This is a genomic window from Prescottella equi (assembly GCF_002094305.1).
Taxonomy (GTDB): Bacteria; Actinomycetota; Actinomycetes; order Mycobacteriales; family Mycobacteriaceae; genus Prescottella; species Prescottella equi.
On record NZ_LWTX01000011.1, the window covers coordinates 1 to 113259 of the forward strand.

The window sequence follows — 113259 nt, forward strand, 5'->3', positions numbered from 1 at the left end:
CGTGGCTCGCGTCGCCGTACATGCCCGGCGGCATGTGCGTGCCGGTCGACGGCGGGTACAGGCTCTCGGGCCGCTGGTCGTTCTCCTCCGGCACCGATCACTGCGACTGGGCCTTTCTCGGCGCCTGGCTCGCCGACGACGAGGGCCGGATGGTGATGCCCCCGACCGGCCTGCACGTGATCATCCCGCGCACCGACTACGAGATCATCGAGGACTCCTGGGACGTCGTGGGTCTGCGCGGCACCGGCTCGAAGGATCTGGTCATCGAGGACGCGTTCGTGCCGGATTACCGCGTCATGAACGCCGCCGAGGTCATGGACGGCACCGCGGTGCGCAAGTACGGCCGCACCGAGACGCTCTACCTGATGCCGTGGTCCAACATGTTCCCGCTCGGCATCACGTCGGCCACGATCGGCATCTGCGAGGGCGTGCTGCACCACGCCAACGAGTACCAGCGCGAGCGGATCAACCCGCAGGGCACCGCGGTCAAGGACGACCCGTACACGATGTTCGCGGTGGGCGAGGCCACCGCGAAGCTGCGTGCGGCCCGGGACTCGCTGCTGGCCAACGTCGATCGCATGTGGGATCTGGTGGAAGCCGGCAGGACCCCGACGTTCGAGCAGCGCGCGCAGGGGAGGCTTACCCAGGTCAACGCGGCCTGGCAGGCCGTCACGGCGATGGACCAGGTCTACGCCCGCTGCGGCGGAAACGCGCTGCGCATGGACAAGCCGATGCAGCGCTTCTGGCGTGACGCCCATGCGGGCCTGCATCACGGCATTCACGTGCCCGGAACCACCTTCCACGCAGCCTCGCTGGCGAACCTCGGAGTGGACCCGCAGGGCCCGCTCCGAATGATGATCTGACAGAGATTCCGAAACATCAACGGAGACAATCCATGACAAACCCCATCGTCGGGGGCTTCGGCACCGACATCCGCGCCCTGGGCTACGTGACCGTCCAGACCGACGACATCGAGCGCTGGCGCACCTTCGCGTTCGACGTCCTCGGCTTCGCGGAGGGCTCCGGGCCGGACCCCGAGGCCCTCTACCTGCGCATGGACGAGCGCGCCGCCCGCATCGTGGTCGTACCCGGAGCGGACGACCGCGTCGTCACCGTCGGCTGGGAGGTCCGCGACCACGCCGCCCTCACCCGAGTGCGGACCGCAGTCGAGGCGGCCGGGATCGCGGTCAAGCCCCTTTCAGTCGAGGAGGCCGACGCCCGCCGCGTCGAGGAGGTCATCACCTTCCAGGATCCCGGCGGGGCCACGCTCGAGATCTTCCACGGCGCGGTTCTCGACCACAGTCCGGTCGTCACCCCGTTCGGCGCCAAGTTCGTCACCGGCGCACAAGGTCTCGGCCACGTCGTACTACCGGTGACCGATCTGCAGGGCACCTTCGACTTCTACACCGAGGTCCTCGGCTTCCTGCCGCGCGGCGCCTTCCGCCTGCCTGCCCCACCCGAGTACGGGCCGATCCGCGTTCGATTCCTCGGGGTCAACCAGCGGCACCACAGCCTCGCGTTGATCCCGGCGCCGAGGGAAGGGGCGCCCGGTCTCATCCACGTCATGGTCGAGGTCGACTCGCTCGACGCCGTCGGCCAGGCCCTCGACCGCGTGGTGAAGGGCGGATTCCCGGTGTCCTCGACGCTGGGCCGCCACACCAACGACAAGATGGTGTCCTTCTACGTCCGTGCGCCCGGCGGCTGGGACGTCGAGTTCGGCACCGACGGGCACCTGGTGGACGAGACGTTCTACACGTCCGAGGAGATCACCGCCGACAGCTACTGGGGCCACGATCTGTCGGGTGGCGAGCTACCCGCGGCTCTGCTGTAGGCACGTTCGCGTCACCGACGCGCATCACCGATAGGAGGGGCCCCGTCCGAACCGGACGCGGCCCCTCCTTTCGCGTCCCCACCTCAGTGGCCGCAGTGACTGCGCCATCCCCCGGCGATCGCCTCGAGCGCCCTGATGTGGAGCCTGCGCAACTCGTCGACCCCCGTGTCCGGCCGGGCGAGAATCCACTCGGTGTACGCCGCTCGCGACGCCGTCAGGATCAGGATGGCGGTCGTCCTGCGGGTGAAGTCGTCGCCGGGATGAACCGACCTCTCGCGAAGCCAGTCGGCGAGTACCGAGACGACACAGTCGTCGACACTCTCCCACCGCAGGCGGTACTCGGGCGTCCGAATGAGTAGTTCGAGCAGTTCTCGCCGATCTTCGAGATCGGTCGCCAGTTCCTCGGTCAGAGCGTCCACCAGCGCGTCCACGACGCCGGTGCTCGCCCCTGCCGACTCGGCGAGAGCACCGAGGAGACGGTCCATAGACCGTTCCAGCAGCGGCATGACGATGTCCGCCTTGGTGGGGAAGTGGCGATAGAAGGTGCGTTCGGAAACCCCTGCTCGCTGCGCGATCGCCTCCACGGTCACGGACGTCGAGTGATTCTCGACGAACAGATCCCGTGCCGCCGTCGCGACGGCCAAGCGGACGTCGGCATGCCGACGTTCGACGAGTGTCGCGGCCCGGCCACCCTGCATTGTCATTCCTTCCGCCCTCGTTTCCGCCGGAGGACCGTGAGCCGGCGATCCCGGGCGGGATGCCCGGTTCGACATGTCGGCCGAAGCCCGCCGACGAACGTCGCCCATTCTAGGGTGCAACGAGGAACCCGCGGAACCGCTGGTGAGCATCGGAACTCCTTGCTGCAGTAGGAAGCGCGCCGACATCAGGCTCGGCTCCCCTTCACCGGCCCACGGGCTGTCCCGGCGCGGCACCGGACTCGCCGACGGGACGAGAGACCGAGTTCCGGCGTTCCCATCGGGGGCCCTGCTGTGCCGCGGTCCAGATGGCACGGGAGGCCTGCCGCAGGTGTACGACGAGTTCGGCTTGACGCATCCGCTCGACGGGCCCCCACAGCGACAACGCGGTGGTGGCGTGATCGGCAGGGCCGACCTGTACCGCCATCGACATCGATCCGAGGTAGTACTCCTCGCGGGTCGTGGCGATACCGGTTTCCCGAATCCGCCGGAGTTCGCGATCGAGACCCTGTTGAGAGGTGATGCTGTACCGGGTTTTCGGGGTCACCCCGGTGAAATCGATGCCCGGCCGTGCCTCCGCCGGAAGACATGCCAGGAGCATCTTCCCCGACGCGGTCTGGTGGGCGGGATGCGCGATTCCCCGACGCAACGGGGCGGCCCAGTCAGTCCACACCTCGTCGATGAACACCACGTCGGGACCCGACAGAGTGGCCAGATAGACGCTCATCCCGGTCGCGCGGCTGAGCCTCGACATGTAGGGCATCGCGATCTGATGGACCTCGTGTTGGGCGAGAGCGACACTGCCGAGCTCGAAGAGCTTGAGCCCCACCCGGTAGTCGAACCCGTCCCGCCTGATCACGCCCAACTCCACCAGCCGTTGCAGCAGCCGATGCACGGACGACCGAGGCAGGCCCGTCCGATGCGCGATCCGCGACGAGGTCAGCGCCTCGGATCCGGAGAACGCACTCAGGACCGAGATCACTCGGTCGACGACGGCGTGGGGGGAATCATCGCGGCTGATCACAGTCAACACGACCTCCAAGGCAGTTCCTGTCTGTTTGGCAGATCCTGCCACACGGTGACGCGCATCACAACAACCGGGTGGCGGGGACGCCTCGAACTGCCGCCTCGCTCGCGCCGTACCTGGTCCGATCCCGCGATCTCCACACCGGATCGGTCGAACGCCAGATGCTGTTCGCGGCAGCCCGAAGAGGTGCGACATGTCGAGAGTCGAAGTGCACGTGCGCGCGAGGACCGGAGATCCCGACCGCGGCGAACGCACCGGGAGGCCCCACCGGGACGGCGATGGCGCCGTATCCCCTCCGGTCGTCCCATTCGTAGGCCGCGCCGGCGCGGCGGATCCCTTCGTACTCGCGCTCCCCACCGAGCGTGTTCGCCAGAAGGGCGCGCCCGATCGCGTTGTCGCGGGCCGGACATCGCCCTCCGACACGGGTCGGCACCGGTTCTGCCGGGCAGCGCCCGAGCTTCTCCAGGCAAACGACGTCGCGACCTGCGAGAACCGCGAGATGAACCACCAGTCGCGTCGACCGGTGCAGCTCGTGCAGGAAGGGAAGCGCAGCGGCACGGAGCCTGTCCTGGTGCAGAGCCAGCGAACCGAGCTCGATCAACCCGAGTCCCAGCGAATACCGTCGGCCGTCACGGCGGAGCCACCGCATCCGGACGAGACGCACGATCATCCGATGGGCTGACGAGCGTGGGAGTCCCGTGCGCCTCACGACGTCCGTCAGAGTCAACTGCCCGCCCCTGTCGAATGCTCCGAGCACGAGCACGGCCCGGTCCAGAACGGCGCCGGGAACGCCGTCCCCGTCGTCCGGACCCGAACTCGCTCCCCCGGGCGTCTCCCTCACACCGCCCCGAACGACTCGGGGGCAGCCCCTCCCGGGTGATCCGCTGGAGTGACGGCCCAGGCCCGGCCCAGGACGCCGACGGACTGCGGCGGCACACGAGGTGTCGTGGGGTGGCAGGCGGATGCCGTCATGCGCGTTCCTTTCGGGCGTTCGGACCGGTGCGGCCGCTCGATCTGTCACCACCGGAGGTCGATTCGCCGCTCTTGCGAAGGATCGCCGCTGACCCGGCCGTTGATGAAGAGCGTTTTCCCACTGTGCGGACGCTCGTCACGTAGATGTCGTCGACGGGAAGTGGCAGGCCACGAAATGCCCCGGTCGCACCTCCCGGATCCGGGGCTCACTCTCCGCGCACAGCGCGGCGGCGCGCGGGCACCGGGTCCGGAAGTGGCAGCCCGACGGAGGATCGAGGGGCGAGGGCAGGTCCCCGGACAGGCTCGACTCCGACGGCGCGACCTCGGGATCCGGCTCGGGGACGGCCGAGAGCAGTGCCTCGGTGTACGGGTGCAACGGCGCGACATACATCTCGTTCGGATCCGCGACCTCGCAGATCTTGCCGAGGTACATCACGACCACCCGATCGCTGATGTTCTTGACGACCGCCAGATCGTGCGCGATGAAGAGCAGCGTCAGTCCGTACCGTTCCTTCATGTCTTCGAGCAGGTTCAGGATCTGAGCCTGGACCGAGACGTCGAGCGCCGAGACGGGCTCGTCGCAGATCATGAGGTCCGGCTCCACGACCATCGCGCGAGCGATCGAGATCCGTTGGCACTGTCCCCCGGAGAACTCGTGAGGCCGACGGTCGCCGGCCGTCTCCGGGTCGAGCCCGACCACTTCGAGCATGTCGTCGACAAGCGCATCCCGCTCTCGACGGCTACGCCCTCCGACGACGTCGAGACCCTCCCCGACGATGTCCCGGACCTTGCGCAGCGGGTTCAGCGACGAGATCGGATCCTGGAAGATCATCTGCACCGGGCGGCGCACCGAACGCAACTCGCGAGGTGCGAGTGTCGTGAGGTCACGACCTTCGAACATCACGACCCCGGATGTCGGCCGGGGTAGCTGCATGATGGCCTTCGCGAGTGTCGACTTCCCGCAGCCGGATTCGCCGACCAGGCCGAGCGTCTCCCCGCGCCGGATGTCGAGACTGACGTTCGACACCGCGTGCACCTTGCCCGCGCCTGCGGTGTCGTACTCGACGACGAGATCGCGCGCGCTGAGCACGACCTCGTCGTCGCGTAGATGCGCCGTTCCTGTTCCGGCCATCTCAGATCACGCTCCTCGCGTCGACGGGAAGACCGGCGGCGGTGACGCCGACGGCGACGTTGGCAGCTGATGCGGACTCGCCTTCGACGGTGCCCACGGGGTAGAAGCACGCGATCCGGTGCCGGTCGCCCGCGGTGGGATCGTCGGTCAGCACCGGCGTCTGCTCGAGGCATCGCGACTGCGCGTGTGGACATCGCGGCGCGAACGAGCAGCCGGGCGGTGGATCGATCACGGTGGGCGGACGGCCCGGAACAGCCGCCAAGCGAGTATGGCTCGGATCGGAGATCCGTGGGATCGACCGCAACAGCGCCCGCGTGTAGGGGTGCCGGGTAGCCCCGAACAGAGCCTTGGTGGGCGCCTGCTCGACGACCCTGCCGGCATACATCACCGCGATCTCGTCCGTTCGTCCCGCCACGACACCGAGGTCGTGGGTGATCAGGATCAGCGCCATCCCCGACTCTTCCTGCAGGCGCGCCAGCAGATTCAGGATCTGGTGCTGCACCGTCACGTCCAGCGCTGTCGTGGGCTCGTCGGCGATCAACAGCCGCGGCGAACAGGCGAGAGCCAGGGCGATGACGACCCGCTGGCGCATGCCCCCGGAGAGACTGTGCGGATACTGGCCCAGACGCTTCCGCGGTTCGGGAATACCCACCCACCCGAGCAGTTCCTCGGCCCTGGCCGACGCCTGGGCCCTCGTCAACGGCAGGTGCCGCCGCAGTGTCTCGGTGAGCTGGTGTCCGATGGTCAGGACCGGGGTCAGTGACGTCATCGGATCCTGGAACACCATGGCGATGCGCGAACCCCACAGCGACTTCGCTTCGCCTCGGGTGAGCGTCGCGACGTCGCGACCCTCCACCTCGACACGCGATCCGGGCCGCACCATGGCGTTCGGCGGCAGGATGTTCATCACTGCTCTGGACAGAACGGACTTGCCCGAGCCGGATTCGCCGACGATTCCCAGCGTGCGTCCCGGCTTCACGTCCAGGGTCACCCCGTCGACTGCCCGGACCGGTCCACGAGGCGTGTCGAACCACACCCGCAGGTCGGCGACGGACAGTGCCGGAGGATCTGTCGTGACGTCGGCGGTCAGCGATTGTTCTGGGCGGACAGCGGTATTCACAGCGAGGACTCCCGTCCGACTCGATCTCGCGCCCAGTCTCCGATGAGATTGAGCGACAGCACCGTCAAGAAGAAGAACAACCCGGGCACCAGGACGAGGTGCGGGTGGTCGTACAGGCTCTCCCGACCCGCCGCGATCATTCCGCCCCAGCTCGGCGTGGGTGGCGGAATACCGAGTCCGAGGAAACTCAACGATCCTTCCGCGACGACGAGTGACGCGGCCACGACGGTCGCGAAGGAGAAGACCGGCAAGAGGATGTTCGGCAGGATTTCCCGACGGAGAATCCTGAACGTACTCGAGCCCAACGATTTCGACGCCGTGACGAACTCACGACCGGAGAACGAGATGGCGTTCGCGCGCGCGATGCGTGCGAACGTCGGGGCCCCGACGATTCCCAGACCGAGGGTCAACGTCGTCACGCTCGGCTGCATCACGGCGACGAGCGCGACCAACAGGATCAACGGAGGGAAGGCCAACGTCGTGTTGGTCGTGATGTCGAAGACCACATCCGTCACGCCGCGGAAGTATCCGGCGGCGAGTCCGACGGCCGTACCGACCGTGAGGGCGAGAAGGGTCGCCCCGACCGCGACGGCGAGCGATACCTGAGCACCGAACACGACCCGGCTGAGCTGGTCCCGGCCCAGCTGGTCGGTGCCGAGCAGATGGGTCATCGTCCGGAAGGGCGCCAGGGAATACTGGTCGCCCACGTGGTCCGGCGCCGGCAATGGCAACACCGGCGCGAGGACGGCGGCGCCGGCGATCAGGACGAGCCACGCCGCCCCGAGGGCCGCTACGACGTTGCGCCCGCGGCGACGACGGCGAGATTTCGTCGCACGGATCGACGATCCGGCCGGGGCAGAAGGTGGATCGCCCTTCCCGGCGTCCGGACCGCGAAGCGACACGTCGGTCGTCGTACTCATGCTGATCTCACTCTCGGGTCCAGCAACGGATAGGCCAGGTCGACCAGGGAATTGAGCAGCACGTACGCGACCGCGACGACCAGCACGATTCCCTGCACCAGGAGGTAGTCGCGGCCGTTGATGGCGGTGACCACGAGCGATCCCAATCCTGGTAGAGAGAAGAGGGTTTCGACGATGACGGTGCCTCCGATGAGTCTGCCCAACGACACACCCAGCACCGTCACGAGCGAGAAGGCCGACGGTCGGAGGGCGTGGACGACGAGGATCCGAGGCGTCGAGATACCCCGGGCCCGGGCAGAGAGGACGAAGTCCTGCTGCAGGGTCGCCGCCATGTCGTTACGCAGAAGCCGGATGAAGGCCACGGCCTCGATCGCCGCCAGCGTCGCGACCGGAAGAACCAGACTCCGCAGGTGCGGAACCAGGCCGGCCGACAACGGAGTCCATCCGGTCACAGGCAACGCGTGCAACGTCACGGCGAACACGAACACCAGCAGAACGCCGAGTAGGAAGCTCGGAATGGACAGCGTCACCGAACACACGAGTGTGACGATGCGGTCGGCGATTCCGCCCGGGCGGTAGCCCGAGTACACGCCCAACGGGAGGGCGATCAGCAACGCGACGAGAATCGACAGTCCCGCGAGTTCCAGAGTGACCGGGAGCCTTTCGACTATCGCATCGGTCACCGGGACCTGTGTCTGCATCGACCTGCCCAGATCCCCTTGCAGGGCGTTGCCGACCCATTCGAGATAACGCTGCACCAATGGACCGTCGAGGCCGAAGCGTTCCGCGGCCGCCGCCCGCATCTCCGGCGACGCCCCTTCCGGGAGCATCACCGCAAGGGGGTCACCGGGAATCATCTCGAGAAGGAGGAACGTGACGACACTGACGAGCGTCAGCACCGCGATCAGCTTGGCAGCAGCCACCGAAACCCTTCTCGTCCTCACCCTGGCGGCGTTCGATCGACGAATCGACGACGTCGTCGCTGCCACGGCTACCGGATCCAGGCGAGTTCGGGGCGGAACCAGTACTGGTAGGCCGGTTGAACATCCTGCACCGAGGCCGCCGACAGGAGGGTGGACTCACTGGGACGCCAGAATCGGTACGCCGAATCGGCGACGATCTGCCGAATGGCCGTCTTGTAGGCCTCGTTCACGACCGCAGGATCGCTCGAGCTGTGGGTGATCTCGAACGCTTGGTCCACGACCGGGTTGGAGTACCCGGAGTTGTTGCCCGCGGCTCCGGTGCGGAAGACCTTGTAGAGGTTCTCGGGGTGAGCCCCGCCGAGGGAGCTGATGATGAGGTCGTAGTTCCCCGACGTCATTGCCGACGCGAAACCGGCGCCGTCGAGCGACTTGATGTCCAGCTTCAGTCCGTCCACCTGCTGGATCTGCGACTGCAGGAGTTCGGCGACACGGTTGAGAACGGGGCTGCCGGCGGTAGTCACATAGGTGAGCGTGATGTCGGCGCCGCCGTGGGCGGCCCGGTACTCGTCGACGAGCTTTCGGGCTCCGTCGACATCCTTGTCCGGCCATACCGCCTGCTCGTCGTAGAGCGGGCTGTCGTCGGGCATGAAGTGCGTAGCTCCCGGATCGTCCGGGAAGGCGGCCGCCATGATCTGGTCGTTGTCGATCAGCTTGCCGACCGCCGTGCGCAATCCGGCGTCCGCGAGCGGTCCACGGAAGTTCAGGCGCACGCCGTTTCCGCCGAGCTGCTGGGACTGGACGATATTCATCCCGGCCCCGCGCGCCCGCTCGACATACTTGTCCCCGACGACCGTCATCACATTGATCTCGCCGGCCTGCAGAGCATTGAAGCGCTGGTCGTCGGCGGCGATCGTCTTCATCACGAGCTTGTCCGCGTACGGTCGCGGGGCGTCCCAGTAGCCGGGGTTGCGGTCGAACTCGATCTGCGTGCCACGAGCCCACGAAGTGAGCTGGAACGGTCCCGCGCCGACGGGCGCGTTGGCGAAATCCGCGCCCTTCTGCGCTATCGCGGTGGGTGAGGCCACGAACGCGAGGGACTCGGTGAGCTGGAACGGCAGTTGGTGGTTGACTTCGTTCGACGTGACCGTCAGCGTGGTCTCGTCGACGACGTTCCACGTGATCGTCTGGGCCGCAGCCCTACTCGGCGACAGCAGCGCAGGGTCGAGGATGCGGTCCCAGTTGAAGGCGACGGCAGCGGCGTCGAACGGCGTTCCGTCCGTGAACGTCAGGCCCGGACGCAGTTTCAGGGTCCACACCTTGCCGTCGTCCGACGTGAAGGACTCGGCCATGCCGGGCGTGATCTCACCGGTCTCGAAATCGTAGTAGAGAAGCGCGCCGTAGACCGCCTGGCACGGGGCGACACCGATTCCGATCGCGCACGTCGCGGGATCCACGGACTGCGCATCCGTGTTGTAGGCCTGGACGAGGGTGCCGCCTCGCTGCGGTTCCCCGGCGGGACCGCTCGTGGTCGCGGTCGACGCGCCTGAGCAACCGGCGATCAGCAGTGCGAAGGCGGCGCCGGTGACAACGGTTGCGGTCGTGCGGATTCGGGCTGTCAATGAAGACTCCTCGATTGGGTGAAGCTTCCGAATGGGAGGGGTGCGGTCAGAGGGTCTGGACGACCTCGATCAGGTGACCCTCGGGGTCGGCCACGAAGCCGACGAGGACGCCGTGTTCCGGTATGCCCTTGACGGATTCGACGACGGCACCACCGGCGTGCTCGACCCGTCGAATCGTTTCGTGCGCATCGCGGACGTCGAATCCGAGGGTCGCCTCGCCCGGAGCAGGTGCGGGTCGGTCGCGGTAGCACCACAGGCCGAGCGTCGAATCGTCACCGCACCCCGTGGTGAGCAGGACCTCCTCGACGGCGTCCGCGCCGACCCTCCCCACTATCCGGGCCTTCTCGCTCAGTTCGAACACGGACTTGTAGAAGGACGCCTGCGCGTCCAGATCGGTCACGAACACCTTCGTGAAGGCGAACCGGGTGGCGTTGGTCATCTGAATCCTCGAAGTTCGAACTGGCACATCGGCAATCGAGCCGGGAAGGCTGCGCCGAGGGAGGGTGTGGTCCGGATCACCCCGGCACCGGATTAGCGCACTTTCGAACTCGGCGCGACAACAGGCATTTCCCGCTGGGTGGACAGCGGCTACCATCCGTAGGGCTAGCAGGAGCTTCGCGGACGGAAGTGTCCATCGAGTGAGACAATCGCTTGGCCTGCACCGGTCCCCGCACCAGCATCTGACCATGCGACACGGGATTGTCTTGTCCACCGGCGGCCGTGGCCCGTCGTACACGCAGGCCCCACCGTTCGGGGAAGTCACGGTCGGCGGCTCCCGGACCTTGCGTCGCGGAACCAGCGCTTCGCGTGCCTGAGCACGAAACCCCGACACGCCAGCTGCTCTCGCCGGTCGCCGAACGTCCTCCCGTCCCACCGAGCCGCACCGGCTTCTCGAATCGGGTGATAGCGATCCTCGCGATCTGCGGCACCGTGATGACCCTCCAGCAGACGATGATCCTGCCGGTGCTGCCGGCACTTCCCGGGCTGTTGGGGGTGTCCGCCGGCAGCGCTTCATGGCTGGTCACCGCCACACTCGTGACCGGAGCGGTGGTGACCCCGCTGATCGGCCGTCTCGCCGACATGTTCGGCAAGAAGCGGATGATCATGCTCACGCTGGTGGTCGTCGTCGTGGGCTCGGCGATGGGCGGCCTCTTCACCGCCCTCCCGGCCCTCGTCATCGCCCGCATCCTGCAGGGCTGCGGGCTGGCCCTGGTTCCCGTGGCGATCGCGACGATGCGAGACGTGCTACCAGCGGAACGCGTCCCCGGGGGCGTGTCCGCGATGGGCGCCTCGCTGGCGATCGGCTCGGCGGCCGGCCTCCCCCTGGCGGGTGTACTCGTCAACTACCTGGATTGGCGCGGGATCTTCTGGGTGACGGCCGGATGCGGCGTGTTGCTGACCGCTGCGGTGGCACGCATCGTGCCGGAGACCTCACTCCGCTCGCGGGCGCGCTTCGACTGTGCGGGAGCGCTCCTTTTGGCGGGCGCGTTGACATCGCTGCTGCTGGCGCTGTCCAAGGGCGCGCAGTGGGGGTGGCCGGCGACGACGGCGCTGGTCGGCACCGGGGGCCTCCTCATCGCGCTGTGGGTGCCGCTCCAACTACGGTCGCGTTCGCCACTGGTCGACTTGAGGGTTGCCGCACGGCCCAGGGTCCTGCTGGTCAACGTGTCGTCCGCGCTCGTCGGATTCGCGCTGTTCAGCAACGTCCTCGTGTCCATCCAGCTGCTGCAGACGCCCCGCGCGGCCGGCTTCGGCTTCGGCCTCGGCATCCTCGAAGCCGGGTTGTGGATGATTCCGCCCACGCTCGTCGGGGTCGCGATGGCTCCGGTCGCGGCCCGGGCGATCACCCGGTACGGCGCGTGGACGACACTGCTGATCGCGACCGTGGAGATGGCGATCGTCTTCGTCGCGCGGGTCTACCTCAGCACCGAACTGTGGCAGGTGCTGGTGGGCGCCGCGGCCGTCGGGATCGGGCTCTCGCTGGCTCAGGCCGCGATACCGATTCTCATCATGCGATCCGTACCGCCGTCGGAAACCGCTTCGGCGAACGGGCTCAGTTCCCTGCTGCGCTCGATCGGGACGTCCACCGCCAGTGCCACCATGGCGGCTGTCGCCACCGCGTGGGCGGTGCGCACCGTCGACGGAGTTCTCCCGACTTTCGACGCGTTCGTCGCGATGTTCTGGATATCCGGAGCCGCTACACTGGCCGCGGCCTGCCTGGTGGCACTGGCCGCCACGACGTCGGATCCGGAAGCGAAGTGATGTGAAGACTCCCGCAGCGACTTCGTCCGGGCGCGCGACCGCACAGGTGCTCGACGAGCTCAAGCGCATGATCTTCTCGGGCGAGTTGCTGCCCGGGCAGCAGATCCGGCAGGAGACGATGGCGGAACGCCTCGGTGTGAGCCGTCTCCCCATCAGGGAAAGCCTGCGCCAACTCACGTCCGACGGCCTGGTCCAGCACGTGCCCAACGTCGGATACTCCGTCGCGCGCCTCGACCAGTCCGAACTCGAACAGATCTACCTCATGCGATCGGTACTCGAGCGTGAGACGCTCCGCGCTCTGCCCACGATCGACGCCGAAGCCGTCGACCGCATCGAGGAATTGGGCGAGAAGGTCAAGGCAGCGGCCGAGGTGCGGGACTTCCTCGGGATGCGGCTGTGCAACCAGGACTTCCATTTCGCGATCTTCGAGCAGTCCGGACTCGACCTCGTCGTGCAGGAGTTGCGTCGCCTGTGGACGCTCGCGATGCCGTACCACGCGGTGTATCTGTACGAAGCCGAAGGACGAGCACGAGTGGTCCGGGAACACGACGAGATGCTCGACGCCCTCCGCGCCCACGACAACGAACGGCTCGTCGAGTTGATGGAGCACCATCGCGAGGGCGGACAGCAGACCGCGAATCTCGTCCTCGGCCTCCGGGGGCCTGCACCGGACGACCGATAGCCAGCCGAATTCTGTTCCCGTGCAACGGAAATATCGACTTCTCAAACGAGTCCGCCGACACTAGCTTCTCGTTACATGTCAGGAAAAGCACTCGTTGTCGACCGCGTCGTCACGGCGCCGGGCCGTGGTCGCGAGTTCGTCGACAGATACACGACCGCCTACGTACCCGGCGGGCGGTCCCGGGGCATGACGCTCGAGCACATCCTCGTCAGTCCGCCGATCTGGCAGGGTGAGACGTCCAACGTCGTCACGATCGTATGGTCGCTCGAGGACGTCGCAGCCTGGTGGAACATGACCAGACTCGGTCGGCCCGACGTCACGCTCGCACAGTGGTGGGACAGCGTGGACGAATTGATCGTCGAACGCTCGCGCTCGATGGCCGGCGAGGCCGCCGACGTCGAGGAGCTCTGCAATGTTTAACCTCACGCGAATCGTCCATCTGGTCGCGGGCGCGAACCCGGACGACTTCGAGACCCGTCTGCGCACAACCGTCGACGCGATCGGCACGGCCGTCACCGTCGTGGGGCGTACCCTTCCGGGAGCGATCAACGGCGGAGACCTCATCGCTCATCTGCAGTTCGCCGACCGCGACGAATGGTTGCGCGTCCGCACGAGTGTGGACGAAATCCTCGCGTCGCCCTCCGTCGAGAAGGCGTACGGCGTCGAGTACCACTGCGGCACCACGGGTCGTGCGCCCGGCGCCGACCCGGGCACCCTCTACCGCGCACTGCTGGTTCGCGTCGACCCGTCAGCGACCCAGGAATCCCTGGAACAATTCGAGAGCGACATCCTCTCCATGCCTCGGCACATCTCGTCGATGCGGGCGTGGAGGCTGTCCCCCGTCGAGACATCCACGGGTCCAGTTTCATGGACGCACGTGTGGGAGCAGGAGTTTCGCGAGGTCGGTGACGTGACGGGCCAGTACCTCGACCACCCGGTCCACTGGGCCGTCGTCGATCGTTGGTTCGACCCCGAGTGTCCCGAGGTAGTGGTTCGCGACCGGGTGTGCCACACCTTCTGTGCCGTCGACCGGGTGGTGATCGGCCAGTGACCGGTCGGTGGGCTCACCCCGGAGGCGAGCCCACCGACCCATCGGGTCACTCAGCGCGGTGCGCCGGCTCCGGTACGAAGTGGAAGTTCTCGACGGCCGGCTGACGCAACATGGTCCAGTAGTCCACGAGTCGCCACGGACACGACACGACGACGCGACCCTTCTTGTTGCGGTAGTAGCCGGTCGCGGTTTCACCCGGATGCGCCCACACGGTGAGATCGAGCGCTTCGTCGACCCTCCGGTTGTAGTCCTCCTGGACCTCGGGCAACACGTCCATCGACGCATTCCCGCTCTCGACGAGATGCTGCAGGCACTCGACGATGTAGTGAACCTGCTCTTCACTGAGGATGTTGTGCCCGGCACCATGATTCGGTGCACTGTTGGGGCCGGCCGTGACGAACAGATTCGGAAACCCCGACACCTGGATACCCAGGTAGGCACGCGGGTCGTCACCGTCGTCCCACACGTCGGCCAGCTTGTGCCCGCCGCGGCCCGTGATGTCGATGTAGGAGGCGAACTGCAGTTTGAAGCCGGTTGCGAAGATGATGACGTCCGCCTCGATGAACTCCCCCTCCGTGGTGGTGACACCGTTGGGGTGGACACGTGCGAACGAGGCCCGGTGCAGGGCCACATGCTCTCGATTGAGTGCGGCGAAGAATCCCGGATCCTTGACGATGCGCTTCGCGTACGGACGGAAGTCCGGGGTGAGCTTGTCGATGAGATCCGGTCGATCCGGGAAGGAGTTTCGCAGGTGCGCGAGCGCAGTCTGCAGGACGCGGTCGTTCGACTGCGACGCGGACAGATGCGTGGCCGCCCATTCCGGGTCGATGCGCGGCATCGGGTACAGATTGTCGGATGCCAGCCAGTAGGCCTTGAGCCGGAACCATTCCTGGTAGTAGGGCAGGTGGCGCATCGCCCACCGCTCACCCTCCGGAACGTCGTTCACGACGGCCTTCTCCGGCACGATCCAGTGGGGGCTGCGCACCACGGCGTCGAGGCTCTCGACCTGGTCGACGATGTTCGCAACCACCTGCACCGCAGTGCATCCCGTGCCGAGGATCACCACACGCTTGCCGGTCAGGTCCAGTTGCGGATCCCATTCGGCGGTGTGCACGATCTCGCCCTCGAAGGTGGCCAGGCCCTCGACATCGGGAATGTTCGGCGCATTGAGCATCCCGAGAGCGGTGACCACGGCCCTCGCCCGATGCCGCTCGACCGTCCCGTCGGCCGAGCGGGTCACCACGGTCCAACGCTGGTCGTCCTCGTTCCAGTCGGCCGACAGCACCGACGTGGACAGTCTGATGTTCCGGTAGAGGTCGTACTTCTCGGCGACGCCGCGCATGTACTCGAGATACTCGGGACCCGGTGGGTAGTACTTGGTCCAGTTCGGATTCAACTCGAAGGAGTACGAGTAGTAGTGGCTGGGGGTGTCCACGGCCGCGCCGGGATAGGTATTGCGCCACCACGTTCCGCCGATTCCCTCGGCGGCTTCGAACACCGTGTACGCGAAACCTGCTTCCTCGAGCTTGATCGCGGCGTTGAGGCCGACCATCCCGGCACCGATGACGATGACATCGAAGTCCGCCGGCGGCCGCGTCGTGACCGGAACACAGCGGCGGGACTTCTCGAACCCGGCCTGTTCCAACAGGAGGGGGACGAACTCCTCGTCGACCGCGCTCGCCGTGCACAGCGCAGCCATCCGTCGGAAGATCTCCGGATCCAGCGACCCCAACCGGACCGGTAGGTCCGCAGTGAGCACAGTCCTGGCACGCGATCGGACCTCTTCCGAGATCTCCGGCGGGAACTGCCCCGGTGGCACCGCGTCGGCACCGGACTGAGCCCCGTAATGGGTCTGCGATGCGGCGCTGTCCGCACCGCGCGCACGCTTGGCGTCGTCCAGTTTCGCCTCGAACTCGTCCAGCAACGACAGGTCGCCGGTGACATGCACGATCGTCATCAGCAGGGCACCCGGGTCGGCGACATCGATCGCCGCGCCCAGGTCCGCCTCCGTCACACGCTCCTGCGCACCGGCAGAACCGCCGGACGTCCAGGTCAAAGTCATGATCAAATCCCTTCATTGCCCGAGAGCGGGGGGCGCTTCCGGGCCGCCGCCTACGATCCGCGGCATCTTCGAGTCGATACGGCCGACCACATCGGCCGGTCTAGCGGCCGACGACCTCGAGCGGCGCCTCAGCGGGATACCGGCTCGGCGCCATCGCGTAGAACTCGGTCAACTGCCCGATGAACGCCGGATCGGCCATGGGGTCGCCCGGCATTTCGACGGTGGCGCCCTTCGCGCGCATGTCGGAGACCAGCATTCCGATCGCCCGCTCTGCGTCGATGTCGTCCGTATGGTTCTGGTACCGACGAACGTCGTCGATGTCGTCGAACAGGAGCGCCGTGTAGTGCACCAGCATTCGCATGTCGGCTTCGTCGAATCGGGCGATCTCCTTGTCACCGTTGCGGACCGACCACGATCCGTCGGGGAGGCTGTGCAGCAGCGACGTCATCTCCAGTTCGGGGCAATCCCGCCGTTCGACCGGACCGTTGGATTCACGGCGGTGATACATCCGCGAGTTGTCGGTCAGTGTCGCGGTGTTCCAGAAGGGCGGGCGCAGGCGCTGCGGGTCCCCGTCGGGTCCGTCGGGCCAGTACGTGAAGCCGCCTGCGAAGTCCGACTTGTAGAAGTAGGTGATCACCTGCGCGGTCTTCACTTCCCACGCATCGAACAGACCCGATTTGGCCATCACCGACATCAGCCAGAGCGGTGTGTTGTGGAGCCCCATGCCGCGGAAGCTTCCGGTATCGAAATGGCCGGCATCGAAGCTGTGTGACGGCCCACCCAGATTGAACAGAAGATTGTGCGCCATGCCGTACTTCGCGCCGTGGAGGCTGAGCGCGGTGTCGAGGAGCTTGCGTCCGAAGTAGATGTCGTTCAATTCGGGGTGGAACACGACCCCGTCGTTGGCGAGGAACCCCCGGAAGACCGGTGAAGTGAAGTCGGACAGGCGGGCGTCGGCCTTACGGTCCTTGCCGCCCGACACCGCCAGGTACTCCTCCGTCGACGCGAAGTGATGCGCGAGAATCAGGCGCCAGGGTCCGTTGTCGCGGATCACTCCGAAGATGGTGTCCAGCTCTTCCGGCGTGTAGAAGTCCTGGATCACCGAGGGAGGCGCGACGGGTGTCATCGGATGCCGCTCGAGTGTGGTCATGGATGCTCCTTCAGAAGAATAGGCCGATCGATCGGCCTGACAGTGACCCCAGCGACGCTAGGGCCGCCCCTTTCCGGGATCGAGTCCAAACGTCCGGCTGGCGGGAAACGAACCACAGCCGGATCTCGCTCACCCGTGGTTCCGACCCCTCAACGGCCCGAGTAGGAGCCGCCGTTGAGGTGAATCGTCTGGCCCGACACGAATTCACCGGCACCGGAACACAACCAGAGACAGGCCGCCCCCACGTCGTCACCGGTACCGATTCGTTGCATGACGTTGCCCTCCCAGATCGCGTTCAGCATCGGCGAGGACTTGGATTCGATCGCGTCCCGCAGCTTCTCCATCAGACCGAGGGCGAGGGTGTTGACGGTGACGCCCCCCGGACCGACCTCGGTGGCGATATGGCGTACCGCTCCTTCGATACCGGCCTTGCTCGCGCCGTAGAAGGTGCCGCCCAACCCGCGGCTCGCGACCGATCCCGACCCCGAGGAGATCTGGACGACGCGACCCCACCCCTGCTCGACCATTGCGGGCAGCAGCGCATGCATCATGTGCAACGAGCCGAAGATGTTGATGTCGATGTACGGGTTCCACTCGTGTCGCGGGGTTTCGAGGAACGGCAACATCTGAGCGCCGGCAGGCAGGCCGGCATTGTTGACGAGGATGTCGACGACGCCGATCTCTTCACCGATCTTCTTCGTCGCAGCGGACACTTCCTCGTACGAGGTGATGTCGAATGCGGCGGGCGTCGCAGCACCTCCCGCTTCCCGGACGGCGGCGGCACCCGCCTCGGCCCGCTCGGCGGTGATGTCGTTGACGATCACGTGTGCCCCGGCCTCCGCGAGCGTCCGGGCGATTCCCAGACCGGTGTTCTGGCCCCCACCCGTGACGAGGGCGGTCCGGCCGTCGAGCGCGAAGCTTGTCATCGTGTTCCCTCCCGGGATCGGTATTCGGTCGCGGCGAGGGTGTTCCGCACCCTCGCCCAGATGGGCTCACGCACAGACGCGGTGAACACCGGCGTCGGAGAAGCCGGGTTGTCGTGGACTTCCCGCGTCGGGTGCGCGCTCACGCGAGACGCCCCCGGGAACTCGCGGCTAGGGGCGCGGCTTGCCGGACCTGACCGTCCCCACCGTACGCACCGTCCGCACCGTCCCCACCGTCCGCACCGTCCGCACGCGCCAGCGTGAACCCCCGGTAGTCGTCGGCGGCAACATCTTCGAGAATTCGGCCGTAGACGGCGAAGCCGCCGATGTACGGCATGAAGACCCGCGGCTTCCCCGGTATGTTGGCGCCGAGATACCACGAGTTCGCCTGCAGGAAGAGCGTCTTCTCGGCCAGAGCGTTGCACTCGCGAACCCAGCTCTCGACCGCGTCGGCGTTCGCCTCGATCGTGACTACGCCGTCCGCCTCCGCGCGGTCCAGCAGACCGGTGAGCCAGTCGACGTGCTGTTCCGCACCGAGCACCATGTTCGCGAGCGGCCCGGGGCTGCCGGGACCCGTGAGGATGAACATGTTCGGGAAGCCGTCGACTCCCAGGCCGAGGTAGGTGCGCGGACCCCCGGCCCATTCGGCTCGGAGCTCGCGGCCATCGCGGCCACGGATGTCGATGCGGCTCAACGATCCCGTCATCGCATCGAATCCCGTGGCGTAGACGATCATGTCGAGCGGGTAGTCGCGATCGGTGGTCCGGATCCCGGTCTCGGTGATCGACACGATCGGCGTCTCGCGCAGATCGACGAGCGTCACGTTCTCTCGGTTGAAGACCTCGTAGTATCCGCTGTCCGTGACGATTCGCTTCGTTCCGATGGGATGGTCCTTCGGTGTCAGCTTGTCGACCAGCTCCGGATCCTCGACGACTTCGCTGATCCGACTCTCCCAGTATTCCCGGGCGGTGTCGTTCGCCTCCGGATTCGACAACTGATCCGGGAACGCCTTGCTGAACAGCACACCACCGCGCTGCCACCACTCGTCGTAGACGCGGGTACGTTCCTCGGCAGAGACCTCGAGCGCACCCTTGGGGTAGGCGGTGAACGGTGATCCGCCTCCGCTCGACCAGGCCTGACGGCGCCGGTCCGCGTAGTTCGCCTTGATCTCGCGCATCTCGTCCTCGGGGAACGGTCGATTGCCTGCGGGGATCGAGTAGTTGGCGGTGCGCTGCAGGACGTAGACATGATCGGCCGACTGCGCGATGATCGGGATCGACTGCATGCCGGACGAGCCGGTACCGATCACCGCGATGCGCTTGCCCGCGAACTCGACCGGGGTGTGCGGCCATTCTCCGGTGTGGTAGGACTCACCGGCGAACGCGTCGCGTCCCGGGATGTCCGGGACGTTGGTTGCGGAGAGAACCCCGGTCGCGAACACGCAGTAGCGCGCCGTGACCCGGTCGCCACCGTCGGTGGTGACGTGCCACAACGATTCGGTCTCGTCGAAGATCGCCGACCCCACACGCGTGGAGAATCGGAACGCGCTGCGCAGATCGAACCGGTCGGCGACGTGTTCGAGGTACGCGAGGATCTCGGGCTGAGTGGCGAACCGTTCGCTCCACGTCCAGTCCTGCTGCAGGTCGTCGTCGAACGAGAACGAGTAGTCCACGCTCTCCACGTCGCACCGCGCCCCGGGATAGCGGTTGTGGTACCAGGTTCCACCCACTCCGGCAGCCGATTCGAACCCGCATACCGTCAGTCCTCGCTGCCGCAGACGGTGCACCGCGTACATACCTGCGACGCCGGCACCTACGACGACGACGTCGAAATGAGCTTCTGTCGGATTCACGAAACCACGTCCTTCTCCACTACTGCACGACACTGCCCCGGACCTGCCGGGCATCGACCACGTTAGGAGTGCCGGTTCCATTGGGGGATAGCGCTTTCCCGTCCAGTGGCCACATACGTCACCGGGCGGGACCTTCGTCCCGGGCGCACCGGCCGTATGTCAGAACAGGATCATTCCGCGAACCGACTCGGCCCGGCGCATGTCCTCGAATCCGACGTTGATGTCGTCCAACGTGTACGTCCGGGTGATCATCTCGTCCAGAAGTAGCTTGCCCTCCATGTACATACGCAACAGGAGCGGGATATCCGACCGGGGGTTGGCGTTGCCGTACCAGGACCCGGTGATCGTCTTCCGCATCGACGTCAGATCGATGAGGCTCAGTTGAACTGCGGTCTCTGCCGGGTCGCCGACGGAGACCTGGACACAGGTTCCGCCCTTGCCGAGCAGCGACATCGCAGGAGCGAGCAGTCCACCGGTCATCACCCCGACCGTGATGACGACGACATCGGCCATGGCCCCCCAGGTCAACTCACGGACGAGAGCTCCGGCCTCCTCGACGGTCTCCGCGGTGTGCGTGGCGCCGAACCTCTTCGCCTCCGCCCGCTTGAACGGAGAGGGATCGACCACCACCACGTGCCGTGCCCCGGACAGAGCGGCGCCCTGCACCGCGCCACAACCGACTCCACCCATGCCGAGAACGACCACCGAGTCACCGGACGTGACCTTCCCGACGTATACGGACGATCCCCAGCCCGTGGGGATTCCGCAGCCCACCAGGGCCGCCTTGTCCAGCGGCACGTCGGGTGTGATCTTCACGCACGACGCCTGATTCACCACCGTGTGCTCGGCGAACGTTCCGACGACGCACATCAAGCGCGCATCCTCACCGCGTACACGGTGACGAGAGGTGCCGTCGGAGATCTGGGTTCCTACTCCGATGTGCGCACCCATGTCGCACACGCTCGACATTCCCCGGGCACACGAACGGCACCTCCCACACGCAGGGATGAAGCTGAAGACGACATGATCCCCGGGCTCCAGCTCGGTGACCCCGGGACCGATCCGCCGAACGATCCCGGACCCCTCGTGACCACCGATGAACGGGTACCCGATCACGCTCGTCCCGTCCCGGAAGTGCTCGTCCGAATGACACAGACCGCTGGCGGTCAGTTCGACGAGCACTTCACCGGCGGCGGGTTCGTCCAGCTCGATCTCCTCGACCGACCAAGGCTTTCCGGGCGCCCACAGCACCGCAGCGCGAGTTTTCATACTCCGACCTTCCGTTCCGAGGTGCCGACATAGATCGACTGGTATTCGACGAACGCATCGAGTCCTTCGGGACCGAGTTCGCGGCCGAGGCCACTCGCCTTGGTTCCACCGAACGGCGCTCCGAGGTCCATCTGGTAGTAGTTCACTCCGAAAGTGCCCGTCCGGATTCGACGGGCAATTTCCACGCCGCGCTCCACGTCGCGGGTCCAGACCGCTCCGGCCAACCCGTAGGGGCTGTCGTTCGCGATCGCGACCGCATCGTCATCGTCCTCGTAGCGGATCACCGCGACGACAGGCCCGAAAACTTCTTCCTGGGCCAGGCGACTACGCGGATCGACGTCGGCGAAGACGGTCGGTTCGACGAACCAACCCGGCCCGTCCAGCGCACGACCGCCGGCGACCAGTCGCGCATCCGATGCGCGGGCCGCCTCGATATGCCCCATGACACGGTCGCGATGCTCCTGCGAGACCATCGGTCCGCAAGTGACGCCGGGGTCCAGGGGGTCGCCCACCACGAGTGAGCGTGCCTGCTCGGCAACGATCCTCACGATCTCCTCGTATCGTGACCGCGGAGCCAGGATGCGCGAGTGCAGCACGCATGCCTGTCCGTTGTTGATGAAGGAGGTCGCTGCCAGCTGCGCAGCGAACACGTCCGGATCGGCGTCGTCGAGGACGATGGAAGCCGACTTGCCGCCCAGCTCGAGCGTCACCGGGCGGAGCAGCCGACCGCACACCTCACCGATATGACGACCCGCGGCCGTCCCGCCGGTGAAGGACACCTTGTCGACGTCGGGATGAGCCACCAGGGCGGCACTTGAATCCCGCTCGGCCGGAACGATGTTGAGCACGCCGTCGGGGAGACCCACCGCCTCGGCCGCGTCGGCGAGGACATAGGCGTCCAACGCGGTCTCCGGAGACGGTTTCACCACCACGGTGCATCCGGCCGCGAGTGCGGGCGCGATCTTCGCCATCGCGATCAGCTGTGGGAAGTTCCAGGGCACGATCGCCGCCACGACACCCACCGGAGCCCTGCGGACGATGGTTGCTCCGCGCGGGCTCGAACGCACCTCCTCGAGCCCGCCGGTCTCGATGAGATCGGCGTATCGGTGCAGAAGTGCGACCGGAACCGCGACGTTGGCGCCTCGGGACATCACGGACGGCATACCGTTCTCGCGGCTCACCAGTTCCGCGGTGAAGTCACCGCGCCTGTCCAGTTCCGCGGCCAGTGCCCGCAACGCCGCGCCGCGCTCGGACACCGACATCCGCGGCCACGGACCCTTGTCGAATGCGGCACGCGCCGCCGCCACCGCGGCGTCGATGTCGTCGGGACCGGCCAGAGGCGCGGTGCCCAACAGCGCCCCCGTAGCGGCCTCGTGCACGGGCCGGAAGTCCGTCGATCGCGGCGTGTGCCACCGACCACCGATGAACAGACTCTTGCGGGTGTAGTCCGGCACAGTCACGAATGCACCTCCGACGTGGTGGCATGCGTTTCGGCGAAAGCAGGTGGACGAGAGAACCGCGCACGCACGAGGGCCCCGATCTCGGCGACCGCGGTATCGGCGCGGGCGAAGGATCCGACCTGCACGAGAAAGCCGTGCCCCACACCGGGATAGCGCAGAAGCGCGGTGGCGACCCCGGCATCGCGCAACCGCACGCCGAACTCCTCGACACCGTCGCGCAGCGGGTCGAACCGAGCGGACACGACGATTGCGGCCGGCAGACCCGACAGATCGTCGGCCAGCGCCGGAACGCCGTACTGATCGTCGGCCGTGGGGTCGTCGCCCAGGTAGAGGGATTTCATCCAATCCACATCGGTCGCGCAGAGGAAGGGACTGTCCGCGAACTCGACCATCGACTGCCGCGGCGACCGGCGCTCGATACCGGGATACACCAAGACCTGCTGAACCAGCGTCGGCCCCCCGGCGTCGCGCGCACGCAGGGCTGTCGCGGCGGCGAGCGATCCACCCGCACTGTCGCCGCCGACCGCGATGCGCGCGGGATCCACGCCGAGAGAGACATGCTGCGCGGCAACCCATTCCACGGCGGCATACGCCTCGTCGTTGGCTACCGGATACCGGTGTTCCGGCGCGAGGCGGTACCCGACGTTGACCACGACGGCCCCCGACGCGACGGCCAGCGCCCGAGCGAGGTGATCCCACGACTCGAGGGAGCCCATGATCATGCCGCCGCCGTGGAACCAGACCAGCGCCGGCGCGGGGGAAACAGAGCCCTCGGGGGTGTAGATCCGGACCGGCACGCGACCGTGCGGCCCGTCGAACTCCGTCGACCGCACGCTGCGCATCTCGGGCCCGCTGGGCCGGGGGGCTTGTTCGAGCATGGTGCGGGACCGCTCGACACCGAGTTCCTGCAACGTCGGCCTCGCGCGCCGAGCCGCGAGCACCGCCCGCACGTCCTCGTCCCACTGCAGCACCGTCGTCTCCTCCCGGTCGTCCGTGTCCGCGGCGAGCTCCGCTGTCATGTCAGCCTTGCTCGCCACTACCGACCCGCCAATCGATTCGTCCATCTCCCGGACGAATCTGTGCCGTTCCTGTCACCAACCCCCACAGATCGCCGTCGGACTCGCGCACCAGATCGGCGATTCGGTTCCACCAGTGGAGTTCGTTTCCGTACTCCTCGCGCCACGCCCACAGGCGAGTCGTGAACGCGCCGAGCGAGTGCTCCATCGTGAACCCGAGTGCGCCGTGTGCCTGGTGCGCCACGGACGCGATCGGCCCGGCGAGCGAGGACGCCTCGGACTTGGCAGCACAGACGAGCAGGGCAGCGTGCGGATCGTCGTCGACGAGCGCGATGACGGCGGCATCCGAGGACACCTCGACCGTCACGACATCCGCGGCCAGACGCGCCAACTGGTGCTGGACGGCCTGGAAGGCAACCAGCGGCCGACCGAACTGGTGTCGCACGTGGACGTACTCACGGGTCGCGGCGAGGACCGCGCCGGCAGCGCCGGCCATCTGGGCGGCCCGCGCGGCGGCGCCGAGCATCTCGAACCTCCGGAACCAGTCGGTCTCCCCCAGGTCTTCGATTGCGGCGACCCGGACCCGTTCCAGCAGGACGGTCCCGCGCGGTTCCCCGGCGAGGTTGCGGCCCTCGACCACCGTGAACCCGGCTTCCCCGGTCGGGACGAGGGCGACCGCGCCGCGCCCGCCACGCCGCACCAGCAGCACGACGTGGTCGGCTCCCGGGATCCAGGGCACCGCGCGCACCGCACCCGACAGGTGCCACCCGTCGCCGTCTCGACCGAGCTCCACGTTCTCGGCGGCCGCGGCCGTTATCGGCCCCCGCGGGAACGGCAGTCCGGCGGCCGCGAGCAGCGGGCCGGCCAGGAAGAGCGCCTCCGCCAATGGCACTGCAGCCGTTGCGGACTCCCGCAGGATCACGGCGGCGTCGAGGAGATCTCCCCCGGATCCACCCAGCTCGGGCGGCACGGTCAGCGATGTGAAACCGAGCTGTTCGAGGTCGTTCCACAGCGAAAGGTCCACCTCGTCGACCGGCCGGGAGTCGGTTCGGCGGCGAGTGCCCAGGACCGCCCGCACGGCGTCCCCGAGTTCGGCATGATGTTCGCGCATCGCTGTCACAGTCCCTTCGCCACGATCGAGCGCAGCACCTCGTTCGTTCCGCCCCGCAGGGTGAAAGCCGGCGAGTGCAGTACGGACTGGGTCGAGAGCCTGGTCAGGGTGTCGCCTGTGGCGTCCGGCCCCGAGGGGATGTGTCGCCGGACGACATTCACGACGTCGCCCTCGTACTGGGTGCCGAGATCCTTGACCAAGGCCGCTTCCGCCACCGGGTTCTTCCCGGCGCGTAAGCGGTCGGCAACTGCGAGCGAGAGTTGACGCAACACCGTCATACGGCCGACCAGGCGGCCCATCTCGAGCCGTTCGACCGGCGACGCCTCGGTCGATTCCCGGCTCGCCCACGCCGTCAGCAGCGGGAGTGTGCTCAGGATCCTCTCGGGACCCGAGCGTTCGTTCGACAGTTCCGTGGTCACTTGGCGCCAGCCGTCGCCACGCCTGCCGAGCAGACTGGTTGCGGGTATCACGGCATCGTCGAACACGACCTCGTTGAAGTGATGCTCACCGTCGATCGTGACGATCGGCCGGATGTGAATGTCCGGGTGCGGCAGATCGACCAGGAACTGCGACAGACCCTCGTGTCGGGACTCACCGCGATCCGTTCGGGCCAGGACGACGATGTCGGTCGCGACGTGCGCCGCACTCGTCCAGACCTTGGTGCCCGACAGCCTCCAGCCGCCCTCCACCTCTACCGCCCGGGTTCGGATGGACGCCAGGTCCGAGCCGGAATCGGGCTCGCTCATTCCGATCGCGAAGAACCTCTCCCCCTTGGCAATTCCCGGTAGGCACGAGCGCTTCTGCGCTTCCGTTCCGTTCCGCAGGATTCCCGGCGCCATCTGCCGGTCGGCGATCCAGTGCGCGGCCACCGGCGCACCCGCGGCCAGCAGTTCCTCTGTGACGACGTAGCGCTCCAGGGCCGTCAGACCGTGACCTCCGTACTCGACCGGGATGGTCATGCCGACCCACCCGCGGGCAGCGAGCCGCCCGCTGAATTCGATGTCGATTCCCGACATCCACGCGTCGGCCTCGGTCCGGATACGACCGGACTCGATCTCCTCCCGCAGGAACTCGCGAACCTCGAGACGCAGCGCGACGAGTTCGTCGGCGACGCCACCTACTGCTGCCAATGTGAGCAATGAACTACCTTCCGACAACGCACCGTGCCCGCCCGCTCCGATCAGCCGTCCTGGGCTGCGCAGCGTGCGCGCGGCCTCCGGCACCGGCCCCGGCCGCCGCGATGGCGGCGTGGGATCCGGGAAGGTAAGTCGGCGAACATCGTTCGCCCTACCGAGCCTTCATTCAAGAGGGAGCCTGCCACTTTGTCAACAGATTGGATCCAATCTTGTAATCCAATCTTTGGTGCTGCATTCTGATCGAACCCGGGCGTTCCGATCGCGCGGGAGCCACCGAATCGACGTCTGCGAGGTTGCCCATGACCGAGTCCCCAGCCACCCCTCGAGTGCTGTTCGCCGTCGAGGGCTCCATTGCGCGGATCACCCTCGACAACCCGGACCGAAAAGGCGCGATCACGCTCGAGATGGCCGCACAGATCGGCGAATGCTGCGACCGAGTGGAACAGGACGAGTCGATCGGCGCGGTTGTCGTCGCCTCCGTCGGCCCGTACTTCTGCAGCGGCGCGGACACCCGCGATCTCGCCGTCTCATCCGCCGCGCCGGCCTCGTCCGAGGCGGTGGCGCGTGTTTCGGCCGTATACGGCGCCTTCGTGCGTATCGGCAATCTGCCGGTGCCGACGGTGTCCGCGGTCGTCGGCGGGGCGGTGGGTGCCGGCCTGAACCTGGCGCTCGCGACCGACGTCATGCTCGTCACCCCCGACGCAGTGCTCGACAGCGGCTTCCTCGCGCGGCGCATTCATCCCGGCGGCGGCCACCTGGCGCTGCTCGGACGGGCCGTCGGGCGCCAACAGGCACTCGCGATGGGCGTGCTCGGTGCGGCACTCTCGGGCACCGATGCCGTGCGCCGCGGCCTCGCCTGGGACACCGCCGAACCTGACGAAATCCTCGCCGAGGCAGAGGCACTGGTGGCGATCGCGGCCCGCGACCCCCTCCTCGCCCGGCGGATCAAGAACAGCGCTCGACTCGAGCTCGATCAGCCCGGAGTGCCGTGGAGCGCGGCCGTCGAGATCGAACGCGGCGTCCAGATGTGGTCGATGGGACGCAAGGGCGAAGCCGCCTGGGACACCAAGCCGAGCAAGCCGATCGTTTCGGGCGACCCGCGATGAGTGGTGGCACCGGCCCACTTGGCGGCATCCGCGTACTGGACTTCACCACGACGTTCTCGGGGCCGTACTGCACACAGCTGCTCGCCGAGATGGGGGCGGACGTCATCAAGGTCGAGGCGCCGGGGGGTGACATCACCCGTAGCCTCGGGACGACAAGGACCCCTGGCATGGCGAGCGTCTTCGTGGCGAGCAACCGGAACAAGTCCAGCATCGAACTGGACCTCAAGTCCGACGAGGCGCGCGCGACCATCCGCGCCCTGATCGGAAGGGCCGACTGCCTGGTGCACAACATGCGCCCCACGGCCGCCCGCCGACTCGGCATCGGGCCCGACACCGCTCTGGAGATCAACCCCCGGCTGATCCACGCAGCCGTCACCGGGTACGGCAGCGACGGTCCGTACGCCGGACGTCCCGCCTACGACGACTGCATCCAGGCGGCGTCAGGGCTGGCATGGTTGCAAACCCTTGTCGCGCAGCAGCCTTCGTACATGTCGTCCCCGATCGCAGACAAGGTCGCCGGGCTCGCCACGGCGAACGCGATCACCGCGGCGCTGTTCTGGCGGGAGCGCTCCGGCTCTGGTCAGGCGATCGAGGTCCCGATGTTCGAAACCCTCGTCGGATTCACCCTGATGGAGCAGTGGGGTGGACGTGCATTCGTCCCACCCGAAGGCCCCACCGGTTACGCGCGGATGCGTTCGCCGCATCGTCGGCCGTATCGGACGTCGGACGGGTTGATCTCCGTGGTCGTCTACCACGAGGGTCACTGGCGCCGGTTCCTCGAGTTCGTGGGCAGGTCCGAGCTGCTCGACCAGGACCGTTACCGGACCGTCGAGGCACGGAACCGCAACATCGACGAGTTGTACGTCCTCCTCGAGGAACTGCTCGAGAAGCGGTCCACCGAGGACTGGCTGAAGATCCTCGACGAACTCGACGTCCCCGCGATGCCGATCTCCAGTGTCGACGACCTGTTCGACGACGAGCATCTCACCGCGGTGGACTTCTTCCACGAGGTTCTGGACTCCGAGAACGAGACCTACCTGGCCCCGCGGGCGGCCACACGGTTCAGCGCCTCGCCGTTGGAATCGCCCAGCCGGGCGGCGAGCCTCGACCGACTCGGCGCCGGGACCGCCGCCGTCGAGCGATGGCTGGCCGACGAGTGACGGCGGCGGCCTCGTGAGCAGGCGTACCGTGACCTGAGGAGACCGAAAGAAGGTCACGGATGGCACCCGCCGTGCGAGGCAAGGTCGGCAACCTGCCTCTCGATCTGACCAGTTTCGTCGGCCGGCGCCGCGAGGTCGCCGAGACGAGGCGGGCGCTGGGCGCGTCCCGGCTGGTGACGCTGACCGGCATCGGAGGGGTGGGCAAGACCCGGCTGGCGCTGCGCGTGGCAGCCGACTCGCAGCGATCGTTCGCGGACGGCGTCTGGCTGGTCGAATTCGGGGAACGCCGCGATCCGCAGCTCGTCGCGGAGTCCGTGGCCGCGGCATTGGGTCTTCGCGAGCAGTCGGCGGTGCCGACCACGCGGGTCCTCACCGACTACCTGGCCTCCCGGAACCTGCTCCTCGTGCTGGACAACTGCGAGCACCTCATCGACGACGTCGCGAAGCTCGCCGAGACGTTGCTGCGGTCGAGCCCCGACCTGCGGATCCTCGCGACCAGCCGCGAACCCCTCGCGATCGGTGGCGAGATGGTGCTGCGGGTGCCGCCGATGACCGTCCCGATTCCCGACGAGTCGACGCCGTTACGGGCGCTCGCCCAGTACGAGGCGGTGAACCTGTTCGCCGAGCGCGCGGCCGCCGCCGTACCGGGTTTCGAGCTGACGGACGAGAACCGCAACTCGGTCGTCGCGATCTGCACCGAACTCGACGGCCTACCGTTGCCCATCGAACTCGCCGCGGCGCGGCTGCGGGCGATGTCGGTCGATCAGGTCCTCGAACGGTTGACCGACCGGTTCCGGCTGCTCACGGGCGGCAGTCGATCGGCGCCCGACCGCCAGCAGACGCTGCGGATGAGCATCGACTGGAGCCACGACCTGTGCAATCCGGACGAGCGGGAGCTGTGGCGTCGGCTGTCGGTGTTCACCCACGGGTTCGAACTCGACGCCGCCGAGGCAGTCGCCGCGCAGGAGCACACGTCGCACGACCTGCTCGACGTCGTCGCGTCCCTCGTCGACAAGTCGATCCTCATCCGTGAGGAGCATCCGGGCGTGGTGCGTTACCGGTTGCTCGACAACCTGCGGGAGTACGGACTCGAGCGGTTGCACGAGGCAGGCGAGTTCCCCGAGCTGAGAAGACGCCATCGGGACTGGTACCTGATGCTGTTGGACCGGGCGGAGGCGGAATGGATCGGTCCGGACCAGTCGTCGTGGATCACGAGGATCGAGCGCGAACGCCCCAACCTGGCGGCGGCGCTGGAGTACTGCCTCACCGAACCCGGTGAGGCGGAGAACGGTCTGCGGATCGCGAATGTTCTGTACATTTTCTGGATCTCGCGCGGACTGCTCAACGAAGGCCGCCTCTGGCTCGCACGAGTGCTCGCCGCTCAGGGTGGGGAGCCGACCCGCGAGCGCGTGAAGGCTTTGGCTGCGTCGGCGATTCTGGCCGCGAACCAGGGCGACGTCCCGATGGGCCAGGCGCTCGTCCGCGAGGCACGCGACGAGGCCGCCCGGCTCGACGATCGCCTGGCCGAGATCATCGCAACCCATGCGGCCGGACACGTCCAGATCTACGCAGACGATCCTGCCGAAGCGATCCGCCTGCTCGACAGCATCGTCGACGCCGTCCGCTCCGGACACAACATTCTGCGATACATCTCCACCGTGCTCGGCCTCGCAACCGCAACGGCGGTCCTGCGGCGGCGTGAGGAGACCGCCCGGTACACCGACGAGGTCCTCGAGATCACCCGCGCCCGCGGCGAGTCGATCTACCGCTCGTACGCGCTGTGCATGCGGGGCCTCGCCGAATGGCACGACGACCCGGCCGCAGCCCGCCCGGACTTCGCGCAGGCGGCGGCGCTGAGCGGCGACGTCGACGACCTGCTCGGGACGGCGATCGCCGTCGAGGCCCTTGCGTGGACCGCCGCGGCGGCGGGCCAGTTCGAGCGGTCGGCGATCCTGTTGGGAGCGGCGGACGCCCTGTGGTCCGCCGCCGGCAATCCGGGTGTGGTGATCCCCGCGCTCCGGTCCAACCGTGACGAGGCCCGGACGCTGTGCGAGGGTGCCCTCGGCTCCCGCGCCTTCGATACCGCGGTCCGCCGCGGCTGCGAGCTGACGCTCGACGAGGTGGTCGACTTCGCGGTCGCCGACCGGCTACCCGAGGCAGCCCCGACCGAGCGCGCGGCGTCGGATCTGACGCCGCGCGAACAGGAGGTTGCCGAACTGGTGGCACAGGGCCTGACCAACAAGGCGATCGCCGAGAAGCTGGTCATCTCCCTGCGCACCGTTCAGGGCCACGTCGAACACGTCCTCGCGAAACTCGGGTTCAACTCGCGGACCCAGATCGCCGCGTGGGTCGTCGAACGGGGTCACGAGACCTAGGACGCGTCGGCCTGACCTGGGACTTCGCCGCACGCGGGTACCTGTGCACGGGAAACAGGTATGCCTACGCGTACTTCTACCGTCGTGGCCTTGCGTCCGTCTTGGAACTGTGGGAGCCGGACAACCCAAGCTTCACGAAGTCGAGGTCTCCCGATGCACGCTCAACTCACCCGCACCACCGCCGATGTGGACACCTTCACCATCGGCCGCTGCGACAGTTGCGACGCCCTGCTCGCACCCGACGCGGCGATCTGTTCGTCGTGCCGCGGCACCGACATCAGCCGGGCACCCTCTGCCGGCAGCGGATCGATCGTCTCGTGGACTGTCATCGAGGTCTCGCCCAGCCGGAACTGCACCGACTTCACGCCGTACACGATCGCGATCGTCGCCCTCGACGAAGGGCCGTGGACGTACGCCTGGATCGCGGGAGCCCTCGACGAGAGCGAGAAGCGCGCCCGCGTCCGTTACGACCGCATGATTGCCGGCGAGCGGTATCCGCTGTTCGTCCGCCAGTGAGAACGAGACCTCGACGCGGACGAGTGGCCCGGGACTGCGCGTCCCGAGCCACTCGCCTGTCTCGAGCCTCTCGAATCGGCCCTTCGATCAGGGGCCCTCGGGGTTCCGACCGCCGTTCTGCTCACCCGGGCACGGCGACGTCAGCCCCGGCACGTACGGGAACGGCACGTTCTGGAAAGGCGGGTTCAGGCACTGGGCGGCCGGGGCCGGTTGGTACGGCGTGGTGAGCGCCACCCCGATCAGGCCACCGAGCGCACCCAACGAGCCCAGCGACCCCACACCCAACGACCCCAGAGCCAGCGGGGCGAGGATGCCCAGTGACCCGGCGTCCGCAGACCCCAGTGCCGCAGGCAGGATCGCGCTTCCGGCCAGGTCGCCCGCGCAGTCCGTGACGACTCGCGCGGCGTCCGGCGCCGATCTGACGGGCGTTCCCTCTGCGTCGCCGGTCGCCACGGCCGTGTTGGTGACGAGACACACGGCCTGATCCGCGTCGGTCACCTCGTAGTCGGCGGTGCACGTCACCGACTGCCCCGGGTCCACCGTGTCCGACTCGCACGTGACACCGGGCGCCCCGCCCGAACCGGTGAAGGCAGTCTCCTCCACGGCGATTCCGGAGACCGCCGTCGTCCCGCTGTTGGTCACGACGAATGTGTAGGTGACGGTGTCGCCCGATGCGAGCCCCGTCTCCGGCGACGCCGACTTCGCGAGCGTGAGGACGCCGGCGGGAGGCTGGGCGATGCTCGGCGGGCCGGTGACCACCGTCGTCAGGGCGACCAGGGCGGTGAGCACGCCGACGGCCGAAATCCGGAGAACTGGATTACGCACTCTGGAAACTCCTTTTCGTCACACGAGGACAAAACGGGTTCGAACTCAGATGCCGCGCATTACAAGCGTTTCGGAACATACTGGATATCCGCACTCGACGCGCGCGAATGAAATCGGCTCACAGTTTTCCGATTCCCGGAAAAACACCCACACACGACGAAAACGGGCACGCCCCCGCAGTGCGGAAGCGTGCCCGTCCGAGCTCCGGCGTCAGGCGACGTCGTCGAGCGATTCGTCCTTGGTCTCGCGCATGACCAGCAGCGACACGAACGTCAGGGCCGACGCGATCAACAGGTAGATGCCGACCCAGCCGACGCCGTAGCTCTCGGCGAGCCACGTCGCAATGAACGGTGCAACCGCCGCACCGAGAATGCTCGCGGTGTTGTAGGCGATACCCGAACCCGTGTAGCGGACATTCGTGGGGAACAGTTCCGGCAGCACCGCGCTCATGGGGCCGAACGTCAGACCCATCAGCACCATGCCGATGATCAGGAACACCAGCATCCGGGCGTCGGTCATGCCCTCGGCCGCGAGCAGGACTCCGAAGGTCAGACCGAAAACCATCATGGCGGCGGTGATGACCAGCAGGGTGATGCGTCGGCCGTAGCGGTCGGCGAGCCAGCCGGCGACCGGGATCGTCGCCGCGAAGAACAGCACCGCCACCAGCTGCAGCACCAGGAAGTCCCGGTACTGGAAGCCCGCGCCGTACCCACCGTCGGCGGCGGTCTTGCCGGTGCCGTAGCTGAGCACCCACGTCGTCATGATGTAGAAGAGCGTGTACGTCGCGAGCATCACGAACGTGCCGATGATCAGCTGACGCCAGCTGGTCTTGAAGACCTGCTTGAGCGGAGTCTTGACCTTCTCGCCGTTCGCGACCGCGCGGGCGAACACCGGCGTCTCCTCAAGCTTGAGACGCACGTAGAGACCGATCATCACCATCAGCGCGCTGAGCAGGAACGGGATACGCCAGCCCCACGTGAGGAATGCGCTGTCGAGGTCCGGGTTCGAACTGCTGGTGTAACCGAGTGCCAACGTGATCAGCAGGAACAGGCCGTTGGCGAAGAAGAAGCCGATGGGGGCACCCAACTGCGGCCACATCGCGGCCCACGCACGCTTGCCGCTCTTCGCGGTCTCCGTCGCGAGCAGCGCGGCACCGGACCACTCTCCGCCGAGGCCGAGACCCTGACAGAAGCGCATCAGCGCCAGCAGCGCAGGCGCCCACAGTCCCACCGCGTGGTAGGTGGGCAGCAGGCCGATCAGGAACGTCGCGATGCCCATCGTGAGCAGCGAGCCGACGAGTGTGGCCTTACGGCCGATCCGGTCACCGAAATGGCCGAACAGGATCGAGCCGAGCGGACGGGCGACGAACGCGAGTCCGAAGGTCGCGAACGACGCGAGCAGTGCCGTCGTGTCGTTGCCCTTGGGGAAGAACAGGTGCGGGAAGACCGATACCGCGGCCGTCGCATAGATGTAGAAGTCGTAGAACTCGATCGACGTACCGACCATGCTGGCCACGACGATGCGACTGCGCGGCACACCGGCCACCGTCCCGTCGTCGGGCGACGCCGACAACTCGTCCTGCCCGCGTTCGGCGGACTCCACACCCTTGCTCACGCGACTTTCTCCTGCACCACTGTCCCCCACGGGCCCCGACGGCGGCTTCCACTCAGTGGAAGCCCATCCCAAACCGTAGGATTTGAACACGTCGCGCGGACACGTCGCAACCACGGACGACGGACTGATCGGTTGCAAAGAGCGCGTTAAGATCTATGGAGGTGTGCCGGGAAGTCTGGTCGGCGATGTTCTGCCGTACCCGTCGAAACTCCTGGTGAGAGGCTTTCCTTGATTTCTGCCGCACGCTCCGAACTCGGCCGCTATCTCCGCACGGAGACGGTCGGCGGATCAATTCTCCTGATCGCCGCCGCGGTTGCGGTCCTGTGGGCAAACTCTCCCCTCTCGGACGCCTACACCACGCTTCGGGACTGGCAGATCGGGCCCAGCGCGATCCACCTGAACCTGTCGCTCGGCACGTGGGCGCAGGACGGTCTGCTCGCGATCTTCTTCTTCGTCGCGGGCCTCGAACTCAAACGTGAACTCGTCGTGGGTGAGCTCGCCGACCGCAAGAAGGCGCTGTTGCCGATCATCGCGGCGTGCGGCGGCGTACTGCTGCCCGCGATCATCGCCGCCGTCGTCGGCGCCGGTGCGCCCGGCATGGACCGCGGCTGGGCGATCCCCGTCGCCACCGACATCGCGTTCGCGCTCGGCGTCCTCGCCCTCACCGGTTCACGCATCCCGGCCAGCGCCCGCGTCTTCCTTCTCAGCCTCGCCGTGGTCGACGACCTTCTCGCAATCATCCTCATCGCGGTCCTGTTCACCGCGTCGATCGCGATGCTGTGGATCCTCACAGCGGTCGTGTGCCTGGTCGTCTACTGGTATGCGCAGCACCGCCGGATCACCACGCCGTTCCTGTACGTCCCGCTCGCGCTGCTGACCTGGTACAGCGTCCACGAGGCCGGCATCCACGCGACGCTCGCGGGCGTTGCACTGGGCCTGCTCACCCGGGTCCGCACCGATCCCGACGAGGAGTACTCCCCCGCCGCCCGGCTCGAGCATCGTCTGCAGCCGTGGTCCGCGGCCGTGTGCGTGCCGCTGTTCGCGCTGTTCGCCTCCGGTGTCCCCATCAACGGGGAGGTCCTCGGCGCGCTGTTCACCGACCGGATCTCGCTCGCGATCATCCTCGGCCTGCTGGTCGGCAAGACCGTCGGAATCTTCGGGATCTCGTGGCTGGCGATCCGGCTCGGGATCGCCACCAAGCCGCGCTCGCTCGGTTTCCGCGACATGTTCGCCCTGTCGGTGCTCGGCGCCATCGGGTTCACGGTTAGCCTTCTGGTGGCCGATCTCGCTCTCGCGGGTGTCGGCGACGGCAGCGAAGCGGACATCGCGAAGGCCGCGGTGCTCATGACGTCGTTGGCTGCGTCACTGATCGGATCGGCGCTACTGTTGCGACGCGGACGGGTCCATCAGGCCCGCGCCGCTGCCACCGATGTGTGAGGCCCACTCGCACGTCACAGCTACCCGCGCGTCAGAGCTACCTGGAGGGGTCGAGAAGTGAGTGTCACCAACGGCAGTGGAGTCACCGGAAACGGCAGCCGGGCGATGGGCGACGGGGTCCCGACGACGATCTCCTCGATCCCCCTGACCGATCCCCACAACCCCGAGACCGCCTCGATCGGCACCCTCGTGCGCGACGCGACCGCCCAGGTCTCGACGCTGTTCCGCGCCGAGGTGGAACTCGCGAAGGCCGAGGTGACCAGTGAGGTCAAGAAGGGCGTGCAGGGCAGCCTCTTCTTCATCCTCGCGCTGTCCGTGCTGGTCTTCAGCGCGTTCTTCTTCTTCTTCTTCCTCGCCGAACTGCTCAGCGTGTGGCTGGACCGGTGGGCGTCGTTCCTCATCGTCTTCGCGCTGATGCTGGTCGTGACCGGGGTGCTCGCGCTGCTCGGCTACCTGCGGGTCCGCAAGCTCCGCGCACCGAACAAGACGATCGATTCCCTCAAGCAGGCTGCCACGGTGCTGCCCGGCCAGCGTCCGGAGGCAGGCTCCCCGCTCGGCACCGGAACGGGCACCGCCGGCTGATCGTTGCCGAGGCCCGATCAGTGACCCAACCAGATCCGTCCACGGTCCGTTTCGACGGACCGTGGACACATCGGGACATCCACGCCAACGGCATCCGTATCCACATCGCCGAGGCCGGCCCGTCCCACCCCGACGCCCCGCTCGTCGTGCTCCTGCACGGCTTCGCCGACTTCTGGTGGACGTGGCGCCACCAGCTGACCCCGCTGGCCGACGCCGGCTTCCGGACCGTCGCGGTCGACCTGCGCGGCTACGGCGACACCGACACCCCGCCCCGCGGCTACGACGGATGGACCCTCGCCGGCGACATCGCCGGCCTGATCCGCGCGATGGGCCACACCGACGCGACCCTCGTCGGCCACGCCGACGGTGGCCTCGTCTGCTGGGCCACCGCTCTCCTGCACCCCCGGCTGGTGCGCTCCATCGGCCTGGTCAGTTCGCCGCACCCGATCGCGCTCAAGGACGCCGTGCTGCGCGACCGTCGTCAGCGGCGGGCCCTGCTGCCGACGTTCCTTCGCTACCAGGTGCCGTGGCGTCCCGAGCGGCGGCTGCTGCAGGACCAGGGCGCCGAGGTGGAGCGTCTGTTGCGCGCCCGATCAGGGCCGGCCTGGGTGCAGTCCGACGAGTTCCCGGAGGTGGTCCGCCGACTACGGTCCGCGATCCGCATCCCACGCGTCGCCCACTCGGCGCTGGAGTACCAGCGGTGGGCGTTCCGCAGCCAGTTCCGCCCCGACGGCCACCGCTTCATGACGGCGATGGATCACACGTTGCGGATACCCGTCCTGCAGATCCACGGCGACCTGGACCCGTACGTGTCGAAGCGGACCGTCGAGCGGTCCACCCGGCTCGCGCCCGGCCAGCAACTGCACTCGATCCCGGAGGTCGGCCATTTCGCGCACCAGGAGGCGCCCGCCGAGGTGACCGCGGAACTGCTGCGTTTCGCCCTCGCGTCACGCTGACCATCACCTGACCCGGCCCTGAGCCGGGTCAGGTGATGCAGACGCCCGTGCCCACGGCGGCGCGGGACTGCCCGGCCTGCTCGAGCTGGCGCGACACCTCGTCCGCGGTGAGGACGAAACCGGTGTCGCTGTCGTCGACCGCGGCACCGAAGACGACGCCCAGGACGCGTCCCTGCTCGTCGACGAGCGGTCCACCCGAATTGCCCTGACGAATCGACCCGCGCACCGTGTACACCTCGCGCTCGACGTTGCCGGAGCGGTAGATGTCCGGTCCGCGCAGGTCGAGGACCTCACGGATCCGGGCGGCGCTGGCCGTGTAGGGGCCACCGCCGGGGTATCCGAGCACGATCGCACTGTCGCCGGTGCGTGCCTTCTCGGGCGCGAACTGCAGCACCTCCGCGGTGAGCCCGGGTACGTCGAGCACCGCGACGTCCACCGCCGGATCGAACAGCACGACGTTCGCATCGAGGGGGCCCGCGGCCGTATCGACGGTCACCGACGACGTACCCGCCACGACGTGCGCGTTGGTCATCACCCGTTCGGGGCCGACGACGAAGCCGGATCCCTCGAGCGCCTTCTGGCAGCTCGGCGCGGCGCCGCGGATCCGCAGGACACTCGACTGCAGCTGCTGCGCCACCGGGCTCGCGAGCACGCTGGCGTCGGGCGGCTCGACGTTGGTGATGGGCGTCCGGCCGAACGGCCCGATGACGTCGGGCAGACCGGACGTGTCGAGCAGCGCCGAGAACTCGCTCGGCACGTTGCGCAGCCAGTCCGGTGCGACGTCGTCGACGGTGCTGAGCACCTTCGATCCGCGTACCGCGGTGGCCACGTTGGCCTGGGTCGAGGTGGCCAGCGGGATGGCGAGCAGCCACGCCGCGACCAGGACGGCCGTGAGCTGAAGTCCGGCGCCGACGACGCTGTCCACCGACCGCGCGACCGGGCTGTGCATGCCGCTGCGGGCCGCGCGGCCCAGCACCATGCCGGCGACCTCGCCGATCACCACGAGCACGACGATCAGCGCGATGCCGGCGAGCACCCGGGCGCGCCCCTCGTCGACGTGGACCAGCACGTGCGGCGCGATGAGGATGCCGGCGACCGCGCCCAGCACGACGCCGAGGAACGCGAGTGCCGACGCGACCGCACCCTGCCGCCAGCCCGACGACGCGGCCAGCAGCGCAATCAGGATCACCGCCAGGTCGATCCATGCGGATCCGCTCACCGCTCCCCCTTCCGGGCCTGGTGTCCGAGGGTTCCGTCGTTGTCGTCCATCCCGGTCGCGACCCTGGTGAGCGTCGCGTCGAGGTCACGGACGTCGCGGTGGTCCCATTCGATCTCCCAACCGGACACCGCGAACAGTCCCGCGAGCACGCCGGCGGTGAAACCCCACACGAGCATTCCGTCCACCTCGAACGCCGGGCCCTGGTAGCCGGCGCGGTGCCGGACCTGGAACCGGTTGTCGGGGTCGATCAGGTCCCGCACGGGCACCCGAACCACGCGTTCGGCCTCGGCCACGTCGACGACGCCGACCGGGCTGGGATCGCGCCAGTAGGCGAGCACCGGCGTGACGTCGAAACCGGACGGCGGGATGAACAGCTGCGGCAGCGTCACGAGCGGCTGCACGCCGCTGCGTTCCAGACCGGTCTCCTCCTCGGCTTCGCGCAGAGCCGTGTCGACCGGGCCGTCGTCCTCCGGGTCGGCCGCGCCGCCGGGGAAGGCCACCTGGCCGCTGTGCTGGCGCATCGTCGACGCCCGCTGTGTCAGCAGCACGTCGGCGTCGGCGGGCAGTCCGCCGACGGCGAGGGGATCGGACTCGGGCGAGCCACCGAACAGCACCAGCACCGCGGCGGGCCGCACGGCGGCGCCGTCGGGGGCGCGCCGGTCGAGCACCGGGTTGACGCGGTTGGGGTCCGCGGGCGGGGTGTGCGTGACACCGCGCAACCACTCGGGTGCGGCGGCGGGGTTCAGCGGCGGATGCGATCGGAAGCTCATGCGGCGACGCCGAGGTACTGCTGGACGACGTCGGCGATCTCGTCGACGCTGCGGAACGGCTGCGGCAGGATCTTCGCCACGGTGCCGTCGGGACGGATCAGCACGGACACCGGCAACACGGCGGGTGATCCGACGGCGGCCTGGACGCGTGCCGACCCGTCCTGGACCCCGGGCAGGTGGACGTCGTACTCGGCGAGGCGTGCGAGGGCGTTCGCCTCGTTTGGATCGGTGTGCACCGTGAGAACGGTAACCGCGCTACCGGCCCGGTCGGCGTACTGCTGCAGATACGGCAGTTCCTCCCGGCACGGTCCGCACCAGTAGGCCCACAGGTTGAGCAGGACCGGCTTGCCCGCCAGTGCGGCGGCAAGGTCGACGCGGCTACCGTCGCCGACGCATTCGAGGGTGATGCCCTCGAGCACCGAGCCGTCGGGGGCGGGACCGCCGGGCGCCGGGCACGGTTCCAACTCGGCGTCGGCGCGGGCCGCGGCCAGCGCCTCCGGGGTGTCGGCGGCGCGCCGCTCCTGCTGCGACGCCGATCGGTCCGCACCGGGGTAGCCGCCGACGTCGACGGCCTCGTCGTCGCCGCGCGGCCAGATGGCGACGATCAGCCCCACCACCACCACGAGCGCGACGAGGCTCCAGCGCGCACCACTCGACATCCGCATACTGCTCACATACCTGCCAGTTCGAGAAGGTGTTCGGTCTCGGGGCCCTTCACGAGCGCGGCCGCCGCGACCTTGTCGGTGGGGCCGGTGCCGTAGGAGGGGCAGTCCTTGGCGAGCACGCACACCCCGCACGCCGGTTTGCGCGCATGGCAGACCCGTCGTCCGTGGAAGATCACGCGGTGCGACAGATCGGTCCATTCCTTGCGTTCGATGAGCGCGCCGACCGCGTGCTCCACCTTCACCGGATCGGTCTCCTCGGTCCATTTCCAGCGTCGGACGAGCCGCCCGAAGTGGGTGTCGACTGTGATTCCGGGCACGCCGAAAGCGTTACCGAGAACGACGTTGGCGGTCTTGCGGCCGATGCCCGGCAGCGTCACGAGGTCCTTCAGTTTGTTCGGGACCTCGCCGTCGTATCGCTCGAGCAGAGCCTGGCCGAGGCCGATGATCGAGGTCGCCTTGTTCCGGTAGAAACCGGTCGACCGGATGTACTCCTCGAGCTCCACGCGATCGGCCTCGGCGTAGGCGCGGGCGTCCGGGTAGCGGGCGAAGAGGGCGGGAGTTACCTGGTTGACCCGCACATCCGTGCACTGTGCCGACAGGATCGTCGCGACCGTCAACTCGAGGGGCGTGGTGAAGTCCAGCTCGCAGTAGACGTGCGGGAAGGCGTCCTTCAGGCGGCGGTTCATACGCCGGGCCCGGCGCACCAACGCCAGCCTGGACTCACCCGACGAGACAGGTTCTGCGTCCGATTTCGGTCCGCCGGCTGGGGTCGCATGCACCCCGACAACTCTACGGACTCAGCGTCCGATCGGATTCCGGACCGTGTCGCTTCTGAGACCTTCGTTGTGTTTACTTCCGCATATGCAAGGTCTGGCTGTGGTGCTGTTTCCTGTGCTGCTGATGCTGTTCGCACTGGCAATGGAGCGCGTCGAGTTCCGGCTCCGCCGACTCACGGTCCGCGAGCAGGAGGTCGAGGAGTTCCTCGACCAGGCGAGCCAGTCGGAGGTGGCGACGCTCGCGTCCGAGGGGTTCCCGCACGCGCTGGCCCGTTTCAACCGCCGGCGTCGGCGCAGCGACGACGGTGACGAGGACCTGCCCGCCCGCCGCGCCAGCTAGACGGGCCTCCGCCTCCGGTCGGCCCATTACGTGCCGACGGTAGGTTTTCCTTCCGACGGGGTATCCGCGGTCTCGTGACCGGAACCAACGCCCCACCGACCACCACCGGGGCACCGTCCCCGCAATTGCGCCGCTCGGTCGGTGGCGTCCTGCTGTTCGTGTTCATCATCGGCGACGTGCTGGGCGCCGGGATCTACGCCCTCGTCGGGGTGATGGCGGGCGAGGTCGGCGGGGCGGTGTGGGTGCCCCTGCTCGTGGCACTCGCGATGGCCCTCACGACCGCGGCGTCGTACGCCGAACTCGTGACGAAGTATCCCGAGGCGGGTGGAGCCGCGGTGTTCGCCCGGCGCGCATTCGGTTCGGACACGATCTCCTTCCTGGTCGGCTTCGCGATGCTCGCGGCGGGCGTCACGAGCGCTGCCGGACTCGCGCACGCCTTCGCGGGCGAGTACCTGGGGACGTTCGTCGACCTGCCGGTCCTGCTGGCGGCCCTGGGATTCCTCGCCGTCGTCGCGGCGGTCAACGCCCGAGGCATCCGCGAGTCGCTGCGCGCGAACTTGCTGATGACGGTGATCGAGGTAGGCGGGCTCGTCCTCGTCGTGGTGCTGGCGGCGATCGTGCTCGCCCGCGGGGACGGCGAGCCCGGCCGTCTGCTCGAGTTCGATGCCGACCGAGCCCCTGCGATGGCAGTGCTTGCCGCCGCGCTGCTGGCGTACTACTCGTTCGTCGGCTTCGAGACCTCGGCGAACATTGCCGAGGAGGTGCGCGACGTCCGTCGCGTGTACCCGCGGGCGCTGTTCGGTGCGCTGCTCACGGCCGGCGCCGTCTACGTGCTGGTGGGGATGGCGGTCTCGATCGTGCTGCCGCCGGAACAGGTGGCCGCGTCGACGGGCCCACTCCTGGAGGTCGTGTCCGCCACGAACCTGGGCGTGCCGGACCGGTTGTTCGGTGCGATCGCACTCGTGGCCGTCGCCAACGGCGCGCTCCTGACGATGATCATGGCCAGCCGCCTGCTGTACGGCATGGCCTCGCACGGTCTGGTGCCGTCGATGTTCGGGCGGGTGCTGCCGCGGCGCCGCACCCCGTGGGTGGCGATCCTCGCGACGACGGCGGTGGCGATGGTGCTGTGCACGACGAGTTCTCTCGATGCCCTGGCGGAGACTGTCGTCCTTCTCCTTCTGTTCGTGTTCGTGAGCACCAACGTCGCGGTTCTGGTCCTGCGCCGCGACCGGGTGGGCGAGCCTCACTTCCGAACACCGACGGTGCTACCGATCCTCGCGCTGCTGACGTGTGTCGTGCTCCTGACGCAACAGAGCGCCGCCACGTGGCTGCGGGGCGCGGTGTTTCTGGCACTGGGCCTCGGCCTGTATGCCCTGGCCCGGTTCCGGTCGCGGCGCACCGACCCGGAGGTGACGTCGTGATCGTCGGCGTCGTCGCGGATCCCGGTTTCTCGACCCGGCTGGCGCAGATTCTCACCGACCGGCTGCCCGAATTGCTGCGGGCGACGCCACTCGACGCGTCCGCCGAGGTCGAGGTCGAGAACGTCGCGCTGACCCTCCCGCCGGCGACCGACGGCTCCCCTGCGCTCGACGAGTGGTTCGACGTTCTGCAGCACAAGTTCGACCTGGTCCTCGTCGTTTCCGAGATGCCCCGGCGACAGGCGTCCCGGGCCGTCGTCGCCGAGGTCTTCCGCGACCGGATGTGCGTGTTCTACACGCCGTCCTTCGGCGTGCTCGGGACCTCGCGTCGGCTGCTGCGCACCGTCGCGGACCTGCTGCCGCACCTTCTCGGGACGGGCGCGTCCGGGCCTGCACCGGCGGGCACCCGTTGGGTCGCCGACGCGGACGGCGGCGGCCGGCTGGTGTCGACGTCTCCGCTCGGCCGGGTGCGGCTGGTGGCCGGGATGGTGCGGGGCAATCGTCCGTGGCGGCTGATCCCGGCCTTGTCGGGAGCCTTCGGCGCGGCGAGCGCGGCATCGGCGTTCGGTGTCTTCTACGCGAGCATCTGGCAGATGGCGGCATCGATGAGCGTCACCCGGCTGACGCTGGTGACACTGGCCGTCCTGGTGGCGGTCAGCACCTGGCTGATCGTGCCGAACGGACTCTGGGAGCGCCCGAATTTCCGCAGCACCCGCGCCGATCGCGTGCTGTACAACTCCGCCACGCTCGGCACGGTGGTGGCGGGCGCGGTCTGCATGTACGGGCTGCTCCTGCTCGCGGTGATGCTCGCCGCCGTGGTCGTGGTGCCGGACGACTATCTCGCGGAGCAACTCGGCGCGCCGGCGACCCTCGCGACCTACGTCAAACTCGCATGGCTCGCCGCCTCGCTCGGCATCGCCGCGGGTGCGGTGGGTTCGACGACGTCGGACCGCACCGAGATCCTCCGCGCGACGTACGGGCGCAGGGAGGTCGAGCGACGTCAGGCCGCCGACCGAGAAAAGGACGCGGAGACGTGATGGAATGTCCCGGAACCCCGTACGCTCGGTCCGCCGGCTCTTGTCGGCTCCGTGGACGCGACATGGACACCGACTCGCAGAACTCTCCGTGGTGTCCGTGACTCGTCACACAGGCGCGGCAAGTAGACTTTGTGTGCGTACTCGTTGCATGAGACTCCAGTCATGTGCAGCAACTTGCATCGATGAACAGTTTTTCCCAAAGGAGCGCACGTGGACGAGGTCCTGGCCAGAGCCGGCATCTTCCAAGGAGTCGAGCCCTCGGCGGTGGCTGCACTGGTCAAGCAGCTTCAGCCCGTCGATTTCCCGCGCGGGCACGTCATCTTCAACGAGGGTGAGCCCGGTGACCGGCTGTACATCATCGTTTCCGGCAAGGTGAAGCTCGGCCGTCGTTCGCCGGACGGCCGCGAGAACCTGCTGACGATCATGGGCCCGTCCGACATGTTCGGCGAGCTCTCGATCTTCGACCCGGGTCCGCGCACGTCGACCGCGACCACCGTCACCGAGGTCCGCGCCGTGAGCATGGACCGGGACGCCCTCAAGTCGTGGATCGACCAGCGTCCGGAGATCGCGGAGCAGCTGCTGCGCGTCCTCGCGCGCCGCCTGCGTCGCACCAACAACAACCTCGCGGACCTGATCTTCACCGACGTCCCGGGTCGTGTCGCGAAGGCGCTGCTGCAGCTCGCACAGCGCTTCGGTACGCAGGAGGCCGGCTCGCTCCGCGTCACCCACGACCTGACGCAGGAAGAGATCGCCCAGCTCGTCGGCGCTTCGCGCGAGACCGTGAACAAGGCACTGGCCGACTTCGCGCACCGCGGCTGGCTGCGCCTCGAGGGCAAGAGCGTCCTGATCTCCGACTCGGAGCGTCTGGCGCGCCGCGCCCGCTGATCGCGCGAGCGACAGCACCGAACGACTCGACGCCGCCCGATCCCGCGATGGGATCGGGCGGCTTCGTCGTTCGCCGGACGCCGCGCTATGCGCAATTGGGCATATCTCGACCCGAATTTCGCATTCGACAGGCATTCGGTATGCCCCAGAGGATGAAACGGTGACCGACCCGCAGATCGACGTGGACTACAACGTCCGCAACACCGTCTCCCCCGAATTGTTCGACGCGACCGTCGAGGAGTACCGACAGCGCTCACGGGAGACCGTCGACGGTCTCGACGGCTTCGCCGATGTCCGCTTCGACCCCGACAGCACCGAACGGCTTGACGTCTGGGGAGTCGGGGGCGCCCTGCGCCCGGTGTTCGTGGCGATCCACGGCGGGTACTGGCGGGCGCTGTCGCGGCATCACACCGCCTTCATGGCGGGCATGCTCGCCGACGCGGGCATCGCCACGGTCGCCGTCGACTACGGACTGGCACCCCACACACCGCTCGAGGAGATCGTCCGGCAGGTCCGGGCCGCCGTCGCCTGGGTGTACCACCACGGCGCCGAGCACGGTCTCGACCGGAACCGGATCGTCGTCGGCGGCAGTTCCGCCGGCGGTCATCTGACCGCCACCACGATGGTGTCCGGGTGGCAGGCCGAGTTCGGGCTTCCGGACGACGTGGTGCGCGCGGCGATGCCGATCAGCGGACTGTTCGACATCCGACCGCTGGTCGATTCGTTCGCCAACGAGTGGCTGGGTTTGGACGACTCGCGCGCGAGCGCGCTCAGTCCGATGCTGCAGACCGACCGGGTGGGCCCGCGTGCGGTCGTGGCCGTCGCCGAGCACGACGGCGTGGGGTTCCTCGAGCAGAGCCGGAAGTTCCACGAGGCGTGGGCGCGGCGGTCCGAGAGCGAACTGCTGGTCGTCCCGGACCGCAATCACTACGACATCTTCCTCGATCTCGCAGAGCCGGACTCGGCGCTCGGCCGCGCTCTGCTCGGCCTGTTCGCCGGACTCGAGCAGGCATAGTCGGACCCGCGAAATCCACTTCACCGCAATACGGTTGCGCTTTGCAACCACCAAATCGCTGACGGTATACGTGGGATTCGGCCGTCGCTAGGATTCCCCCATGGACATGCCCAAACTGCTGGACGGGCGCCTCAAGCTCCGTCACCTGCTGCTCGTCGACGCACTCACCAGCCAGGGCAGTGTCGTCGCGGCGGCCGCGGCCCTGCATGTCACCCAGCCGGTCGCGACGCGCAGCCTGCACGACATCGAGTCCATTCTCGGTGTCTCCCTGTACGACAGGGGTCCGCGCGGCATCACGCCGACGATCTTCGGGGAGGCGTTCACAGCGCACGCCCGGGCGGTGATCGCGCAGCTGACGCAGGCCGGTCGACACGTGGTCGAACTCGCCGACGCCGACCGCGGAACCGTTGTCGTGGGAACACATCTCGCCGGTTCCAACGTCCTCCTGCCCGGTGCGATCGCGCGGCTGAAGAGGGAACGTCCACTGCTCACCGTGGTGGTCCGGGAAGGCACCCCGGAGGTGCTGCTGACCGAACTGCAGTCGGGGCGTATCGATCTCATCGTCGGCCGGCTCACCTCACCCACCGACGAGATGGCGGTGCGGCGCACGCTGTACGCCGAATCGGTGGAACTCGTGACGCGACGGGGGCACCCGCTGGCCGGGCGGAGCGGCATCGAGCTGGGTGATCTGACGCAGTACCCGTGGATCCTGCCGGGTGTCGAGACGGCACTGCGCCGCGAACTCGAAGAGTTCTTCGCCCGCAACAGTCTCGCGCTGCCCGAGAACCGGGTGGAGGCCACGTCGTTCCTCACCGTGCGTCAGCTGCTCATCGAGACCGACATGGTGGCGGTCCTACCCAGCCTCATTCCCCGCGACGACGTCCGTCTCACCACGCTGCCGATCACGCTGGACCCGATCGGCCACAGCGTCGGCATCACGCTCTCGGCCGGACGCACCCTCAGCCCGTCGGCGTCCGCGCTGGTGGACTTCCTCGCCGAGTTCGCGGCCGAGATCGCGCCCGCCCGCAACTGACACGCCGAACGAGTCGGAGCCGCCCACCGGGTGGTGGACGGCTCCGGTTCCCCCGACAGCGATCAGGCGGGGACGGCTGCGGGTTCTTCGTGCTGCAGGCCGCGCGACGAGTCCGGCACGACCCGGAACAGGGCGATCGCGCCCACCAGGCTGATGGCGCAGACGGTTGCGAGGTACCACGTGACGCCGACGGACGATCCGGTCGCGTCGAGCAGCGCGGTGGCGATCATGGGCGCCAGGCCGCCGCCCAGGATGGCGCCGCTCTGCAGGATCAGCGACGACCCCGAGTAGCGCACCTTCGCGGGGAAGGTGTCGGCGATGATGCTGCCCTGCACGCAGTGCGTGACCGGGACGATCAGGCCCATGCCGAGGAACGCGATCACGGCGATCACCGAGTTCTCGGTGTTCAGCAGCGGGAAGAACACGATGCACCATGCCAGGATCGCGGCGGAGCCGGCGATGAACATCGTGCGGCGTCCGTGCTTGTCGGCGACCTTGGTCCACACCGGAATCGACGCGAACCACAGCACCGCGGCGGCCGTCACGCACAGGATCAGGAACTGCTTGTCGTAGCCGAGGTGCTGACTGCCGTAGGACAGCGAGAACACCATGAAGGCGTACGCGACGGCGGAGTTGGCGAGGACCGCGAGGAGGGTGAGCGACAGGCGGGGGAAACCGACCTTCAGCGACTCACGGAGCGGGAACTTCGACACCGCGTTGTTCTCGACGATCCCGGTGAACGACGGCGACTCGGTGACCCGCAGGCGGATGACGAGACCGATCGCGACGAGAACGAAGCTGAGCACGAACGGGATCCGCCAGCCCCACGACGCGAACGCGCTGTCCGACATCACCGAACTGATGGTGAGGAAGATGCCGTTCGCCAGCACGAGCCCGGCCGGGGTACCCATCTGGGGGAAGCCGGCGTAGAGGTTCTTCTTCCCGGCGGGGGCGTGTTCCATCGACATCAACGTCGCCCCGGCACCCTCACCGCCGAGCCCGATGCCCTGTACGACGCGCATCGCCACGAGCAGGATCGGCGCCCACACTCCGATCGCGTCGTAGTTGGGGATGAGGCCGATCAGGGTCGAGCCGATGCCCATCATCACGAGCGAGACCACGAGCGTCGCCTTACGGCCGATGCGGTCGCCGAAGTGGCCGAAGACCAGGCCGCCGAGCGGGCGGGCGATGAATCCGACCGCGAACGTGCTGAACGCGGCGAGGGTGCCGGCCGTGGGGCTCAGGCTCGGGAAGAACTGCTTGTTGAAGATCAGTGCGGCGGCGGTGCCGTAGAGGAAGAAGTCGTACCACTCGAGCGTGGTGCCGGCCAGGGTCGCCATGGCGACACGGCTGCGCGCGGCCGCGGCGGGGGCAGGGCCCCGGCCTCGTGTCGTGCTGTCGGTCATCGCAGATACCTATCGGTGTCGGGGGAGGCGGTCGGATATCCGAGATCCGTTCTTCGCCAGGAGAATCCGGCGGCCTTGTCGGCCTCGTACGGAAGATTCTGTACCCGTGAGACATGACTCACAAATGCCGAATCGGCCGCCGGGTATCTCAATTCGGCTATGCCTCGGGCGTTACGAGAGCCCGAGGAAGCGCTCCGCGTTGCCGCGCTGGATCAGATCCCGCGAGGCCTCGTCCAGGAACTCGCTCTTGCGCACGACCTCCCCCACCGGCCGCTCCCCCAGCGGGTACGGGTAGTCGCTGCCCACCATCACCCGGTCCACACCGACGGTGTCGACGAGCAGACGCAACGCGCGGTCGTCGAACACGACGGAGTCCACGTAGAAGCGGCCGAGGTAGTGCGACGGCGGCATCTCGGACGTGCCGATCACGTCGTTGCGGCGATGCCAGGCGTTTTCCATCCGGCCGAGCCAGAAGGCGAACGACCCACCGCCGTGGGCGAACCCGATCTTCAACCGGTCGTCGATGCGATCGAAGACGCCGCCGAGGATCAGCGCGAGGATCGACAGGTGCGTCTCGGCGGGCATTGCGGTGAGCCACTGCGCCATCCAGCGGTTCAGGCGCGGCGACGAATCCATGTCCCAGGGATGGACGAACACCGGGACGTCCAGCGACGCGCAGTGCTGCAGGAAGGTCACCACGCCCTCGCTGTCGAGGTCACGGTCGCCGACGTGGTTGCCGATCTCGACTCCGCGGTGTCCGTTGGCGACGCAGCGCTCCACCTCACGGCAGGCGGCGTCGGCGTCCTGCAACGGCACCTGGCAGAACGGGATCAACCGGTCCGGGGCGGGGGCGACGATGTCGAGCGCGAGGTCGTTGAAGATGCGTGCGATCCGTTCGGCCTGTGCGCCGGTGCGGCCGTAGTTGAAGAAGGCCGGTGTCGGCGAGACCACCTGGGTGCGGACGCCGTCGGCGTCCATGTCGTGCAGTCGGGTCTGCGCATCCCAGGCGTCGGCCTGGATCCGGCGGAACTCCTTCGAGCCCATCATGATGACGGCCTCGGCCTCGCTCTCGACCCGCAGCCACGGGGCGTCGGGTCCGGCGTCGGCGGTCAGGTCCGGCCACCCCTTGGGGACGTAGTGGGTGTGGACGTCGATGATGCCGCTCACGTCAGCCCTTCCCGGGATGCAGGGTGCCGCAGTTGTCGCACGTGCGGGCCTGCTCGTCCTCGTAGAACTGCACGAACACCGGCGGCAGGTCGGCGACGATGTCGCGCACCTGCAGTTCGATCTCGTGGATCAGGTTGTTGCACTCGAGGCAGTACCACTGGAACTTCTCGAGGGTGCCCTCGCGGCGCACGCGCTCGATGACCAGTCCGATCGAACCCGCGGTGGGGCGCTGCGGCGAATGCGGCAGATTGCCGGGGAGCAGCCAGGTCTCACCCTCCCGGATGTGCACGCGCTGCGGGCCGTCCTCGGTCATCACGTCCACGTGGATGTCGCCCTCGATCTGGTAGAACCACTCCTCGTACGGGTCGAGGTGGTAGTCGGTGCGCTGGTTGGGTCCGCCGACGACCTGCACGATGAAGTCGTCGCCCAGCGCCATCGTCTGGTTGTTGACCGGCGGCGCGAGCAGGTGCCGATTCTCGGCGATCCACTTCTGGAAGTCGATGACGGGCGGGATGACGGTCATGAGCGGTCCTCCGAGTCGGCGGTGTGGGTACGGCGGTGGGCGGGCACGTATGCCACGCCCTGGATCTCGATGAGCAGGTGCGGATGCGGAAGCTGGTGCACCGCAACCGTGGTGCGGGTGGGACCGGTCTCGTCGAACAGCTCGGCGTACACCTCGTTGTATCCGCCGAAGTCGTTCATCGACACGAGATACGACGTGACCTGCACGAGATCGCTCAGATCCGCGCCGACCTCGGCGAGGATCGACCGGATGTTCTCGATCACCGCACGCGTCTGGGCGCGGATGTCGAGGTTCGTCGTACCCATCTCGTCGACCTCGACGCCGACGAACGTGTTGTCCGGCCGGCGCGAGCTGGTCCCGGAGACGTAGACGAAGTCGCCCGCGACCTTGACGTGCGGGAAGCGCCCACGCGGTGTCGCGAGGCGTTCGATGACCTTGGCTGCGTTGTCGCTCATGCGATTCCCTCCACGGTGACGCTGCCCAGCGCCGCGATCTCGCAACGCGCGACACCGGCCGACAACGGGATGGCGGCGGTCGCGGCGCCCGCGAGGACGACGTCGCCGGCACGCAACGGGATACGCCGACGTCGGCACATGTCGAGCAGCGCGTGCAGCGCGTTGACCGGATCGTCGAGGATCGCGGCGGTCGAGCCGTCGACGGCCTGCACTCCGGCCTCGAGGCGCACCGCGAGGTCCCCGGCGGACCGCATGGACTGCCACGGTCCGATCACGTACGCCGCTGCGGACGTGTTGTCGGCGACCACGTCGGTGTAGGTGAACCGGAAGTCCCGGTAGCGGGAGTCGATGATCTCCATCGCGGGAGCGACCGCGTCGACGCAGGACTCGATGTCGACGGCGGGGTCGTCGAGATCGATGTCCCGCGCCAGTCGGTACGCGACCTCGGGCTCGATCTTCGGGTGGATGAACCGGTGCAGATCGACGCGGCCGCCGTCCTCGACGCACATCGCATCGGTGAGCCGGCCGACGATCACGTCGGACACCCCCATCTGGGCCATCTTCGCCTTGCTCGTGAAGCCGAGCTTGACGCCCACGAGGGACTCCCCGCGGCCCAGGCGCCGAGCGACCAGCGCCTCCTGGATGCGGTAAGCGTCGTCGATACCGAGCTCGACGTCGTCCGCGAGGCTCAGGGTGTCGTGCACCCCCGCCTGCGCATCGTCGAGACGCTCGGCGAGCGATTCGATCTCGCTGCTGCTCAATACATTCGATGTCACTGTTATCGACTCCTGGGGGTTACAGCGCCACGCACACGTTGGTGGGCTCGGTGTAGAAGTGCAACGACGATTCGCCGCCTTCGCGCCCGATGCCGGAGAGCCCGACACCGCCGAAGGGAGATCGCAGTTCGCGCGTGAACCAGGTATTGACCCAGGAGATTCCGACGTTCATCTTCTGCGCGACACGGTGTCCGCGGCGCAGGTCGTTGGTCCACACCGACGCGGCCAGTCCGTACTTGGTGTCGTTGGCGAGGGCGATCGCTTCCGCCTCGGTGTCGAAGGGCACCAGCGCGGCGACGGGCCCGAAGATCTCCTCACGCAACACGGGATCCTCGTTGGTCAGCCCGGTCCACAGCGTGGGCTCGACCCACGAGCCGAACGCGAACTCCTGCCCCAGATCCGGGATCCCGCCTCCGGTGAGGACTTCGGCGCCGGCCTGTTCGGCCATCTTGAAGAAGCTCATCACCTTGTCGCGATGGCCCTGTGAGATCAGCGGCCCGGTGGTGGTGCTCTCGTCCTTCGGGTCGCCCAGACGCAGCTGCCGGGCCCGCTCGACGAGACCGGACGCGACGTCGTCGAAGATGGAGCGGTGCACGTACACCCGCTCGGTGCACAGGCACACCTGGCCGGTGTTCGTGAAGACGGACTTGGTGAGCCCGGTGAGCGCCTCGTCGAGGTCGACGTCGTCGAAGACGATCGCCGCATTCTTGCCGCCGAGCTCGAAGGACACCGGGCGCACGCGCGGTGCGACGGTCTTCATCACGTGCGAGCCGGTCGCGGAGGATCCGGTGAAGGTGACGCCGTCGATCCCGGTATGGGTCGTGAGGTACTCACCGGCGGAGTTGCCGCCGAAGCCGTGCACCACGTTGTACACGCCGGCAGGCAACCCCACTTCGGCCAGGACCTCCGCGAGCAGCGTCGCGGTGGCGGGAGTCTCCTCGCTGGGCTTGACGACCACGGCGTTGCCGCACGCCAGAGCGGGCGCCACCTTCCAGGTGAGCAGGAGCAGCGGCAGATTCCACGGCACGATCACCGCGACCACCCCGAGCGGTTTGCGGACCGCGTAGTTCAGCGCCTGCCGCCCGCCCGCCAGATCGGTCATGAACGATTCCTGGCCGGCGGCGGCCGCGACGTCGGCGAACGTCCGGAAGTTGGTGAGCGCCCGCGCCACGTCCAGCTCCCGCGCCTGGGTGATCGGCTTGCCGGTGTCCGCCATCTCGGCCGCGACGAATTCCTCGAAGCGCTCCTCGATACGGTCCGCGGCGCGGCGCAGCAACGCGGTGCGCTCGCGGACCGGGGTGTCGGCCCAGCCGTCGTCGAGGGCCCGGCGTGCGGCGTTCACGGCGCGATCGACCAGCGCCTGGTCGGCCTCGTGCACCTGGGCGAGGACCCGCCCGGTCGCGGGATCGACCTGGTCGAATCCGCGTCGCGGATCAGGGTCGACGAAGGTGCCGTCGACGAAGTTACGGATCCAGCCGTCGAGGGTTGAAGTCATGGCTCAATCGTCGAGCCCGAATCCATACCGAACAAATGCCAAAACAGCCTTCCGCCATGCCCTCATCGGCATACGTCCCGGCAGGCCGATCGAACAGCAGGCCCTTCAGCGCTCCGACAGCTCACTCATGATCCCGTCCAGCAGTTTCGCGAGCCCGAACTCGAACGCCCCGTCCGGGTCCGCGGGCGCCTGGTACAGCTCGCCGACCGCGGAACCCACTCGTGACGACAACGGGAACAGGTCCGGCGGTACCGCCGCGGCGAACATGGGCCCGTGCACCTCCCACCACTGCTCGTCGCTCAACTGCCGGGCGGCGTCGATCGCCGCGACCGCGACGCGGGCGTTGCCGGTGGCGAACTCCGACAGCACCGCGATCACCCGGTCCATCGCGACGTCCGACAGGCCGATGCCCTCGATGGCGGCCAGCTGCAGTTCGTAACGCCGCATGCTCCCGGGTCCGAGAACCAGCCGCCAGGGCGGCACTTCCAGGAGCCACGGGTGCGCGATGATTTCGGCACGGATCCGGCGGGCGATGACGGCCATCCGTTCACGGGGCGGGAGCTCGCCCGGGATCGGGGCGTCCTCGCCCGCGACCGTATCGACCATGAGGACCGTGAGGGCATCCTTGCTGGGAATGTAGGTGTACAGGCTCATCGGTCGCAGCCCCAACTCGGCGGCGACCGCGCGGATGGACACGCTCGCGTAGCCGTCCCGATCCGCGAGGGCGACGGCCGCGTCGACCACCGCGTCGACGCTGACGGCCTGCTTGGGGCCGCGTCTGGTCGGCCGCGGCGGCAGGTGGTGACGCCACAGCAGGTCCACCAGCTGTCTCGCCTGCTCAGCGGCACTCTCTTCGCTCACGGAGGCCCTTCGGAACAAATCCAGTACGGTGTACGTTGTCAGAACTCCGTACACCATACGCCACATGGAGGGGTTCCCCTGCTCAGCACACAGGCCACCTATCTGCCGGATCGACACATGTTCGCGCTCTGGACGTGGGCGGGCCGCGCCGCCGGCCGGGCCCCCGGCGTACCCGGCGACCGCGAAACCCTCACGCTCGCGCTCCCGGTAGGGGTGGGGGGCGCGCTCGTGCCCGCAGAGGTGGATGCCAGGCTCGTGGAGGTTGCTTCCCTCGGTGATCTGACCGTCGAAGCGGCGGGCGAATCGGTGGCGCTCTGGCGGGACGCGGTGCGCGCCGCCGAACTCCCGGCCGACGCGGACGGCACGACACCGCCGCTGCCCATCGCAGCCCATGCGGTGCCGAACGCCTCCGGCACCGCGATCGTGTCGGCCGGTCACGCCTACCGCGTGTTGCGCGCGGCCGAAGCCGTCGCCGCGGAGTTGGGTGCGAGCCTGCAGGCACAACTGCGGCCCTATCAGGCCCGGGGCACAGCCTGGCTGCGGGAGACCGTCCGGACGCACGGTGGAGCGGTGCTCGCCGACGAGATGGGACTCGGCAAGACCGTGCAGGCAATCGGCTTCCTGCTCGGCCGGGCGGAGACCGAACCCCAGCTCGTGGTCTGCCCGACGTCACTGGTGGGCAACTGGACGCACGAAATCGGGCGGTTCGCGCCGGGACTGCACCCGGCGGTGTGGCGCGGCGGGAACATCCCCGACGATCCGGGAACCGTTGTCGTCGTGGGCTACCCGACTCTGCGAACACACGCCACCACGCTGGCGGGACAGCGCTGGCGCACGGTGGTCTTCGACGAGGCGCAGGCGCTGAAGAACCCGCGCACCCAGATCTCCAAGGCCGCGCGGGCGCTGGACAGCGCGGCCAAGGTGGCGCTCACCGGCACGCCGGTGGAGAACCATCTCGACGAGCTGTGGGCGCTGGTGAACCTGGTGTCCCCGGGCGCGCTCGGGCATCGGGCACAGTTCCGGCGACGGTTCGTCCAGCCGGTCCGGGAGGGTTCGGTGGCAGCGGCGGCCCGCCTGCGCGACACGATCGAGCCGATCGTGCTGGCACGCAGAAAGGTTCAGGTCGCCGCGTCACTACCTCCCAAGATCCACAACGATCTCCTGTGCGATCTCACAGCCGAGCAGGAGGAGATCTACGACGTGTTGCTCGCGGAGGCAGTCGACGACGGTTTCGGCGCCGGTATCGAACGTCACGGCCGCGTTCTCGCGGTGCTGACCGCACTGAAGCAGGTCTGCAATCATCCAGGACTGATCACCGGCGAGATGGACTCGCTGGCAGGCCGGTCGGGCAAGCTCGACCTGTGTACCGACATCGTGGCCACCAACATGGAAACCGGCAGTCCGACACTGATCTTCACCCAGTACCGCCGGACCGGCGAGATGCTGGTGCGTCATCTCGCCGAGCAGTTCGACGTCGCCGCGCCCTTCCTGCACGGTGGGCTGCGACAGTCCGAGCGTGCCGAGATCGTGTCCCGGTTCCAGTCCGAGGACGGGCCACCGGTACTGGTGCTGAGTCTGCGCGCGGCGGGCACCGGGCTGACCCTGACCCGTGCCGCGGACGTCGTGCACTTCGACCGCTGGTGGAATCCGGCCGTCGAGGCGCAGGCGTCCGACCGCGCGCACCGGATCGGTCAGACCCGGACGGTCACCGTCACCACACTCACCTCGACCACCACCGTCGAGGAGCACATCGCCGGCATGCACGGTCGCAAGGCGGCGCTCACGGACCTCGAAGATGCGGCGGGCATCGCGGCACTCGCCGGCCTGAACGACGACCAGTTGATCGAGATCCTGCGCCGCAAGAGGGAGAAATGATGGCGGACAACGAGTTCGGTTACACCCTCTGGGGACGGGACTGGGTGCGGCTGGCCCAACCGCTGCGCCAGAGCGAGTCAGTGCGCCTGCAGCTGCCGCGCGCCCGCAGCCTCGCTCGCAACAACCTCGTGCAGGCCACGGTGGAGGGTCGGGTCGTGCACGCTTCCATCCATCGCGGCGGCGCGGCGTCGGTGACACGACTCGAGGTGGCTCCGCTCGGCAGGGCGTCGATCACTGCGGTGTCGGAGATCGCGCCGGACACCGCGATGCTCACCGACGACACGTATCGCGCGATCGTCTCGGCAGGCATCACCCTCGCGCCGGTTCTCGTCGACACCGACTGCTCGTGTTCGGCGCGCACGGCGACCTGCCTGCACGTGCTCGCGGTCCTCTACGAGATCGCCCGCCGAGTGGACGAGAATCCGCGACTCGCTCTGGATCTGCAGGGTTACGCGACCGCGGCAGCGAGCGATTCGGAGAGCGCCGGGCCTCCCGCGCGCTGGACTCCCGTCGCTTCGCTGGATCCGGCCACGTTCTTCGGAGCCTCCTCGTCTGCCTCGCGCTGAGCGGGAGGACACCGCGAGTACGGCGCGCTGACCGTCAGCCGCGCAGGTACTCCAACTGCACGCGCACCGACTGCTCGGCCGCCGGCCACAACGTCTCGTCCACGTCGGTGTAGACGTGCTCGACCACCGCGCGGACGTCGGCATCGGCGCCGAGCGCGTCGAGGGCACCGCGGACCTGGGCGAGACGTTCCTCCCGGTGGGCGAGGTAGTACTTCGCGACCGCTTCGAGGTCGGGCAGTTCCGGGCCGTGCCCGGGCAGGACGGTGCGCCCCGGTCCGAGGTCGATGAGCGTCTGCATCGACGCCAGGTAGTCGCGCAGGTTGCCGTCCGATGCGTCGAGAACCGTGGTGCCGCGGCCGAGGATGGTGTCGGCGGTGAGCACCGATCCCTCCCCCTCGATCACGAACGACACCGAGTCGGCGGTGTGCCCCGGTGTACGCAGCACCCGCAGGGTGAGCCCGGCGGCCTCGATCAGTTCGTCGTGGTCGAGACCGCCGCCACCGCCGCGCCGGAACTCCTCGTGCACGGCACGCACCGGCGCACCGGTCAGTTCGAAGAACCGGTCGATGCCACCGGTGTGGTCGTGGTGACGATGCGAGATCAGCGTCAGCACAACGGTCCCGACGCCGGCGACCCGCGCCAGGTGGTCGGGGTCGTCGTCACCGGGGTCGACCACGATGCACTCGTCGCCTCCCGGGGCCCGCAGGATCCAGGTGTTGGTGCCGTCGAGCGAGTACATGCTCGGATTCTGCTCGAGCATGACGGCGGCGACGGGCGTGACCTGGCGCAGTTGGGCGTACGCGGGGTGCTGGAGCGTCATGGGCGCGCCTTTCGTGACGGACCGACAGCGGACCCGGAGAATCCGGGCACTCGAAACCGACATCACTGTACGACTCCGGACCGCTGCCGGTCGCGCCACCCGACACCTGGTGCGGCGCAGGTGCACTCACATATGGGTGCCGCCGTCGATCCGGATCTCGGTGCCGGTGACGAACTTGCCGTCGTCGGAGGCCAGCATCGCGATCACGCCGGCCACGTCCTCCGGCGGCGCGAAGCCCTCGCCGATCCACGGGTACAGCTTGCCGATCAGGCTCGGATCGACACCCTCGGGGAAGCCCGGGTCGCTCGTCATGCCGGACGCGATGCTGCCGGGCTCGACGGCGACGGCGCGCAGACCCTGCTTGGCGTACTCGAGCGCGATCGCGTGCGTGAAGGAGCGGATACCGCCCTTGGTGGCGGCGTACGCGGCCATGTACGGGTGCGCGAAGTGCGCGGACGTGGAGCTGAAGTTCACCACGACGCCCTTGCCCGACTCGAGCAGCGCGGGCAGCGCCTCGCGGGTGACCAGGAAGGTGCCGGTGAGGTTGACCCCGACGACCTTGTTCCAGAAGTCGAGGGTGGTCTCGTGCGTGTGCGACGAACGCAGGATGCCGGCGGCGTTGATCAGGACGTCGAGTCCGCCCAGCGTCTCGACGGCACCGCCGATGTTCTCCCGCACCGAGTCCTCGTTCGAGATGTCCACGACGGTGGTGGTCAACCGGTCGGCGGTGCCGGCTGCGGCGGCGCGCTCACGCGTCACCTCGAGCCCGGTCTCCGACACGTCGGCGCCGACGACGGTGCCACCTTCCTCGAGGATGCGGGCGACGGTGGCCTGACCGATGCCGGACCCGGCGCCGGTGACGAGTACGCGGCGGCCTTCGAATCGCTTCATTTTCTCTCCTGTTCGCTTACAGTGTGTGGTGCAGCCCACTGGCACATTAGGCCTTCATGGCACGTCGTGTCACGCAATTGTCCCGAACAGAACCGGTAGTCTGCGATTCGATACGAGCGGAGGACCCGATATGCCCGGCCTGCAGCCCGTGACGTCGTTGACCGAGCGACGCAAGGCGGCGACACAACTCGAGATCTCGCGCCGTGCGGGCGAACTGTTCTCCACACGAGGCGCATCGGCGGTGACCGCGGAAGAGATCGCGGCCGCGGCCGGTATCGGACTGCGCACGTTCTACCGCTACTTCCGCACCAAGGAAGAGGCCGTCGCACCCCTGCTCGCGGGCGGCGTGACCGGCTGGATCGCCTACCTCACCGAGGACTCGGACCCTGCTGCCGGGTCGTCGGTGCGCGACGCGATCGAGAGCGCGACCCGACGCGCCCTCACCCCGGCCGACGACGTGGCCGAGGAGATGCTGCACTGGACCCGCGGGCTCCTGCGGACCGTGCACGACGAACCGGGACTGCACGCGGTGTGGCTTCGGGTGCAACACGATTCGGAGGAGGGGTTGGTCGGCGCCCTCGCGACGCGAATGGACCCGGACGCGGACCCCATGGTCGTCCGACTCACCGCCGCGGCCGTGAACGCCGCGATGCGCATCGCGGTCGAGACGTGGGCGGCAACCGACGCACCCACCACCGGACCGGGCGGTCCCGCGGATCTCGCCGAGCGGTGCATGCGCACACTGCTGGACCATCCGGCACTGGCCGTCGAAAACAACTGAGCCGCATCCCCTTTCCGGGGATGCGGCTCAGTCGGCGTCGGGCGCGCTCAGCGCACCTCGGCGATGATCTCCACCTCGACGGGCGAGCCGAGCGGCAGTTCCGCCACACCGACGGCCGAGCGGGCGTGGATGCCGGCGTCGCCGAAGACCTCACCGAGGAATTCCGAGGCACCGTTGATCACCGCGGGCTGGCCGGTGAACCCCTCGGCCGAGGCGACGAAGCCGACGACCTTGACGATCCGCACGATCGAGTCGAGTCCCACGAGCGCGTCGATCGCAGCGAGCGCGTTGAGCGCACACGTACGCGCGGCGTCCTTGGCATCGGCGTCGGACACGCCCCCGCCGAGCTTGCCGGTGAGCGGCAGCTTGCCGTCCACGAACGGCAGTTGGCCGGAGGTGTAGACGTGATCTCCGGAACGGACCGCAGGCACGTAGGCCGCGACCGGGGCCGCGACGGGCGGCAGTTCGATGCCCAGCTCGGCCAGTCGCGCGGTCCAGGACTGTGCAGTGTCGGTCACCCGGGTCAGCCCTTCGGACGCTTGAGGTACGCGACGTGCTGCTCGCCCGTCGGGCCGGGCAGGACGGTGACCAGCTCCCAGCCGTCTCCACCCCACTGATCGAGGATCGCCTTCGTCGCGTGCGTCAGCAGCGGCACGGTCGCATACTCCCAGGTAGTCAATTCGCTCATGACGCTGAGCCTATCCCCCGCACATTCCTGCCCTCCGACTTATAGGCTCGTCCCCGTGGCAGCACCGACAGACACAGCCGCGCAGGAGCGGCCCGACGCCGAGGGGCAGGCCTGGCCGCCCGTCGCCGACGCGGCGCGCCTGCATTTCGTCTCCGGTAAGGGCGGGACCGGGAAGTCCACCGTGGCCGCGGCACTGGCGCTCGCGCTGGCCGCCGGGGGCCGACGCGTCCTCCTGGTCGAGGTCGAGGGTCGGCAGGGCATCGCGCAGCTGTTCGACGTGCCCCCGCTGCCGCCGCAGGAGACGAAGATCGCGACCGCCGAGGGCGGCGGCGAGGTGTTCGCGCTCGCGGTGGATCTCGAGACCGCGTTCCTCGAATACCTCGACATGTTCTACAACCTGGGCTTCGCGGGCCGCGCGATGAAGAAGATCGGCGCCGTCGAGTTCGCCACGACGCTCGCGCCGGGCCTGCGCGACGTGCTGCTCACCGGCAAGATCAAGGAGTGCGTGGTTCGCACCGACAAGGCCGGCCGCCCGGTCTACGACGCCGTCGTCGTCGATGCGCCCCCCACCGGCCGGATCGGCAAGTTCCTCGACGTCACCCGCGCGATGTCGGAGCTGGCGAAGGGCGGGCCGATCCACTCGCAGAGCCAGGGTGTGGTGCGGCTGTTGCACTCGGAGCAGACCGTCGTGCACCTAGTGACGCTGCTCGAGGCGCTGCCCGTGCAGGAAACCGCGGATGCGGTGACCGAATTGCGCGCCGCCGACCTCCATCTCGGGACGGTAATCGTCAACCGCAACGACAGCCGGTTCCTGCCGCGGGAGGCACAGGCCGACGCCGCCAAGGGACGGATCGACGCCGACGCGGTCCGATCCGGGCTCGCGACCGCCGGGATCGAGCTGTCCGACGACGACTTCGCGGGCCTGTTGACCGAGACCATCGAGCACGCGGCCACCCTGGCCGCGCAGGACGAGAGCGCAGATCGACTCGACGAAGTGAAGGTGGCCCGCATGCATCTGCCGGCACTGGTGGACGGCGTCGACCTCGGGGGGCTCTACGAGCTGGCCGAGCGGCTGACCGAGCAGGGCGTGCGATGAACCCGCCGCGGAAGGCACCGGCCCTCGATCTGTCCACGGTCCTGACGGATCCGAAGACCCGGATCGTCGTGTGCTGCGGCGCGGGCGGTGTGGGCAAGACGACCACCGCCGCGTCGATGGCTCTGCGCGCCGCCGAGCAAGGTCGACGCGTCGCGGTGCTGACGATCGATCCGGCTCGCCGGCTCGCTCAGGCACTCGGGGTCCAGGACCTCGACAACGAGCCTCAGCTGGTGCAGCTCGCCCCCGGCTCCACCGGGGAACTGCACGCGATGATGCTGAACATGCGGCGCACGTTCGACGAGATGGTGCTCGAGCACTCGTCACCCGAGAAGGCGCAGCAGATCCTGGCCAACCCCTTCTACCAGACGGTCGCCACCTCGTTCTCCGGCACGCAGGAGTACATGGCGATGGAGAAGCTCGGTCAGCTCGCCGCCGACGCCCGGTGGGACCTGGTGATCGTGGACACACCGCCGTCGCGCAACGCGCTCGACTTCCTCGACGCGCCGCAACGGCTCGGGGCATTTCTCGACGGGCGGATGATTCGTTTGCTGACCGCACCGGGTCGCGGCATCGGCCGGCTCGTGACGGGCGCGATGGGACTGGCCCTCAAGGGTGTGTCGACGGTGGTGGGCAGCCAGATGCTGTCCGACGCGTCCGCGTTCGTGCAGTCGCTCGACTCGATGTTCGGGGGCTTCCGGGAGCGGGCGGGCCGCACGTACGAGTTGCTGCGTCAGGAGGGCACGCAGTTCGTGGTGATCGCGGCCGCCGAGCCGGACGCGCTGCGCGAGGCGGCCTTCTTCGTCGACCGGCTCACCGGCGACAGCATGCCGCTGGCGGGGCTGGTGCTGAACCGGACGCATCCCACCCTGTGCTCGTTGCCCGCCGATCACGCGCTCACCGGCGCCGACCTGCTGGACGAGAAGGCGCCCGACGATCCGACGGCGCAGCTGACGTCCGCGATCCTGCGGGTGCACGCGGACCGTGCGGTGACCGCGAAGCGGGAGGTGCGGCTGCTCGGACGGTTCACCGCGTCGCATCCGCAGGTCCCCATCATCGGAGTGCCGTCCCTGCCGTTCGAGGTGTCCGATCTCGACGCGCTGCGGGCGGTTGGCGACCAGCTGACCCGACAGGGCTGAAGCCACCGGGGCTGAACCATGCACGAGGGCGCACGGCCGACGGCCGTGCGCCCTTCGGATGTTCGTGTGCGATCGGTCCTACTCCCCGACGAGGGCCGACCCAAATTTCGCGGTCAGACCGCGGACTGGTGGTGGCGCTGGGCTTCGAAGAACTCCGCCCAGGACTCCACCTCGGGATGCTGCTTGAGCAGGGCCCGACGCTGACGTTCGGTCATGCCTCCCCAGACGCCGAACTCGACGCGGTTGTCCAACGCGTCGGCGCCGCACTGCATGAGTACGGGGCAGTGACGGCAGATGGTGGCGGCCTTGCGCTGCGCGGCGCCACGTACGAACGGCTGGTCCGGGTCCACCTCTCGGCAGCGTGCCTGTGCGACCCATTGAATGCGCGCTTCTGCCTGCTCGTAGTCGAGCCGCGTCGCGGGACTGGTCATGTGCATTCGGTTCCCCTTCGTCCGAACGCCGTTCCCCACGGCGCTCGAAATCCTCGAGCGACCCTCGCAAATAGCACGAGAGGTACACACCACATTCCTAATCCAGTGTTAGCTGTATCACACTGACCTGAGTCAATCTAGGTAAAGGAAGCGCGAAGCGCAAGATCAGCTCTCCACTTTCTGGTACGGGCGTGCATACTTCGCGGCAAATGCCCGGGTCGGGGAGGAAGTTCATCACCGGTTCACCGACTACCGACCGGCCCGTTCGAGTCGTCCACCAGGGCACACGGTCCGTTCGACGTAGTCTGTACAGCGTGTCGAGAGCCAAAACGATCGCCAAGCTCGCGGGATGTTCCGCACTCGCCGGTGTTCTGCTCGCTGGAGCGATGTTTCCGCTGGCAGGAGGCTTCGGCTTCGCATCCAACCGCGCCGCCGACGCCGTCGACAACGTCTCCGCCGAACTCGTCGAGGGCACTGTCCCCGCGGTCTCGACGATGACCGACGTCGCCGGGAACCCCATCGCGTGGCTGTACGAACAGCGGCGCTTCGAAGTCCCGAGCGACCAGATCTCCAACGAGATGAAGCTCGCGATCGTCTCGATCGAGGACAAACGCTTCGCCGACCATCACGGCGTCGACTGGCAGGGCACGCTGCGCGCGGCGATGACCAACACCACCAGCGGTGAGGTCCAGCAGGGCGCATCGACCATCGACCAGCAGTACGTGAAGAACTACCAACTCCTGGTCGTCGCGCGGAACGACGCTGAACGCCGCGCCGCGATCGAGACCACCCCGGCCCGCAAGATCCGCGAGATCCGGATGGCCCTCACCCTCGACAAGAAGCTGACCAAGGACGAGATCCTCACGCGCTATCTCAACCTCGTCCCGTTCGGAAACGGCTCGTTCGGCGTGCAGGACGCCGCACAGACGTACTTCGGGGTCGACGCGAAGGACCTGAATCTGACGCAGGCGGCGATGCTGGCCGGCATGGTGCAGTCGAGTTCGGCGCTCAATCCGTACACCAACGTCGACGGCGTGACCGAACGACGCAACACGGTCCTCGACACGATGATCGCGAACATCCCCGAGCGGGCGAACGAGATCCGGGCCGCCAAGTCGACACCGCTCGGCGTGCTGCCCACGCCCAATTCCCTGCCCCGGGGGTGCATCGCGGCGGGTGACCGCGGCTTCTTCTGCGACTACGCGCTGCAGTACCTCGCCGCGTCCGGCATCAGCCGCGAGCAGATCAACAAGGGCGGCTACACGATCAAGACCACCCTCGACCCCGTCGTGCAGGACTCGGTGAAGAAGGCTCTGGTCAAGAACGCAGACCCCAAGCTCGACGGCATCGCGAACGTCATGAACGTGGTGCAACCGGGCCAGGATCAACACCGCGTCCTCGCAATGGGGTCCAGCCGCACGTACGGCCTGGACACCTCCAACGAGGAGACCGTCCAACCGCAGCCGTACACGCTCGTCGGTCACGGCGCCGGCTCGATCTTCAAGATCTTCACGACGGCCGCAGCGATGGAGAAGGGGCTCGGTACGAGCGCCGTCCTGGACGTCCCGCAGCGCTTCGAGGCGCGCGGCATGGGCAACGGCGGCGCCCGCGGCTGCCCCGCCGCCACCTACTGCGTCCAGAACGCCACCAACAACTACCCGGCGAAGATGTCGGTGACCGACGCGCTCGCCCAGTCACCGAACACGGCGTTCGTCAAACTGATCCAGTCCACCGGCGTCACCCCCACCGTCGACATGGCGGTGCGACTCGGCCTGCGCTCGTACACCGCCACCGGCTCGTCCGGTTTCGGTGACCAGAGCATGGCGGACATGCAGAAGTCGCAGAACCTCGGCTCGTTCACCCTCGGCCCCACATGGGTCAACCCGCTCGAACTCGCGAACGTCGCAGCCACCCTCGCCTCGCACGGCAAGTGGTGCCCGCCCACTCCGATCGACTCGATCACCGACCGCGAGGGCAAGCCGGTGTCGCTCACGCAGCAGGCCTGCGAACAGGTGGTCGACCCCGGTCTGGCTGACACGCTCGCGGTGGCGATGAGCAAGGACGACGCCCCCGGCGGCACCTCGTTCGGCGCCGCGAGCGCAGCGGGCTGGAAGCTGCCGATGTCGGGCAAGACGGGTACCACCGAGTCGCACATGTCCTCGGGCTTCCTCGGCTTCACCAACAACTTCGCCGCGAGCGTCCTCGTCTACGGTGACTCCCCCACTCCCGGCGAGATCTGCTCCGGCCCGCTGCGCCCGTGTGGGGACGGCAACCTGTACGGCGGTACCGAACCGGCCCGCACGTGGTTCGACGCGATGATGCCGGTGGTGGGCAACTTCGGTCCCACCACGCTGCCGGCCGTGGACGACAAGTACGTCCGGGGATCCCAGAACGCCCAGGTGCCCGAGGTCGTCGGGATGACCCAGGACGCAGCGGCGGCGGCGCTGAAGGCGGCCGGGTTCGCGGTGAACCCGGTGAGCACCAAGTCGGACGCGCCGAAGGGCAACGTCACCGGCAGCGCGCCGTCCGGCCTGGCGGTTCCGGGCTCGGCGATCACGATCTACGTCAGTGACGGTTCGGTGCTGGCGGCGCCGCCCGGTTCGGCCGCACCGCGCACCTCGACGCCCGGCGGCTAGATCGACACCGGGACGGTTTACGGTTTCCGCGCGCGGGGTATCCATCCCTCTGTGGGGACCCGCCGGGTCCCCCAGGCCGGATCGAGGTCCGTCATGATTGTTCTCGGTTTGATTCTGCTTGTGGTCGGGTTCCTGACCGGTATCTCCATCTTGTGGACCATCGGGATCATCCTGCTCGTGATCGGCGTCATCCTGGCGATTCTGGGTGCGACCGGTCGGGCGGTCGGCGGACGCCGGTACTGGTATTGACCCGATCGCCGCACGCGTTCTCCGAGCGTCCGGTCGGGGGTGTGCGGGGTTTACGGGCACCCGCTCGCGGGTAGCAGTCCGGTATGAACCTTCGACATCTCTACAACCGCGTGGAGTCCGCGTCGTTCCTGGACGGTGTCAGCGCAGCCCTGCAGCAGCGAATCCAGGCCGGGCTGGGCCGGACCGCTGTCGGTGACCGTCTGCGCGGCGACTGGCTCGGTCACCCGATCCACCCGGGACTCGTCGCCGCTCCCATCGGGATGTGGACGGCATCGCTGGCCTTCGACACGGTCCTCCGCGACCACCGGACGGCCCGTCGGCTCATCGGACTCGGTCTGCTGACGACACCGCCCGCACTGGCGACCGGGTGGGCCGACTGGAGCGAACGTGACGTGCGACAGCGGCGGGTCGGCCTCGTGCACGCGGGTGCCAACGCGACGGGAATCGTGTTGATGCTCGCGTCGTTCCGCCGCCGCCGGCGAAATCCCGCCGCCCGCGACGTCGTCGCGACGGGCCTGTCGATGGCCGCACTCGGTGCCGTCGGCGCCGGTGGTGCGCTGGGCGGGCACCTGGTCTTCGGGCAAGGCGCCGGCCTGGCGATGACCCCCGCCAACGACGGACCGGCGTTCGACCCCGTCCTCGCCGATGTCGATACCCGCAACGAAACCGAATCGGCGGACGGGCATTTCGCCCACGCCGGACTGCACAGGAAGGAGCACCGGTGACAGACTCCCGAGCACTTACCGGCCGTACCGTCGCTATCCTCGCAACCGACGGGGTCGAGGAGGTCGAACTCGTCCAGCCCCGCGCCGCCGTCGTCGAGGCGGGTGCCGACGTGCGTCTGATCTCGTTGTCCGGCGGCCAGATCCAGGCCATGAACGGCGATGTCCACGAGGCCGGACGGTACGACGTCGATCTCACCGTCGAGGAGGCGTCCGTCGGTGACTACGACGCCCTCATCCTGCCCGGCGGGACCACCAACCCCGACCACTTGCGGCAGGACGAGAAGGCCGTCGCCTTCGTGCGCGAGTTCGTCGAGGCCGACAAGCCGGTCGGCGTCATCTGCCACGGGCCGTGGACGCTCGTCGAGGCGGACGTGGTTCGGGGCCGGACCCTGACGTCGTATCCGAGCGTGCGGACCGACATCCGCAACGCGGGCGGCAACGTCGTCGACCGCGAGGTCGTCATCGACGGCACCCTGGTGTCGAGCCGCAACCCGGACGACCTGCCCGCGTTCTGCGAGGCCATCGTCGACGTGTTCTCGTCCGCTGCGTCGCGGGTGTGAGAGCTAACCCCGGCCGACGGTGACCGAGACCCCACCGGGAACGGCGACGACGTCGTTCGCCACCGCACCGAAGCACGTGAGGTTCGGTCGCCGCGGAGCCACGAGGACGGGCGCACCCGTGTGGTCGATCGGCGTTGCATACGCCGTCGGCGTCCCGACCTGCACGCGGGCGCGCGGAACGTCCGCGCACGATCCCGTCGGACCGTAGTAGCCGACCGACTGGTGGCCGAACGGCATCATGCGGCGCAGTTCGTTCCAGATCTGGACGCCCCCGAGCGACCGCTGCGTGGTGGCGTCCTCGGCGTAGGCCTGCCAGTAGTTGGATCCCGTCTGCTCGACGCGCATCGTGTACGTCCGACCGAGCGCGAAGCCGAAGATCTCACCGCGACAGGTCATCCCGCCGGGCCCGGGATGAATGGGGCCGCAACCGGCCTGTTGGACGTCGGAACCGAAATAGCTGAAGACCGTGCGGGCGAGGAGCGGTCCGTCGGCGCTCGGGCGTTCGATCTCCAGTCCGATATAGCCGTTCTGCCAGTTCTGGAACCGAAAGTGCTGGCCCACGGAGAGCGGCTGCCCCGGAGCGGTCACTCCGATCTCGTCGACAGTGAGTGGAAACGCGAACTCGGAGATGCCCTTCGCACCGCCATTGGTAGCGAGCCAGTCGACCTGCACCAACTCCCCCGGAACCACCGCGGCCGACGCGGTCGCCGGTGCGGCCACCGCGACGGCAGCGGCCACACCGAACGCCACCGCGAACGAACGTGCCGTCTTCGAACCGATCCACCCCATGCCGATCTCCTCCCCGTGGAGAGCCTTGACGGCCCCCGATCATGAAGTTGATCTTGCACGGGGATTCGGTCGTTACGGACAGAAACGATCGAAAGACGATCCGTCGGCGCTACAGGCGGTCCTTGACGGCCTTCGAGATCCGGGATCCGTCGGCCTTGCCGGCGGCGAGGGCGGTGGCGGCCTTCATGACCTGGCCCATCTGACGCATGCCGGGACGCTCCCCGATCTCCTCGGCGATCTGCGCGATCGCGGTGTCCGCGACGTCGGCCAGTTCCGCGTCGGTGAGCGGTGTCGGCAGGTACTCGTCGATGACCTGGGCCTCGGCCCGCTCGTTGGCGGCGAGTTCGCCGCGTCCGGCCTCGGTGTAGACCTCGGCCGCCTCGCCCCGCTTCTTCGATTCCTTGGCCAGCACCTTGATGACCTCGTCGTCGGTGAGTTCGCGGGCCTCCTTACCGGACGTCTCCTCGGTCTGGATCGCGGCCATGATCATGCGCAGCGTGGACAACCGCAGCTGATCCTTGGCCTTCATCGCGGCGGTGAGGTCGGCGCGGAGCGTGGACTTGAGGGTGGGTGCGGTATCGGCCATGCGCCGAACGGTACGCGCCCGACGCGGTGTCCTGCACCTTCATTGCGGACACCCGTATTCTGAAATGGTGTCTGATCTGTCTCGCCGCTTCCCCGCCCGCAGCACCCTGAACCGGGCCGCGCTGGCCACCGCGGGCGCCGCCGCTCTGGGCGTCGGTTACGCCTCGCTCATCGAGCGCAACGCCTTCGCCCTGCGCGAGGCGACGATGCCCGTCCTGGCACCGGGATCAGCGACGCTGCGGGTGCTGCACATCAGCGATCTGCACATGATGCCGAACCAGAAGCTCAAGCAGAACTGGCTGCGTGAGCTGGACCGGCTGGATCCGGACCTGGTCGTCAACACCGGCGACAACCTGTCGCACATGAAGTCCGTTCCGGCGGTCGTGCAGTCGATGGGCGGACTGTTGGCCCGCCCCGGTCTGTTCGTCTTCGGCAGCAACGACTACTTCGCGCCCAAGCCGAAGAACCCGATGAAGTACTTCAAGAAGGAGCACCGCCGCGTGCTCGGCGCGCCGCTGCCGTGGGCGGATCTGCGGGCGGCGTTCACCGAGCGCGGTTGGCTCGACGTCACGCACGTGCACCGCGAACTCGAGGTCGCCGGCGTGCGGATCGACGCGGCCGGCGTCGACGACCCGCACCTGAAGCGTGATCGCTACGACACGATCGCCGGTCCGCCCAACCCGCTGGCGCAGCTCAAGCTGGGGATCACGCACTCCCCCGAGCCGCGGGTCCTCGATCGTTTCGCGGACGACGGTTACGACCTGATCCTGGCCGGCCACACGCACGGCGGCCAGCTGTGCCTGCCGTTCTACGGCGCCCTGGTGACCAACTGCCAGCTGGACCGCTCGCGTGTGAAGGGGCCGTCACGGTGGGGAGCGCACACGCGCCTGCACGTGTCCGCCGGCGTCGGCACGTCGCCGTACGCACCGGCGCGGTTCTGCTGCCGCCCGGAGGCGACCCTGCTCACGCTCGTCCCCGCGCCGCGTGAGGAGACCGCGACCGGTCGCGGTTCCGCCGCCGTCGAAAGTGCCGTTTTGCGTCGCTGACCAGCCGATTTAACCCCCGGTGAAACAGTGTTGTAAGCTATCCGAGGTTCAACACCGGGGTGTGGCGCAGCTTGGTAGCGCGCTTCGTTCGGGACGAAGAGGTCGTGGGTTCAAATCCCGCCACCCCGACCAGTGAAGAACAGAAAGACCCCGTCCGGCTCGTTCGGACGGGGTCTTTTCTCGTCAGTTCTCCTCTGCCGCGAGTCGGCACAGCTCGAGGAAGCTCCGCAGCGCGACGTTGGGGTTGTCGCGCCGATACGCGATGCCGACGTCCAGATACTTGGGCGGTCCGGCCACCGTGCACAGGTGCACGCCGCAGACCCGGAAGGCGGCGGCCCGCCCGGCCGGCATCGGCGCGATGCCGACACCCGCGGCGACCGCGTGCAGCACCTGCTCGTCGTCGGCCTCGTTGCGCACCACGCGGGGTCCGGTCCCGGACCAGAACTGCTCGACGATGGCGTCGTACATTCCGGGACCGTTGACGCGGGGCCAGAACACCACCGGCTGCTCGGCCAGTTGCTCGGGCGCCACCCACGACTGCCGCGCGAACTCGTGCGACGCCGGCACCGCGAGCAGCAACTCCTCCCGATCGATCACCCGCACCACCAGGTCGTGTGCGCCATCGACCGGGGGACGCACGACCGCGACGTCGACCACGCCCTCCGACGCGAGTTCGAGGTTGCGCGCGGTGAACCCCCGGTGCTCGTCGATCGCCACGTCCGGATAGCGGGCCCGGAACTCACGGATGGCGCTCGCGATCGAGCCGCCCGCCCACGACCGGGTGTGGGCGATCCGCAGTTCTCCCGAGTCCCGCGCGGCCGCGCGGATCCGTGCCACCGCCCGGTCGGCGGCCACGATCAGGTACCGCGCCTCCTGCACAGCCACCCGACCGGCTTCCGTGAGGCCGATCCGCGGTCCGCGCCGATCGATGAGGGTCACCCCGATCTCGCGCTCGAGAACCTTGATCTGCTGGCTGAGGGCCGACTGCGCGACGTTGAGGTCGGCGGCCGCGCGGGTGAAGTTCATGTGGTTCGCAACCGACACCAGATATCGGGCCCTGTGGAGGTTCACCCGGTGACTATAAGAAAAAACGATCACACGTTCGCAAATGCGACTTGGACGTGGCGCCGGGGCCCGGGGGAAGCTGACCTCCTCTCCCCCACCCGTTCGTCTGTCACGACGGACTTTCACTACTTCGAGGAGTGAAATGCCCCAGGACACCCCCGTCACCGCGCCGGTGACCGCGCCGACTCCGCAGGCTCCTCCGCGGCCACGCACCCCCCTTCCGGCCTCCGTGCTGGCCGCCGTGGGACTCGCCCTGTCCGTGGCGGCGGGCATCGTCGTCGACGGCCCCACCCAGTGGGGACTGCTCCCCATCGGCCTGTACGCACTGCTCGCGCTCCTCGGCATGGACATCATGGTCGCGACCGTGGTCGCGATCGCGTCCGCGCTGCTGATCCTGATGCCGGCGCCGGCTGCGGCCGCGAACATCCTCGGTGAGTCGGTGGGCGACCAGATCACGATGATCGGACTGATCATCGTGCTGGGCGCAGGCCTGGCCGAGGTGCTGCGCGCGACGGGTGTGGCGGGTCAGATCGTGCGGGCCGTGATGCGTGTGGCGGGCGACCGCAGCCGCGCCGCAGTCACTTTCGGGATGATGATCTCCTGTCTGATCCTGGTTGCGGCCCTCGGCACGCTCGCCGGAGCGCTCGCCATCGCCGCGCCGCTGCTGCTGCCCATCGCCGCCCGGATGGGCTTCACGCGCAGCGCGACCGCATCGACACTGTTCATCGGCGGGTGCGCCGGCCTGGCCCTGGCCCCGTTCGCCGGCTCGAACATCGCCATCATGGACGCCGCCGAGGTCGGCTACCTCCAGTACGTCCTCTACGGCGCCGGGCCGCTGGCGGTGCTGTCCCTCGTCCTCGGTCTGGTCGTGGTGCCGTGGATGCAGCGCCGGACCGAGCGCGACGGTGACGACTTCTACAGCGACGACATGTTCACCGACGACAGCTCGTCCGAGGCGACCCACTCCGTCCGCGCCACCGCGGTCTTCGCCGTGGCACTCCTGGCGAGCGTCGTCTATGCCACGGTCACGTCCGCGGGCACGGCCTTCCCGTTGCTGGCGCTTCCGGTGCTCGCGATGGTCACCGGTGTCGCCGGCGGATTGACGCCCACCGAGATCGCCGAGCACATCTATCGGGGCGCCGCCACGCTCGTCAACATCTTCCTGATGTTCTGGTTGCTGGCCGTGCTGTTCAACGCGGTGAATCTGATCGACCCGTTCACCGTGGTCATCGAGTCCTACGGAGCGAGCCTGCAGGACATGGGCCCGTTCCCGTTCGCGGTCGCGATCTCGCTGTTGGGCTGGGTCGGAGTGCCCGGCGCCACCGCCGCCCAGGTGGTGTTGCTCGACAAGTTGTTCGGCGACATCGCGACGAGCGTCGGTGTCGGTGCGAGTACCTGGGTGATCGTGCTGCTGTTCGCGTCCAAGGCCGACACGTACGGCCCCTTCCCCAACGCCAACCAGTTCGGCGCGCTGGGCCTCGCACAGTCGACGAGTCTGCGGAACATGCTGATCACCGGCTGGTGCCTGCTCGTGCCCGCGACCGTGATGTACGCCGTGATCATGTTCGTCGAAACCCGTTAGGAGACAGCACTCGTGGACTACGACATCACCGTCACGGGCGGACTGGTCGTCGACGGAACGGGTACGCCCGCGCGGCGCGCCGACGTCGCGATCACCGCGGGGCGAATCGCGGCGATCGGCGAGGGGCCGTTCACCGCTCGCACAACCATCGATGCGTCCGGGGCCGTGATCGCCCCCGGATTCGTCGACCTCCACTCGCACGCCGATTTCACGCTTCCGGCCCATCCGGCCGCGGAAACCCAACTGGCACAGGGTGTGACGACGCTGATCGCGGGCAACTGCGGGCACTCCCCGTTCCCGCTCCCGGATCCCACGCAGACCGAGCTCGCCACCGTCTTCACCGAGACCCCCCTCCCCTGTGACTGGACCGACGCGCGCGGATTCGGCACGGCCCTCGAGGCCACCCGCCCGGCCGTCAACGTCGGGCTGCAGCTCGGGCACAACGCGCTCCGCAGCAGTGTCGTCGGCGCCGAGAACCGGCCGCCGACGGCAGCCGAGCTGGACGAGATGTGCCGGATCGTCCGGGACTCGGCCGGCGCGCCGGGCGTGGTGGGGTTCTCGACGGGCCTGATCTACATGCCGGGACTGTTCGCCGGCACCGATGAGCTCCGGGCCCTGGTCGCCGCGGCCGCCGCATCCGGACTGCTGTATTCGACGCACATGCGCGACGAGACGTCCGGGATGGTCGCAGCGGTCCAGGAGGCGATCGGTGTCGCGGAGGCCGCGGGCGCCCGCCTCCAGATCTCCCATCTGAAGGCGATGGGACCCGAGAACTGGGGTGCCGTCGACCGTGCACTCGAACTGATCGACGCCGCCCGGGCGCGTGGTGTGGACGTGACCGCGGACGTGTACCCGTACACCGCTTCGAGTACCGACCTCTCGTCGCGACTGGCCGGGTGGGCGGTCGACGGCGGACGCGAGGCGCTCCTGGTTCGGCTCGCCGATCCCGTGCGCACCCGGATCGCCGACGCGCTGCGTGCCCGATTCGGGCGCGACATCGATCCGGACGGTGTGGTGATCGCGGACCTCTCGGCGGGTGAGTTCGATACCTGCATCGGCATGTCGATCTCGCAGATCGGTGCGGAGCGGGGCACGGACGCCGCGGAGGCCGCACTCGACGTGCTTGCCGCCCATCAGGGTTCGGTCGCGATCGTCAACCACGCCATGGACGAGAACGATGTCCGAACCGTGCTGGCACACCCCTGGGTCGCCGTCGCCAGCGACGGGTGGGTGCTCACCCCCACCGGCGCGGGCCGCCCGCACCCACGGAGTTTCGGCACGTTCCCCCGCGTGCTGGGCCGCTACGTGCGCGAGCAGGGCACGCTCCGCCTCGAGGAGGCGATCCGGAAGATGACATCCCTGCCGGCGTCCCGCATCGGACTCGACGATCGCGGGGTCCTGGCAGTGGGTGCGGCAGCCGACGTCGTCGTCTTCGACCCGAGCACCGTCGACGACGCCTCGACGTTCGACGATCCCTGGCAACTCGCGCGCGGCGTGCGGACCGTGCTGGTCAACGGCACGCCCGCCGTCCTCGACGGCAAGGTCACCGGCGCGCGGGCCGGCCGCCTCGTCAGCCGAAGCAAGTAGGAGGAAAGACAGTGCAGACCTTGGAACTCGTGGACGCGCTGGCGGCCGTCGTGGGCCGGGCCCACGTGCTCACCGACCCCGACGTCGTCGCCGGGTACGTGATCGACTGGACCGGACACTGGGTCGGCCGGACCCGTGCCGTGGTGCGTCCCGCCGACACAGAGCAGGTGGCCGCCGTGCTGAGGGTGTGCCACCGCGCCGGTGTCGCGGTGGTACCGCAGGGCGGCAACACCGGACTGGTCGGGGGTTCCGTGCCGATGGAGGGCGAAGTGGTGCTCAGCACCGCGCGCCTCACCCGGATCGAACAGGTCGACCCGGTGGGTCTGACGATCGCCGCCGGGGCCGGGGTCACGGTCGCCAGGGCCCAGCAGGCCGCCCGCGAGATCGGCCTGGATCTGGGTATCGACCTCGCATCCCGCGACACGGCAACCCTGGGCGGCATCGTCTCCACGAATGCCGGCGGAATCCGAATGATCAAGAACGGCAACACCCGTCACCAGTTGCTCGGAATCGAAGCAGTCCTGGCGGACGGCCGGATCCTGACTCGGTGGAAGGAACTGACCAAGGACAACGTCGGGTACGACCTGCCGGGACTGCTCGCCGGGGCGGAAGGGACGCTGGCGGTGATCACCCGGGTTCTCATGCGGTTGGTCGTCCCCTCCCGGGAGACGCAGGTGGCTCTCGTCGGTGTCGACGACGTCGGCGCGGCACTCGAGGTGACGGCGGCGGCCCAGCGGGCGGGTCTGACGCTCGAGGCTGCCGAACTCATGACGCGGGCCGGCGTCGACCTGGTCCGCAGCCACTGCGGACTCCGGGCTCCTCTCGACGCCGATGCACCCTTCTACCTGCTGGTCGAGGTGTCGGGTCAGGATTCGGCGCAGGACGTGCTGTTCGGTGTCCTGCAGGAATCCGCGGATTCCGTCCTCGATGCGGTGGTGGAGGAGGGTCCCGCGCACCGGCTCTGGCGGTACCGCGAAGGGCACACGGAGTCGGTCGGTGCCGAATCGACGACGCCGCCACTCAAGCTGGATCTCTCCACGCCTCTGCGGGAGATCGAATCGTTCCTGACGGCGCTGGGCGAGGATCTCGCCGACGCGGCCCCGGCCGTGCGCGCCATCTGCTTCGGTCATCTCGGCGACGGCAACATCCACGTCAACCTCCTGGACGTGGCCGTGGACCAGCGCGAGGCGATCACCGACCTGGTGCTCAGGCGCGTCACCCGACACAACGGCAGCATCAGCGCCGAGCACGGCGTCGGACGCGCGAAGGCGCTGTGGATCGGTCTCGGTCGCACCGAGGTCGACCTCGACGTCATGCGGTCGATCCGGGCAGCGTTGGACCCTGCGCACCTGCTCAATCCCCACATCCTGCCGGCCGGTAGGGCGTAACCCTTTCCACACCGAAGGAGTTCAGAGAACCATGACCAACAGCGCAACGACCGGTACGTGGACCGAACGTCTGCACGCACTCGGCACCGAACTGCCTCCGGTCGCCGTGCCCGCGGCCGCGTACCTGCCCGCCGTGCGCACGGGTGATCTCGTCTACACGTCGGGCCAACTCCCCCTCGTCGACGGAACGTGCACCTGCACCGGAAAGGTCGGCGGAACGGTGTCGGTCGCGGACGCGTCTGCGGCGGCCCGCCTGTGCGCTCTCAACGCTCTGGCCGCGGTCGACGATCTGGTCGGCATCGACAACGTCGTGCGGGCCGTCAAGGTGGTCGGCTTCGTGGCGTCCGCGGAGGGCTTCACCCAGCAGCCGGTGGTGATCAACGGCGCCTCGGACTTCCTCGTCGAGGTGTTCGGGGAAGCCGGGCGACATGCCCGGTCGGCGATCGGACTGGCCGAACTCCCCCGCGGGTCGGCGGTCGAGGTGGAATTCGTATTCGAGGTCCGGTGACACCCGAGACGAAGATCACCGAGCCCGCAGGCTAGCCTGGCCTAATGTTCGTTCGATCCTCTCTGCGCAAGCGGACCTCGGTTCGTATCGCGATGGTCGCTTTCGCGACCGTGTTCGCCGCCACCGCGTGCGGCTCCTCCGACACCGCCGCCGACGGCCCGGCCGGCAACACCGAGGTCGCGACCGGCGGCCGCCTGTTCGCCACCGCCGACGCCGCGACCGCGGAGTTGGGCAGCGACGCGCAGCCCGGTCAGTTCCCGCGCACCGTCAAGCACGCGCTGGGCGAGACCGTCATCGAGAAGAAGCCCGAGCGCGTCGTCGTGCTCGACGGCGGCGAACTCGACGACGTCCTCTCGCTCGGCATCACGCCGGTCGGGATCGCGAACCCCGAGGGCCTCGCCGGGCAGCCGTCGTATCTCGCGGACAAGCTGGCGGGCGTCCCCGACGTGGGCACCACCAACAACCTCAACCTCGAGGCCATCGTCGCGCTGCAACCGGATCTGATCCTCGGCAGCAAGCTGCGCGCCGACAAGACGTACCCGCGGTTGGCGGAGATCGCTCCGACGGTGTTCAGCATCCGCCCCGGCTTCCCGTGGAAGGAGAATTTCCTGCTGGTCGCCGACGCGGTCGGTGAGGAGACGAAGGCCGAGTCGGTGCTCAACGACTACCAGGCCCGCGCAACCGAGGTTCGCGACAGCATCCAGGGCGATCCGTCGATTTCGCTGGTGCGCTTCATGTCCGGCAAGACCCGCCTGTACGGCAACCTGTCGTTCATCGGCGTGATCCTGCAGGACGTCGGACTGCGCCGCCCCGACATCCAGAACATCGAGGAACTGGCCGTCGAGGTCAGCCCCGAGACCATCACGCAGGCCGACGGCGACTGGATCTTCTACTCCACCTACGGCAAGCCCGACACCACCGCCGAGGCGCAGGTGCTCGGCGGTCCGCTGTGGGCCGGCATGAGCGCGGTGAAGAACGGCAAGGCCGTCCCGGTGTCCGACGAGACGTGGTTCCTCGCGCTCGGCCCCACCGGCGCGATGATCGTGCTCGACGACCTGCAGAACCTGTTGGGCAGCAAGCAGTAACCGTTCCATTCACGACGAGGCCCGGCACCGATTTCGGTGCCGGGCCTCGTCGTTGCACATCCTCGGCTCTCCACTAACCGGCCGCATCTTCTTCCAGGAACCGGTCGAGTGCGCGGAGGAACAGCTCCGGTTCGTCCAGCTGCGGAAAGTGACCTGCTCGGGGGAAGATCTCGACGCGGCTCCCGGGGACGACGCGACGGAGGTTGTCGGCGTGCGCGGCGGGAATCATCCGGTCCTTGCCACCCCACACCAGAAGCGATGGAAGCGACTCGAATCTGGCGAAGTGCTGCTTGGCGCTGACCGTCTGCCCGCGCAGTCCCACGACCGCGCGGGTGGACGCGAGGAAGGCGTCCCTCGTCGGCTTGTCGGACACCGTCTTGAACGTCCGCCAGGTTTCGGCGGCACTGCGACTCGGCTGCGCCGGGAATCCGAACCGGCCCAGGTGTCTGCCCAACTGGTCGAGCACGCCCTCGGTGTTGCGCCGCACCCAGTCGGACGCCAGGACCGGCAGCACCAACTCGCTCCCCGGCAGGGTGGCGGCCTTGAGCAGCAGGCTCACTTCCGTTCCGAGTCCGCCACTGCCCACCAGACACAGGCGATCGACCCGTTCGGGAAACAAGTACGTCAGCTGCATCACGATTCCGCCACCGAGCGAATGGCCGACGAACGACGCCGAGGAGATTCCGAGATGTTCCATCAGGTCCCGGAGGGTGGCCGCGTGGGAACTCAACGAATAGTCACCGGCCGGTTTGTCGGATGCCCCGTGACCGAAAAGGTCCGGTGCCACCACCCGGTACTTCCGGGACAGCTGGCTGATCTGCGGGCCCCACGACTCGTGCGAACCGAGCAGACCGTGTACCAGCACCACCGGAGGCCCGGAACCGACGTCGACGAATCGCAGTACGTCACCGTGCAGGACTACGGACTCGAGCTCGCCAGGCGGCATTGCGCCCTCCCATCTCGTCGTTCGACCGGCCCGTCATTCCGCCGCCTGCTGCGCCCGTGCATAGGCGAGCTGGAGGAAGTCCGCGCCCGCCAGCGCCGCCAGCGCGTCCGTAACCACTCCGGTGGCCGCCGGGGCGAACACCCGCCCGGCGGTGAGCCCGGAGATCGCCCACACGTCCATGCAGAACGGGCAGGTGAGCAGTTCCCCGATGCTCGACCGCAGCACCTTCCCGGCGGGCACGTCGGCGACCTCGCCGGGACCGCCGCCGTCCACAGGCTCGGCGAACGGCGCGCGCAACGGCCGCGTCACCGAACTCTTGGTCACGGTGCGCGAGAGCTTCTGTGCCGCCGCGGCAGCCACCACCAGATCCCGCATTCGCATCCGGCCCGGCAGCGGGCGCTTCGTCACGGTGGCCACCCCGACGGTCGCGGCGACCGAGAGCCCGTACAGCGCCAACGTCGAGAGGTGCCCCGCGTGCGACGCGTTGTCTTCGACCATGGACCGACGCATACCCCCCGATCGCGACGACGAACCATGCGACAGGCACGGTTCACCGACCGCGGAACGGGTAAGCGGCGCGGTATGACAGCTCCACCGAACGTCCCGCCCACCAGACTCGGACTGGCCAAGGCCCACGGCCTCTTCGACACCGTGGGCGGGCTGTGGCCGCTGGTGCATCGGCGCTCGGATCCTCTCCACCTGCGATGGGTGGGGCGCCGGCTCAGGGCGCGACGAAACAGAGGGGGCCCAGTGGAAGCGCGGGATTGACCATGACCTTCTCCACCGGCCCACCCGCCGACGTCTGGTACGCCATGAGCGCGTGTTCGCCGGGTGCCGTCGGGGTCCAGAGCATGAAGGCGTGGTCGAAGATCACCGGGTTCTGCCAGTAGGGCGAGATGTGATCCCACGCAAACTCCTGGAGCGGGAAGGACGAGGCCCGGTTGTAGTCGACTATCCCGACGCCCTTGTCACTCGGCGTCCCGACCGAGTCCGACGTCTCGGCGACGACGAGGTACGTGCACCCGGCGCCGAACGGGGTCGCCGCTCCGACGCTCAGGCCGGGCAGGACCTCGAGATCGGTGACATCCGCCGCGGCCGAGGGGGCACCCCAGACCGCGGCGGCGAGCACGAGGGCCGGCAGCGAGACCATCCGGGCAATTCGGAAAGGTTCCATACCCCTTGGTCTACTACGGCCACGCCGCCGCTGCAGCCGAATAGGCCGCCGAACTACGGCAGCAACCGATCGTGGAAGCTGTTCGCGAAGACACGATGCGGATCGTGCGCATTGAGCGACGCACGGGCAGCTGCGAAATTGCCCGACGCCGGGATGCCCGTCGTGTACGCGGCCGGAAGGGTCTGACCGAGCCACTCGTCGTCACGGTAGCCACCCTGATCGGTGAAGCCCCAGCCCTTGGCCCACTCGGACCGGAACGTCGCGTAGTCGCCCGAATAGTGCTGTGCCATCCAACGTTCCATCTCCCGGAAGTACTCGGCTGCGCCCGGTGTGCCGGGCAAGGTCACGACGTTCATCCAGATGCAGGTGTCCCACTCGGGGTGATCGGGACGCGGGCGCACGGCCGAGAGGTTCGGCGGGCCGGCCGACTCGACCAGCACCTCGGCATCGTCGTCGACCTTGCACATCCGCACCTCGAAGGGCCCGTTGATCGGGTACTTCCCCTGTGCCGCGAGCTCCGACATCCGGCTGTTGTGCCAGGTCGTGAACTCGTTGACGACCCGCTGGATGTTCGCACGCTCGGTGACGACCACACCGCCACCGGCGGTGACCCGCATCGTGGTGTGCCGCAGATAGAACAGCACGTCCTTGGACCAACCCCACAGGTCGTCGGTGTCGGTGAGCGCGAGCCCGGCCTGCACCGCCGCGAGCTGTCCCACTCCGAATGCCGGTGTCGCGGCCTGGATCCCGCCCGCGACCTGGCCCAGCAGGTCGGTGAGCGGTTCGGGGAGGTTGTCGGTGAAGAAGTAGTTGTAGGGGCCGAAGACCTCTCGTGACTCCGGCGGCTTCACCGGCGTCGGCGACCAGATCTTGAGCCACGGCTTGTCGGTGAACGGGAACCAGATGGCCTCGACGCGGCCCGACTCCTCGGCGAACCGCTCGTACGTCCGGCCCGGTGATCCTTTGGGCGCGAACATCTCCTGCCACGGGATGTCCATGATGCTCTGGCAGCGCAGGCGGGTGTTGGCGCCGGCCTGCAGGGTGACCGAGGTGACGAAGCTGCGGCCCAGATGCGTGAGCAGTGCTGTGATCTCCGGATCCGCACGGGTGAAGTCGCGCAACACGTAGCGGTCGGCGGCGGCGTCCCACACCACCGCGGTCATCGCGGTGACGAGGTTCGACAGCGACCCGAACGACTGGCCTGGCGTGACCGTCTCCCCGGCCGCCGGATAGGTGGCGCCGTGCGCGCCGATCGCGAGGACACCGGCGATCGAGAGATCGCCGATCGCCGGCGAGTTCGCCCACCCCAGGCCGTGTCCCTGCAGCGCGGTGAGGATCGCCTCGAGGCTGGCGCCCCCACCGGCCGTCACGGTCGCGGGGGTGCCGTTCGGGTTCACGCTCACCCCGTTCAGGTGGGTCATCGTATCGACGAGCAATGTCTTCTCGACGTTCTCTCCGGGCACGACGGTGAGGGGGCTCCATCCGTGCATGGTGCCCTTGGCACGGACCCGGTAGCCGTTGTCTCTGGCCCAGTTCGCGATCCGCACGACGTCGTCGGGGGTGCGGGCGGTGGCGGTCCACACCGCGTCGAAGCGGATGTCCTTGGCCCAGTTCACGTAGCCCTGCTGGGCCAGTGGGATGTCCTGCGGGAAGGCGGGCGGGACCGGGAGGTTGGACACCGGCCCGCCGGCGGAACCGAGGGATCCGGCCGGCGGCAACGCGAACGCCGGGGTCCATCCGATCCCGGTCAGCGCCGCGGCGCCCGCCGCGACACCGGCGGCCCGGCCGAGGAATCCCCTGCGGGACACCTCGTTACGCGGCTTGCTCCCTACGCTCTCGCTCCGCCCAGCTTCCACAGGTTCGACTCCGCTCGTCTCGTCGGGGAGGCGGCCACACCGGCTCGCCGCGCACTCTGGGAGTCAAACTAGAACAAGTTCGATTTCAATGCCAGTGGTTCCGTAATTCTCGTCGACTCGGTGAGACCTGGTCGTTGACGGCGTCACACACCCTCACTACTGTCCGCAGAAAGTGAAACCTGATTCCAGGGAGAAGCAGTGACGGCTGAGCGCACGTTCGTCGAGGCCGGAGGCGTGCTGTGCTGACGCCCTTCGACGACTACCCCATTCACCAGACCCCGCTGCCGGTCGCGCACGCGGGCGACGGGCACCCCAACCACTACGACCGCTACTGGTTCAACGGCTACGCCGAGGACGTCTACTTCGCGGTCGGACTCGGGGTCTACCCCAACCGCGGCATCATCGACGCGTCGTTCAGCGTCGTCCACAACGGGGTGCAGCGCTCGGTGTTCGCCTCCGGACTCGCTCCCCTGGACCGCACCGAGACCAAGATCGGGCCGATCAGCATCGAGGTGGTCGAGCCACTGCGCGTGAACCGCGTCAGGGTGGACGCCGAGGAGTTCGGCCTGGTCGCCGACCTCACCTACCGGGCCCGCACGTCGGCCCACGAAGAGCCTCGGCAGACAATGTATTCCGGTTCGTCATTGATGATGGATGTCACCCGCCTCACTCAACTCGGTACCTGGAGCGGCACGCTGCGCAGCGGTGACGAGGACATCTCCCTGGACCGTCGGGTCTTCGGAACCAAGGACCGCTCGTGGGGCATCCGGCCGGTCGGCCAGCCCGCACCGGCGGCACCGCAGGCCCGCAAGCACCAGGTGTTCTTCCTCTACGCTCCGCTGCACTTCGAGGACCAGTGCCTGCACTACATGGTGTTCGAGGACGAACGCGGTTCCCGCTGGGCGGAGACGTCGGTGGTGCTGCCGGTGATCGGCGACGACGGTCCGGTCGTCGGTGCGAACCTGCCCGTCACGCACGTGCAGGTCGAGCACGAGATCCGTTGGGCACCCGGCCTTCGACGTTCCGAGGGGGCGACGCTGCAGGTGCGCGGCGGCGACGGGGACGCCGGTCGAATCGAGCTCGAGCCGCTGCTCACCTTCCGACAGCGGGGTGTGGGCTATTCCCACCCGACCTGGGGCCACGGCAACTGGCACGGCGACTTCGCTGTAGGCGGGGAGGAGTTCGCGGTCGAGGACCTCGACAACACGGCCCCGGAGAACATCCACGTCCAGCAGGTCGTGCGGGTGCAGTGGGGCGACCGGCAGGGCCTGGGCGTCCTCGAACAGCTCGCCATCGGCCCCCACGCACCGAGCGGGTTCGAGGGCTACTTCGACGGCGCGCGGGCGTAAGCCCGGACAGCCGATCGCCGGAAGCCACCCTCCGGGGTGGCTACTCGGACGCCTGCACCGAGTTGCGCAGCGCGTCGGTGATCGCCTCCGGCGCACCGTCGACGGACCACAACGCGAGACCGACGGCGACGAGCGTCAACGCCGGCCCGAGGAAGGCTCGTTCGAACCCGCCGCCGGCGCGGATCGCGAGGAACGACGGCAACCGCAACTCCCACCACCGGCGTCCGCCGAGCGGCACGAACGGCGCCAGGAACGGCACGCCCTCCTTGGTGATCATGTCGCCGAGGCAGTGCGTCGCGCATCCGAGCGCGACGGCGACACCGAGGCCCGTCGACCCCACCTGGTCGGGAAACCACTGCCAGGTGAGGACCGACAGGAACGCGGAGACCGCGGTGACGATCAGCCACCCCTTGTCCCGCGCCCAGCTCCCGAACAGCCCTCGCAGCGCGAGTCCCAACGTGAAGAAGAGCGTGACGATGATGGCGGGGCGGCCGAACTGCCCGACCAGCGCCGAGATTCCGGCCCCGAGGCCGATCGCGAACAGCGCGGTGTGGGTGAAGGTGCGGTGCCCGCCGCGCCGGTTCGCGTCCTTGCGGCCCTTCGTCACCCGGTACACGCCGAGCGAGAGTGTGTCGATCCCCGCGGCGAGGGCCTTCGAGATCGGCCCGAACGAGCGTGCGACGGTGGACTGGATGGTGTCGAGGTCCGGCAGCAGCGCGGCACCCGCGCACACGCCCGCGAATGCGAACGTCTCGGCGGTGGAGGTGGGCCCGCCCCAGTCCGTCGGAAGCAGATCCGCGACGGCGAGACCGACCGCGGCACCGGACATTGCATGGGTTGCACCCATCACCATCTGGGACAGCACCTTTCGAGCACGAACAACACACCATCTATGACGGAGGGGCCCGACGCGGCAGCCTCGGACCCCTCTCAGCAGACGCTAGCAACGCCCACCGACACGCCGCTCGAACCGCCTGCTCAGGCCGGGATACTCACCTAGATTGACGCCATGACGAGCACCTCCGCGCCGCCGGCGACACGGCTGAGCCCCGCGACCATCCGCGGCTACGCACTGGGATCGGTCGGTACCGGCGGCTTCTCGACGCTGCCCGGACTGGTCCTCGCGTACTACCTCACCGACACGCTCGGCGTGGCGGCCGCGGTCGCCACGTTCGTGGTGTTCGCGCCCAAGGCGCTCGACGTGGTGCTCAATCCCGCGATCGGCACGCTGAGCGATTCGTGGGCCCGCCGGACGGGCAGTCGGCAGCTGTTCCTGCGGGTCGGCGCCGCGCTGCTCCCGGTCTTCTTCGCGCTCACCTTCGCGGTGCCCGACGGTGTCGACGCGACGGTGGGCGCGGTGTGGGTGGGCGTGGCGTTCATCGCGTCCGCAGTGGCCTTCAGTCTCTTCCAGGTTCCCTACATCGCGATGCCCGCCGAACTCACCGACGACTATCACGAGCGGGCGCGCTTGATGGCGTGGCGGGTCGCCGTGCTGGGCATCGCGATCCTGCTGTTCGGCGCGGGCGGACCGGAGCTTCGGGAACTCGGCGGCGGCGGACGCTGGGGGTACCTCGTGATGGGTGTCGTCGCGGGCGCGCTCCTGGGACTGGGCATGTTCGCGGCGTCGAGGATCGCTCCCCGCCAGGCTCCCGCGGAGGTCACGACCGGAGAGGAGGCGTCGTTCGCGGCGTCGCTGCGGGTCGTCCGGTCGAGCCGCCCGTTCCGGATGTTGGTGACCGCGTCCGCTCTGCAGGCCTTCGCGACGGGCACGATGCTGGCCTCGGCGCAGTACGCGGCGACCTACGTGCTCGGCAACGAGCGCTCGGTGTCGTTCCTGTTCGCCGCCTTGGTGGGCCCGGCGGTGGCGGTGATGCCGTTGTGGTCGTGGCTCGTCCGGTCCTGGGGCAAACGCCGCGCCTACCTGCTGGCGTCGAGTCTGTTCCTCGCGGCCGGAGTGGCGCTCCTCGGTCTGCTCGTCGGTGTCGGGTGGTGGGTGTACGCGGTGGTGGCGGTGGCCGGCGTCGGCTACGCGGGCATGCAGATGCTCGGCATGTCGATGCTGCCGGACGTCATCAGCGATCACGAACGCCGGGAAGGCGGCACCGTGCGCGCGGGCGCTTTCAGCGGCGTGTGGACGGCCGTGGAGACGATCGGCCTCGCACTCGGTCCGGCACTGGTGCTGGTGATCCTCGCCGTCACCGGATTCGTCTCGTCCACCGACGACACGCAGGTGACGCAGTCGCAGACCGCGATCGACGGCATAGTCCTGGCCATCTCGGCCGCCCCGGCCGTGCTCACCGCGCTCAGCATCATCGCGCTGCTGCGCTACCGACTCGAGGCCGAGACGGCCCACGCACAGAACGGAAACCACTGATGCAGTTGCGGAACGAGCCCGCCGAGATCCTGGCCCGGCTGGACGCGCTGCGCGCCGCCGACGCCCCGACGTCGGGTGGGCGCCTCCTGTCGTACGTGTACGACCCGGGCGTCGCCGAACTGACCGATCTCTCGGGCGCGGCCGCCCTGCGGGCGCAGTCGCTCAACGGGCTGGATCCCACCACGTTTCCGTCGATCGCGGTGATGGAGCGGGACCTCGTCGCACTCGGCCGGGACGTACTCGCGGGCGGCGATCCCGACGTGGTCGGCAGCGTCACCAGCGGCGGTACCGAAAGCTGCATGCTCGCAGTGAAGTCGGCGCGCGACGTGTGGCGCGCCCGCACCGGCGCAGAGCACCGGCCGACGCTGCTGGTCGGCGCCACCGCGCACGCCGCGTTCCACAAGGCGGCGCACCACCTGGATCTGAAACTGCACGTGCTTCCGGTCGATCCGGTGACCGCGCGGGTGCGCCCCGACGACGTCGCGGCCGCCCTGTCGCCCGACGTCGCCCTGGTGGTCGTGAGCGCGCCGTCGTACGCGCACGGCGCCCTGGATCCGATCGCGCCGATCGCCGAGATGTGTTCCGCCCAAGACGTCACTCTGCACGTCGACGCCTGCATCGGCGGGTGGGTGTTGCCCTGGTGGCCGGACCTGGAGGACCGCCGCTGGGATCTCACGGTGCCGGGGGTGTCGAGCCTGTCGGTGGATCTGCACAAGTACGGGTACGCGCCGAAGGGTGTGTCGCTGTTGCTGTTCCGCGACCGTGATCGGCACCGCGCGCACTGGTTCGCGACCACGCGCTGGCCCGGCTACGCGGTAGTCAATCCCACACTGCTGGGCTCGCGCAGCGCGATGCCGACCGCGGCAGCATGGGCCGTCGCGCAAGCCCTGGGCGAGTGCGGGTTCCGGGAACTGGTCGCCCCGATGGCCCGCGCCACGCAGCGCCTGCGGGAGGCGATCGACGACCTCGAGGGTCTGCGCGTCGTCGGTGAGCCGGTGGGCCCCCTGCTCTCGGTGGCGACCGACGAGACGGCACCGCCGGAGCGGCGCGTCGATCCACACCGCTGGTCCGACGCCGCGGCCGACGACGGATGGGCGCTGCAGCCGCAGCCGCGCCACACCCAGTCCGACGGCACCGTACTGCCACGCACGACGCACCTGACGATCACCCCGGTCACCGAGGCGGTAATCGACGATCTGATCACCTCCCTCGCCAAGGCCGCCGATCGTGTCCGAGGCGTCGCCGGGGCGAGCGCCCCGGAAGAGTTCGTCGCGGCGGCCGCGCACATCGATCCGGCCGAGCTGACCAGCGAGATCAGCGCGGGCGTCCTCGCGCTGGCCGGGCTCGATCCGAGGGCTGGGCTCGACGGCCCGAAGGCGGACATCCTCGCGCTCGTCGAGGAGCTTCCGCCCGCGGTCGCCGAGCGCCTGCTGATCGAGTTCCTCGCCCGGTTCCTCGAGCCCTGACGGCTCCGGACCGGACGAGGCTCGACGCCCGGACCGACGTCGCAGACCCGACGTGGACGGCGCATGATGGAGTCAGGCGTCGAGTTCTCGGGAGGCGATCATGGACACCCTGCTCCTGTGGTTGGCAGCGACACTCATTTACTGGTGGGGGCTGCTGCCCTAGCCGGACGGCCCCCGCTCAGTCGGGGGCTTCGTCGCCGGTGTCGATGGGCGCGCGCCGGTGCCTGTCGGTGGCGCTGCCCTCGACCCCGCGCTCGTCGCGTTCCTCCTCCACCTTCTTCTCCATGTCGTCGACCAGATGCTCCAGATGCTCACCGGGCTGACCGGCGGTTGCTCTGCCGGACTGCTCGTCGTGTTCGTCGGACGTCGCCATCTCCGCACTTCCTTCCCGCTCGACGGATGGTCTGCTCGCGCTGCCGCAGCAGCGGGCTACTCACTCGCGGGCGGGACCTCGTCCGGGTCGTAGTCCGCGAGTCCTGCCGCGACGCGTTCCTGCTGGACACGATGTTCGAGGTAGTCGTCCTCGTGCCGATCCGGAAACTTCCCGTGTTCCCGTCGGTCCTTGGGGGCGGCGACGGTCGGCTCGATCACATCGTCGAGATCGGGGCGATCAGGTTCTTCCGGCACTGTTCTTCCTCCTCGCTCGGGTTCTGCCGACCGAACTACCCATGCCGGGCAGCACCGAAACAGTGCGGCGATCGGACGCGGGAAGAACGAAGACCCGGGCCCGTCGAGATTCGACGGGCCCGGGTCTCGTGCGATCGGCCTACTGCTGGCCGGCGCGCACGCCTTCCTCGATCTTCTTGCCGAGTTCGGCGTCCACGTTCTTCCAGTAGTCGAAGACGCGGGAGAGCACAGGCTCCTTCACTCCACCCAGCACGTGTCCGACGACATTGTTCACCAGCCGCTCGCGGGCCGCGTCGTCGAGCACCTCGCGGACCAGCGTTCCGGCCTGCGTGAAGTCGCCGTCCTCCGGGTGGTCGATGTACCCGGCACGCACGGCCTCACCGTCGAACCCCCACATGCCCTCGTCGCCCGCGACCGTCGGGTCGGCGTGCGGCCCACCGAACGAGTTCGGCGCGTACACGGGGGTGCTCGGCGAGTTGAACGTGTACCGCATGGAGCCGTCCTGCGAGTACGAGTTCACCTCGGCCTTGGGGCGGTTGACCGGCAGCTCGGCGTAGTTGGCGCCGATCCGGTAGCGGTGCGCGTCGGCGTACGAGAAGACGCGGCCCAGCAGCATCTTGTCGGGGCTGAAGCCGATGCCCGGCACCACGTTCGACGGCTCGAACGATGCCTGCTCGATCTGTGCGAAGAAGTTCTCCGGGTTGCGGTTGAGGGTCCACTTGCCGACCTCGATCAGCGGGTAGTCCTTCTGGGACCACACCTTGGTGAGGTCGAACGGGTTGAAGCGGTAGCCCTCCGCCTCGGCGACCGGCATGATCTGCACCTTCATGGTCCAGCTCGGGAACTCGCCACGCTCGATCGAGTCGTACAGATCGGCCCGGTGGTGATCGGGGTCGGACCCGGCCAGCTCGTCGGCCTCGGCCTGCGTGAGGAACTCGATGCCCTGATCGGTCTTGAAGTGGTACTTCACCCAGAACCGCTCACCGGCCTCGTTCACCCACTGGTAGGTGTGCGAACCGAAACCGTCCATGTGACGCCACGTCTTCGGGATGCCGCGGTCGCCCATGAGCCACGTCACCTGGTGTGCAGACTCGGGACGCAGCGTCCAGAAATCCCACTGCATGTTGTGGTCGCGCAGACCGGACCCGGGCAGCCGCTTCTGCGAGTGGATGAAGTCCGGGAACTTGATCGGATCCTTGATGAAGAACACCGGCGTGTTGTTGCCGACGAGGTCGTAGTTGCCGTCCTCGGTGTAGAACTTCATCGCGAAGCCGCGCGGGTCGCGCCACGTGTCGGGGCTGCCCTGCTCGCCGGCGACGGTGGAGAAGCGCACCAGCGACTCCGTCTTCTTGCCCGGCTGAAGGAACTTCGCCTTCGTGTACTTGCTGACGTCTCCGGTGATGACCAGCTCGCCGAATGCGCCGCCACCCTTGGCGTGCACGACACGCTCGGGCACCCGCTCACGGTTGAAGTGCGCGAGCTTCTCGATCAGGTAGTGGTCGTGCAGGAGAATGGGTCCCTGCGTCCCGGCGGTGAGGGATTCGTTGTCGCTGTTGACGGGAATCCCGAAGTCGTTCGTCGTGGGACGTGGCTGAATGGACGTCATTGTGCGAAGCCTCCTTGGCGCTGACGGGCTGTGGCTGTCTTCGAAGTGATCGACCCACCCGATCCGGGCACATCGTCTTGATTCTGTGAGCTGGTAACGGACTGTGCCCCGGTTTTCGCCGAATCGTGTCGGCAATCGGGACACAGGCCCCAGAACACCACCTCGGCCTCGTCGATCTCGAAGCCGTGGTTGCTCGAGGGCTCCAGGCAGGGAGCGTGGCCGACGACGCAGTCGACGTCGACGACTGTGCCGCACGAGCGGCACACCAGGTGGTGGTGGTTGTCCGCGGTGCGGGTCTCGTACCGCGCCGGCGAACCCGCGGGCTCGATGCGGCGCAACAACCCCACGCGGACACAGGCCCCGAGCACGTCGTAGACCGCCTGCGTCGAAACCGACCCGAGCTGACGACGCACCTCGGTGGCGACCTGGTCCGCATCCGAATGCGGATTGGCGGCAACGGTGTTCAGAACCGCAACGCGTGGAGCGGTGACCCGCAGACCAGCGCCGCGCAGCTCGGCGCGGGGGTCGAAGTCGTGCTCTCCTTGTTGCATGACCCCAGTATGCCCCTTTTCTGGAATTAGTCAAGATAACGATTAGATCCAGAAAAGGCCCCGTACGGGCAGATGCCTGCTAATCTCCGACCTGGTGCCCCCGCGCCCGACGGCGTCGCCCGTCGGTCCTCCCTAGTGCGCGGGGTATGACGATGACAATCGCATCGGCCCGTCGCATGCTCGCCGTGTTCGTTCCCGGATGGGTTCTCGACGACCGTTCCCTCGCCCCGCCGGCGGTGGGCGACCTCGTCGAAACCCCCCTGACATTCGGTGAGGCGGAGGCCCCATCCGCGTCGTACACGCAGACCTTCCGAGCCACCGCGCGGCCGGCTTACGGGCGCATGCCCGGAAGCGATCCGGCGCGCGGCCTGCGCTGGTTGCACGAGTTGTCCGGCGACGGCTGGTCCTGCTCGTGGTGGGCGGACCGGCCGACCACCGGCCGAGTCGAGGTCCGCGGAATCCTCTTCGCCGACTTGATCATGGGGCCCGACAGTCCTCCGCCGGTGCGCGGGCGCGTACGGCGGGTGCGTGTGGTCGGTCAACTGTTCGAACGGACGCCGACCGGCATCCGCCGCGTCGGGGGCAGCGAGCGTCTGACCGAGGTCGAGGCGACGCCGCACATCTTCTGGTCGAGCCAGGAGCCCCGGACGGACGACGACCCGTACGTCCCGGTGGGCGTGCTGCTCGATCTGGATCTCGACGACGTCCCCGCGACCGACTCGGAGTTCGTGGCGGGCGCGGTCTCCGTGGACGGGACCGATATCTGGGTGATGGATCGGGCCGATCCCGTTCTGCTGCACATCGACACCGGCATGACACCGCCCCGGATCGTCGAGTACCTACTGCCCATGGCCGCTGAGGGGCCGCGTGAAATCTGGACCCGCGCCGTCCATGCCGACCACGACGGCTGCTGGATCACGTCCGATCACGACGTGTTCCGCTGCGATCAGGAGGACGACGGGTCGTTGAGCGTCCAGCGCGTGTGCACAGAGGGCGGACGCAGCGTCGTCGACGACGGAAGCCTGTATCTACTCCGCACGACCGAACCGCACATGCAACTCGACCGTCGGCACGGAACGGTGCGCGTCGACCCATCACCGCATCCCGTCCGGGTGCTCGACGACGCGCGCCGACTGATCCCGGTCGACGACCCGGCCACCGTCGCTCGGGTGCGGGCCGCCGCCCGTCGAGCCGACATCGACCACGGCCCCGACGGCACAGAATGGATCGCCCGCGGCGGGCTCACCATTCGATCCCTGAGCGGGACAAGCGAATCGGTGAACCTCGACGTCCGCATCCGCGGCAACGTCCACTGGATCCCACCGGATCCGTTCGCCGATCCCGCCAACCGGGCCCTCGTGGCGCATCTGCAGTATCCGGGTCCCGCCGCTGACGCACCCCCGAGTAACAGCTGAAGGGTCCCTTCGTGCGCTGGCAGCGCATGAAGGGACCCTTCAGCTCGTGCGTCGGAGCGGATCAGGCGAAGTGCGCCTGCACCGCCTGGAGTCCGGCGACGTAGACGCCGTCGCCGAAGATCTGCTCGACGGTGGCGACCGCGTCGTCCTCGGACTCGTAGGTTGCGCTCCAACGGATCTCGGACTTGTCCCCCTGTGGGATCACCGCGAGGGTGGCGACGTAGTCGCTGATCGGGAGCATCGGGTCGAGCACCTCGTAGCTGTAGCTGTGTCCCTCGGGATCGCGGGCGACGAGTTCCTCGCGGGCGACGACGCGGCCGTCGACCGAGAAGGTGCGGATCGAGCCGACCTGCGTCGGATCGCCCTCGATTTCGGCCGGCGGGACGCTGGGGTGCCAGACCCCCAGGCCGTCGAAGGCGCCGATGTGGGACCAGACGCTGTCCGCGTCGGCCGCGACGACGATGCTGCGTACGAGTGACCGAGCCATGTGTGTCTCCGTTTCCGCTGTAGAGCTTCTTCCGATGGGGGTGGGGTCAAACGTTTCGGGGCGACCGGTCGACGTCCAGGCGGAGCACCGACAGCGCGGACGCCGCCAGCTCACCGACGTCGGCCGGCCCGCCGGGGTCGTTCGGATCGCACGTCACCCAGTACTCGATTGCCACGGTGAGGGCGCCGAGCAGCATGTGCGACAGCAGGCGGGCCTCGATGCCCGCCGGGTCCAGGCCCGCCCGCTCGGCGAGGTGCGGCCGCACGTCGTCGGCGAGGTCGTGCGCCGCCACCATCCACCGGGCGCGGATGCCGGGCACCGACGTCATGATGACGAAGAGGTCGCGCGTGGAGACGAGGGAGGCGTACCGGTCCTGACGCACACACTCGACGAACGCCTCGTGCACGGCGGTCGCCACGGAATCCGTCGACGGGCGGGCGGCGAGGTTCTCCGCGAAGTCTCGAATGCCGGAGGTGAGCACCGCCGTCAGGGTGTCCTCCTTGGCCTCACAGTGCCGGTAGAACGTCCGCACGGAGATTCCGGCACCCTGCGCGATGTCCTCGACCGACGTCGCGTCGAAGCCGTCGGCGATGAACAGTTTCGCGGCGGCCGCCGCAATGTCCATGCGCACGGCGTCGCGTCGCCGTTCGGCCAAACCACGCTGGTCGCGTTTCACCAAGCACCTCCGAATGTGTCTTGACACACAGTAGCAGGGTGGCACAGACTGGCATCCTGGCACAGATTGGCACACGGAGAGTGGTGCCGATCACCCGACACCGCCTCCCTCGACTCGAAAGGGCAGGACATGCCCCGCACATTCCTCGTCACCGGCAGCGCCTCCGGAATCGGCGCCGCAACCGCTTCGCACCTGCGCGCACAGGGCGACCGTGTGATCGGCGCAGACCTGCGCGACGCGGACATCACCGCCGACCTCGCCACCGACGAGGGCCGCGCTGCCCTCGTGGAGCAGGCCCGCGAGCTCACCGGCGGACGTCTCGACGGCGTCGTCGCGTGCGCCGGTGTGGCGCTGTTCGATCCGCTCACCATCAAGGTCAACTACTTCGGCGCGGTCGCGACGCTCGAGGGCCTGCGCCCGCTCCTGGCGGCCGGGACCGATCCTCGCGCGGTGGTGATCTCGTCGGTCGCGTCGCTGCATCCGTCCGATCCGGCGATCGTCGACGCCGCTCTCGCCGGAGACGAGGCGGCCGCCGTCGCAGCTGCGAGTGCGGCCGTGGCGCAGGGCGACGGGGCGCAGGTCTACGCGTCGTCGAAGGCCGCGATCGCGCGATGGGTGCGCCGCACCGCGATCACGCCCGAGTGGGCGAAGGCCGGCATCCCGCTCAACGCGATCGCACCGGGCACGATCGTCACGCCGATGATCCAGGCGATGCTCGACACCGAAGCCGGACGCCGGGCGATCGACGGTGCCGTGCCGATGCCACTGAACGGTCACGCCCGCCCGGAGCAGGTGGCGCCGCTGCTGGCGTGGCTCACCTCCCCCGCGAACACGCACGTCACCGGTCAGGTGGTGTTCGTGGACGGCGGCGCCGACGCGGTCCTCCGCGGCGATCAGAGCTGGTAGTCCGCAACATCATTCGGCCGCGGCCAGGAAAGGAGCGATCGTGACGACGTTCGGTCGGCCGACTGACATCTCCCCCACAGACCGCGCGGTGCCGCCGTCGATGGTCGACCGGATGACGGTCATCCTCGACGCCTTCGGCGGTTTCTCCTCACGGGTGCCGCTCGAGGAACTCGCGCGGCGCACCCGGCTGCCACGGTCGACGGTCCATCGCATTCTCGATTCGCTCCTGCGCCTGGGCTGGGTGGAGCATTCCCCCGGCGGTTACCACCTCGGGCCGCGCCTGCACCGGCTCGGCGGCGGCGAGGGGCACCACGGCCAGATCCGCGCGGCCGCGGCGTCGGCGCTCAACGACCTGCACCACCGCACGGGCCTGGTCGTGCACCTCGGGGTACTGGACGGCACCGACCTGCTGTACCTCGACCGGATCGGTGCCCGGCCGGACTCGCCGTCGAATGTTCGTGTCGGGGGCCAGGTCCCGGCACACGCCACCGCCGCGGGCAAGGCGATCCTCGCAAGCCTGGTCCCCGAGCAGATCGACCAGGAGTACGCCGGCACGCCGATGCGGCGCTGCACCGATCGGACGATCGCGGATCTGCCCGCACTGCACCGCGATCTGGGTCGCGTGCGGACCCGGCGCGGTGTGGCGTTCGCCCGCGACGAGTCGACGACCGGCGTGATGTGCGTGGGGGCACCGGTCCGGGTGGACGGCGGGACTGTCGCCGCGGTGTCCCTGTGCGGCGGGTCCGCGGACGCCCCGCGGCTCGAGCGATGCGCGCCGCTCGTTCTCGAGACCGGACGGGTCGTGGCCACGGCTCTCGCCGCAGCGGTGCAGTTGCTCTCCGCCTGACCTGGCCGGCCCGACACCATTACTACGCAATGTAGTAAAAAGGGCCCGCGGCAGACCGCTCGTCGGATAGGTTGACCCCATGGGGATTACGGGGAGGCCTGATCCATCCGTCGCCGGAGCGCTTTCGGACGAGCGGCGCGACTGCGAAACATATTGGGAGACAGAGGAATCACCGCCCCCGAAACGACGACGCCGGCTGATTCGTGCGGCGGGGTGGACTTTCGCGGGGCTGGCCGTGCTCATCGTTGCGGCAGTCGCGATTTCGACCGCCTTCCACTGGTGGCAGACGCCGCGCGACAAGCAGGCCATCGAGCAGCTGATCGGCCCCGAACACCGGTACGTCGACGTGGACGGACACCGGATGAGCGTCGCGGTGCAAGGGTCGGGACCACGGACCATCGTCCTGATGCCGGGCCTGGCCACCCCGGAGCCGATCATCGGTTTCGACCCTCTCGCACAGCGTCTGGCAGAGCACAACACAGTAGTCACCGTCGAACCCTTCGGCACGGGACTCAGCGACGGCACCGACGCTCCCCGCACCAGCGAGATGATCGTCGACGAGACTCGTTCCGCGGTAGCAGAATTGGGATTCGACGGCCCGTACGTCCTCATGCCGCACTCCGTTTCGGGGCTGTACGCGATGTGGTGGACCACCCACTACCCGGACGAGGTTGCCGCAGTGGTGGGGCTCGACGACGAGCGTTACACCACCGATGCCGCCCACGGCTCGCCGGACTGGCCGAGTTGGATGTCCATCGTGAACGCCGCAGGAGGCACCCGGGATCTCATCGCGCTGGACAAGAGCACCGATTACCTGGGACTGGTAGCCGACTACCGGGAGAGTCTGGGCGACGCCGCCGAATTCACCTCCGAGCAACAGGACCTGTACCTGCGGGCGTATTCGTGGGTGTTGAATCCGACCGTACTGGACGAGATGGCTCGTGGCGCACAGAACGTGCAGGCGGCCGAGGGCGCGGTGTTCCCGCCGACGCTGCCGGCCCTGTCGTTCCTCGCCTCCTCCTCACTCGAAGTGGAGCCGGAGTGGGAGTCCGCGCACCGCGCCGCGATCAGCAACCCGTCGATCCAGCGGGTCGCGGTCATGGACGGTCACCACTATCTCTTCCACGCCCACGCGGCGGAGATTGCCGAGTCGACACAGAGGTTCCTCGACGAGCACGTCCCGACGCGCTGACCTGGTCGACGCGTGACCGGAACCGGGCTACGGAGGGGCTAGTCTCCCTCTGCCCCGGCCAGGATTCCCAGCTTGGACTCCTCTGCCGCCGCATCCACACCGCCGTCCTTGGCCGCGATGCGCTCGATCAGTTCCCCGACCGCACGAGCGACCGTTTCGCGCACGAACGCATCGGGGTCCTCCGCCGTCTCGACATCGGCGCGACCGATGTGGATCTGGGCAGTCACGGAGCGCTTCGCGACCGAGACCCGCGGGTTCCGCAGCCCGGTCGGCCCGTCCGTCGACGAGATCGATCCCCCGACGTGCAGCAGCACGTCCAGGTCGTAGGAGAAGCGGAGCCCACCCAGCCGGCGCTTCATGCGGGTGACCGCAGCGATCCACTCACCGGGCACGTCCGGGCCGCCGTACACGGTCCGGAACGTCAGCCGGCCGGTGGGCTCGGAGGCATCTGCTGCGCTGTCCACCCCGCCGAGTATAGGGCGGTTCGCACGCCACAGCGGTCTGCGTGAGCGTCGCGCGGCCGCGAGCTCATTCACCGCGTGGCGCAATGGAACCGGACGTGGGACGAGTCCCGAGACGGCTCGGTGGAACCCCGTCAGGTGGCCGGAAGGACGGGCTGTGGGTCCGGTTCTCGCCGGTCGGTGTCCGGTGCGGGAGGCGGCGGGTCGACCTCCGCCGCAACCGCAACGCTCCGCACGTCCCCTCCGATCAGGACGTTCACCCATCGGCTGGCCGGATCGATGTCGAGAAGCATGGCCTTGACGAGCAGGGTCATCGGAATGGCGAGCAACGCGCCGAGCGGGCCGAGTACCCAGGCCCAGAACACCAACGCCAGGAACGTCACCGTCACACTCATCCCGACGGCATCGCCGACGAACTTCGGCTGGATGATCGACTGGATGACGAAGTTGATCACGCAGTAGACCACGATGACCCACACCATCAGGCCGGGACCGCCGTCGAGCAGTGCGAGCAATGCCGGCGGGATCACGCCGATCACGAATCCGATGTTGGGTATGTAGTTCGTGATGAAAGACAGCAGCGCCCACAGCACCGGAAGTGGCACTCCCATCAGCCACAGCGCCCCGCCGTCGAGCACCGCCACGATGAGGCCGAACACGGTGGACACGACCAGGTACTTACGGGTTCCCGCAGCGAAAGTCGATAGTGCGTAGGCGATCTCGGGCCGACTTCGGGCGACGATCTGCATCTTCCTGCCGATGCTCATCCCGTCGAACGCCATGAACAACAGCAGCGCCAGGATGAAGAAGAGGTTGGAGAACACCCCGAGAAGACCCTGCAGCGCCGATTCGATCAGTCCGACGACCTTACCGACGTCGACGCTGCTGAGCATGTTGTGGATCTGCTCGGAGTTCACACCCGCCCCGGCCAGGAACGATCGGACGTCCTCCAGCAGGTCGTCCACCGTGTCCGAATACTGCGGCAGCTGGGTGGCCAGTTGCGCGGCGGACACCGCCAGGGCCGCGATCAGCCCGATGAGGATCAGGTACACCACGAGCACCGTGGTGATCATTCCGATCCACGCCGGAAGCCCGCGACGCTGCATCCAGGACTGGATCGGCTGCACCGCGACGGTGAGCATGAGCGCCAGGAACACCGGGCCGAGGATCCCCGCGAAGACCTTGATCCCGGCGATCGACACCACGGCGCCCGCGCCGGCGAGGAGCACGATCAGCCCGCGCGGGATCGCCCACGGCGCCGGCGTCAGGGTGGGCACCGGCACCGCGGGCGCGGTCCGGTCGGATCGAGTTCTGGGTGAGCGGGTCATCGTCCCTCCCGGACCGAGAGTGGGTTACCGGTCAGTCCGCGAACACCTCCCGGAGGTGCGCCTCCTGCTCGTGGGACAGATTGGTGGAGATCAGTTCGGCGTGCTGGCCGTGGAACTCGTCGTGCACTCGGTCGAGCGTCGCATCCGAGGTGAGCACGAAGAGCGCCGACGTCCCCGGGGTGATCTGGTCCTTGAGTCGCTTGATGAAGTCGTCGTCGATTCCGACGTCGGTCAGCGCCCCGGTCAGCGCCCCGACGGCCGCCCCGACGGCGACGCCGATCAGGGGGACGAAGAACAGAATGCCGAAGAGCAGTCCCCAGAAGGCGCCACCGAGTGCGCCCGCGCCGGCCAGATTGTGCAGCTGCCGGGTCTTCGGCTTCTTGCGGCCCTCCGGCCAGCTCACCACTGCCGCATCGTGAACGGTGAGCAGTTCCTGCTTGCGCAGGTCTTCCAACGTCGCGACGGCGGTATCGGCTCCGGTGGGGGACGCGAACTTCCAGACAGTCAGTGTTCCTGCCATGATCATCTCCTCGGGATCGAGAGCCGGATCGGCCCTGTCAGCACCGTAGAAGCTGAACCCTCGCGAGAACTCACACCTTTCGGATGAAGTCCCGAGCCACCCGGTCGCTCCGGATGCGTCGAGACGGTGCGACCCACACCCCGGCGCCGCCGATCAACCTGCGACCGGCTCCGTGACGCCCAACGACAGCGCACCCATGATCTTCGGCGCGCCCTTTTCGTAGAAGGTGTCCAGATCACGAACCTCGAAGCCCGCCCCGCGCAGGAGCGCCGGGATGTCGCGCGTGAGATGGCAGCCACCGGCGACCGCCTTCTGGATCGGTTCGAAGCGGCGCTGCCAACGCCGAACCTTGTCGTGCGGCGCGAGCCCGTGCTCGACGAAGTGCAGTGTCCCCCCGGGCTTCAGGACACGTCGCACCTCACGCAATGCCGCGTCGACGTCCGGGATGGTGCACATCGTCCAGGTGGACAGCGCGGTGTCGAAGGTGTTGTCGGCGAACGGCAGGGCCTGACCGTCGAGGCCGGACCGTTCGACCGGGACGCGGGACCGGGCCAGACGCTTCGCGGCGAGCTTCCATGCCTCGTCGGCCGGTTCGACAGCGCTGACGGATTCGACCGTGTCCGGGTAGAAGGGGATGTTGAGACCCGAGCCGAAACCGATCTCGAGCACGCGACCGTGCAGGCCCGCGCACGCCCGCCTCCGGGACGCTTCCGTCAGCGACATCCCGCACGACACGTCCACCAGGCGCGGGACGATCCGATCCGCGTAGAACCCCACCACAGCCTCCCGTTCCCGTTCCTCACTCCCCCGACCGATCGACGTCCCCACCGTAGGCGAGGGCGAGGAAAGTCCGCACCCCGTCCACGAGGGCACGCTCGTCCAGGTCGAAGTCGGGTGTGTGGAGATCGCGCCGCGGACCGATGCCGTCCCAGACGCCCAGCCGCGCCATGGCACCGGGAACGTGCTCGAGGTACCACGCGAAATCCTCGCCGCCGCTGGACTGCCCGGCCTCGGCCAGGTTCTCCAGCCCGACGACGGATTGGATCGCGGAGATCATCTCGGCCGTCGCCTCCGGGTCGTTGACCACCGGCGGCACGCCCTGCACGTACTCGAGTTCGTGCTCGACGCCGTAGGGCGCGAGAAGGTCTGTGACGGCTCGCCGCACCAGTGGCTCCACCGTGGCCCACGTCCGATGCGACGCGCTGCGCAGGGTGCCCACCAGCTCCCCGGACTCGGGTATCGCGTTGTGGACCCGTCCGGCCTGGATCCGGCCCCACGTCAACACGGTGGCGGTGCGGGCGTCGAGGCGGCGGTCGAGCACCGACGCCAGCCCGGTCACCAACACGGCGGCAGCGAAGATCAGATCCCCCGTCAGGTGTGGGCGCGCCGAATGGCCTCCGGGAGAGGACAGCCGGACCGTGAGCATGGCACCGGACGAAGTGATCGGGCCGGCCCGTGTGGCCATCTTGCCGGCCTCGAGCTGTGGAGCGCAGTGCAGGGCGAAGATCCGCGAGACGCCCTCGAGCGCACCGGCAGCGACGACTCCGACGGAACCCCCCGGTGTCGTCTCCTCCCCCGGTTGGAAGATCAGGCGCACCCGATGCGGGGGCGGCTCGGCCGCCAGAACGGTCGCGGCCTCGAGCAGCATCGCGGTGTGCGCATCGTGCCCGCAGGCGTGACACACCCCGTCGACCGTGGACGCGTACGGCGCTCCGGTGGTCTCCGTCAACGGGAGCGCGTCGAGGTCGGCCCGCAACGCGAGGCAGGTGGCGGTGTCGGGGCCGACATCGCACCACAACCCTGTGCCGCTCGGCAGCAGCACCGGTTCGAGCCCCACGCGGCGCAGCTGGTCGCGGACGAGCTCGGTGGTCCGGAACTCCTCGAAGGACAGTTCGGGATGGGCGTGCAGATCCCGTCGCCAGGCGACGAGCCGCTCGTGATCGATACCCATGCGCCACCCCGTCACATCGCCGACACCGGGGCGTCGGATCGGGCCAGTCGGCTGGTCAGCCAGGCCACCATCTTCTCGGCGAGCGCGTCCCGATTCTCCCGCTTGACGATGTCGTGGCCCTCGTCGTCGAACAGCAGCAGTTCGGCGACACCACCGCGGGCCCGAACCGATGCCACCACCTGCTCCGACTCGCTGACCGGAACGTTCGTGTCGTGCGCGCCGTGCACCACGAGCACCGGTGCGGTCAGGGCGTCGACACGGTGGATCGGTGACAGCTCGGCGAGCAGTTCCCGATCGTGTTCCGGATGCCCGTACTTGGGGTACGCCGCGGCCGCGATCCACGGCTCGGTGTTGGCGTAGAACGTCTCGAGATTGCTCATCCCGCAGACCGCGATGCCCGTCGCGAACAGGTCGGGGTGGAACGTCAGGGCCGCCAGCGTCAGATAGCCGCCGTACGAATGCCCGGCGCACGCGATCCGCGCCGGGTCGGCCACACCGTTGTCGACGACGTAACGCACGCAGTCCGCCACGTCGTCGATACCGGCGAACCGGCCGTACCGCTCGTCGGCGTGGACGAAGGTGCGCCCGAATCCGCCCGAACCACGCACGTTGGGCGCGAAAACCGTGATGCCGGCCTGGACGAGGGCCGGGAAGTAGTCGCTGTAGCCGGGGCGCTCCTGCAGTTCCGGTCCGCCGTGGAACCACAGCATCACCGGCCCGGGACCCTCCCCCGCCGCCCGGTACAGCCATCCAGTGAGGGGCAGCCCGTCGCGTGCGGTGAACTCGGCGAGGATCGGGGCGTCGGCCCGGGCGATCCGGGTCCGCGCGGGCTCCACCGGACCCCACTCGCCCGTCCGCGGGTCGACGATCTCCACCGACGGAGGCATCCCGGGCCCTTCGACCGTGACCGCCAGCAGCGACCCGTCGGCGCTGATGCTCAGCTCCGACGCCACCAGTCCGGGCAGCTGGATCGGCGAGTCGAGCGTACCGTCGGCGAGGTGCAGGATCTGTAACTCACTCAGCCCCTTGTAGTTCCACAGCAACGCCACGGTCGTGTGGTCGTCACTGACGACGAACTCGTCGAGGCCGCAGTAGTCCCGTTCGGCCAGCACTCGGTAGGAGACACCCTCCGCGGAGACCGCGACCCCCAGCAGCCGCGCGAACTCCGCGCCGTTGTCGCTGCGCACCAGCGCCCGGATGTACTGGTCCGGCTCCCCCTCGCTCGACGCCCACGGCGACCGGTACCGGCCGAGTACGCCGAGCAGTCGGTGGTCGTCGAGCAGGACGCCCATGTCGGTGGTGGATCCGAAGTCGGACGGCAGCAGAGGGATACGAGTTCCGTCGTCGCGTTGGAGCAGCAGTTCGCGGTGTCCGCGAGGCCCCACCCGCAACAGTGCCGCTCCGGCCCACGAGTCTACGAGGAAGGAGCCCACGCGGCGGTCGAGCGTGACGGCCTCCTGCGTCTGCGGATCGACCAACCGCGCCTCCGCGACGCCTTCCTCGTCGGTCGCGGTGAGCGCGACCCGGTTCCCGTCCCACCCGATGAGTTCGGCAGAGACAGCGTCCCGCGCCCCGACGCGGCGGGCCGAGCGGTCCAGCGGGTCGGTGCGCACCACCCACACCTGGGTGCGGTTGCCGGCGTGCGGGGCCACCTGGCACGCGAGCCATCCGCTGTCCGCGGAGTGCACGATCTTCGTGACGGGGCCAGGGACCGGCAGCTCGACCCGACGGTCCGTGCTGCCGTGCCGTCCCGTCAGGAACCGCTGAACGGCCCAGGGATAGCCACCGTCGTCCACGAGGTGCGCGAAACCTGTCGCGTCCGGCGACACCGACGCACCCGACGTGAAGCGGATGTGCTGTCCGCGCGACGGTTCGGCCGGCCGGTCAGCGGTCACAACCGCTCCATGGCCTGCAACCACATCTCCAGCAGCCCCACCTGCCACATGGTGTTGACACCGCGGGCGGTCCGGATGTCGTTGGGAGCAGCGAACAACGCGTCGATCAACTCGGGCCGGAACAACCCTCGTTCACGGGCACTGCGACTTCGCAGAGCATCCCGCACCAGATCGAGGACCCCGCCCTCGAGGTGCCGGATGCCCGGGACCGGGAAATACCCCTTGGTCCGGTCGATCACCTCGTCCGGGAGCAGACCGCGGCTGGCCTCCTTGAGCACGCCCTTGCCACCCCCGTCCAGCTTGAGGTCCGGCGGACACGTGGCGGCCAACTCGACGAACTCGTGGTCGAGGAACGGCACGCGGGCCTCGAGCCCCCACGCCATCGTCATCGTGTCGACCCGCTTGACCGGGTCCTCCACGAGCATCACTGTCGTGTCGAGCCGCAGCGCCGCGTCCACGGCGGTGTCGGCGCCGGGAGCATCGTGGTGCCGGACGACGAACTCCGTACTGACGTCGTGATCGACAAGGTAGTCGGGCCCGAGCATCATCGCGATGTCGTCGTGGGTCCGGTCGAAGTACACCTTGGCGTACGCCTCGGCGGACTGTTCCCGGGCCACCCCGACCAGCGGCGGATACCAGTGGTAGCCGGCGAGGATCTCGTCGGCGCCCTGGCCGGACTGCACCACCTTGACCGACTTGGAGACCTCTTCCGACAGGAGGAAGAAGGCGACGCAATCGTGGCTGAGCATCGGTTCGCTCATCGCCTCGATCGCGCGAGGAACCGCCGCCGGCAGCCGGGCCGGGTCGATGTGGATCTGGTGGTGGTCGGTGGCGAACGTTCGGGCGACCAGGTCGGAGTAGAAGTACTCGTTTCCGGATTCTCCTCCGGCCGAGTCGAATCCGATGCTGAAGGTGGCGAGGTCCCGCTGCCCCTGCTCGGCGAGCAGTGCCACGAGCAGACTCGAATCGATACCGCCCGAGAGCAACACCCCGACCGGCACATCGGCGACCATCCGGCGGGAGACGGCGGTGCGCAGCGAGTCCATCAGAGCCGTCTGCCACTGCTGCGGCGTCCACGACGCCCGATCCGGGGCAGGTTCGAAACTCGGCTCCCAGTAGCGCTTCTCGGTGGAACTACCGTCCGGTTGCACTACCCGGATCGTCGCCGGCGGCAGCTTGCGGACGCCCTCGAACATGGTGAGCGGGGCCGGCACGGCCGCCGCGAAGCTCAGGTAGTGGTGCAATGCCGCACGATCGATCGTCGTGTCCACGCCGCCGCCGCGCAACAGCGCCTGCAACGTCGAGGCGAACCGCAACCGCTCCGGCGTCTGCGCGAAGTAGAGAGGTTTTATCCCGAGCCGGTCGCGGGCGAACGTCACTACCCCGGAGTCGATCTCGTGCACCGCGAAGGCGAACATGCCCTTGAAGCGGTGGACGCAGTCGGGGCCCCAACGATGGAAGCTCTTGAGCACCACCTCGCTGTCCGCGGCCGAGAAGAACCGGTACCCGGCCTGACGGAGCTCCTCGCGCAACTCCTTGTAGTTGTAGATGCAGCCGTTGAAGACCAGCGACAGGCGGAGCTCGCTGTCGACCATCGGCTGCCCGCCGCGGGCGGAGAGGTCGATGATGCACAGGCGGCGATGACCGAACGCCACCGACTGCTGCGCGTACGCGCCGGACGTGTCCGGTCCGCGCGTCACCATCGCGTCGGACATCCGGGCGACGGCGCCGATGTCGGGCCGCCTCCCGTCGAATCGCACCTCACCGCATATGCCACACATGTTCGGCTACTCCTCCCGGGATGTCGTTCCCGGTCACGGTCCAGGTGTCCCGGCCACCTCGCCGCGACGCGTTCGGGTCGGGGAGACCCGCGTCCAGGTCGACGCGACCGGCCGTCTCGGCGGCGAGCAGGTCGACGACGTCGGTCAATCGACCCCGCCGTAGCAGGGTCCGGCGCTGCCGCGCGGACGAACTTCCCACCCGCAGGGTGGTCGCCGCCAGCCCGGAGACGACGTCCCAGTCGCCGGCGGACTCGAGCTGGGGGCGCAGGGAACCGATCAGGCCGTCCACCACGTGCGGCGCGGGGCGCGGCGCGATCGCCTCCACGTCGACCAGCTCGCCCTCGAGGCCCGAGCGCGCCGCCCGCCACATGGCCGCCCGCACCAGTGTGGGCGAGACCTGCAGCCCCGGCCTGCCTGCGTCGAGAGCCTCGGCCTCGCGCTCGACGAGCGCGCGGAAGAGGCCGGCAACGAGCGCGATGGTGTCGACCGACGGGCAGCTGTCGCACACCCGCAGCTCGAGCGTCGAGTAGCGGTCCGACGGCCGCAGGTCGAAGTAGACCATCCCGGGTCCGTTGATGACACCACTGGCGACGAGGTCGGCGATCAGCTGGTCGTACTCCGCGGCGGACTGCACCGGCGCCGCCGGCCCGGTGGTGGGCCACCGACTCCACACCAGTGATCGCATGCTGGCGTATCCGGTGTCGGTGCCGTCGGCCCAGAACGGCGAGCTCGCGCTGAGCGCGAGGAATATCGGCAGGTAGGGCGCCACCCGGTTGGCGATCCGGACGGCCTCGTCCCGGTCCGCCACGTCCACGTGCACCTGGGTGCCGCAGATCAGCTGCTCCCGGGCCAGGAGCTGATAGTCGGCGAGCATCCGCCGATACCGCGGCGTCTCGGTGACGGCCATCTCGGCGGGCACCGACAGCGGTACCGCCCCCGCGGCCACCACCCCTACACCGACTTCGGCCGCGGTCTCGACGAGAACCCGGCGGCGGTGGATCAGGTCGGAGCGGAGCGCGGCCAGGTCGGGAAACACGCCGCTGTTCACTTCGACGACGCAGCGCTGCAGTTCCTCGACGTACACGTCGCCCGGCAGTTGCTCGAGCAGTTCCGGCGCACGCGTGACGAGCCGCCTGGTCTCGGCGTCGATGAGGTGGAACTCCTCCTCGACACCGAGCTTGCGCCCGCTCATCCAGGGTCCTCCCTGTCCGTCGGCCAGTGCTCCGGGAATGCGCAACCTCCGCATACGACCGACTCGTCGATGCTTACCCCGGCCGCCAGGATTTCAACCGGGCGCCCGAATCAGTGTTCGCACCATCGGCCCCGCCGAGACACACCTTGCGGCGTTCGTTGGCATGTTGATATCCACCCGCAACCTTGCGCAGTGGGGACGAACGGCGCTACCGCGACTCTGCGCAGCAGTTGGGGTCGAGCACGAGCCGGAGGGCGTCCAGTGACTCACCGCGCACCCGGTAGTAGACGTTCATGCCCCGGCGAGTGGACTCGACCATGCCGGCCTTCCGGAGCTGGCCCAGATGATGGCTGACGGTGGACTCCGCGAGCCCGACGCCGACGGCGAGATCGCACGTGCAGACCTCACCGGCATCTGCGGTGAGCAGGAGCGACACGAGCTTGATCCGGACCGGATCCGCGAGCGCCTTCAATCGAAGCGCGACCTGCAGCGCCTCGTCGTCGCCCATGGGAGCGGCGGACACCGGCGCGCAGCAGATCGGCGCACTGACGTCGAGGACCGGCAGGGCTTTCGGCATGACGACGATCCTACGCAGCTCCTTGACTTATGTCGAAGAGGTGGGCAACCTGTAGAGGTAGGCAATTCGACATATATCGCATAGGTGGGAACCGTCATGTCACGCGCTCAACTCGCCCTCAACGTCGACGACCTCGAAGAGGCGGTCACGTTCTACTCGAAACTGTTCGGCACCCGGCCCGCCAAGCTGAAGCCCGGATACGCGAACTTCGCGATCGCGGAACCGCCGCTCAAATTGGTCCTGCTCGAGAACCCGGGCAAGGGCGGCACGATCAACCACCTCGGCGTGGAGGTCGAATCGTCGGAGAAGGTCCACGCGGAGATCGCGCGGCTCACCGACGAGGGCCTGTTCACCGACGAGGAGATCGGCACCACCTGCTGCTTCGCCACGCAGGACAAGGTGTGGGTCACCGGGCCGGCCGGCGAGAAGTGGGAGGTCTACACCGTGCTCGCCGACTCGGAGACCTTCGGTTCCAGCCCGCAACATCTGGGCGGCCCACGGGAAGCCCAGGGCGACGTGTGCTGCGGAACGGATACAGAGAACGAATCCTCCTGCTGCTGAGCACTCTCCTCCGCCCATTCTCACCCGCACCGTTCGATATAGAGATATCGCCAAATGTGAATACATTCCTATATCGAGTGGTGCGGGACACATTCTCTTGCCATCGATCGCCGAATTCCGGAAGCTGTTCGAGGGATTTCCCCATTCACCACCGATACATAGGAGATCACTGATGGGTTCCGCCGAGTTCATTCCCTACCTCGACTTCATCGCCGACTTCGCCGGCGCTGCTGCCGACCTGTTCGGCGCGTTGAGCTTCTTCTCCGGATCCGCGGAATCTGCCGGCCAACTGCTCGGCTAGGCGATTACTCAACCGGGCCGGGGTGCCACTGCGACTTCATCGAGCCCGCAGTGTCACCCCGGCCCGGCCGCGTTCGACCTGCGACCGCACCGATCGAATGCGAGTACCGAATGAAGATTCGAAATTCCCACCTGGTGCGGCGCAGAGGAAAGGTCTTCGTAATCGATAAAAGAGACCCCCGATGCAAAGCGCGCCAGCGGTAATAACTTTGAGTTGCCCCTCCTCCTGCACGGCACCCGCCGACTAGGGCAGGAGTTCGGCAATCAGCGCCTTCACCCGGACGAGGATTTCGTCACGGATGGGTCGGACGGCGGCCAACCCCTGCCCGGCCGGGTCGTCCAGCACCCAGTCGCGGTAGGACTTTCCAGGAAAGACCGGGCAGGTGTCGCCGCAGCCCATCGTGATCACGACGTCCGATGCCTGCACCGCGCGGGCGTCGAGGATCTTCGGGGACTGCGCCGAGATGTCGATGCCGACCTCGGCCATCGCCTCGACGGCTGCGGGGTTGATCTGGTCGGCCGGTGCACTGCCGGCGGAGCGGACTTCGATCCGATTCCCCGCGAGGTGAGCCAGGAATCCGGCGGCCATCTGGGACCGGCCGGCGTTGTGCACGCAGACGAACAGCACGCTGGGCACGGTCATCTGTTCAGGCCTCCTTCGACGACGCCTGCGCGAACGCGGGGCGCGCGAACTGCTTACGCAACGCCAGGGAGACGTAGACGAGTCCGACGAGCACCGGAACCTCGATCAGCGGGCCCACGACGCCGGCGAGCGCCTGACCGGAGGTGGCGCCGTAGGTGGCGATGGCCACGGCGATGGCGAGTTCGAAGTTGTTGCCCGCCGCGGTGAACGCGAGCGTGGTGGTGCGTTCGTAGCCCAGCCCGGCGACCGCGCCGAGCAGGTAGCCGCCACCCCACATGATCGCGAAGTACGCCAGCAGCGGGATCGCGATCCGCACCACGTCCATTGGCTGCGAGGTGATCTGCTCGCCCTGCAGCGCGAAGAGGATCACGATCGTGAACAGCAATCCGTAGAGCGCCCACGGACCGATTCTCGGCAGGAAGGTCGACTCGTACCACGCTCGGCCCCTGGACTTCTCACCGAAGTATCGAGTGAGGAACCCGGCCAGAAGTGGGATGCCGAGGAAGATCAGAACGGATTTCGCGATCTGCCACGGCGAGGTGTCGATCGTGGTCTGCTCCAAGCCGAGCCAGCCGGGCAGGACCGACAGGTAGAACCACCCGAGCGCCGCGAACATGATCACCTGGAACACCGAGTTGATTGCCACGAGTACCGCGGCTGCCTCCCGGTCGCCGCACGCGAGGTCGTTCCAGATGATCACCATGGCGATACAGCGGGCGAGGCCCACGATGATGAGGCCGGTCCGATATTCCGGCAGGTCGGGCAGGAAGATCCACGCGAGCGCGAACATCAGCGCCGGACCGAGAACCCAGTTGAGCAGCAGCGATCCGAGCAGCAACCGCCGGTCACCCGTGACGGTGTCGAGGCGGTCGTAGCGGACCTTCGCCAGTACCGGGTACATCATGATCAGCAGGCCGAGAGCGATCGGCAGCGAGATGCCGTCGAGTTCCACCGACGACAGCGCATCGCCCAGGCCGGGCACCGTCCGCCCCAGCAGCAGGCCTACGACCATCGCGACGCCGATCCACACCGGCAGGAACCGATCGAGCGTCGAGAGCTTGCCGACCACCGCGGTCCGGTTGCTCGTGTCGGTCATCGGACGATCTCCACGACCTGCGGGCAGGCCGAGCCGGCAACGCCACCCCATTCCGCGGACAGCACCGTCGAAAGCTGCTCCAGGGCCGACGGAATCACGCGGTAGTACACCCAGGTTCCGCGCCGCTCCGAGTCGAGCAGACCCGCCTCCCGGAGCACCTTCAGGTGGTGGGAGATCGTCGGCTGGGACAGGTCGAACGCGGGCGAGATGTCGCAGACGCAGCTCTCGCCGCCCTCGTGGGCGGCGATCAGACTCAGCATCCGCAGACGTACCGGATCGCCGAGCGCCTTGAACATCCGAGCGAGATCGTTCGCCCGGTCCTCCGCCAGCGGCCGGACCCCGAGCGGGGCGCAGCACGTCCCCACGGGCTCTTGATTCGACATGTATCTATATTGACACTGATCGAATCACCGCTCCCGACCGGGGTGCCGTCCGTAGGGTCACTCGGCGACGGTGCGGAAACCGAGCATCATGTCGTGGTCCTCGTGGTCGAGCATGTGGCAGTGCCAGACGTACCCCTGCAACGGGCCGGACGCGGCCGGTGCCGCATCGTGCCCGGCGTGGGCGGGCGTGCCGTGGCCGCCGTGCTGCGGCGGCACCGGAGCCGCGAGCTCGCCGACACCGAAGGTCGCGTCGGGGTCGAATCCCAGCCGGCCGGCGGTGGGGAACACCGCGACGATCCGGGTGACGGTTCCCGGATTCGCGACGACGGTGTCCTTGGGACCGGCCTCCCACGGTTCCGGCGGAATCAGCGGTCCGGTGACGAACGCGTCGACGGGCGGGGCCCACTTGGTCCCGACCGGTGGTGCCGGGTTCTCCCGGGTGTACCGCGCCACGTCGAAGTCCTGCCGCCCGAGAACCCGGAAGTTGACCAGGTGCAGATGAATCGGATGCGGCTCGGGTGTGACATTGACGATGTCCCATTGCTCGACCGCACCCTGCCGCGGCATCTCGATGTCGGCGTCACCGAAGCGAAGGTTGTTGAGCGACATCAGCACACTGCCGGTCGACGGATCGGGCAGTTGCATGACGGTGACGGTCCGCTGCACCTGTGGCGCCGGGACCGGCTCGAGGTCCGCCGGCTGTCCGGCCCCGCCGCGCAGGGTTTCCGGGACGGCCGCGGTGAATCCGCGCCCGTCGGCCAGGCGGAATCGACAGAACAACGGCATGGCCCGCGCCCCGCGCTGCGACGCCGCCAGCGGCGGCGGTTCGTCGTTGCACAACTCCACGGTGCCGCCGGGCTCCACGGCGCCGAAATCGACGAGCAGGTCGGCGCGCTCACCGGGCGCGAGGCGTATCCGCGTTGTCGGTACCGGAGCGGCGAGCATGCCGCTCTCCATGCCCAGGACCCAGAACCGCATCCGGTTGCCGAAGAAGAGGTTCCACACGCTGAACGACGCCGCGTTGACCAGGCGCAGCCGGTACATCCCGCGCGCCACCTCGAGTTCGGGCCAGATCTTGCCGTTCACGACGCCGACGTCGCCCGGGGTGCCGCCGTCCCAGCGCCCCTGCGGCACCACCGGCGTCGCTCGGATGCTCTGCCGTCCGTCGGCGGTGAAGATCTTCTCCTGCAGAACCAGCGGCAACTCGAACTCACCGGACGGCAACCCCCACGCGTTGGAGGTTGTCCCCGTGTCGAATTCGTCGCGCAACAGGAACATGCCGGCCAACCCCGCGTACACGTTGAGTCGGGTGATGCCCATCGCGTGGTCGTGATACCAGAGCTGGGTGGCCTCGTGCCCGTTCGGATAGTGGTGCACGTGCCCTTGCCCGGGACGCTGCAGGAACGCTGGATGACCGTCGTGTTCGGGCGGCGTGACGGCCCCGTGGAGGTGCATCGACGTCGGTACCGACGTCCGGTCCTGCTCGGTGACGCCGTGCAGTGTCGTGTCGAAGTCCGCCGCCAGCGGGTGCACGCCGATCTCGTTGCGGTAGGCGACGGTCATCGCGTCTCCGGCATGTGCCTCGACGGTGGGGCCGAGGTAGTCCATTCCCCCGTACGCGAGAGCCGGGGACGGTGCGAGGTCGCGGTGGAACCGGTGGGTGGTACTCGCGGCCCGCAGCTCGAGTTGCGAGCCGGTGAGCACCGGGAGCCGGGGTAGCGGATCGACGAACGGCTCGAGCTCGGGCGATGCGAACAGCAGCGGACGCGCGGGATCGATATTGCCGAGATCGCCGAGATCCTGGGCGCGCACCGCGGCCATTCCCGCAGCACCGGCCCCGATCGCCCCGGCCGTCCACACCAGTCCTCGATTGAACGCGCGTCGCGAGATCCGTCCGCTCATGTCACGTCACACTCCCCCATGGTCGCCCTGCCGGAGCACGCCCGCCCGACGGTACGCCGGAACCGACTGCCGCCCTGGCGCTTTGCGTGGATCAACCGGGATCGACCGGCGGATTTCCGGCGACCCGGGCGAATCGCCCCGCGAAAGGTTTTCACTGCGCGGGAGGTGATGTGGTGCTCGGTGGAGATTCAGGACAGGCTGGTGACCCGGATGACATTCGCGACCAACAGAGGCGGACGATGACTACTGAGATCAGTTACGAGGACTCCAAGCGGGAACTGCACACCGATCAGGGTGTGCTCCGGTACCACCAGGCCGGCGACGGTCCGCCGCTGCTGCTGCTGCACGGTTCCGGTCCCGGCGTCACCGGTTGGCGCAACTATCGCGGCGTCCTCGCCGACTTCGCGGAGCACTTCACCTGCTACGTGCTCGAGTTCCCCGGCTTCGGCGTGTCCGACCCGTGCGACGGCCACCCGATGGTCGAGGCCGTGGGTGCCGTGCCGGTCTTCCTCGACGGGCTCGGCCTCGACACCGTCGACATCATCGGCAACTCGATGGGCGGCGGTGTCGGCGCGAACATTGCGATCTCCCACCCCGAGCGGGTGAACAAGCTCGTCTCGATCGGCGGCATCGGCAAGAACGTCGTGTCCCCCTTCCCCGGTGAGGGCATCAAGCTGCTCACCGAGTTCACGGACAATCCCTCCCGCGAGAGTCTGATCCGCTGGCTGCACTCGATGGTCTACAACCCGGCCGTGGTGACCGAGCAGCTCATCGAGGAACGCTGGGCGCTCGCGACCGAGCCCAAGACCCTCGAGATCGCCCGCCGCATGTACAGCAGCAACGCGATGAAGGCGATGGCCGCCGCGGCCGCGCAGGCCGACATCACCCCGTACTGGGCGAAGCTCGGCAAGATCAAGGCCCCGACCCTCATCACGTGGGGACGCGACGACCGCGTCAGCCCCGTCGACATGGGTCTGCTGCCGATGCGCGACATCCCCAACGCCGAGTTCCACGTCTTCCCGAACTGCGGGCACTGGACCATGATCGAGGCCCGCGACGCCTGGCTGGCGTCGGTGCTCTCCTTCCTGTTGCGCGACCGCACGTAATCGACAGCCGTCTCCGCGGGTCACCGATCGTCGGGTGACCCGCGGGGAAGGCGAACGGTCATGGTCGGGCGATTCTTCACCAGCAGCCACACCGGCAGCACGGCGAGGCACAGGATCGGCAGGACCGTCACCGAGCCGACCATCGCCACCGGGACGAAGATCCCGAGCCAGCAACTACGCACCGCGACCACGATCGCGCCGAGTACCCCGCACGCGATCGCGGGCGGCACCGGCACCCCCGGAACGAGCGCGTGCCCGATCATTCCCGCGGTCACGCCGACGGCTGCCGACGCGATGACGCGTCCTCCGCGGAACCCGCTGGAGGCAGCTACCGCGAAGGCCGCGAGGCTGCACCCGCCGAGCACGAGCAGCCGTGGAACGGACGTCTCCGGCGCCGACGCCACGACGTCGCGCATCGTCCCGATGTCCCGGAACATCGACTCCCGGCCTCCGAGCGCCCCGAGCAGACCGAGCACGACGCCGCCCAGCCCCGTCATCAGGACCGGGTTCCGAAGTCGGTGGAACGACGCGTGCAGGGTGCGGTAGGCGTACACCGCTCCGAGCATTGTCACGGCGGTGACCGTCGCTATCGCGACCCCGCCGAGCACGGCCCACACCGTCACCGTCGCGTAGCCCGGCAGGTCGAGCGCGAGGACGGGCCGGTCGAGGACCGCCATCGTCACGGCCCCCGCCCCGGCTGCGACCAGCGGTGCGAGGATCGCGTCCCACAGGTTGCCCTGTACGCGCCGCCCGGTGAGTTCCAGGTACGCCAGGGGGGCCGCGACGGGGGTACCGAACTGCACGCCGATCGTCGCGGCGGTCGCCAGCGCCGCGACCCGGTCCGACGCGATCGCGGGCCCCACCCGAGCCACCACCCACACGGAGAGGGCGGCGTTGACCGAGATGAGGACGTTCTCGGGGCTGAGACCGACGCCGGCACCGAGCGCGACGACCAGCGCGAGCAGCAGGCTCGGCAGCACCCGCAGCGGGATCGGCGGTCCGATCAGACCCGCGGTCGCCGAGTCTCGGCCGGCGTGCCCGGGCACCAGCCACACGACCAGGCCGACGGTGATGCCGGCGACCGTCAGCACGATCGCGATCCACCAGCGGGCATCGCCGGCGAACCCCAGCGCGCTCGGGAGTGTCTCGTAGAGGAAGTCCGCGACCGCGCGCGCGACGGCGAGGACGGCGACAGGCATCGCGGTCGCCCCGACTCCGACGAACAGGGCGAGCATCGCCTCGCGCGCGATCACGCGGGCGTCCGGGCGTTCCTGGTCGCGCTCCTCGTCCTGCAACGGCGCCTCCGACGACTCGGGATCGGGCGCCTCGTCACCGTACTGCGCCGACGTGGCACCCGGTGCGTCATCCGATTCGCCTGCCCACCAGCCACGCCCGGTTCGCCTACGCTGTCGGAATCCGTCGGGTGGCGACCGCCTCCCCGGCGCTGCTCGTTCCGAAGGGGATGCCGTGCGGTCGTCGAGGTTCAATGTCGCGCTGGCTCGGGAGGCGCTCGCCGCCCGGTCCGAATCCGCACAGGGCTGGTTGCGCGGCACCGCTCCGGGACGGACGGTTCAGCGCATGCTGTCGGGCTTCGTCGACATCGAATGGGCGGACCGGTCCATGACGCTCGCGGCCCAATCGTTCACGTCGGTGCTGCCGGTGGTGATCGTGGCCTCGACGATCGGCAGCCACGACACGTTCACGAAGGGCTTCTTCGACCAGTTCGGCATCGACATGGACAGCGTCGACGTGAGCACCGACGGCCTCGGCGTCGACGAACCCTCGTTCGCGGCTTTCGGGATCGTCGGTCTGTTGATGGTGCTGCTCGGCGGGACGTCCTTCGCCCGCGCCCTCGGCCGGATGTACGGGCGGGTGTGGCACGTGCCGACGCTGAAGTTCGCGAGCTGGTGGCGGTGGATCGCGGTGCTGCTGTCTGTGGCGTCGTGCGCCGCGCTGATCGGTGCCACACGGGTGCTCCTCGGAGTTCCGTACCTGGGCAGTTCCCTGGTCCTGGTCGCCCAGTTCGCGGTCTGGGCGGGGCTGTGGACCCTGGTGCCGTATCTGCTCACCGAGCGTCGCCTGTCGGCGCGCGTCCTGTGGTCGACCGGATTGATCACCGCGGCGGGTCTGACTGTGCTGCGGATCGGCGGCAACGTCGTCCTGCCGCGGACGGTCGCGACCGCCGAATCCAAGTTCGGGGATCTCGGCCTGGTCTTCACCGCGATCGGGTGGATGTTCGTCGCGTGCGGCATCGTGGTCGGCGCCTCGGTGATCACGAAGGCACTGGCCCTCGACGAGGGACCGGTCGGGCGTTACCTGCGCGGTCCGGGGGAACCACTCACAGAGACTTCCATGATTCGCTGAAGGAAGACGCCAGCTTCCGCGGGTTACCTGTCGGATGTGAGTTCCACCTTCACTCCTCCTCCGGTCCGCGCCGTCGACCTCGATGCCGTCGCGGCCGCCGCCTGCGCCGGGCACGACGACGCGATGGCGGAGCTGATGGCTCGTGTGCGGCCGATGGTGTTGCGCTTCTGCAGGTCGAGGCTGCGCGGGTCGCGCTGCCTGTCGGCCGAGGACGTCACCCAGGAGGTGTGCATCGCCGTGATGCGTGCACTCCCGGGCTACGAGGACCGCGGCAGATTCACGGCGTTCGTGTTCGGGATCGCCTCGCACAAGATCGTCGATGCGTTACGCGCGTTCGGTCGCGACAAATCGGTTCCGGTCGATATCGTTCCGGAGGTCCCCGTGGAGTTCGATACGCCCGAGGAGCACGCAATGCGGGCCCACGACACGCAACATGCGTGGTCGCTGATCGATGTCCTCACCGCGCGCGAACGCACCATCCTCCGCCTGCGCATCGTCGAGCATCAGAGCGCGGCCGAGACCGCGCGCGTGCTGAACACGACGGCGGGCGCCGTCCGAGTGGCGCAGCACCGGGCGCTGAACCGGCTACGCGCCCAGCTCGCCTCGCGGTGAGGCGCGAAACCCGAAGCGTGGCAAAGAGCGATCACCCGTCCAGCTCATACCGTTACAGCATCGTTACCGCGGCGACTGACCGCTCGGTTTGCCCTGTTCGCAGCGCTGTCCGCGCGCCTCCGACCTCCGGCCGCGCCTCGATCCCTCGACCGATTCGCCCCGTTCGACCGACTTTGCTGTTGCAGCCCCGTCCCACTGCGTCAATGGTGGAGGGGTGATCTTGGTCTTCGGACTGCGACAGCCTCGATCACGTTCCGATGGTTCACATTTGGAAGGGGATGAACATGCAGTTGCGTAATCGGAAGACTCTCGGTCACGCGTTCGGCGGGGCTGCGATCGTCGCCGCGGCAGCGCTCGCGGCACCCGCCCTGGCCTCGGCCGAACCGGTCGAGCTGGCCAGCCCGACGGTGACGACCGGCGTCGACGGCAACACGCTTTCGGTCACCGTGGCGAACACCAACGAAGATCCCACCACCAGCTGCGGCGCCTTCGCCCTCGACGCCACCAAGCTTCCTGCGCTGCAAGCGGATCCGAGCAAGATCACGGAACCGGGCTTCCTGGCGTGGCAGACGGATGTGGCCGAGCGGGTCGGCGCGGGCGCCGAGGACACGTTCACGACCGATCTCCAGGACGGCGTGTACGCGGTTGTGGGCGAGTGCATCTCGCTGACCAACCCGGAACTGCCCGCCGTGGGCGACCCGCAGATCGTGCCCGTCGGCGGCCTGCTCGGCAGCGTCGACCTCGGCAGCCTGCAGGGCCTGCTGCCGGCCGACCTCGACCTGGGTAGCCTCCAGGATCTGCTCCCCGCCGATCTCGGCGATCTGCTCGCGGGTCTGCCCCTCGGCTCCACGGCCCCGGCTCAGTAACGCAGCCTTTCGCGCTTCCCTGGGCGGCGCCGACACCCGATCGGGTGTCGGCGCCGTTTCCCTCCCCAGGGAGTCCGGTGGTCAGCTGCCGAATGCGAATCCGGAGAAGACGCTCTGGAAGGAGCCCGTGTACTGCGGCACGAGCTGGAAGTCGACACGATTCGCATCGCCCAGATCCAGATCGACCGAGCGGGTCGGGTCGTCGGCCCCGCAGCCGGCCGGCGCGACCACCTCGACGGTGTAATCCGTCTTCGCCTCGAGCCACTGGAAGAAGTAGAAGCCGAAGTCGTCGGTCTCGGTCGTCGCGAGAAGGCCGCTGTCGTCGCTCACGTTCACCGTCACTCCGGGCGCGCCCACTCCCTCGGGCTGCGGGCACCCTGTCACGGCTCCGGTGATGTCGTGAACTGTGGTGACACGGAAATCGACGTCGTAGGCCGGTCCGTTGGTGGTGTCCACCGCCCGGGTTCCCGGGAAGGCACCGCAGCCCGCACCGATGTACGGCTTGACGACATAGTTGCCGGGCGCCCGGTCGACGAAGGCATAGTCCCCTTCGGCATCGGTGATCACCGAATCGATTCGGCCCGAGTCGTCCCACAACTCGACCCAGATGCCTCCGGCGTTCCCCATCGGGTCACAGGTGTTGACCAACGTTCCCGCGACCGAGTCGTCCGACCGCGCCGACGCGATTCCCGGAAGAGCCGCAACCAGGCCCACGCCGAGCGCGAGGGAGGCCAGAGCGATGCGCTTCATGTTCACTGTTCTCGATTCGATCGAAACGATGCCACCCACGGTGACAAGCGCGTCCCCGTCGTTCGCGCCGCTGCGAAAGTTTGCACGGGTCACGAGTGTCGGGTCAACGGGATCCGGCCAAGAGAGGCAATGATTTTCGATCCCCCTCAAACTCTCGAACCGGACAGATTTCACCCTCCGATTTCACCCGTCGGCAACGTTCGGTTCGGTCCGGCCACGATTCTCCCCGAGCCAGCCCGCGAAGCACGGCTCCCGGCATAGCCTGAACAGCACGGCACATCCGGTTCGAGATCCGTAAGGAGCACTCGATGAGCCACTCGACGAGCACGGAATCGACGGTTCGCGTCACTCGCACGGCAGTCAACTGGAAACGACTCTGGGCGGGCGGGGTCGCTACTGCGATCGTCGCGGCGCTGGCCGGAGTGGTTGGGGTGCTCGCCGTACGCGGCCCCATCGATACCCCTGTGATCTCGCCGCCGCACACGCCGTGGGACTCACAGGTCACCACGGTGGCGGTCTACGCCGCGATCGCGGCCCTGATCGCCACCGGACTGCTGCACCTGCTGCTGATCTCGACGCCACGCGCCTCCACCTTCTTCACGTGGATCGGCATCCTGGCGACAGCCGCCTTCGCGTTGTGGCCGTTCAGCGTCGACGCCACCACCAAGTCGCAGATCGCGAGCGGTGCCATCTACCTCGTGGTCGGCATCGCGATCGTGTCGCTGCTGTCGGGGGTCGCGGCGTCCGCGCAGAGCACGTTCACCGCGCGGCCCTGACCGACACTC

114 protein-coding genes, 1 tRNA gene and 1 pseudogene are annotated in these 113259 nt (G+C 68.4%); 50 read left to right on the top strand and 66 right to left on the bottom strand.

Going from position 1 to position 113259, the window contains the following annotated elements:
• Window positions 1-863: acyl-CoA dehydrogenase family protein (locus tag A6I89_RS21175; protein ID WP_084967915.1), on the top strand; the 863-nt coding region annotated here is incomplete at its 5' end.
• A gap of 32 nt (window positions 864-895) precedes the next feature.
• Window positions 896-1831, top strand: coding sequence for a biphenyl-2,3-diol 1,2-dioxygenase (bphC, locus tag A6I89_RS21180; RefSeq protein WP_005515836.1), 936 nt, complete (start codon window positions 896-898; stop codon window positions 1829-1831).
• Window positions 1832-1914: 83 nt separating this feature from the next.
• Here bphC and A6I89_RS21185 read toward each other — a convergent pair whose 3' ends face one another.
• From A6I89_RS21185 to A6I89_RS21225, 10 genes are all read right to left on the bottom strand, one after another.
• Window positions 1915-2535 (bottom strand): TetR/AcrR family transcriptional regulator, encoded by a 621-nt coding sequence (locus A6I89_RS21185; protein WP_005515837.1) that lies wholly within the window; start codon window positions 2533-2535, stop codon window positions 1915-1917.
• A 196-nt stretch (window positions 2536-2731) separates the two neighbouring features.
• Window positions 2732-3550: an IclR family transcriptional regulator gene (locus tag A6I89_RS21190; RefSeq protein ID WP_231815083.1), complete on the bottom strand. Its 819-nt coding sequence runs from the start codon at window positions 3548-3550 to the stop codon at window positions 2732-2734.
• A gap of 64 nt (window positions 3551-3614) precedes the next feature.
• Window positions 3615-4394, bottom strand: a complete 780-nt coding sequence (locus A6I89_RS21195) for an IclR family transcriptional regulator (RefSeq protein ID WP_044990401.1) — start codon at window positions 4392-4394, stop codon at window positions 3615-3617.
• The gene (locus A6I89_RS24980) at window positions 4391-4525 is read right to left on the bottom strand and encodes a hypothetical protein (RefSeq protein WP_255221281.1); all 135 of its coding nucleotides are present in this window, start codon (window positions 4523-4525) and stop codon (window positions 4391-4393) included. Before A6I89_RS24980 ends, A6I89_RS21195 begins: the two co-directional genes overlap by 4 nt.
• A gap of 136 nt (window positions 4526-4661) precedes the next feature.
• Window positions 4662-5657 carry an ABC transporter ATP-binding protein gene (locus A6I89_RS21200; RefSeq protein WP_022593863.1) on the bottom strand — a complete coding sequence of 332 codons (996 nt, stop codon included), beginning with the start codon at window positions 5655-5657 and terminating at the stop codon, window positions 4662-4664.
• A gap of 1 nt (window position 5658) precedes the next feature.
• Window positions 5659-6777, bottom strand: a complete 1119-nt coding sequence (locus A6I89_RS21205; RefSeq protein WP_022593861.1) for an ABC transporter ATP-binding protein — start codon at window positions 6775-6777, stop codon at window positions 5659-5661.
• Window positions 6774-7697, bottom strand: coding sequence for an ABC transporter permease (locus A6I89_RS21210; protein WP_005515844.1), 924 nt, complete (start codon window positions 7695-7697; stop codon window positions 6774-6776). The genes A6I89_RS21205 and A6I89_RS21210 overlap by 4 nt, the downstream gene beginning before the upstream one ends.
• Complete coding sequence (locus A6I89_RS21215) at window positions 7694-8620, bottom strand: ABC transporter permease (RefSeq protein WP_022593859.1); 927 nt, start codon at window positions 8618-8620, stop codon at window positions 7694-7696. The genes A6I89_RS21210 and A6I89_RS21215 overlap by 4 nt, the downstream gene beginning before the upstream one ends.
• A 68-nt stretch (window positions 8621-8688) precedes the next feature.
• Complete coding sequence (locus tag A6I89_RS21220; protein ID WP_005515846.1) at window positions 8689-10239, bottom strand: ABC transporter substrate-binding protein; 1551 nt, start codon at window positions 10237-10239, stop codon at window positions 8689-8691.
• A 46-nt stretch (window positions 10240-10285) separates the two neighbouring features.
• On the bottom strand, window positions 10286-10678 hold the full coding sequence (locus tag A6I89_RS21225; RefSeq protein ID WP_022593857.1) for a VOC family protein: 393 nt from the start codon (window positions 10676-10678) through the stop codon (window positions 10286-10288).
• A gap of 368 nt (window positions 10679-11046) precedes the next feature.
• Here A6I89_RS21225 and A6I89_RS21230 point away from each other — a divergent pair, with 368 nt between their 5' ends.
• From A6I89_RS21230 to A6I89_RS21245, 4 genes are all read left to right on the top strand, one after another.
• Window positions 11047-12501 (top strand): MFS transporter, encoded by a 1455-nt coding sequence (locus A6I89_RS21230; protein ID WP_022593855.1) that lies wholly within the window; start codon window positions 11047-11049, stop codon window positions 12499-12501.
• A 1-nt stretch (window position 12502) separates the two neighbouring features.
• Window positions 12503-13183 (top strand): GntR family transcriptional regulator, encoded by a 681-nt coding sequence (locus A6I89_RS21235; protein WP_022593853.1) that lies wholly within the window; start codon window positions 12503-12505, stop codon window positions 13181-13183.
• A gap of 75 nt (window positions 13184-13258) precedes the next feature.
• Window positions 13259-13603, top strand: a complete 345-nt coding sequence (locus A6I89_RS21240; protein ID WP_022593851.1) for a hypothetical protein — start codon at window positions 13259-13261, stop codon at window positions 13601-13603.
• Entirely contained in the window at window positions 13596-14234 is a 639-nt protein-coding gene (locus A6I89_RS21245; protein WP_022593850.1) for a Dabb family protein, read from the top strand. The genes A6I89_RS21240 and A6I89_RS21245 overlap by 8 nt, the downstream gene beginning before the upstream one ends.
• Window positions 14235-14280: 46 nt before the next feature.
• On the opposite strand, the gene A6I89_RS21250 is transcribed toward A6I89_RS21245, so the two are convergent.
• From A6I89_RS21250 to A6I89_RS21290, 9 genes are all read right to left on the bottom strand, one after another.
• Window positions 14281-16296, bottom strand: coding sequence for a flavin-containing monooxygenase (locus A6I89_RS21250; RefSeq protein ID WP_044990397.1), 2016 nt, complete (start codon window positions 16294-16296; stop codon window positions 14281-14283).
• 100 nt (window positions 16297-16396) lie between these two features.
• On the bottom strand, window positions 16397-17446 hold the full coding sequence (locus A6I89_RS21255; protein ID WP_005515855.1) for a hypothetical protein: 1050 nt from the start codon (window positions 17444-17446) through the stop codon (window positions 16397-16399).
• Between the two features lie 149 nt (window positions 17447-17595).
• Complete coding sequence (locus A6I89_RS21260; RefSeq protein WP_022593846.1) at window positions 17596-18372, bottom strand: SDR family NAD(P)-dependent oxidoreductase; 777 nt, start codon at window positions 18370-18372, stop codon at window positions 17596-17598.
• 139 nt (window positions 18373-18511) lie between these two features.
• A complete protein-coding gene (locus A6I89_RS21265) occupies window positions 18512-20221 on the bottom strand; it encodes a flavin-containing monooxygenase (RefSeq protein ID WP_022593844.1) in 1710 nt (569 codons plus the stop codon).
• Between the two features lie 159 nt (window positions 20222-20380).
• Window positions 20381-21490: an NDMA-dependent alcohol dehydrogenase gene (locus A6I89_RS21270; protein WP_044990395.1), complete on the bottom strand. Its 1110-nt coding sequence runs from the start codon at window positions 21488-21490 to the stop codon at window positions 20381-20383.
• Complete coding sequence (locus A6I89_RS21275; protein WP_005515860.1) at window positions 21487-22950, bottom strand: aldehyde dehydrogenase; 1464 nt, start codon at window positions 22948-22950, stop codon at window positions 21487-21489. The genes A6I89_RS21270 and A6I89_RS21275 overlap by 4 nt, the downstream gene beginning before the upstream one ends.
• Window positions 22947-23969 carry an alpha/beta hydrolase gene (locus A6I89_RS21280; protein WP_080559286.1) on the bottom strand — a complete coding sequence of 341 codons (1023 nt, stop codon included), beginning with the start codon at window positions 23967-23969 and terminating at the stop codon, window positions 22947-22949. The genes A6I89_RS21275 and A6I89_RS21280 overlap by 4 nt, the downstream gene beginning before the upstream one ends.
• 1 nt (window position 23970) lies before the next feature.
• The gene (locus A6I89_RS21285; RefSeq protein WP_005515862.1) at window positions 23971-25077 is read right to left on the bottom strand and encodes an acyl-CoA dehydrogenase family protein; all 1107 of its coding nucleotides are present in this window, start codon (window positions 25075-25077) and stop codon (window positions 23971-23973) included.
• Window positions 25078-25082: 5 nt separating this feature from the next.
• Window positions 25083-26216: an acyl-CoA dehydrogenase family protein gene (locus A6I89_RS21290; RefSeq protein WP_044990393.1), complete on the bottom strand. Its 1134-nt coding sequence runs from the start codon at window positions 26214-26216 to the stop codon at window positions 25083-25085.
• A 296-nt stretch (window positions 26217-26512) separates the two neighbouring features.
• On the opposite strand from A6I89_RS21290, the gene A6I89_RS21295 reads away from it, so the two are divergent.
• The 4 genes from A6I89_RS21295 to A6I89_RS21310 all read left to right on the top strand — a co-directional run bounded on the left by A6I89_RS21295 (window position 26513) and on the right by A6I89_RS21310 (window position 31370).
• Window positions 26513-27319 (top strand): enoyl-CoA hydratase-related protein, encoded by an 807-nt coding sequence (locus A6I89_RS21295; protein ID WP_005515865.1) that lies wholly within the window; start codon window positions 26513-26515, stop codon window positions 27317-27319.
• Window positions 27316-28479: a CaiB/BaiF CoA transferase family protein gene (locus tag A6I89_RS21300; protein WP_005515866.1), complete on the top strand. Its 1164-nt coding sequence runs from the start codon at window positions 27316-27318 to the stop codon at window positions 28477-28479. Before A6I89_RS21295 ends, A6I89_RS21300 begins: the two co-directional genes overlap by 4 nt.
• Before the next feature lie 59 nt (window positions 28480-28538).
• Window positions 28539-30854, top strand: coding sequence for an ATP-binding protein (locus A6I89_RS21305; RefSeq protein WP_022593840.1), 2316 nt, complete (start codon window positions 28539-28541; stop codon window positions 30852-30854).
• 153 nt (window positions 30855-31007) lie between these two features.
• Entirely contained in the window at window positions 31008-31370 is a 363-nt protein-coding gene (locus tag A6I89_RS21310) for a Zn-ribbon domain-containing OB-fold protein (RefSeq protein ID WP_022593838.1), read from the top strand.
• A gap of 87 nt (window positions 31371-31457) precedes the next feature.
• Here the strand turns inward: A6I89_RS21310 and A6I89_RS21315 are convergent, their stop codons facing one another.
• Together A6I89_RS21315 and A6I89_RS21320 are read right to left on the bottom strand one after the other, a co-directional pair.
• A complete protein-coding gene (locus tag A6I89_RS21315; RefSeq protein ID WP_022593836.1) occupies window positions 31458-32195 on the bottom strand; it encodes a DUF7507 domain-containing protein in 738 nt (245 codons plus the stop codon).
• 210 nt (window positions 32196-32405) lie between these two features.
• Window positions 32406-33767, bottom strand: a complete 1362-nt coding sequence (locus A6I89_RS21320; RefSeq protein ID WP_037085731.1) for an MFS transporter — start codon at window positions 33765-33767, stop codon at window positions 32406-32408.
• A gap of 270 nt (window positions 33768-34037) precedes the next feature.
• Here A6I89_RS21320 and nhaA point away from each other — a divergent pair, with 270 nt between their 5' ends.
• From nhaA to A6I89_RS21335, 3 genes are read left to right on the top strand one after another with little or no spacing between them, the layout of a single operon-like run.
• A complete protein-coding gene (nhaA, locus tag A6I89_RS21325; protein ID WP_005515873.1) occupies window positions 34038-35246 on the top strand; it encodes a Na+/H+ antiporter NhaA in 1209 nt (402 codons plus the stop codon).
• Window positions 35247-35303: 57 nt separating this feature from the next.
• Entirely contained in the window at window positions 35304-35828 is a 525-nt protein-coding gene (locus A6I89_RS21330) for a phage holin family protein (protein WP_022593834.1), read from the top strand.
• A 20-nt stretch (window positions 35829-35848) separates the two neighbouring features.
• Window positions 35849-36784, top strand: coding sequence for an alpha/beta fold hydrolase (locus A6I89_RS21335; RefSeq protein WP_022593832.1), 936 nt, complete (start codon window positions 35849-35851; stop codon window positions 36782-36784).
• Between the two features lie 28 nt (window positions 36785-36812).
• Here A6I89_RS21335 and A6I89_RS21340 read toward each other — a convergent pair whose 3' ends face one another.
• Genes A6I89_RS21340 through nth form a run of 4 tightly spaced genes read right to left on the bottom strand, consistent with a single transcriptional unit; the run spans window position 36813 to window position 40217 of the window.
• The gene (locus A6I89_RS21340) at window positions 36813-38003 is read right to left on the bottom strand and encodes a MarP family serine protease (protein WP_005515877.1); all 1191 of its coding nucleotides are present in this window, start codon (window positions 38001-38003) and stop codon (window positions 36813-36815) included.
• Window positions 38000-38773, bottom strand: a complete 774-nt coding sequence (locus A6I89_RS21345) for an NUDIX hydrolase (protein WP_005515878.1) — start codon at window positions 38771-38773, stop codon at window positions 38000-38002. Before A6I89_RS21345 ends, A6I89_RS21340 begins: the two co-directional genes overlap by 4 nt.
• The gene (locus A6I89_RS21350; RefSeq protein WP_005515879.1) at window positions 38770-39438 is read right to left on the bottom strand and encodes a TlpA family protein disulfide reductase; all 669 of its coding nucleotides are present in this window, start codon (window positions 39436-39438) and stop codon (window positions 38770-38772) included. The genes A6I89_RS21345 and A6I89_RS21350 overlap by 4 nt, the downstream gene beginning before the upstream one ends.
• A gap of 5 nt (window positions 39439-39443) precedes the next feature.
• A complete protein-coding gene (gene nth, locus A6I89_RS21355) occupies window positions 39444-40217 on the bottom strand; it encodes an endonuclease III (RefSeq protein WP_037084682.1) in 774 nt (257 codons plus the stop codon).
• An 82-nt stretch (window positions 40218-40299) separates the two neighbouring features.
• Here nth and A6I89_RS21360 point away from each other — a divergent pair, with 82 nt between their 5' ends.
• The 6 genes from A6I89_RS21360 (at window position 40300) to A6I89_RS21385 (ending at window position 45942) form a co-directional block, all read left to right on the top strand.
• Window positions 40300-40554, top strand: a complete 255-nt coding sequence (locus A6I89_RS21360) for a hypothetical protein (protein ID WP_005515881.1) — start codon at window positions 40300-40302, stop codon at window positions 40552-40554.
• Between the two features lie 74 nt (window positions 40555-40628).
• Window positions 40629-41975 carry an APC family permease gene (locus tag A6I89_RS21365; RefSeq protein ID WP_005515882.1) on the top strand — a complete coding sequence of 449 codons (1347 nt, stop codon included), beginning with the start codon at window positions 40629-40631 and terminating at the stop codon, window positions 41973-41975.
• On the top strand, window positions 41972-43009 hold the full coding sequence (locus A6I89_RS21370) for a hypothetical protein (protein WP_022593828.1): 1038 nt from the start codon (window positions 41972-41974) through the stop codon (window positions 43007-43009). The genes A6I89_RS21365 and A6I89_RS21370 overlap by 4 nt, the downstream gene beginning before the upstream one ends.
• 210 nt (window positions 43010-43219) lie before the next feature.
• On the top strand, window positions 43220-43894 hold the full coding sequence (locus A6I89_RS21375) for a Crp/Fnr family transcriptional regulator (protein WP_005515884.1): 675 nt from the start codon (window positions 43220-43222) through the stop codon (window positions 43892-43894).
• Between the two features lie 160 nt (window positions 43895-44054).
• Window positions 44055-44909, top strand: a complete 855-nt coding sequence (locus A6I89_RS21380; protein ID WP_013414735.1) for an alpha/beta hydrolase — start codon at window positions 44055-44057, stop codon at window positions 44907-44909.
• Window positions 44910-45009: 100 nt separating this feature from the next.
• The gene (locus tag A6I89_RS21385) at window positions 45010-45942 is read left to right on the top strand and encodes a LysR substrate-binding domain-containing protein (RefSeq protein ID WP_005515888.1); all 933 of its coding nucleotides are present in this window, start codon (window positions 45010-45012) and stop codon (window positions 45940-45942) included.
• Between the two features lie 62 nt (window positions 45943-46004).
• On the opposite strand, the gene A6I89_RS21390 is transcribed toward A6I89_RS21385, so the two are convergent.
• The 7 genes from A6I89_RS21390 to A6I89_RS21420 all read right to left on the bottom strand — a co-directional run bounded on the left by A6I89_RS21390 (window position 46005) and on the right by A6I89_RS21420 (window position 52682).
• Complete coding sequence (locus A6I89_RS21390) at window positions 46005-47348, bottom strand: MFS transporter (RefSeq protein WP_022593826.1); 1344 nt, start codon at window positions 47346-47348, stop codon at window positions 46005-46007.
• A 171-nt stretch (window positions 47349-47519) separates the two neighbouring features.
• Window positions 47520-48515: an amidohydrolase family protein gene (locus A6I89_RS21395; RefSeq protein WP_005515893.1), complete on the bottom strand. Its 996-nt coding sequence runs from the start codon at window positions 48513-48515 to the stop codon at window positions 47520-47522.
• A 1-nt stretch (window position 48516) separates the two neighbouring features.
• Window positions 48517-49038, bottom strand: a complete 522-nt coding sequence (locus A6I89_RS21400) for a 3-hydroxyanthranilate 3,4-dioxygenase (RefSeq protein ID WP_005515895.1) — start codon at window positions 49036-49038, stop codon at window positions 48517-48519.
• On the bottom strand, window positions 49035-49493 hold the full coding sequence (locus A6I89_RS21405; RefSeq protein WP_005515897.1) for a RidA family protein: 459 nt from the start codon (window positions 49491-49493) through the stop codon (window positions 49035-49037). The genes A6I89_RS21400 and A6I89_RS21405 overlap by 4 nt, the downstream gene beginning before the upstream one ends.
• Complete coding sequence (locus tag A6I89_RS21410) at window positions 49490-50269, bottom strand: 2-keto-4-pentenoate hydratase (RefSeq protein WP_044990390.1); 780 nt, start codon at window positions 50267-50269, stop codon at window positions 49490-49492. The genes A6I89_RS21405 and A6I89_RS21410 overlap by 4 nt, the downstream gene beginning before the upstream one ends.
• A gap of 19 nt (window positions 50270-50288) precedes the next feature.
• Window positions 50289-51764: a 2-hydroxymuconic semialdehyde dehydrogenase gene (locus A6I89_RS21415; protein WP_022593822.1), complete on the bottom strand. Its 1476-nt coding sequence runs from the start codon at window positions 51762-51764 to the stop codon at window positions 50289-50291.
• A gap of 105 nt (window positions 51765-51869) precedes the next feature.
• Window positions 51870-52682 (bottom strand): TetR/AcrR family transcriptional regulator C-terminal domain-containing protein, encoded by an 813-nt coding sequence (locus A6I89_RS21420; protein WP_232244911.1) that lies wholly within the window; start codon window positions 52680-52682, stop codon window positions 51870-51872.
• Window positions 52683-52742: 60 nt separating this feature from the next.
• Here A6I89_RS21420 and A6I89_RS21425 point away from each other — a divergent pair, with 60 nt between their 5' ends.
• Window positions 52743-54500, top strand: coding sequence for a DEAD/DEAH box helicase (locus tag A6I89_RS21425; protein ID WP_022593817.1), 1758 nt, complete (start codon window positions 52743-52745; stop codon window positions 54498-54500).
• On the top strand, window positions 54500-55066 hold the full coding sequence (locus A6I89_RS21430; RefSeq protein ID WP_022593815.1) for an SWIM zinc finger family protein: 567 nt from the start codon (window positions 54500-54502) through the stop codon (window positions 55064-55066). Before A6I89_RS21425 ends, A6I89_RS21430 begins: the two co-directional genes overlap by 1 nt.
• Before the next feature lie 34 nt (window positions 55067-55100).
• On the opposite strand, the gene A6I89_RS21435 is transcribed toward A6I89_RS21430, so the two are convergent.
• Both A6I89_RS21435 and A6I89_RS21440 read right to left on the bottom strand, forming a co-directional pair.
• Window positions 55101-55886 carry an MBL fold metallo-hydrolase gene (locus tag A6I89_RS21435; RefSeq protein ID WP_005515905.1) on the bottom strand — a complete coding sequence of 262 codons (786 nt, stop codon included), beginning with the start codon at window positions 55884-55886 and terminating at the stop codon, window positions 55101-55103.
• A 126-nt stretch (window positions 55887-56012) separates the two neighbouring features.
• Window positions 56013-56777: an SDR family NAD(P)-dependent oxidoreductase gene (locus A6I89_RS21440; RefSeq protein WP_022593813.1), complete on the bottom strand. Its 765-nt coding sequence runs from the start codon at window positions 56775-56777 to the stop codon at window positions 56013-56015.
• A gap of 130 nt (window positions 56778-56907) precedes the next feature.
• Between A6I89_RS21440 and A6I89_RS21445 the strand changes: the two genes are divergently transcribed.
• The gene (locus A6I89_RS21445) at window positions 56908-57558 is read left to right on the top strand and encodes a TetR family transcriptional regulator (RefSeq protein WP_022593811.1); all 651 of its coding nucleotides are present in this window, start codon (window positions 56908-56910) and stop codon (window positions 57556-57558) included.
• Window positions 57559-57605: 47 nt separating this feature from the next.
• On the opposite strand, the gene A6I89_RS21450 is transcribed toward A6I89_RS21445, so the two are convergent.
• A complete protein-coding gene (locus tag A6I89_RS21450) occupies window positions 57606-58076 on the bottom strand; it encodes a RidA family protein (protein WP_005515909.1) in 471 nt (156 codons plus the stop codon).
• Between the two features lie 5 nt (window positions 58077-58081).
• Window positions 58082-58246, bottom strand: coding sequence for a Sp36 family protein (locus A6I89_RS24325; protein ID WP_005515911.1), 165 nt, complete (start codon window positions 58244-58246; stop codon window positions 58082-58084).
• Window positions 58247-58301: 55 nt separating this feature from the next.
• On the opposite strand from A6I89_RS24325, the gene bagA reads away from it, so the two are divergent.
• A complete protein-coding gene (gene bagA, locus A6I89_RS21455) occupies window positions 58302-59342 on the top strand; it encodes an ATPase BagA (protein WP_005515912.1) in 1041 nt (346 codons plus the stop codon).
• Window positions 59339-60478, top strand: a complete 1140-nt coding sequence (gene bagB / locus A6I89_RS21460; protein ID WP_005515913.1) for an ATPase BagB — start codon at window positions 59339-59341, stop codon at window positions 60476-60478. Before bagA ends, bagB begins: the two co-directional genes overlap by 4 nt.
• Window positions 60479-60591: 113 nt before the next feature.
• Here bagB and A6I89_RS21465 read toward each other — a convergent pair whose 3' ends face one another.
• Window positions 60592-60915, bottom strand: coding sequence for a WhiB family transcriptional regulator (locus A6I89_RS21465; RefSeq protein ID WP_044990388.1), 324 nt, complete (start codon window positions 60913-60915; stop codon window positions 60592-60594).
• 326 nt (window positions 60916-61241) lie between these two features.
• On the opposite strand from A6I89_RS21465, the gene A6I89_RS21470 reads away from it, so the two are divergent.
• The 4 genes from A6I89_RS21470 to A6I89_RS21480 all read left to right on the top strand — a co-directional run bounded on the left by A6I89_RS21470 (window position 61242) and on the right by A6I89_RS21480 (window position 65079).
• Window positions 61242-63545: a transglycosylase domain-containing protein gene (locus A6I89_RS21470; RefSeq protein WP_044990417.1), complete on the top strand. Its 2304-nt coding sequence runs from the start codon at window positions 61242-61244 to the stop codon at window positions 63543-63545.
• Window positions 63546-63638: 93 nt separating this feature from the next.
• A complete protein-coding gene (locus tag A6I89_RS24730; protein ID WP_005515916.1) occupies window positions 63639-63794 on the top strand; it encodes a DUF6131 family protein in 156 nt (51 codons plus the stop codon).
• Window positions 63795-63877: 83 nt separating this feature from the next.
• A complete protein-coding gene (locus A6I89_RS21475; protein ID WP_022593805.1) occupies window positions 63878-64519 on the top strand; it encodes a DUF2231 domain-containing protein in 642 nt (213 codons plus the stop codon).
• A complete protein-coding gene (locus tag A6I89_RS21480; RefSeq protein ID WP_005515918.1) occupies window positions 64516-65079 on the top strand; it encodes a type 1 glutamine amidotransferase domain-containing protein in 564 nt (187 codons plus the stop codon). Before A6I89_RS21475 ends, A6I89_RS21480 begins: the two co-directional genes overlap by 4 nt.
• 3 nt (window positions 65080-65082) lie before the next feature.
• Here the strand turns inward: A6I89_RS21480 and A6I89_RS21485 are convergent, their stop codons facing one another.
• The gene (locus A6I89_RS21485; protein ID WP_022593804.1) at window positions 65083-65868 is read right to left on the bottom strand and encodes a hypothetical protein; all 786 of its coding nucleotides are present in this window, start codon (window positions 65866-65868) and stop codon (window positions 65083-65085) included.
• A 109-nt stretch (window positions 65869-65977) separates the two neighbouring features.
• Entirely contained in the window at window positions 65978-66454 is a 477-nt protein-coding gene (locus tag A6I89_RS21490; RefSeq protein WP_005515923.1) for a GatB/YqeY domain-containing protein, read from the bottom strand.
• Window positions 66455-66518: 64 nt separating this feature from the next.
• Between A6I89_RS21490 and A6I89_RS21495 the strand changes: the two genes are divergently transcribed.
• Together A6I89_RS21495 and A6I89_RS21500 are read left to right on the top strand one after the other, a co-directional pair.
• Window positions 66519-67499, top strand: a complete 981-nt coding sequence (locus tag A6I89_RS21495; RefSeq protein ID WP_005515925.1) for a metallophosphoesterase — start codon at window positions 66519-66521, stop codon at window positions 67497-67499.
• Window positions 67500-67554: 55 nt separating this feature from the next.
• Window positions 67555-67631 (top strand) — tRNA-Pro (locus tag A6I89_RS21500).
• A gap of 51 nt (window positions 67632-67682) precedes the next feature.
• Here the strand turns inward: A6I89_RS21500 and A6I89_RS21505 are convergent.
• Window positions 67683-68570 (bottom strand): LysR family transcriptional regulator, encoded by an 888-nt coding sequence (locus A6I89_RS21505; RefSeq protein ID WP_013414724.1) that lies wholly within the window; start codon window positions 68568-68570, stop codon window positions 67683-67685.
• Window positions 68571-68706: 136 nt separating this feature from the next.
• Between A6I89_RS21505 and A6I89_RS21510 the strand changes: the two genes are divergently transcribed.
• Genes A6I89_RS21510 through A6I89_RS21530 form a run of 5 tightly spaced genes read left to right on the top strand, consistent with a single transcriptional unit; the run spans window position 68707 to window position 74714 of the window.
• Window positions 68707-70146: a Na+/H+ antiporter NhaC family protein gene (locus A6I89_RS21510; protein WP_022593802.1), complete on the top strand. Its 1440-nt coding sequence runs from the start codon at window positions 68707-68709 to the stop codon at window positions 70144-70146.
• A 12-nt stretch (window positions 70147-70158) separates the two neighbouring features.
• Window positions 70159-71733, top strand: a complete 1575-nt coding sequence (locus A6I89_RS21515; RefSeq protein ID WP_022593800.1) for an N-acyl-D-amino-acid deacylase family protein — start codon at window positions 70159-70161, stop codon at window positions 71731-71733.
• A gap of 11 nt (window positions 71734-71744) precedes the next feature.
• On the top strand, window positions 71745-73121 hold the full coding sequence (locus tag A6I89_RS21520; RefSeq protein WP_022593798.1) for an FAD-binding oxidoreductase: 1377 nt from the start codon (window positions 71745-71747) through the stop codon (window positions 73119-73121).
• Window positions 73122-73152: 31 nt separating this feature from the next.
• Entirely contained in the window at window positions 73153-73629 is a 477-nt protein-coding gene (locus A6I89_RS21525; protein ID WP_013414720.1) for a RidA family protein, read from the top strand.
• Window positions 73630-73673: 44 nt separating this feature from the next.
• The gene (locus tag A6I89_RS21530; RefSeq protein WP_022593796.1) at window positions 73674-74714 is read left to right on the top strand and encodes an ABC transporter substrate-binding protein; all 1041 of its coding nucleotides are present in this window, start codon (window positions 73674-73676) and stop codon (window positions 74712-74714) included.
• Between the two features lie 73 nt (window positions 74715-74787).
• Here the strand turns inward: A6I89_RS21530 and A6I89_RS21535 are convergent, their stop codons facing one another.
• The 4 genes from A6I89_RS21535 to A6I89_RS21550 all read right to left on the bottom strand — a co-directional run bounded on the left by A6I89_RS21535 (window position 74788) and on the right by A6I89_RS21550 (window position 78642).
• Window positions 74788-75660, bottom strand: coding sequence for an alpha/beta fold hydrolase (locus A6I89_RS21535; RefSeq protein WP_022593794.1), 873 nt, complete (start codon window positions 75658-75660; stop codon window positions 74788-74790).
• Between the two features lie 33 nt (window positions 75661-75693).
• Window positions 75694-76158: a DUF1360 domain-containing protein gene (locus A6I89_RS21540; protein ID WP_049909984.1), complete on the bottom strand. Its 465-nt coding sequence runs from the start codon at window positions 76156-76158 to the stop codon at window positions 75694-75696.
• Between the two features lie 223 nt (window positions 76159-76381).
• The gene (locus A6I89_RS21545) at window positions 76382-76834 is read right to left on the bottom strand and encodes a hypothetical protein (RefSeq protein ID WP_232244874.1); all 453 of its coding nucleotides are present in this window, start codon (window positions 76832-76834) and stop codon (window positions 76382-76384) included.
• Window positions 76835-76887: 53 nt separating this feature from the next.
• The gene (locus tag A6I89_RS21550; RefSeq protein WP_022593788.1) at window positions 76888-78642 is read right to left on the bottom strand and encodes a cholesterol oxidase substrate-binding domain-containing protein; all 1755 of its coding nucleotides are present in this window, start codon (window positions 78640-78642) and stop codon (window positions 76888-76890) included.
• A 287-nt stretch (window positions 78643-78929) separates the two neighbouring features.
• Between A6I89_RS21550 and A6I89_RS21555 the strand changes: the two genes are divergently transcribed.
• A complete protein-coding gene (locus A6I89_RS21555; RefSeq protein ID WP_022593786.1) occupies window positions 78930-80039 on the top strand; it encodes an Rv3169 family protein in 1110 nt (369 codons plus the stop codon).
• Between the two features lie 40 nt (window positions 80040-80079).
• On the opposite strand, the gene A6I89_RS21560 is transcribed toward A6I89_RS21555, so the two are convergent.
• Window positions 80080-80892, bottom strand: a complete 813-nt coding sequence (locus A6I89_RS21560) for a metal-dependent hydrolase (protein ID WP_022593784.1) — start codon at window positions 80890-80892, stop codon at window positions 80080-80082.
• A 156-nt stretch (window positions 80893-81048) separates the two neighbouring features.
• Here A6I89_RS21560 and A6I89_RS21565 point away from each other — a divergent pair, with 156 nt between their 5' ends.
• Entirely contained in the window at window positions 81049-82413 is a 1365-nt protein-coding gene (locus A6I89_RS21565) for an MFS transporter (RefSeq protein ID WP_022593783.1), read from the top strand.
• Complete coding sequence (locus A6I89_RS21570; RefSeq protein ID WP_060934563.1) at window positions 82413-83879, top strand: pyridoxal phosphate-dependent decarboxylase family protein; 1467 nt, start codon at window positions 82413-82415, stop codon at window positions 83877-83879. Before A6I89_RS21565 ends, A6I89_RS21570 begins: the two co-directional genes overlap by 1 nt.
• A 178-nt stretch (window positions 83880-84057) precedes the next feature.
• Here A6I89_RS21570 and A6I89_RS21575 read toward each other — a convergent pair whose 3' ends face one another.
• From A6I89_RS21575 to A6I89_RS21590, 4 genes are all read right to left on the bottom strand, one after another.
• Window positions 84058-84252, bottom strand: coding sequence for a hypothetical protein (locus A6I89_RS21575; RefSeq protein ID WP_022593782.1), 195 nt, complete (start codon window positions 84250-84252; stop codon window positions 84058-84060).
• Between the two features lie 56 nt (window positions 84253-84308).
• Entirely contained in the window at window positions 84309-84506 is a 198-nt protein-coding gene (locus A6I89_RS21580) for a hypothetical protein (protein WP_005515945.1), read from the bottom strand.
• A gap of 139 nt (window positions 84507-84645) precedes the next feature.
• Entirely contained in the window at window positions 84646-86112 is a 1467-nt protein-coding gene (locus A6I89_RS21585) for a catalase (protein WP_022593781.1), read from the bottom strand.
• On the bottom strand, window positions 86109-86663 hold the full coding sequence (locus A6I89_RS21590) for a Fur family transcriptional regulator (protein WP_005515947.1): 555 nt from the start codon (window positions 86661-86663) through the stop codon (window positions 86109-86111). The genes A6I89_RS21585 and A6I89_RS21590 overlap by 4 nt, the downstream gene beginning before the upstream one ends.
• A 152-nt stretch (window positions 86664-86815) precedes the next feature.
• Between A6I89_RS21590 and A6I89_RS21595 the strand changes: the two genes are divergently transcribed.
• The gene (locus A6I89_RS21595) at window positions 86816-88078 is read left to right on the top strand and encodes a hypothetical protein (RefSeq protein ID WP_139811876.1); all 1263 of its coding nucleotides are present in this window, start codon (window positions 86816-86818) and stop codon (window positions 88076-88078) included.
• Window positions 88079-88139: 61 nt separating this feature from the next.
• Here A6I89_RS21595 and A6I89_RS21600 read toward each other — a convergent pair whose 3' ends face one another.
• Both A6I89_RS21600 and A6I89_RS21605 read right to left on the bottom strand, forming a co-directional pair.
• A complete protein-coding gene (locus A6I89_RS21600; protein WP_022593778.1) occupies window positions 88140-88565 on the bottom strand; it encodes an SRPBCC family protein in 426 nt (141 codons plus the stop codon).
• A gap of 46 nt (window positions 88566-88611) precedes the next feature.
• A complete protein-coding gene (locus tag A6I89_RS21605) occupies window positions 88612-89241 on the bottom strand; it encodes a TetR family transcriptional regulator (RefSeq protein WP_013414710.1) in 630 nt (209 codons plus the stop codon).
• Between the two features lie 129 nt (window positions 89242-89370).
• On the opposite strand from A6I89_RS21605, the gene A6I89_RS21610 reads away from it, so the two are divergent.
• From A6I89_RS21610 to A6I89_RS21620, 3 genes are all read left to right on the top strand, one after another.
• Entirely contained in the window at window positions 89371-90147 is a 777-nt protein-coding gene (locus tag A6I89_RS21610; protein WP_022593776.1) for an SDR family oxidoreductase, read from the top strand.
• 40 nt (window positions 90148-90187) lie between these two features.
• Window positions 90188-90994, top strand: coding sequence for an IclR family transcriptional regulator (locus tag A6I89_RS21615; RefSeq protein WP_044990384.1), 807 nt, complete (start codon window positions 90188-90190; stop codon window positions 90992-90994).
• Window positions 90995-91229: 235 nt separating this feature from the next.
• Window positions 91230-92186: an alpha/beta fold hydrolase gene (locus tag A6I89_RS21620; protein ID WP_022593772.1), complete on the top strand. Its 957-nt coding sequence runs from the start codon at window positions 91230-91232 to the stop codon at window positions 92184-92186.
• Between the two features lie 38 nt (window positions 92187-92224).
• On the opposite strand, the gene A6I89_RS21625 is transcribed toward A6I89_RS21620, so the two are convergent.
• The 9 genes and pseudogenes from A6I89_RS21625 to A6I89_RS21665 all read right to left on the bottom strand — a co-directional run bounded on the left by A6I89_RS21625 (window position 92225) and on the right by A6I89_RS21665 (window position 101891).
• Window positions 92225-92650 (bottom strand): hypothetical protein, encoded by a 426-nt coding sequence (locus A6I89_RS21625; RefSeq protein WP_232244873.1) that lies wholly within the window; start codon window positions 92648-92650, stop codon window positions 92225-92227.
• Between the two features lie 131 nt (window positions 92651-92781).
• Window positions 92782-93975 carry an AI-2E family transporter gene (locus tag A6I89_RS21630; RefSeq protein WP_080668351.1) on the bottom strand — a complete coding sequence of 398 codons (1194 nt, stop codon included), beginning with the start codon at window positions 93973-93975 and terminating at the stop codon, window positions 92782-92784.
• Window positions 93976-94006: 31 nt separating this feature from the next.
• Window positions 94007-94495 carry a DUF1269 domain-containing protein gene (locus A6I89_RS21635; RefSeq protein ID WP_022593766.1) on the bottom strand — a complete coding sequence of 163 codons (489 nt, stop codon included), beginning with the start codon at window positions 94493-94495 and terminating at the stop codon, window positions 94007-94009.
• A 153-nt stretch (window positions 94496-94648) separates the two neighbouring features.
• On the bottom strand, window positions 94649-95272 hold the full coding sequence (locus A6I89_RS21640; RefSeq protein WP_044990412.1) for a class I SAM-dependent methyltransferase: 624 nt from the start codon (window positions 95270-95272) through the stop codon (window positions 94649-94651).
• A gap of 22 nt (window positions 95273-95294) precedes the next feature.
• Window positions 95295-96446 carry an amidohydrolase gene (locus tag A6I89_RS21645; RefSeq protein WP_022593762.1) on the bottom strand — a complete coding sequence of 384 codons (1152 nt, stop codon included), beginning with the start codon at window positions 96444-96446 and terminating at the stop codon, window positions 95295-95297.
• Window positions 96447-96457: 11 nt separating this feature from the next.
• Window positions 96458-98341 carry an alpha/beta hydrolase family protein gene (locus A6I89_RS21650; protein ID WP_022593760.1) on the bottom strand — a complete coding sequence of 628 codons (1884 nt, stop codon included), beginning with the start codon at window positions 98339-98341 and terminating at the stop codon, window positions 96458-96460.
• Window positions 98338-100122, bottom strand: coding sequence for an N-acetylglutaminylglutamine amidotransferase (locus A6I89_RS21655; RefSeq protein WP_044990383.1), 1785 nt, complete (start codon window positions 100120-100122; stop codon window positions 98338-98340). The genes A6I89_RS21650 and A6I89_RS21655 overlap by 4 nt, the downstream gene beginning before the upstream one ends.
• A gap of 73 nt (window positions 100123-100195) precedes the next feature.
• Window positions 100196-101314: pseudogene (locus tag A6I89_RS21660) on the bottom strand (carboxylate-amine ligase); the annotation flags it as partial.
• Window positions 101315-101522: 208 nt separating this feature from the next.
• The gene (locus A6I89_RS21665) at window positions 101523-101891 is read right to left on the bottom strand and encodes an Rv2640c family ArsR-like transcriptional regulator (RefSeq protein ID WP_005515962.1); all 369 of its coding nucleotides are present in this window, start codon (window positions 101889-101891) and stop codon (window positions 101523-101525) included.
• Between the two features lie 96 nt (window positions 101892-101987).
• Between A6I89_RS21665 and A6I89_RS21670 the strand changes: the two genes are divergently transcribed.
• The 3 genes from A6I89_RS21670 (at window position 101988) to A6I89_RS24475 (ending at window position 102956) form a co-directional block, all read left to right on the top strand.
• Window positions 101988-102452 (top strand): ArsI/CadI family heavy metal resistance metalloenzyme, encoded by a 465-nt coding sequence (locus A6I89_RS21670; protein WP_005515963.1) that lies wholly within the window; start codon window positions 101988-101990, stop codon window positions 102450-102452.
• 172 nt (window positions 102453-102624) lie between these two features.
• Window positions 102625-102753 (top strand): hypothetical protein, encoded by a 129-nt coding sequence (locus A6I89_RS24985; RefSeq protein WP_005515964.1) that lies wholly within the window; start codon window positions 102625-102627, stop codon window positions 102751-102753.
• Window positions 102754-102863: 110 nt separating this feature from the next.
• Window positions 102864-102956, top strand: coding sequence for a 50S ribosomal protein L36 (locus tag A6I89_RS24475; protein WP_115155928.1), 93 nt, complete (start codon window positions 102864-102866; stop codon window positions 102954-102956).
• Between the two features lie 40 nt (window positions 102957-102996).
• Here A6I89_RS24475 and A6I89_RS21675 read toward each other — a convergent pair whose 3' ends face one another.
• From A6I89_RS21675 to A6I89_RS21690, 4 genes are read right to left on the bottom strand one after another with little or no spacing between them, the layout of a single operon-like run.
• Window positions 102997-103395 carry an arsenate reductase ArsC gene (locus A6I89_RS21675; RefSeq protein ID WP_022593754.1) on the bottom strand — a complete coding sequence of 133 codons (399 nt, stop codon included), beginning with the start codon at window positions 103393-103395 and terminating at the stop codon, window positions 102997-102999.
• A 4-nt stretch (window positions 103396-103399) separates the two neighbouring features.
• Window positions 103400-104491, bottom strand: coding sequence for an ACR3 family arsenite efflux transporter (gene arsB / locus A6I89_RS21680; RefSeq protein ID WP_022593752.1), 1092 nt, complete (start codon window positions 104489-104491; stop codon window positions 103400-103402).
• Complete coding sequence (locus A6I89_RS21685) at window positions 104488-104874, bottom strand: ArsR/SmtB family transcription factor (RefSeq protein WP_044990381.1); 387 nt, start codon at window positions 104872-104874, stop codon at window positions 104488-104490. The genes arsB and A6I89_RS21685 overlap by 4 nt, the downstream gene beginning before the upstream one ends.
• Before the next feature lie 57 nt (window positions 104875-104931).
• Window positions 104932-106776: a multicopper oxidase family protein gene (locus tag A6I89_RS21690; RefSeq protein WP_022593748.1), complete on the bottom strand. Its 1845-nt coding sequence runs from the start codon at window positions 106774-106776 to the stop codon at window positions 104932-104934.
• Between the two features lie 239 nt (window positions 106777-107015).
• Here A6I89_RS21690 and A6I89_RS21695 point away from each other — a divergent pair, with 239 nt between their 5' ends.
• Complete coding sequence (locus A6I89_RS21695; RefSeq protein ID WP_022593746.1) at window positions 107016-107882, top strand: alpha/beta fold hydrolase; 867 nt, start codon at window positions 107016-107018, stop codon at window positions 107880-107882.
• A gap of 20 nt (window positions 107883-107902) precedes the next feature.
• On the opposite strand, the gene A6I89_RS21700 is transcribed toward A6I89_RS21695, so the two are convergent.
• On the bottom strand, window positions 107903-109177 hold the full coding sequence (locus A6I89_RS21700) for an ion channel protein (RefSeq protein WP_022593745.1): 1275 nt from the start codon (window positions 109175-109177) through the stop codon (window positions 107903-107905).
• A gap of 172 nt (window positions 109178-109349) precedes the next feature.
• Here A6I89_RS21700 and A6I89_RS21705 point away from each other — a divergent pair, with 172 nt between their 5' ends.
• The 3 genes from A6I89_RS21705 to A6I89_RS21715 all read left to right on the top strand — a co-directional run bounded on the left by A6I89_RS21705 (window position 109350) and on the right by A6I89_RS21715 (window position 111724).
• On the top strand, window positions 109350-110246 hold the full coding sequence (locus tag A6I89_RS21705) for a hypothetical protein (RefSeq protein ID WP_022593744.1): 897 nt from the start codon (window positions 109350-109352) through the stop codon (window positions 110244-110246).
• A 36-nt stretch (window positions 110247-110282) separates the two neighbouring features.
• Window positions 110283-110858 (top strand): RNA polymerase sigma factor ShbA, encoded by a 576-nt coding sequence (shbA, locus tag A6I89_RS21710; RefSeq protein WP_022593743.1) that lies wholly within the window; start codon window positions 110283-110285, stop codon window positions 110856-110858.
• Window positions 110859-111142: 284 nt separating this feature from the next.
• Window positions 111143-111724 (top strand): hypothetical protein, encoded by a 582-nt coding sequence (locus A6I89_RS21715; RefSeq protein ID WP_044990407.1) that lies wholly within the window; start codon window positions 111143-111145, stop codon window positions 111722-111724.
• Between the two features lie 81 nt (window positions 111725-111805).
• Here the strand turns inward: A6I89_RS21715 and A6I89_RS21720 are convergent, their stop codons facing one another.
• Window positions 111806-112474: a carboxypeptidase regulatory-like domain-containing protein gene (locus A6I89_RS21720; RefSeq protein WP_044990379.1), complete on the bottom strand. Its 669-nt coding sequence runs from the start codon at window positions 112472-112474 to the stop codon at window positions 111806-111808.
• A 308-nt stretch (window positions 112475-112782) separates the two neighbouring features.
• Between A6I89_RS21720 and A6I89_RS21725 the strand changes: the two genes are divergently transcribed.
• Entirely contained in the window at window positions 112783-113250 is a 468-nt protein-coding gene (locus A6I89_RS21725) for a DUF6069 family protein (protein ID WP_005515982.1), read from the top strand.
• Window positions 113251-113259 lie beyond the last annotated feature (9 nt).

Bases quoted from the DNA above. Each gene is read 5' to 3' on its own strand.
- A6I89_RS21530 (WP_022593796.1), top strand. From the start codon at position 73,674: ATGTTCGTTCGATCCTCTCTGCGCAAGCGGACCTCGGTTCGTATCGCG.
- A6I89_RS21400 (WP_005515895.1), bottom strand. From the start codon at position 49,038: ATGACCGTCATCCCGCCCGTCATCGACTTCCAGAAGTGGATCGCCGAG.
- A6I89_RS21665 (WP_005515962.1), bottom strand. From the start codon at position 101,891: ATGCCGAAAGCCCTGCCGGTCCTCGACGTCAGTGCGCCGATCTGCTGC.
- A6I89_RS24325 (WP_005515911.1), bottom strand. From the start codon at position 58,246: ATGAGCGAATTGACTACCTGGGAGTATGCGACCGTGCCGCTGCTGACG.
- A6I89_RS21565 (WP_022593783.1), top strand. From the start codon at position 81,049: ATGACGAGCACCTCCGCGCCGCCGGCGACACGGCTGAGCCCCGCGACC.
- A6I89_RS21675 (WP_022593754.1), bottom strand. From the start codon at position 103,395: ATGACCGTGCCCAGCGTGCTGTTCGTCTGCGTGCACAACGCCGGCCGG.
- bphC (WP_005515836.1), top strand. From the start codon at position 896: ATGACAAACCCCATCGTCGGGGGCTTCGGCACCGACATCCGCGCCCTG.
- A6I89_RS21185 (WP_005515837.1), bottom strand. From the start codon at position 2,535: ATGACAATGCAGGGTGGCCGGGCCGCGACACTCGTCGAACGTCGGCAT.
- A6I89_RS21255 (WP_005515855.1), bottom strand. From the start codon at position 17,446: ATGACCACACTCGAGCGGCATCCGATGACACCCGTCGCGCCTCCCTCG.
- A6I89_RS21570 (WP_060934563.1), top strand. From the start codon at position 82,413: ATGCAGTTGCGGAACGAGCCCGCCGAGATCCTGGCCCGGCTGGACGCG.
- A6I89_RS24985 (WP_005515964.1), top strand. From the start codon at position 102,625: ATGGGTTCCGCCGAGTTCATTCCCTACCTCGACTTCATCGCCGACTTC.
- A6I89_RS21475 (WP_022593805.1), top strand. From the start codon at position 63,878: ATGAACCTTCGACATCTCTACAACCGCGTGGAGTCCGCGTCGTTCCTG.
- arsB (WP_022593752.1), bottom strand. From the start codon at position 104,491: ATGACCGACACGAGCAACCGGACCGCGGTGGTCGGCAAGCTCTCGACG.
- A6I89_RS21425 (WP_022593817.1), top strand. From the start codon at position 52,743: ATGTTCGCGCTCTGGACGTGGGCGGGCCGCGCCGCCGGCCGGGCCCCC.
- A6I89_RS21445 (WP_022593811.1), top strand. From the start codon at position 56,908: ATGCCCGGCCTGCAGCCCGTGACGTCGTTGACCGAGCGACGCAAGGCG.
- A6I89_RS21595 (WP_139811876.1), top strand. From the start codon at position 86,816: ATGACAATCGCATCGGCCCGTCGCATGCTCGCCGTGTTCGTTCCCGGA.
- A6I89_RS21240 (WP_022593851.1), top strand. From the start codon at position 13,259: ATGTCAGGAAAAGCACTCGTTGTCGACCGCGTCGTCACGGCGCCGGGC.
- A6I89_RS21545 (WP_232244874.1), bottom strand. From the start codon at position 76,834: ATGGAACCTTTCCGAATTGCCCGGATGGTCTCGCTGCCGGCCCTCGTG.
- A6I89_RS21345 (WP_005515878.1), bottom strand. From the start codon at position 38,773: ATGAGCTTCCGATCGCATCCGCCGCTGAACCCCGCCGCCGCACCCGAG.
- A6I89_RS21720 (WP_044990379.1), bottom strand. From the start codon at position 112,474: ATGAAGCGCATCGCTCTGGCCTCCCTCGCGCTCGGCGTGGGCCTGGTT.
- A6I89_RS21305 (WP_022593840.1), top strand. From the start codon at position 28,539: ATGGCACCCGCCGTGCGAGGCAAGGTCGGCAACCTGCCTCTCGATCTG.
- A6I89_RS24980 (WP_255221281.1), bottom strand. From the start codon at position 4,525: ATGACGGCATCCGCCTGCCACCCCACGACACCTCGTGTGCCGCCGCAG.
- A6I89_RS21690 (WP_022593748.1), bottom strand. From the start codon at position 106,776: ATGAGCGGACGGATCTCGCGACGCGCGTTCAATCGAGGACTGGTGTGG.
- A6I89_RS21260 (WP_022593846.1), bottom strand. From the start codon at position 18,372: ATGACAAGCTTCGCGCTCGACGGCCGGACCGCCCTCGTCACGGGTGGG.
- A6I89_RS21415 (WP_022593822.1), bottom strand. From the start codon at position 51,764: ATGACTTCAACCCTCGACGGCTGGATCCGTAACTTCGTCGACGGCACC.
- A6I89_RS21670 (WP_005515963.1), top strand. From the start codon at position 101,988: ATGTCACGCGCTCAACTCGCCCTCAACGTCGACGACCTCGAAGAGGCG.
- A6I89_RS21495 (WP_005515925.1), top strand. From the start codon at position 66,519: ATGGTGTCTGATCTGTCTCGCCGCTTCCCCGCCCGCAGCACCCTGAAC.
- A6I89_RS21485 (WP_022593804.1), bottom strand. From the start codon at position 65,868: ATGGGGTGGATCGGTTCGAAGACGGCACGTTCGTTCGCGGTGGCGTTC.
- A6I89_RS21535 (WP_022593794.1), bottom strand. From the start codon at position 75,660: ATGCCGCCTGGCGAGCTCGAGTCCGTAGTCCTGCACGGTGACGTACTG.
- A6I89_RS21250 (WP_044990397.1), bottom strand. From the start codon at position 16,296: ATGACTTTGACCTGGACGTCCGGCGGTTCTGCCGGTGCGCAGGAGCGT.
- A6I89_RS21540 (WP_049909984.1), bottom strand. From the start codon at position 76,158: ATGGTCGAAGACAACGCGTCGCACGCGGGGCACCTCTCGACGTTGGCG.
- A6I89_RS21350 (WP_005515879.1), bottom strand. From the start codon at position 39,438: ATGCGGATGTCGAGTGGTGCGCGCTGGAGCCTCGTCGCGCTCGTGGTG.
- A6I89_RS24730 (WP_005515916.1), top strand. From the start codon at position 63,639: ATGATTGTTCTCGGTTTGATTCTGCTTGTGGTCGGGTTCCTGACCGGT.
- A6I89_RS21585 (WP_022593781.1), bottom strand. From the start codon at position 86,112: ATGACGTCCATTCAGCCACGTCCCACGACGAACGACTTCGGGATTCCC.
- A6I89_RS21295 (WP_005515865.1), top strand. From the start codon at position 26,513: ATGACCGAGTCCCCAGCCACCCCTCGAGTGCTGTTCGCCGTCGAGGGC.
- A6I89_RS21390 (WP_022593826.1), bottom strand. From the start codon at position 47,348: ATGACCGACAGCACGACACGAGGCCGGGGCCCTGCCCCCGCCGCGGCC.
- A6I89_RS21210 (WP_005515844.1), bottom strand. From the start codon at position 7,697: ATGAGTACGACGACCGACGTGTCGCTTCGCGGTCCGGACGCCGGGAAG.
- A6I89_RS21435 (WP_005515905.1), bottom strand. From the start codon at position 55,886: ATGACGCTCCAGCACCCCGCGTACGCCCAACTGCGCCAGGTCACGCCC.
- A6I89_RS21310 (WP_022593838.1), top strand. From the start codon at position 31,008: ATGCACGCTCAACTCACCCGCACCACCGCCGATGTGGACACCTTCACC.
- A6I89_RS21695 (WP_022593746.1), top strand. From the start codon at position 107,016: ATGACTACTGAGATCAGTTACGAGGACTCCAAGCGGGAACTGCACACC.
- A6I89_RS21575 (WP_022593782.1), bottom strand. From the start codon at position 84,252: ATGGCGACGTCCGACGAACACGACGAGCAGTCCGGCAGAGCAACCGCC.
- A6I89_RS21405 (WP_005515897.1), bottom strand. From the start codon at position 49,493: ATGAGCGACAACGCAGCCAAGGTCATCGAACGCCTCGCGACACCGCGT.
- A6I89_RS24475 (WP_115155928.1), top strand. From the start codon at position 102,864: ATGAAGATTCGAAATTCCCACCTGGTGCGGCGCAGAGGAAAGGTCTTC.
- A6I89_RS21510 (WP_022593802.1), top strand. From the start codon at position 68,707: ATGCCCCAGGACACCCCCGTCACCGCGCCGGTGACCGCGCCGACTCCG.
- A6I89_RS21465 (WP_044990388.1), bottom strand. From the start codon at position 60,915: ATGCACATGACCAGTCCCGCGACGCGGCTCGACTACGAGCAGGCAGAA.
- A6I89_RS21600 (WP_022593778.1), bottom strand. From the start codon at position 88,565: ATGGCTCGGTCACTCGTACGCAGCATCGTCGTCGCGGCCGACGCGGAC.
- A6I89_RS21285 (WP_005515862.1), bottom strand. From the start codon at position 25,077: ATGCGCGAACATCATGCCGAACTCGGGGACGCCGTGCGGGCGGTCCTG.
- A6I89_RS21440 (WP_022593813.1), bottom strand. From the start codon at position 56,777: ATGAAGCGATTCGAAGGCCGCCGCGTACTCGTCACCGGCGCCGGGTCC.
- A6I89_RS21280 (WP_080559286.1), bottom strand. From the start codon at position 23,969: ATGACAGCGGAGCTCGCCGCGGACACGGACGACCGGGAGGAGACGACG.
- A6I89_RS21225 (WP_022593857.1), bottom strand. From the start codon at position 10,678: ATGACCAACGCCACCCGGTTCGCCTTCACGAAGGTGTTCGTGACCGAT.
- A6I89_RS21525 (WP_013414720.1), top strand. From the start codon at position 73,153: ATGACCAACAGCGCAACGACCGGTACGTGGACCGAACGTCTGCACGCA.
- A6I89_RS21270 (WP_044990395.1), bottom strand. From the start codon at position 21,490: ATGAAAACTCGCGCTGCGGTGCTGTGGGCGCCCGGAAAGCCTTGGTCG.
- A6I89_RS21300 (WP_005515866.1), top strand. From the start codon at position 27,316: ATGAGTGGTGGCACCGGCCCACTTGGCGGCATCCGCGTACTGGACTTC.
- A6I89_RS21360 (WP_005515881.1), top strand. From the start codon at position 40,300: ATGCAAGGTCTGGCTGTGGTGCTGTTTCCTGTGCTGCTGATGCTGTTC.
- A6I89_RS21490 (WP_005515923.1), bottom strand. From the start codon at position 66,454: ATGGCCGATACCGCACCCACCCTCAAGTCCACGCTCCGCGCCGACCTC.
- A6I89_RS21610 (WP_022593776.1), top strand. From the start codon at position 89,371: ATGCCCCGCACATTCCTCGTCACCGGCAGCGCCTCCGGAATCGGCGCC.
- A6I89_RS21725 (WP_005515982.1), top strand. From the start codon at position 112,783: ATGAGCCACTCGACGAGCACGGAATCGACGGTTCGCGTCACTCGCACG.
- A6I89_RS21430 (WP_022593815.1), top strand. From the start codon at position 54,500: ATGGCGGACAACGAGTTCGGTTACACCCTCTGGGGACGGGACTGGGTG.
- A6I89_RS21200 (WP_022593863.1), bottom strand. From the start codon at position 5,657: ATGGCCGGAACAGGAACGGCGCATCTACGCGACGACGAGGTCGTGCTC.
- A6I89_RS21560 (WP_022593784.1), bottom strand. From the start codon at position 80,892: ATGGTGATGGGTGCAACCCATGCAATGTCCGGTGCCGCGGTCGGTCTC.
- A6I89_RS21420 (WP_232244911.1), bottom strand. From the start codon at position 52,682: ATGGTGTACGGAGTTCTGACAACGTACACCGTACTGGATTTGTTCCGA.
- A6I89_RS21245 (WP_022593850.1), top strand. From the start codon at position 13,596: ATGTTTAACCTCACGCGAATCGTCCATCTGGTCGCGGGCGCGAACCCG.
- A6I89_RS21715 (WP_044990407.1), top strand. From the start codon at position 111,143: ATGCAGTTGCGTAATCGGAAGACTCTCGGTCACGCGTTCGGCGGGGCT.
- A6I89_RS21635 (WP_022593766.1), bottom strand. From the start codon at position 94,495: ATGGCAGGAACACTGACTGTCTGGAAGTTCGCGTCCCCCACCGGAGCC.
- A6I89_RS21590 (WP_005515947.1), bottom strand. From the start codon at position 86,663: ATGCAACAAGGAGAGCACGACTTCGACCCCCGCGCCGAGCTGCGCGGC.
- A6I89_RS21655 (WP_044990383.1), bottom strand. From the start codon at position 100,122: ATGTGTGGCATATGCGGTGAGGTGCGATTCGACGGGAGGCGGCCCGAC.
- A6I89_RS21630 (WP_080668351.1), bottom strand. From the start codon at position 93,975: ATGACCCGCTCACCCAGAACTCGATCCGACCGGACCGCGCCCGCGGTG.
- bagB (WP_005515913.1), top strand. From the start codon at position 59,339: ATGAACCCGCCGCGGAAGGCACCGGCCCTCGATCTGTCCACGGTCCTG.
- A6I89_RS21645 (WP_022593762.1), bottom strand. From the start codon at position 96,446: ATGGGTATCGATCACGAGCGGCTCGTCGCCTGGCGACGGGATCTGCAC.
- A6I89_RS21385 (WP_005515888.1), top strand. From the start codon at position 45,010: ATGGACATGCCCAAACTGCTGGACGGGCGCCTCAAGCTCCGTCACCTG.
- A6I89_RS21685 (WP_044990381.1), bottom strand. From the start codon at position 104,874: ATGTCGAATCAAGAGCCCGTGGGGACGTGCTGCGCCCCGCTCGGGGTC.